At 38.4% G+C, this 82,877-nt stretch carries 71 protein-coding genes and 1 tRNA gene; 35 read left to right on the forward strand and 37 right to left on the reverse strand.

The features are described 5' to 3' along the window. Positions 1-531 precede the first annotated feature (531 nt). The 3 genes from katG (at position 532) to P2W72_RS13290 (ending at position 4,404) form a co-directional block, all read left to right on the forward strand. Positions 532-2,739, forward strand: a complete 2,208-nt coding sequence (katG, locus tag P2W72_RS13280) for a catalase/peroxidase HPI (RefSeq protein ID WP_276363388.1) — start codon at positions 532-534, stop codon at positions 2,737-2,739. A 227-nt stretch (positions 2,740-2,966) separates the two neighbouring features. Beyond that, the gene (locus P2W72_RS13285; RefSeq protein WP_276363391.1) at positions 2,967-3,896 is read left to right on the forward strand and encodes a metallophosphoesterase; all 930 of its coding nucleotides are present in this window, start codon (positions 2,967-2,969) and stop codon (positions 3,894-3,896) included. A 19-nt stretch (positions 3,897-3,915) separates the two neighbouring features. Beyond that, positions 3,916-4,404 (forward strand): cupin domain-containing protein, encoded by a 489-nt coding sequence (locus tag P2W72_RS13290; protein WP_276363393.1) that lies wholly within the window; start codon positions 3,916-3,918, stop codon positions 4,402-4,404. A gap of 32 nt (positions 4,405-4,436) precedes the next feature. Here the strand turns inward: P2W72_RS13290 and P2W72_RS13295 are convergent, their stop codons facing one another. Further along, positions 4,437-4,580 carry a hypothetical protein gene (locus P2W72_RS13295; protein ID WP_276363396.1) on the reverse strand — a complete coding sequence of 48 codons (144 nt, stop codon included), beginning with the start codon at positions 4,578-4,580 and terminating at the stop codon, positions 4,437-4,439. 163 nt (positions 4,581-4,743) lie between these two features. Beyond that, complete coding sequence (locus P2W72_RS13300) at positions 4,744-6,168, reverse strand: AAA family ATPase (protein ID WP_276363552.1); 1,425 nt, start codon at positions 6,166-6,168, stop codon at positions 4,744-4,746. A gap of 123 nt (positions 6,169-6,291) precedes the next feature. Between P2W72_RS13300 and P2W72_RS13305 the strand changes: the two genes are divergently transcribed. The 3 genes from P2W72_RS13305 to coaD all read left to right on the forward strand — a co-directional run bounded on the left by P2W72_RS13305 (position 6,292) and on the right by coaD (position 8,254). Next, positions 6,292-7,146, forward strand: a complete 855-nt coding sequence (locus tag P2W72_RS13305) for a DUF3822 family protein (RefSeq protein WP_276363398.1) — start codon at positions 6,292-6,294, stop codon at positions 7,144-7,146. Then, on the forward strand, positions 7,137-7,679 hold the full coding sequence (locus P2W72_RS13310) for an RsmD family RNA methyltransferase (RefSeq protein WP_276363400.1): 543 nt from the start codon (positions 7,137-7,139) through the stop codon (positions 7,677-7,679). The genes P2W72_RS13305 and P2W72_RS13310 overlap by 10 nt, the downstream gene beginning before the upstream one ends. Before the next feature lie 113 nt (positions 7,680-7,792). Next, positions 7,793-8,254, forward strand: coding sequence for a pantetheine-phosphate adenylyltransferase (coaD, locus tag P2W72_RS13315; protein ID WP_276363403.1), 462 nt, complete (start codon positions 7,793-7,795; stop codon positions 8,252-8,254). Between the two features lie 2 nt (positions 8,255-8,256). Here coaD and P2W72_RS13320 read toward each other — a convergent pair whose 3' ends face one another. Beyond that, on the reverse strand, positions 8,257-8,865 hold the full coding sequence (locus P2W72_RS13320) for an NUDIX domain-containing protein (protein ID WP_276363405.1): 609 nt from the start codon (positions 8,863-8,865) through the stop codon (positions 8,257-8,259). Between P2W72_RS13320 and pyrE the strand changes: the two genes are divergently transcribed. The 3 genes from pyrE (at position 8,864) to clpB (ending at position 12,906) form a co-directional block, all read left to right on the forward strand. Continuing rightward, a complete protein-coding gene (pyrE, locus tag P2W72_RS13325) occupies positions 8,864-9,517 on the forward strand; it encodes an orotate phosphoribosyltransferase (RefSeq protein WP_276363407.1) in 654 nt (217 codons plus the stop codon). The genes P2W72_RS13320 and pyrE overlap by 2 nt on opposite strands. A 10-nt stretch (positions 9,518-9,527) precedes the next feature. Next, positions 9,528-9,926, forward strand: a complete 399-nt coding sequence (locus P2W72_RS13330; protein ID WP_276363409.1) for an SRPBCC family protein — start codon at positions 9,528-9,530, stop codon at positions 9,924-9,926. A gap of 379 nt (positions 9,927-10,305) precedes the next feature. After that, positions 10,306-12,906, forward strand: a complete 2,601-nt coding sequence (gene clpB, locus P2W72_RS13335; RefSeq protein WP_276363412.1) for an ATP-dependent chaperone ClpB — start codon at positions 10,306-10,308, stop codon at positions 12,904-12,906. 83 nt (positions 12,907-12,989) lie between these two features. Here clpB and P2W72_RS13340 read toward each other — a convergent pair whose 3' ends face one another. The 3 genes from P2W72_RS13340 to P2W72_RS13350 all read right to left on the reverse strand — a co-directional run bounded on the left by P2W72_RS13340 (position 12,990) and on the right by P2W72_RS13350 (position 15,756). Next, on the reverse strand, positions 12,990-13,178 hold the full coding sequence (locus P2W72_RS13340; RefSeq protein ID WP_276363414.1) for a cold-shock protein: 189 nt from the start codon (positions 13,176-13,178) through the stop codon (positions 12,990-12,992). 162 nt (positions 13,179-13,340) lie between these two features. Continuing rightward, complete coding sequence (locus tag P2W72_RS13345) at positions 13,341-14,435, reverse strand: phosphotransferase (protein ID WP_276363417.1); 1,095 nt, start codon at positions 14,433-14,435, stop codon at positions 13,341-13,343. Between the two features lie 28 nt (positions 14,436-14,463). Beyond that, entirely contained in the window at positions 14,464-15,756 is a 1,293-nt protein-coding gene (locus P2W72_RS13350) for a DUF5690 family protein (protein WP_276363419.1), read from the reverse strand. A gap of 137 nt (positions 15,757-15,893) precedes the next feature. On the opposite strand from P2W72_RS13350, the gene P2W72_RS13355 reads away from it, so the two are divergent. Further along, entirely contained in the window at positions 15,894-16,769 is an 876-nt protein-coding gene (locus P2W72_RS13355; RefSeq protein ID WP_276363422.1) for a PIG-L family deacetylase, read from the forward strand. 29 nt (positions 16,770-16,798) lie between these two features. Here P2W72_RS13355 and P2W72_RS13360 read toward each other — a convergent pair whose 3' ends face one another. Further along, positions 16,799-17,023: a DUF1456 family protein gene (locus tag P2W72_RS13360; protein WP_276363424.1), complete on the reverse strand. Its 225-nt coding sequence runs from the start codon at positions 17,021-17,023 to the stop codon at positions 16,799-16,801. Positions 17,024-17,028: 5 nt separating this feature from the next. Then, positions 17,029-18,330 carry a DEAD/DEAH box helicase gene (locus P2W72_RS13365; protein WP_276363427.1) on the reverse strand — a complete coding sequence of 434 codons (1,302 nt, stop codon included), beginning with the start codon at positions 18,328-18,330 and terminating at the stop codon, positions 17,029-17,031. Positions 18,331-18,473: 143 nt separating this feature from the next. Here P2W72_RS13365 and P2W72_RS13370 point away from each other — a divergent pair, with 143 nt between their 5' ends. From P2W72_RS13370 to P2W72_RS13380, 3 genes are all read left to right on the forward strand, one after another. Further along, positions 18,474-19,337 (forward strand): polysaccharide deacetylase family protein, encoded by an 864-nt coding sequence (locus P2W72_RS13370; protein WP_276363429.1) that lies wholly within the window; start codon positions 18,474-18,476, stop codon positions 19,335-19,337. 76 nt (positions 19,338-19,413) lie between these two features. Further along, positions 19,414-19,926 carry a DUF2911 domain-containing protein gene (locus P2W72_RS13375; RefSeq protein WP_276363432.1) on the forward strand — a complete coding sequence of 171 codons (513 nt, stop codon included), beginning with the start codon at positions 19,414-19,416 and terminating at the stop codon, positions 19,924-19,926. Positions 19,927-20,014: 88 nt separating this feature from the next. Next, entirely contained in the window at positions 20,015-20,941 is a 927-nt protein-coding gene (locus P2W72_RS13380) for an alpha/beta fold hydrolase (RefSeq protein WP_276363433.1), read from the forward strand. On the opposite strand, the gene P2W72_RS13385 is transcribed toward P2W72_RS13380, so the two are convergent. Continuing rightward, a complete protein-coding gene (locus P2W72_RS13385; RefSeq protein WP_276363436.1) occupies positions 20,938-21,390 on the reverse strand; it encodes a 3-oxoacyl-ACP synthase in 453 nt (150 codons plus the stop codon). The two genes, P2W72_RS13380 and P2W72_RS13385, sit on opposite strands and share 4 nt — an antisense overlap. Before the next feature lie 60 nt (positions 21,391-21,450). Beyond that, positions 21,451-21,717, reverse strand: coding sequence for a hypothetical protein (locus P2W72_RS13390; RefSeq protein ID WP_276363438.1), 267 nt, complete (start codon positions 21,715-21,717; stop codon positions 21,451-21,453). A 349-nt stretch (positions 21,718-22,066) separates the two neighbouring features. On the opposite strand from P2W72_RS13390, the gene P2W72_RS13395 reads away from it, so the two are divergent. Continuing rightward, complete coding sequence (locus P2W72_RS13395; RefSeq protein ID WP_276363441.1) at positions 22,067-23,695, forward strand: ATP-binding cassette domain-containing protein; 1,629 nt, start codon at positions 22,067-22,069, stop codon at positions 23,693-23,695. 76 nt (positions 23,696-23,771) lie between these two features. Here P2W72_RS13395 and P2W72_RS13400 read toward each other — a convergent pair whose 3' ends face one another. The 4 genes from P2W72_RS13400 to P2W72_RS13415 all read right to left on the reverse strand — a co-directional run bounded on the left by P2W72_RS13400 (position 23,772) and on the right by P2W72_RS13415 (position 29,501). Continuing rightward, entirely contained in the window at positions 23,772-25,685 is a 1,914-nt protein-coding gene (locus P2W72_RS13400) for a family 20 glycosylhydrolase (protein ID WP_276363443.1), read from the reverse strand. Positions 25,686-25,824: 139 nt separating this feature from the next. Then, positions 25,825-26,745 (reverse strand): PepSY-like domain-containing protein, encoded by a 921-nt coding sequence (locus tag P2W72_RS13405; RefSeq protein WP_276363444.1) that lies wholly within the window; start codon positions 26,743-26,745, stop codon positions 25,825-25,827. A 188-nt stretch (positions 26,746-26,933) separates the two neighbouring features. Next, the gene (locus P2W72_RS13410; RefSeq protein ID WP_276363446.1) at positions 26,934-27,431 is read right to left on the reverse strand and encodes a peptidylprolyl isomerase; all 498 of its coding nucleotides are present in this window, start codon (positions 27,429-27,431) and stop codon (positions 26,934-26,936) included. A 36-nt stretch (positions 27,432-27,467) separates the two neighbouring features. Beyond that, positions 27,468-29,501: a thioredoxin domain-containing protein gene (locus tag P2W72_RS13415; RefSeq protein WP_276363449.1), complete on the reverse strand. Its 2,034-nt coding sequence runs from the start codon at positions 29,499-29,501 to the stop codon at positions 27,468-27,470. A 128-nt stretch (positions 29,502-29,629) separates the two neighbouring features. Between P2W72_RS13415 and P2W72_RS13420 the strand changes: the two genes are divergently transcribed. Continuing rightward, on the forward strand, positions 29,630-30,727 hold the full coding sequence (locus P2W72_RS13420) for a dipeptide epimerase (RefSeq protein ID WP_276363452.1): 1,098 nt from the start codon (positions 29,630-29,632) through the stop codon (positions 30,725-30,727). A gap of 44 nt (positions 30,728-30,771) precedes the next feature. Here the strand turns inward: P2W72_RS13420 and P2W72_RS13425 are convergent, their stop codons facing one another. The 3 genes from P2W72_RS13425 to P2W72_RS13435 form a co-directional block, all read right to left on the reverse strand. Further along, positions 30,772-32,142 (reverse strand): dipeptidase, encoded by a 1,371-nt coding sequence (locus tag P2W72_RS13425; protein WP_276363455.1) that lies wholly within the window; start codon positions 32,140-32,142, stop codon positions 30,772-30,774. 68 nt (positions 32,143-32,210) lie between these two features. Next, positions 32,211-32,387, reverse strand: a complete 177-nt coding sequence (locus tag P2W72_RS13430; protein ID WP_276363458.1) for a hypothetical protein — start codon at positions 32,385-32,387, stop codon at positions 32,211-32,213. Between the two features lie 70 nt (positions 32,388-32,457). After that, positions 32,458-32,715: a hypothetical protein gene (locus tag P2W72_RS13435; RefSeq protein ID WP_276363461.1), complete on the reverse strand. Its 258-nt coding sequence runs from the start codon at positions 32,713-32,715 to the stop codon at positions 32,458-32,460. A 161-nt stretch (positions 32,716-32,876) separates the two neighbouring features. Here P2W72_RS13435 and P2W72_RS13440 point away from each other — a divergent pair, with 161 nt between their 5' ends. The 8 genes from P2W72_RS13440 (at position 32,877) to P2W72_RS13475 (ending at position 43,957) form a co-directional block, all read left to right on the forward strand. Next, positions 32,877-34,340 (forward strand): tetratricopeptide repeat protein, encoded by a 1,464-nt coding sequence (locus P2W72_RS13440; RefSeq protein ID WP_276363464.1) that lies wholly within the window; start codon positions 32,877-32,879, stop codon positions 34,338-34,340. Between the two features lie 130 nt (positions 34,341-34,470). Beyond that, entirely contained in the window at positions 34,471-36,738 is a 2,268-nt protein-coding gene (locus tag P2W72_RS13445; protein WP_276363467.1) for a UvrD-helicase domain-containing protein, read from the forward strand. 64 nt (positions 36,739-36,802) lie between these two features. Beyond that, positions 36,803-37,480, forward strand: a complete 678-nt coding sequence (locus P2W72_RS13450; RefSeq protein ID WP_276363469.1) for a DUF4290 domain-containing protein — start codon at positions 36,803-36,805, stop codon at positions 37,478-37,480. 177 nt (positions 37,481-37,657) lie between these two features. Beyond that, complete coding sequence (gene murA, locus P2W72_RS13455) at positions 37,658-38,983, forward strand: UDP-N-acetylglucosamine 1-carboxyvinyltransferase (RefSeq protein ID WP_276363471.1); 1,326 nt, start codon at positions 37,658-37,660, stop codon at positions 38,981-38,983. Between the two features lie 175 nt (positions 38,984-39,158). Beyond that, positions 39,159-40,460, forward strand: a complete 1,302-nt coding sequence (locus tag P2W72_RS13460) for an FAD-dependent oxidoreductase (RefSeq protein ID WP_276363474.1) — start codon at positions 39,159-39,161, stop codon at positions 40,458-40,460. A 9-nt stretch (positions 40,461-40,469) separates the two neighbouring features. Then, positions 40,470-41,792, forward strand: coding sequence for a 4Fe-4S dicluster domain-containing protein (locus P2W72_RS13465; RefSeq protein WP_276363476.1), 1,323 nt, complete (start codon positions 40,470-40,472; stop codon positions 41,790-41,792). Further along, complete coding sequence (locus P2W72_RS13470; RefSeq protein WP_276363478.1) at positions 41,789-42,493, forward strand: glycosyltransferase family 2 protein; 705 nt, start codon at positions 41,789-41,791, stop codon at positions 42,491-42,493. Before P2W72_RS13465 ends, P2W72_RS13470 begins: the two co-directional genes overlap by 4 nt. 15 nt (positions 42,494-42,508) lie before the next feature. After that, positions 42,509-43,957: a glycosyltransferase gene (locus tag P2W72_RS13475; RefSeq protein WP_276363480.1), complete on the forward strand. Its 1,449-nt coding sequence runs from the start codon at positions 42,509-42,511 to the stop codon at positions 43,955-43,957. Between the two features lie 2 nt (positions 43,958-43,959). Here P2W72_RS13475 and P2W72_RS13480 read toward each other — a convergent pair whose 3' ends face one another. The 7 genes from P2W72_RS13480 to P2W72_RS13510 all read right to left on the reverse strand — a co-directional run bounded on the left by P2W72_RS13480 (position 43,960) and on the right by P2W72_RS13510 (position 50,878). Next, a complete protein-coding gene (locus P2W72_RS13480; RefSeq protein WP_276363482.1) occupies positions 43,960-45,321 on the reverse strand; it encodes a pyridoxal-phosphate dependent enzyme in 1,362 nt (453 codons plus the stop codon). A 209-nt stretch (positions 45,322-45,530) separates the two neighbouring features. Continuing rightward, positions 45,531-46,388, reverse strand: a complete 858-nt coding sequence (locus P2W72_RS13485) for an AMP nucleosidase (protein ID WP_276363485.1) — start codon at positions 46,386-46,388, stop codon at positions 45,531-45,533. Positions 46,389-46,436: 48 nt separating this feature from the next. Then, complete coding sequence (gene clpX, locus P2W72_RS13490) at positions 46,437-47,675, reverse strand: ATP-dependent Clp protease ATP-binding subunit ClpX (RefSeq protein WP_276363488.1); 1,239 nt, start codon at positions 47,673-47,675, stop codon at positions 46,437-46,439. Beyond that, positions 47,675-48,373, reverse strand: a complete 699-nt coding sequence (gene clpP / locus P2W72_RS13495; protein ID WP_276363490.1) for an ATP-dependent Clp endopeptidase proteolytic subunit ClpP — start codon at positions 48,371-48,373, stop codon at positions 47,675-47,677. Before clpP ends, clpX begins: the two co-directional genes overlap by 1 nt. Positions 48,374-48,468: 95 nt before the next feature. Continuing rightward, complete coding sequence (gene tig, locus P2W72_RS13500) at positions 48,469-49,815, reverse strand: trigger factor (RefSeq protein ID WP_276363492.1); 1,347 nt, start codon at positions 49,813-49,815, stop codon at positions 48,469-48,471. A gap of 67 nt (positions 49,816-49,882) precedes the next feature. Beyond that, positions 49,883-49,964, reverse strand: a tRNA-Leu gene (locus P2W72_RS13505). Between the two features lie 134 nt (positions 49,965-50,098). Next, positions 50,099-50,878, reverse strand: a complete 780-nt coding sequence (locus tag P2W72_RS13510) for a helical backbone metal receptor (RefSeq protein WP_276363495.1) — start codon at positions 50,876-50,878, stop codon at positions 50,099-50,101. A gap of 29 nt (positions 50,879-50,907) precedes the next feature. On the opposite strand from P2W72_RS13510, the gene P2W72_RS13515 reads away from it, so the two are divergent. Beyond that, positions 50,908-52,245 carry a hypothetical protein gene (locus P2W72_RS13515; RefSeq protein WP_276363497.1) on the forward strand — a complete coding sequence of 446 codons (1,338 nt, stop codon included), beginning with the start codon at positions 50,908-50,910 and terminating at the stop codon, positions 52,243-52,245. On the opposite strand, the gene P2W72_RS13520 is transcribed toward P2W72_RS13515, so the two are convergent. Beyond that, on the reverse strand, positions 52,205-52,582 hold the full coding sequence (locus P2W72_RS13520) for an SRPBCC family protein (RefSeq protein WP_276363500.1): 378 nt from the start codon (positions 52,580-52,582) through the stop codon (positions 52,205-52,207). The genes P2W72_RS13515 and P2W72_RS13520 overlap by 41 nt on opposite strands. A 634-nt stretch (positions 52,583-53,216) precedes the next feature. Between P2W72_RS13520 and P2W72_RS13525 the strand changes: the two genes are divergently transcribed. Further along, positions 53,217-53,531, forward strand: coding sequence for a hypothetical protein (locus tag P2W72_RS13525; protein WP_276363502.1), 315 nt, complete (start codon positions 53,217-53,219; stop codon positions 53,529-53,531). Positions 53,532-53,630: 99 nt separating this feature from the next. Further along, positions 53,631-54,527: a hypothetical protein gene (locus P2W72_RS13530; RefSeq protein ID WP_276363504.1), complete on the forward strand. Its 897-nt coding sequence runs from the start codon at positions 53,631-53,633 to the stop codon at positions 54,525-54,527. 83 nt (positions 54,528-54,610) lie between these two features. On the opposite strand, the gene P2W72_RS13535 is transcribed toward P2W72_RS13530, so the two are convergent. Further along, positions 54,611-54,790 (reverse strand): histone H1, encoded by a 180-nt coding sequence (locus tag P2W72_RS13535; RefSeq protein WP_276363508.1) that lies wholly within the window; start codon positions 54,788-54,790, stop codon positions 54,611-54,613. A 309-nt stretch (positions 54,791-55,099) separates the two neighbouring features. Between P2W72_RS13535 and P2W72_RS13540 the strand changes: the two genes are divergently transcribed. From P2W72_RS13540 to P2W72_RS13550, 3 genes are all read left to right on the forward strand, one after another. Then, positions 55,100-55,516, forward strand: a complete 417-nt coding sequence (locus tag P2W72_RS13540) for an Hsp20/alpha crystallin family protein (protein ID WP_276363510.1) — start codon at positions 55,100-55,102, stop codon at positions 55,514-55,516. Positions 55,517-55,554: 38 nt separating this feature from the next. Continuing rightward, positions 55,555-58,005 (forward strand): phosphoenolpyruvate synthase, encoded by a 2,451-nt coding sequence (ppsA, locus tag P2W72_RS13545; protein WP_276363512.1) that lies wholly within the window; start codon positions 55,555-55,557, stop codon positions 58,003-58,005. 98 nt (positions 58,006-58,103) lie between these two features. Continuing rightward, positions 58,104-60,680, forward strand: a complete 2,577-nt coding sequence (locus tag P2W72_RS13550) for a cation-translocating P-type ATPase (protein ID WP_276363514.1) — start codon at positions 58,104-58,106, stop codon at positions 60,678-60,680. A gap of 68 nt (positions 60,681-60,748) precedes the next feature. Here the strand turns inward: P2W72_RS13550 and P2W72_RS13555 are convergent, their stop codons facing one another. Further along, the gene (locus tag P2W72_RS13555) at positions 60,749-61,129 is read right to left on the reverse strand and encodes a hypothetical protein (protein WP_276363517.1); all 381 of its coding nucleotides are present in this window, start codon (positions 61,127-61,129) and stop codon (positions 60,749-60,751) included. A gap of 275 nt (positions 61,130-61,404) precedes the next feature. On the opposite strand from P2W72_RS13555, the gene P2W72_RS15715 reads away from it, so the two are divergent. Next, a complete protein-coding gene (locus P2W72_RS15715) occupies positions 61,405-62,082 on the forward strand; it encodes a DUF6629 family protein (RefSeq protein ID WP_346429776.1) in 678 nt (225 codons plus the stop codon). Positions 62,083-62,189: 107 nt separating this feature from the next. On the opposite strand, the gene P2W72_RS13570 is transcribed toward P2W72_RS15715, so the two are convergent. The 9 genes from P2W72_RS13570 to P2W72_RS13610 form a co-directional block, all read right to left on the reverse strand. After that, complete coding sequence (locus P2W72_RS13570; RefSeq protein WP_276363524.1) at positions 62,190-63,599, reverse strand: Gfo/Idh/MocA family oxidoreductase; 1,410 nt, start codon at positions 63,597-63,599, stop codon at positions 62,190-62,192. A 43-nt stretch (positions 63,600-63,642) separates the two neighbouring features. Continuing rightward, complete coding sequence (locus P2W72_RS13575) at positions 63,643-64,743, reverse strand: amidohydrolase family protein (protein ID WP_276363525.1); 1,101 nt, start codon at positions 64,741-64,743, stop codon at positions 63,643-63,645. 27 nt (positions 64,744-64,770) lie between these two features. Then, complete coding sequence (locus P2W72_RS13580; protein ID WP_276363526.1) at positions 64,771-65,991, reverse strand: hypothetical protein; 1,221 nt, start codon at positions 65,989-65,991, stop codon at positions 64,771-64,773. Between the two features lie 25 nt (positions 65,992-66,016). Next, positions 66,017-67,114, reverse strand: a complete 1,098-nt coding sequence (locus P2W72_RS13585; RefSeq protein ID WP_276363527.1) for an amidohydrolase family protein — start codon at positions 67,112-67,114, stop codon at positions 66,017-66,019. A gap of 678 nt (positions 67,115-67,792) precedes the next feature. Next, positions 67,793-68,497 carry a hypothetical protein gene (locus tag P2W72_RS13590; RefSeq protein WP_276363528.1) on the reverse strand — a complete coding sequence of 235 codons (705 nt, stop codon included), beginning with the start codon at positions 68,495-68,497 and terminating at the stop codon, positions 67,793-67,795. A gap of 319 nt (positions 68,498-68,816) precedes the next feature. Beyond that, on the reverse strand, positions 68,817-70,244 hold the full coding sequence (locus tag P2W72_RS13595; RefSeq protein WP_276363529.1) for an efflux transporter outer membrane subunit: 1,428 nt from the start codon (positions 70,242-70,244) through the stop codon (positions 68,817-68,819). Beyond that, on the reverse strand, positions 70,222-73,461 hold the full coding sequence (locus P2W72_RS13600; protein ID WP_276363530.1) for an efflux RND transporter permease subunit: 3,240 nt from the start codon (positions 73,459-73,461) through the stop codon (positions 70,222-70,224). Before P2W72_RS13600 ends, P2W72_RS13595 begins: the two co-directional genes overlap by 23 nt. Before the next feature lie 25 nt (positions 73,462-73,486). After that, positions 73,487-74,572, reverse strand: coding sequence for an efflux RND transporter periplasmic adaptor subunit (locus P2W72_RS13605; RefSeq protein ID WP_276363532.1), 1,086 nt, complete (start codon positions 74,570-74,572; stop codon positions 73,487-73,489). Positions 74,573-74,683: 111 nt separating this feature from the next. Continuing rightward, positions 74,684-75,115, reverse strand: coding sequence for a hypothetical protein (locus P2W72_RS13610; protein WP_276363534.1), 432 nt, complete (start codon positions 75,113-75,115; stop codon positions 74,684-74,686). Positions 75,116-75,590: 475 nt separating this feature from the next. Between P2W72_RS13610 and P2W72_RS13615 the strand changes: the two genes are divergently transcribed. Both P2W72_RS13615 and P2W72_RS13620 read left to right on the forward strand, forming a co-directional pair. Beyond that, positions 75,591-76,811: a right-handed parallel beta-helix repeat-containing protein gene (locus P2W72_RS13615; RefSeq protein ID WP_276363536.1), complete on the forward strand. Its 1,221-nt coding sequence runs from the start codon at positions 75,591-75,593 to the stop codon at positions 76,809-76,811. A 464-nt stretch (positions 76,812-77,275) separates the two neighbouring features. Beyond that, complete coding sequence (locus tag P2W72_RS13620) at positions 77,276-77,959, forward strand: hypothetical protein (protein WP_276363539.1); 684 nt, start codon at positions 77,276-77,278, stop codon at positions 77,957-77,959. A gap of 366 nt (positions 77,960-78,325) precedes the next feature. Here P2W72_RS13620 and P2W72_RS13625 read toward each other — a convergent pair whose 3' ends face one another. After that, positions 78,326-79,450: a Fic family protein gene (locus P2W72_RS13625; protein WP_276363541.1), complete on the reverse strand. Its 1,125-nt coding sequence runs from the start codon at positions 79,448-79,450 to the stop codon at positions 78,326-78,328. A gap of 940 nt (positions 79,451-80,390) precedes the next feature. Between P2W72_RS13625 and P2W72_RS13630 the strand changes: the two genes are divergently transcribed. The 3 genes from P2W72_RS13630 (at position 80,391) to P2W72_RS13640 (ending at position 82,750) form a co-directional block, all read left to right on the forward strand. Beyond that, the gene (locus P2W72_RS13630; RefSeq protein ID WP_276363544.1) at positions 80,391-81,734 is read left to right on the forward strand and encodes a site-specific integrase; all 1,344 of its coding nucleotides are present in this window, start codon (positions 80,391-80,393) and stop codon (positions 81,732-81,734) included. After that, entirely contained in the window at positions 81,731-82,357 is a 627-nt protein-coding gene (locus tag P2W72_RS13635) for a hypothetical protein (protein WP_276363546.1), read from the forward strand. Before P2W72_RS13630 ends, P2W72_RS13635 begins: the two co-directional genes overlap by 4 nt. Positions 82,358-82,441: 84 nt before the next feature. Continuing rightward, the gene (locus tag P2W72_RS13640) at positions 82,442-82,750 is read left to right on the forward strand and encodes a helix-turn-helix domain-containing protein (RefSeq protein WP_276363549.1); all 309 of its coding nucleotides are present in this window, start codon (positions 82,442-82,444) and stop codon (positions 82,748-82,750) included. Positions 82,751-82,877 lie beyond the last annotated feature (127 nt).

The raw sequence follows: 82,877 nt of genomic DNA on the forward strand, positions 1-82,877 counted from the left end.
GTTTGTAGAAAGTTACCAACTCTTATTTACATGCCCCTGTGTGTGCTAAAATCTCATGTTCGCTTCATATTAATAAATTTAAACTATTTTTTATTTAAACTTTAATCATACTACGGGTGTACCAACACTTGAAAATAAAGCTAAAAACCTCGATTTATTGTTTATATAATTCAGGGCTTCTTAGCATTAGTCCTGATACTGCTTATACGCTCTTATCATCTGCGTTTACAAGGCGAACGATGGGGCAACAGTACATAATACGGTTCGAATGGATTTCTTGTACATCATTCCCGAATATACTGCCCGGTATAAACTGGAGATACATTACAAATTCTCACACATCCGCGTTGCAAACGCGGACGAGAGTATAGAGAAGCCAAATGGTAAATAACCAATCCTGTTGACCATCATAGAAAAAAACTATATAGCTATAAACATTATCAATATGATTTAGTTGTGCATTAGCGTATTTTTGAATTTGATATTTCAATCACAGAAAATTATAAATCAGATAATATAAATTAATCTAGAATGGAAAATAACACATCACAAGGCAAGTGTCCTTTCGGCCATGGTGCTTCAAAACAAAGTGCTGGCGGCGGCACCAGAAACCGCGACTGGTGGCCAAATCAGCTAAAACTGAACATCCTCCGTCAGAATTCTTCTCTGTCTAATCCGATGGATGAGGAGTTCAACTATGCTGAGGAGTTCAAGAGTCTTGATCTGGATGCTGTAAAAAAAGACATTTTCGATCTGATGACCACTTCTCAGGACTGGTGGCCAGCAGATTATGGTCATTACGGACCATTTTTCATTCGTATGGCATGGCATAGTGCCGGAACTTATCGTATTCAGGACGGACGTGGTGGAGCGGGCTCAGGAACTCAACGTTTTGCTCCGCTGAACAGTTGGCCTGACAATGCTAACCTCGACAAAGCACGTTTACTGCTTTGGCCTATCAAACAAAAATATGGCAGAAAAATTTCATGGGCAGATTTAATGATTCTGGCCGGAAACTGTGCACTGGAATCAATGGGCTTTAAAACCTTTGGTTTTGGTGGCGGACGTGAAGATGTTTGGGAACCCGAAGAGGATATCTACTGGGGCTCTGAAAAAGAATGGTTAGGCGACAAGCGCTATACCGGTGATCGTGAACTGGAGAACCCTTTGGCTGCTGTTCAAATGGGTCTGATCTACGTAAATCCTGAAGGTCCGAACGGTAATCCTGATCCGATTGCCGCTGCCCGCGACATTCGTGAAACATTTGCCCGCATGGCGATGAATGACGAAGAAACTGTTGCTCTGATTGCCGGTGGACATACTTTCGGGAAAACACATGGTGCTGCCGATCCTGGCAAATATGTTGGTCGCGAACCTGCTGCTGCCGGTATTGAAGAACAAAATTTAGGCTGGAAAAACACTTATGGTTCAGGAAATGCAGGCGACACAATAACCAGTGGTTTGGAAGGTGCATGGACTACAACTCCAACCAAATGGAGTAATAACTTCTTCTGGAACCTGTTTGGTTATGACTGGGAATTAACCAAAAGTCCGGCAGGCGCACACCAGTGGAAGCCGAAACATGGCATGGGTGCTGATTCTGTACCAGATGCACATGATCCTTCAAAACGCCATGCTCCTACCATGCTGACCACCGATCTTGCCTTACGTTTTGATCCGGTATACGAAAAAATCTCAAGACGCTTCCATGAAGATCCTGATGCTTTTGCTGATGCTTTTGCACGTGCATGGTTCAAACTTACTCACCGTGATATGGGTCCAATTTCGCGTTACCTTGGTAAAGAAGTACCGGCAGAAGAACTGATTTGGCAGGACCCTGTCCCTGCTGTTACTCATAAATTGATTGATGAAAATGATATAGCTGCCTTAAAAGCTAAGATCCTTGATTCAGGACTTTCTGTTTCTCAGCTTGTATCCACTGCTTGGGCATCAGCTTCTACCTTCCGTGGATCAGACAAACGCGGTGGTGCCAATGGTGCACGTGTTCGTCTTGCACCTCAGAAATACTGGGAAGTAAACAATCCTTCGCAACTGTCAAAAGTACTGGATACACTTGAAAACGTTCAAAAAGAGTTTAACAGTGCTCAATCAGATGGCAAAAGTGTTTCAATAGCAGACCTGATTGTTTTGGGTGGATGTGCCGCTGTTGAGAAAGCAGCCAAAAACGCAGGTCATCATATCAGTGTTCCTTTCACTCCGGGACGTACCGATGCTTCACAGGAGCAAACCGATGTGGAATCATTTGCAGTGCTTGAACCACTCGCAGATGGCTTCCGTAACTATATTAAATCAACTATCAGTACTCCGGCAGAAGAAATGCTGATCGATAAAGCACAACTGTTAACTCTAAGCACCCCGGAGATGACTGCACTTGTAGGTGGTATGCGTGTACTGAATACAAACTTTGATCAATCTCAGCATGGAGTGTTCACAAAAAATACAGAAACACTCAGCAACGATTTCTTCGTGAACTTACTGGATCTTGGTACAACATGGAAAGCCACTTCAGAATCACAACAGGTATTTGAAGGCCGCGACCGTGCAAGTGGTGAAGTAAAATGGACCGGTACACGGGTTGATTTGATCTTCGGTTCCAACTCTGAACTTCGTGCTATTGCTGAAGTTTATGGATGTGAAGACGCTAAAGGAAAGTTTGTAAATGACTTTGTTGCAGCATGGAATAAGGTGATGAACCTTGACAGATTCGACTTAGCTTAATCCCATTGCTATGGTTTATATAAAAAGGTGGTCCGGAAACAGGCCACCTTTTTATATTTACACATTTCTCTGAAAATTTAATTTGTCAGACCCTGAAAAAAGACTTCACCTGATATAATTTTGCGCTCTAAAAAAGCTAAACTGAACAATTTATTTTCTTTGCCATTCTGCCCTTATTTTCAAAAAATTAACCTATAATCGTATCAGAATAGAACATTTGCCTGAAAATGAAAAGAAAGGATTTTTTAAAACTCAGTTCTGCAGCAGCAGGACTTTCATTATTACCTGAAGCACTTACTGCCAGGGAAGCTGCACCTGCCGCCAGGCGCTCCCTCCGATTTGCATATCTTACTGATATACACGTAAAACCTGGAGAAGTACCGGAAAAGGGAATGGCTAAAGCTTTGCAGCATGTTCAAAAATTAAGGCCTAAAGTCGATTTCATTATTAACGGAGGTGATTCTATTATGGATGCGCTGGCAGCCACTGCAGAATCAACTCAAACTCAATGGGATCTTTTCAACAAGATCCTGAAGCAGGAAAACAATCTTCCGGTCTATCCCTGCATAGGGAATCATGATGTGTACGGATGGTTTCAAAAAAATCCGGATACTTCAAACCCCCTGTATGGTAAAGCCTGGGCAGTAAAAGCACTTCAAATGTCTGAACGCTATTATCACTTCAATAAAGGGAAATGGGATTTCATTGTTCTGGACAGCACCCAGCTTAATCCTGCAGGAGGCTATATCGGCAAAATTGATGATGAACAGTTAGTCTGGCTAAAGAACAAACTGGCAGAAATTCCATCCGATCATTATATCAGTATCATCTCTCATATTCCGATCTTATCGATCTGCTCCGGTCTCTTCTTCAACAAGAATGAACCGAACGGCGATCTGAAAATTCAGCGAAACCTGATGCATACCGACTTCTTAGAACTTAAAAAGCTATTCCGTCAATACCCTAATCTTAAATCATGTCTGAGCGGGCATATTCACCTGCAAGATGAATTACGCTATCTGGATATCAGTTATTATTGCAATGGTGCAGTAAGCGGAGCCTGGTGGAAGGGTGCATATCAGGAATTTCAGCCGGCCTATGCAGTGTTTGAATATTTCAATGATGGTACATGCACCAGAGAAATGGTTCCTTATTGATCATTTATGCCTGCTTAATATGATAAAAGATCTGATTCAGCAGTACGGACTTTTGCCGCATCCTGAAGGTGGCTTTTACAAGGAAACCTACCGTTCATCAGAAAGTATTCCTTTGCAGGGCTTGCCGGCACGCTTTTCGGGAGAAAGAGCTTTTTCTACAGCAATTTATTTTCTGCTGGTCAAAAAATCATTCTCTGCCTTCCATCGTATCCAAAGTGATGAATGCTGGCATTTTTATGATGGCGACAGCCTGCAGGTCCATGTGCTTCATTCAAATGGCAGTTATGAACTAATCCGTCTGGGAAGAAACAGTAAGCAGGGCGAGGTTTATCAGGCTGTAGTTCCATCCGGTTCATGGTTTGCTTCAGAAACAAGCGGTGAATATTCATTCGTCGGCTGTACTGTGGCTCCGGGTTTTGATTTTCAGGATTTTGAACTGGCTGAAGCAGCAGCACTGACAGACATTTATCCGGAATTTACAGAACTGATCCAAAGACTCTGCCGCTGAAAGTTAATTAGGCTGTATAAGCTTGAGCGATCTTAATGAATCTGTAATCTGATTGTATAATTCATCAGTCCATGGAATCTGTTTACCTGTTTTTTATAGGCAGACATCCCGGCCCCTCTTTTCTTCAGTTCGGCACTCATTAGTTCAGCCATTTCCTTCAGCTTATCGGGCTGCATTGAAGCAAGATCATTTTTCTCGCCGGTATCGGAATTGAGATCATATAGCTCCTGTTTAGCTGCTATATGAAAATATAAAAGTTTCCCTTTCCTGATAGCATATCCCCAGGGATCCCCTTAAGATCGACGGAAGTCTGGTTATTCGGATAATACCATAGTAAACCTATTTATTTGCAGCTGCCTTTTCAAAAAACTGATCACTGAAATTAACCAGAAACAGTTCAGCATTTGATCGGGTAACACCGGTATACAGCCAGCGTAAAAACTCTGTATTCAGCATCTCATCTGTAAGATATCCCTGATCAATAAATACTGCAGGCCATTGCCCGCCCTGGGCCTTATGACAGGTAACTGCAAAGGCAAACTTAATCTGCAGTGCATTATAATAAGGATCTTTTTTGATCTCCTCCATCCTGAAGCGCTTATTTTCAATATGCTGGTAATCTTCCATAACAGCTTCAAAGAAACGTTTATTATCTGCTGCCGAAAGACTCGGGCTTTCTGAATACAAAGTATCAAGCATTACTTTACAGGTGAGAGGTTCCTGATCGGGATAATCAAGCAGTTCGATCACAAGCTCAGCAAAACGAAATCCGTATTGCTCTTCCACCCTCCGCACCTTTCTGACCCTCGCTATATCCCCATTGGCAATAAAATCACCACTGTTATCTTCGGGCTTTAACCAGAAATAATTATTGCGAACTACCATGATATGATCACCACCGGTAATTTCTTCCTCACGGTAAAGAATACGATTTCTGATATTCTGATTATAAGCATTGGCATTTTTATTGGATCGGCAGATTACAATAGTATTCTCCATTCCATATTTATCATAAGCATAACTCAGACCCTCCACCAGCCTTTCGCCAGTCATCCTGAAAATATCACGGTATCCTTTTATAATAAACTTCGGAAAAGTCTGCTTACCCTTTCTGATCAATTCACGCAACTGTGTGGCATTGTACAGAATGCCCGACTGCTTCTCCTGCCTCACTACATCAGTCAGTTCATAGCTTAATACCTGAAGCCTGAAATCAGCAGCAAGCAAATTCTTATCCAAAGCGGGACTCAAATCCGATCCTACAGGAGGCAGCTGTGCCGTATCCCCTACAAACATCAGTTTACAATCCTTGCCATTATATACATATCTGATCAGGTCTTCAAGAAGGCTTTGACGGCTGTAATCATGAACCTGATCTGAGATCATTGAGGCTTCATCTACAATAAAGATGGTATTTTCCATCAGGTTCTCGCCAAGAACAAAATTCATCTCCGGACTTGCAGCAAGCTTTTTTCTGTAGATCTTCTTATGAATGGTAAAAGCTTTTTTGCCTGAATAATTACTGATTACTTTAGCCGCACGGCCTGTAGGTGCCAGCAATACAGACTTCAGCTTAATACCCGGCAGCACCTTCACCAATGCACTGATCAATGTAGTTTTACCGGTTCCGGCATACCCTCTAAGTAAAAAACACTGATTTTCATCATCAGAAAGCAAAAATTTCTCCAGCAAGGTAAACACCTCCCTCTGCTGTGCTGTAGGTGTTTTACCGAAATGCTGTTCAATCAGATTCTGAATATTCATCATCGCAAATTGCAAAATCTAAGCTGATTTCTCCTGAAATAGGGATGATGATTTTTAAACAAACAGAGGTCTAAATACCTTAAGCGAATAAAAAATTGAAAAGAAACTATACTTTTGTTATCGATGATTAAACTGTTCCACCTTTTTGATGATGATTTTCAGTCTCAGAATGCTGCTAAATGTGATCTTCTGATCCACATTGGTTTTGAAACATTTCAATATGCCGTTGTTGACATCGTAAGAGATGAACTAAAATCACTGGCTGAATACCAGATCCCCCCTTCTGCACATAATCCGCAGGATCTGATCAGTGCCATCGAAAAACTGCCTGAATACCCCCGTGAATTTAAATTCCCGTTCAATAAGATCAGTTTATCTTTCGACACTCTGAGTTATACTTTAATTCCTGAAAGTCTGTATAATGAAGAAAGTAAGGAGCAATATGCCGGTTATTTTCAAAGTGCTGTTCCCGGAGTAATTCTGAGCAATACAATCAAATCTGAAAAGATCAGAAATATCTTTTCGATCAATAAAGAATTGTATGCAGATATGAACAGAATTTTCAATAAGCCTCATATCTATTCACAGTCATGTACATTTATTGAGGGCATAAAAAAGACATATAAAGAACTGACAATTAATACCCTGTACATTGATATACATGAAAAACATGTTCAGCTTGCCCTGTTCAATAATTCAGGTCTTTCTTTCTATAATATATTTGATTGCCAGAATGCCGATGAGTTGAATTATTTTATTCTGAATACGATTGAAACCCTTCAGCTGCTTACTAAAGAAATCTCAGTTATACTCTCCGGAAGGATAAACTCAGATGATGAGTATTACAATAGAGTTAAGAAATATTTTAATAAAATCAGCTTTGCAGATAGCAGGCTTATCGTTAATCACTCTCCTAAATTTGACGGCATCTCATCGCATACCTATTTCTCACTAATCTGTCTGGATCAATGCGAATAATAGGTGGACGTTTAAAAGGCCTGCGTTTAAACCCTCCGGCCAAACTTCCTGTAAGGCCTACTACCGATCTGGCCAAGGAAGCCCTATTCAATATTCTTTACAACCAGTTTGATTTTGAAAGTATCAGGGTGCTCGATCTGTTCAGCGGTACAGGAAACATTTCTCTGGAATTTGCATCAAGAGGTGTAAATGAAATATGTTCTGTTGACAGGGACTTCGGATGTACCCATTATCTAAAATCGCTGGTTAAACAATATGATTTAAGTGCAATAAAGGTGATCAAGTCGGATGTATTTAAGTTTTTAGAAATGGAAATCGACAAATATGATCTGATCTTTGCCGACCCGCCTTATGATATGCCACAGATCAATCAGATAGCATCAAAAGTTATTGACCGGAATCTGCTGAGTCCAGGAGGATATCTGATCATTGAACATCCGAGCATGAAAAAACTGGATAATCATCCGCTTTTCATAGAACAAAGAAAATATGGTTCATCTTCGTTCAGCTTTTACGGTCAGAAGCCGCTTTAATCTGAATCCGCTTACTAAATTTATAATTATCGTTAACTTTACATTAATATCCCTGCTAAATCTGCCATTTGACACTTAATTAATACCGGCAATAGCAATAAAAAGACTAAACAATGAAAATTGCACTTTTTCCTGGCTCATTCGATCCTGTTACCAAAGCTCATGTTGATATCTTGAAACGCGCATTACCATTGTTTGACAAGGTTGTGATCGGAATAGGGTTAAACAGTACCAAGGCTCCTTATCTGAGTACGGAGAAAAGAAAAGCAATGCTCAGGGCAGTATTTGCAAATGAACCAAAAATTGAGGTACAGACTTATGAAGGACTAACAGTTGATTTCTGCAAAAAGATCAATGCAGGCTATATGATCAGGGGAATCAGAACAGTTTCAGATTTCGAGTACGAAAAAGCAATTGCACAGATGAACCATGCATTGGCACCTGAAATTGAAAGTATATTTATCGTTAGTAAGCCCGGTTATTCATCAATCAGCTCAACAATTGTCAGAGATATCCTCAGAAACAATGGTGATGTACAACAATTCATCCCGAAAGAAGCCTTTGATCTTTTGTAAAATTACCCGATGGGGCTGATCAGATCCCTGACCAGAGGATAGGTGTTCTGCTTCACCATCATCAGATCGCCCGGCCCAAGCCAGCGTACATCCGTAATACCTTCTTCAAGCTGAGGAATAAGCTCATTCTGGTTTTCTGTCTTCATTTTATACCAGGAAGTTTTTTTGAGTACCCTCTCATTATTGAACTCATAAATATGATAGGTATTGCAGATCTTTTTACCACTTTTTTGAATCCGGATACCACATTCTTCCTCAACCTCGCGAATTGCTGCAAGCCTGGTCTTTTCACCCTCTTCTATCTTTCCTTTCGGAAGGTCCCATTTTCCGTTTCTGAAGATAAATAAATACTTTTCTTCTTCATTTTTAACTAAACCACCGGCTGCCTTTATTAATTGCATGGAGCGTTTCATATTCCTGAACAGCGATTTAAACTCCCGACTCCGAATCACAAATATTTTCGGTCTGTTCATCTGTTTTGCATGCTCATAAAACTCAGAAAACCTAAAATCAGAACTCTTAACTTCCTGATAATCTTCAATATCTGATGGGATCGTATGTGTTAGTATTAAAACTATTTCGTTGATATAAATTTTATAAATTTGAGGCATGATTAATAAGAGTGAAGTTGAACAGAAAGTAGCTGAATTTTTGCTACAAATTAAAGCAATAAAATTACAACCTAATAATCCATTTACCTGGGCTTCAGGTTGGAAATCCCCAATTTATTGCGATAATAGGATTACCCTTTCACACCCTGCTATTCGTACTTATATTCGTCAGAAACTTAGCTCTCTGATCCAGGAGGAATTTGGATCTGTATCAGTGATAGCAGGCGTGGCTACTGCCGGTATTCCCCAGGGTGTTTTGGTTGCACAGGAATTAGGCCTGCCTTTTATCTATGTAAGATCCAAAGCCAAAGAACATGGAACAGGAAGTTTGATTGAAGGAGAATTCTCTCCAGGACAACGTGTTGTTGTTGTTGAAGACCTGATTTCTACAGGAAAAAGCAGTCTGCAGGCCGTACATGCCCTGAGAGATGCAGGTTGTGAAGTTGCCGGACTTGTTGCTATTTTCAATTATGGATTTGCTGCCGCTGATGAAAATTTCAAAAATGCCAAGTGCAGATTTTTAACTCTTTCAAATTATAATTCCCTTATCGATTATGCTGCGGAGCATAGTTTTGTTTCAGCCGATGATTTAAAGCTATTAAGAAAATGGCGCGAAGACCCGCAGGCATGGGGAAATAATATTGAAAGCTAATCATAAGCCCATGACAACTATTGAAAGCAGAGTTAATATCAATAAACCGGTAAGTGAAGTATTTGCTTTCCTTGCTGATCTGAATAATCACCAGCAATTGATGCCTGAGAATATTTATAACTGGTCATCAACAAAAGATGAAGCCCGCTTTACTATTCAGAACATGGCAAAACTTGCGCTGAAAGTATCCTCCATAACTCTGGATAAAGAAATTGTTGTAAAACCCTCTGAGCAGGCGCCATTTGAACTTGAATTAAAATGGACCTTAAATGATTTAGGCAAGGGACAAACTGAAGCGGTGTATACCATTTCTGCCGACCTCAACATGATGATGAAAATGATAGTTTCAGGTCCACTGCAAAAGCTGGTTGACCACGAAGCCGGTACACTTAAATCAGTCTTAGCCTGATTGATATTTTGCATTCTTCAACATGAGGCTGTTTCAAAAGTCATTTTTGATTTTAATGCAGACCTTAAATGAACTTAAAACGGCAATTTCCGATGTGAAAATTGCCGTTTTCTATTAGTTTTTAGAATCAAAAATAAATTGATCTGAATTTAATTCCGTTTTTAAATCTTAGTTTTTGCTTTTGAGAAAGCCTCTATCTTTTGTAATTTATTACGGGTACCCAATTAAAACACTGAAAAACAGACAATTTAGCAGTTCAATTCATTTTCAACCGACAATTTTTCAGTTCAGCGCAAAATAATCAGACAGATTTTCTGTAAGGGAGCTATAAAATACACCTGGCAACTGATTTGAGCATAAGCAAGCATAGACAATTACCATGAATCTAAACAACTTCACTATCAAAGCACAGGAAGCAGTTCAAAAAGCTTCTGAAATAGCAAGCGGTAATCAGCAACAAGCTATTGAAACTGCCCACATTCTAAAAGGCCTATTAAGTGTTGACGAGAATGTGATCAGTTACCTGTTAAAAAAACTGAATGTAAACCTAAACCGCATCTCTGAGGTTTTGGATGCTCAGATCAAAAGCTTCCCGAAAGTAAGTGGAAGTGATATCTATCTGGCTTCCGGAGCAAATAGTGCATTGCAGAAAGCAATTTCATACCTGAAAGAATTTAAAGATGAATTTGTTTCTGTAGAGCACATCCTGCTTGGATTATTAAGTACCGGAGACAAAGTGAGTTCGATCCTTAAAGATGCCGGAGTTAATGAGTCGGATCTTAAGAAAGCTATCCTGGAACTGAGAGGCAACAGCAGAGTTACCGACCAGAATGCAGAGGCAACTTATAATGCACTGAATAAATATGCCCGCAATCTGAATGAATATGCTGAATCAGGGAAACTGGATCCGGTAATCGGACGCGATGAAGAGATCAGGAGAGTGATCCAGATCCTTTCCCGAAGAACAAAAAACAATCCAATATTAATCGGAGAGCCCGGAGTTGGTAAAACTGCCATAGCAGAAGGTATTGCCTTCAGGGTAATTCAGGGAGATGTGCCTGAAAACCTGAAGTCTAAAACGGTTTATTCACTGGATATGGGTGCCCTGATTGCCGGTGCAAAATATAAAGGAGAATTTGAAGAACGTTTAAAAGCAGTAATCAAGGAGGTTACTCAAAGTGACGGGGAGATCATTCTTTTCATTGATGAGATTCACACACTTGTCGGTGCAGGTGGTGGCGAAGGTGCAATGGATGCGGCAAATATCCTGAAACCAGCCCTGGCTCGGGGAGAGTTAAGAGCAATCGGCGCCACTACCTTAAATGAGTATCAAAAATATTTCGAAAAAGATAAAGCTCTGGAACGTCGTTTTCAGAAAGTTATGGTCGACGAGCCAAGTACACAAGATGCCATTTCTATTCTAAGAGGTTTAAAAGAGAGATATGAGACTCATCATAAAGTAAGAATTAAAGATGAGGCGATCATTGCGGCAGTAGAATTGTCGCAGAGATATATTTCAGACCGCTTCCTTCCGGATAAAGCGATCGACCTGATGGACGAAGCTGCATCTAAACTTCGTCTCGAGATGGATTCAGTTCCGGAAGCAGTGGATGAACTGGATCGTAAGATCATGCAGCTTGAAATTGAACGCGAAGCCATAAAAAGAGAGAACGACGAGAAAAAAGTTAAAGAACTTTCTGAAGAAATCGCCAACCTTTCATCTGAACGAGACTCATTAAGAGCACGCTGGAAAGCTGAAAAAGACCTTGTTGAAGCGATTAACAATCAGGGAGAACAGATTGAAAACTTTAAGCTGGAAGCTGATCAGGCTGAACGTGCCGGAGATTATGGCAAGGTTGCTGAGTTGAGATACGGTAAGATCAAGGAAGCTCAGGACCGTGCTGAAGAGCTGAAAAAACAGCTTGCGGATACTCAGATCGACAACAGAATGCTGAAAGAAGAAGTTACATCTGAAGATATTGCTGGAGTGGTGTCTCGCTGGACCGGAGTACCTGTTACAAAAATGATCCAGAGTGAACGTGAGAAACTTCTTCATATGGAAGCTGAACTTCACAAACGTGTTGCCGGCCAGGAAGAAGCAATTGAAGCCATTTCGGATGCAATACGCCGCTCAAGAGCAGGTTTACAGGATAAACGTAAGCCTATCGGATCATTTATCTTTCTGGGAACTACCGGCGTTGGTAAAACCGAGCTTGCCAAAGCTTTGGCCGAGTACCTGTTCAATGATGAGCATGCTATGATACGCATTGATATGAGCGAATATCAGGAACGTCATGCAGTATCAAGATTAATCGGAGCGCCTCCGGGATATGTTGGATACGATGAAGGAGGGCAACTTACTGAAGCAGTTCGCAGAAAGCCATACTCTGTAATCCTGCTTGACGAAATCGAAAAGGCACACCCTGATGTATTCAATATACTTCTGCAGGTACTTGATGATGGAAGATTAACAGATAATAAAGGACGTTTGGTTGATTTTAAGAATACAATCATCATCATGACATCCAATATTGGTTCGCACCTGATCCAGGATAACTTCAAAGATTTATCCGAAATCAACCGTGAAGAAGTTATTGCCAAAACAAAAACAGAACTGTTTGACCTTTTAAAGCAAACCATCAGACCAGAATTCCTTAACAGAATTGATGAGCTGATTATGTTTACTCCTTTAAATCGTGAAGAACTGAGAGACATTGTAAGTCTTCAGTTTAAAGGGGTGCAGAATACCCTGGCTGATATGGGTGTGGAAATTGAAGCTTCTGAAGAAGCCCTTGACTGGCTTGCACAGTTAGGATATGATCCTCAGTTTGGTGCCCGCCCGTTAAAGCGTGTCATTCAAAAGAGAATACTGAATGAGCTTTCTAAAGAGATACTTTCAGGTAAGATTGATAAAGACAGCAAAATTAAGCTGGATGTATTTGACAATCATTTTGTATTCCTGAATGCAGACAATGCTTAACAGATAATTCTATTAAACAACTAAGCCCCGGGATAAATCCCGGGGCTTAGTTGTTTTAGGATGTAATATATGATCTAAAAATATTAAGCAAGTCTAACATTTACTGCACTTAATCCCTTCTTACCTTCTTCAACATCAAATTGCACTTTATCATTTTGTCTTATATCCTGTTTTAGTCCACTTACGTGAACGAAAATTTCTTTGCCATCCTCAAGGGTAATAAATCCGAATCCTTTGGACTCATTGAAAAATTTTACTGTACCGGTTTCCATTAAATTAATAGTTTAGTTTTTAAAAATTTTAAGTGTTACTGCAAATTAGTTAAATATTTGGAATAATTAAACTTCTTAAAAACTAAATTCCAGCACAGTATTAGAAAATAACAATTTATTACACTGAAATTAGTATCCACAGTATTTAAAGCCCGATAATGATCAGGTATTCCCTTCAAATTCCTTTAAGCATTTATTTACAATACTTACCAGTATCTTTTCATTTTCAAAAAGTTCGTCTAAAAGTTTGAACTGATTTTTAGTCCTGTCGAGGTTTTGCTCCGGATAACCAATAGGGTAATATACATCCCCATTAAGATAATCAGTTAAAAACCGGATTGCCTGCATATAGATCAGATATTTACCTGAAAAAAGAATCAGATCCTTTTCAACCGGACTTAACATGGATCCCATTTCCTGAAGATATCCTTTTACAATTGCTTCAAAATATTCAACCCTGACAGATATTTTACTGATATCCGGTTCATTCTCAGAATAAGCACAGAGATAAGTACGCATCATATCACCCAGATCAGAGATAAATTTTCCTGACATAAGGGTATCAAGATCGATCACGCAGACACCTTTCATACTATCCTTATCAAATAACATATTACTGATCTTGGTATCATGATGCATTGCCCTGTCCGGAAAGTCCCTGGAATCTTTAAATGAATTGAAATAATCCAAAATAAACTTATAGTGTAATGCTTTTTGAATCTCATTTGATGCAGTTTGTCTGAGATGTTCAGGCGCAATACTTAAGGCATCTGTAAACTGTTGATAACGCAAACCAAGATCATGAAAACCCGGAATAGTTTCTTTTAGTTGAGAAGCATCAAAAGCAGAAAGCAGTTTATTTAACCTTCCAAACTGAACGGCAGCTTCATAAGCCTGCACAGGATCGCTAAGGGTATCAAATGAAACAGAATTTTCAATAAAGTTCGTCAATCGCCAGTAATCACCGTCTACCAGCGCCATTTCTTTACCATCATTGGTTTTAATAGCACCAACAAACAAATAATCGGGATGATTCTTTGCAAGATAATCTCCAACAAGCTTCACATTTTGAGCAATAACATCAGGCTTTTTAAAAACATTGATATTAATACTCTGAAGTATGAACTTATGACCACTTTTTTGATCAGTAACTAAAAAAGTTGAATTGATATGTCCTGTACCGAAAGTCTTATAAATAACATCTTCAGTATTGAGTCCGTATTCAATCAGGACCTTCTCGATCTTTATATTATCCATTTTATATAATGCAATTACAAAGGCTAAATTAATGAGGATTATTTACTTTCTGCACCAATGATCTGTACTTGGTTAAAAAATAAACCGAAGAAAACACGGTAAGAAGCAATCCAACAACCGAAAGAATAATTACACTGTTTGAAAAGAAAGTAACCCAATTCAGCTGTACTTTAAAAATCTCCTTACTCAGCATTACTCCTACGCTTCCTACATAACCGAAAGAATCAGCGAGATAAATCAGGAAACCAACATTACCGGTATGCTTAAAAGATGCAATCAGCCTCTCAAAAAACACAGAATTAAAAGGTATATAAACCATATACAAACCCAGTCCGACCAGAGTCATCCACCAGACAGGAGTAATATTTTCTCCGGCAAACATAAAGGAAGACACTCCGGCAAGTATAAAACCAATCCCGATGAACAGGTGCGAAAGCATCAGAGCCTTAAAGCTGTCGCGGATCAGCACCATACTGCCGATCAGTACCAGAATAATGATGGTAATCGGGGTTTCTGTTTTTGCAAAAAGTTCGGGCTTGTCAAAAAAGCCCATTTCCTTCCACATTTCAGCACTGAAATTATCTCTCATATCCCTGAAGATGGTGGCAAAAACATAAATCAAAATACAGGCAACCAGTCCGGGAAGAAACATTTTAACGAATTTCTTCCTGTCTGCAGCTAGCATGGGTACCCTGTTCATCCGAAAGGAAATATCCTGTTCATCCGGAGGGGGAATTCTTTCGATCAAATAAACAAATAATAATAAGGGACCGGCAAATACCAATCCTGTAAAGAAAGGCACCCATAATTCAGTTATCTGAAAAGTCAGCATCAGCCAGGCACCTACAGTCTTTACAAAGCCTGAAGCGAAAATGAAACTTACAGCCAATGTAGCCCCAATAAAGTCTGTACTCCTCCGCCCCTCTACATAGGAAAAAACCACTCCCCAAAGCATTCCAAGAGGAAACCCGTTAATAAAAAGAAAAAGAATATTAAAGGGTGCAGGTACCAGGGCGAAGAGCAACCAGCTTAACCAGGATATTGATGTGAGATAAATAATGATCTGCCCGCGTCCATGACGTTTAAGTTCTGAGATGTATTTGATGCCATAAAATTTGGCAAGCATATAACCCAGCATCTGTGAGATGACCAGAATAGTCTTATAGCTGTATCCGGCAATAGTAATTCCATCGAAAGTAGCAACGGTAAAAGATTTTCTGAAACCAAAAACCATTGTATAAGTCAGAAAAACAGTAATAGCGGCGTATAATCCTACCTGAAATGCATTCCCACTAATTTGTTTTGGCTTCAGAATACTCATGGATGATGATTTTATGTTTCGGAAGGTAATAAAACCTTTGTCAATGAAAAAATCTCAATGCAAATTCAAAACTTTCAGTTGAATAAATACAATTTCGGATGAATTGTATATCTTCAGGAAGATTAAACCCATTAAGCATGAAATTACAGTCCATTTTCTGTTTCTTATTGATCTTTTGCCATTCATTTACCAGAGCACAGGATAAACCTCTTCAAATCATTATGATCGGAGCACATCCCGACGACTGCGATATAAAAAGCGGGGGCACCGCTGCATTATTTGTTGCCATGGGACATAAAGTAAAGTTCCTGTCTGTAACCAATGGAGATGCCGGACATATGACGGAAGGAGGAGGAATACTGGCCAAGCGAAGGCTTGAAGAAACAAAAGAAGTAGCAAGAAGGCTCGGTATTACCTACGAAGTACTCGATAACCATGACGGTGAACTGTTGCCAACTTTACCTATTCGATTTGAGATAATCAGGAGAATCAGAGAGTGGAATGCTGATGTGGTAATTGCACCGCGACCAAACGATTATCACCCCGATCATAGATATACAGGTGTATTGGTTCAGGATGCTGCCTTTATGGTTGGAGTACCGAATGTTGCTGCAGACACACCACCTTTACGCAAGAACCCCGTATTTCTTTATTTCCAGGATAATTTCAAGAAGCCAAACCCTTTTCAACCTGATATTTCAATCGATATCACTTCAGTAATTGACATCAAAGCTAATGCATTGGATGCGCACCAGTCGCAATTTTATGAATGGCTGCCATGGATTGGAGGATATACCGATAAGATTCCGGCAAAAGTATCTGAAAGGAAAGAATGGGTTAAGCAATTAAGAGGAAATGGAATCACCCCTGAGGTAAAGGCAAGTTTGCAGAAATGGTATGGGCTTCAAAGGGCAGAGCAAGTCAAATTCTCTGAATCATTTGAAATCTGCGAATATGGCAGCAGACCTAATGAAGCAGAAATAAAAAGATTATTCCCAATGCTGGGGAAATAACAAACTCTAAGTCATGTAAAATACAGCACTTACTGAGGTTTCGGTCCGCGCTTGTAAATAATCAGTCCATTGAGAAAATTTCTCAGTATCTGATCACCACATGGTTTGAAATTTTCATGTTCCTTATTCCTGAAAATTGCGCCCAACTCTGCTTTTGTGATCTTAAAATCTACCAATTGAAGTATTTCAACAATTTGCTGATCGTTTAGCTTTAATGCCACCCGAAGCTTTTTCATGATGTCGTTATTACTCATTTTATTTATCTGGAGATATCAATTTTTATTTTTTTATTTTTTATTTTCTCGTTTTTAAGAAGCTTCAGCATAGAATCAATCTTCGTTCTGCTGACTCCTGCATAAGATGCAAAATCCTGAATTTCTATCAGTCCAAGTTCATCCTTTTCAAGCTTACCTTTCTTCATCAGTAATCCTGCCACATCAATTTTATTAACTTTATCCTTCCTCCCTGCCCCGATATAGACAGTTGCCCATCCTGTATTTTCAGGAATTGTATCCTGTTCAGGTAAAGTTTCCGCTTCAATATCATCACCTAAAAACGAAGGTTTCTCGTTTTCTGTCAGAATCACATACACAGTTCCGCCTGAATGCATACGGGCAGTACGGCCATTCCTGTGCAGAAATGCTTCTTCATTATGTGGTAATTGGTAATGAATAACATATTCAATTTCAGGAATATCCAATCCGCGGGAAGCAAGATCTGTAGTAATTAAAAGCCGGTAGCTTCCATTTCTGAACTTCAGCAATGCCTTCTCACGATCTTCCTGCTCCATTCCTCCGTGAAACACCCCATGATCCAAACCCATGTCTCCAAGCAATCCGCTGATTCTGTCTACTGCCTCTCTGTGATTACAAAAAACCAGGGCAGAATGATTACCAATCATACAAATGAGTGAAAATAATGTTTTCAGCTTATCCGGGGCTTCTGAAATTACAGATTTAACCTTCAGTCTGGGAATACTATTTACATCTTTCAAAAAATTGATCTCTGCAGGATCTTTCAGTCCAGTAAAGGCAGGGATCTCACCCATAGTTGTAGCTGAGGTAAGCACCCGTCGTTGAACATTACCAAGCTTATTGATAATAAAAGCCATGTCCTCTTCAAATCCAAACTCCAGGGCTTTATCAAATTCATCTAATACAATTGTATGGATACCTTCAGCTTCTATATTTCCATGACGGATATGATAAGCCAGGCGCCCGGGTGTACCAATAAGCAATGACGGTGCTTCTGTAAGATTATTTTTTTCAGTCCTGACCGGATGCCCGCCATAAAAGCAATTAACCTTAAATCCTGTTCCCATTGATTTGAAAACCTGTTCAATCTGCAATCCCAGTTCGCGCGATGGTACAAGGATCAAAGCCTGAATGCCTTTTTTGGTCTTATCCAGCCTGGTTAATAATGGGATTAAAAAAGCTAAAGTCTTGCCGGAACCGGTTGGCGACAGAATAACTGTATCTCTCTTAACCACCGAATCAATTGCAGCACGCTGCATTTCATTCAGAGCGGCAATCTTCAAATTCTTTAATATCCTGTCAATCATTTGCTTTTAAAAATACAAAGGTAGTGCAATTATCTTCATTCAGCTTTCAATAATATTTAATGAGGTTAAAGGATGCTGATGCAGCTTTTTTATTTATTTTCGTTTAACAAACAATAGATTAAAAACCAATTAAAATTAATTTAATGCAGAAAGCATATCTCCCATTACTGGTCCTTATAACAGCCCTTTATCTGAGTTCATGTCAATCGAGTTCAAAAACAAAAACTTCAGAGAGTTCAGATATTACCAAACCTGAACAAATCGAAGCAGAAAGCGAAGACAGTCAGAAACCGGATGGCCCAAAAGCCACTGCTGCTGAGATTCTGGCAAGACCTCAGGTACCTATTCTTTGCTATCATCAGATCAGAAACTGGACTTCGACCGATGGTAAAATGGGCAAAGATTATATAGTTCCTGTTGCTGAGTTCAAGTCTCAGATGAAAATGCTGGCAGACAGCGGCTATCATACCATTTTACCCGATCAGCTTTATGAATACCTGGTTTACGGAAAGAAACTGCCCAAAAAACCAATCATGCTGACTTTTGATGACACTAAACTGGATCAGTATACTACGGCAATTCCTGAAATGAAAAAATATGGCTTTAAAGGAGTCTTTTTTATTATGACTGTATCTCTGGGTAAACCAAATTATATGAGCAAAGCACAGGTTAAAGAACTTTCTGATGCAGGACACGTTATCGGTTCACACACCTACGACCATCAAAATGTAAAAAAATATCAGGGAGAAGACTGGGTAACACAAATTGAAAAGCCAACTAAAACCCTTAAGGAAATTACCGGAAAAGATGTTAAATACTTCGCTTATCCCTTTGGTCTGTGGAATAAAGAAGCTATCCCTCATTTAAAGAAAAGAGGATTCACGTCTGCATTTATTCTTGCTGAAAAGCGGGACGAGAATGATCCTCTTTTTACAATTCGCAGAATCATAGCCAGCGGATACTGGAATACAAAAACTCTTCATAATAGTATAGTCAAAAGTTTCTGATTGAAAATTCAAATGGCATAATCATGTCCAATCTTATTATATTAGAGGTTAATAATAAATTAAAATAAACGGAATCATGAAAAAACTATTAGTACTAACCCTGATAGCAGGCCTGTTTAGCAGCACTGCTTCTTTTGCACAACAGGACAAAAGCAAAAGACCAAGTCCGCCGGCAAAAGTTTCACAAACTTTGGCATCAGGTGCTGAAATTTCAATTGATTACAGTCAGCCTTCAATCAAAGGAAGATCTCTGAGCACCTTAGCTCCGGCAGGGAAAGTATGGCGCACCGGTGCGAATGAAGCGACTGTTTTTGAAACTTCAAAAGATGTAACAATTGAAGGCCGGAAATTAGCTGCAGGGAAATACAGTCTTTATACAATTCCCGGAGATAAAGAATGGGTTATTATCTTCAACAAAACCTGGAAACAATGGGGAACCGTTTACAAAGAGGCTGAAGATGCACTCAGAGTAAATGTTAAACCAGGCAAAGCTTCAGCTTTTACTGAAAAGATGACTTTCGAAATCGTTAAAAACGGAAAAGTATCATTGGCATGGGCTGATACACAGATTGAGTTTAGAGTTCGATAAAAATATTTACTATATTGAAGGGCTTAAGTGATAAACTTAGGCCCTTTTTTATTGGATACTATTTTAATTGAAATTGCAGCAACCCTCTATGAAAATAGTTTATACGTATTACCTCCTGTTCCTGATTCCGATTGTTTTTCTTTCTTCATGTAAATCAGGATCCTCAATCAATTCTTCCAAAAACAATATCGACTACCTGTACAATGACTTCAAACCTGATGAGTTTTACCCGGCAGGACAGGTTGAACTGCAAATAAAATCATCGGGATCCACAATGTATGGATTTGCCTATACAGCAAATGGCAAAGGGCCTCATCCTACTGTTCTTATTCTCCATGGTCTGCCCGGCAATGAGCGGGGGCTTGATATCGCACAAAATCTCAGAAGGGCCGGATACAATGTTCTGTATTTCAACTACAGGGGTGCCTGGGGCAGTAAAGGCACTTTTGGATTTCAGAATGCCGTTGATGATGTAAGCGCGGTTATGGATTATATTACAGACAGTCTGAACAAGGAGAAATTAAAAGTTGATACTGAGAAAATCGCAGTGGTAGGACACAGTATGGGGGCAGGAATAGCATTAATTGCCGGAACAAAGGATCCCAGAATTAAGGGTATAATAGGAGTATCAGTTTTCAATCCTTATACTCTTCTTCAGGGAGAATTGGCTGAGGGCAACCTGATAGGGTTGAAAGAGTATCTGCTTACATTGGGAATGCTGAATTGCAACCCGGACACCTTCCTGAATGATATCTTAGCTAAGATTGACAATTACAATATTGAAGAAATGGTAGCCAGGTCACGAAAGCCTATTCTGGTTCTGGATGAGCATCAAAACAACACCTACTTTACAAAATATAATAAAAGCAACACATTCGAATATAAAATCTGGAATACCGATCATGCATTCTCAAACCGAAGAATTGCATTAACCAAAGAAATTATAAACTGGATGGATACCAATCTTCTTAAAAAAGGAAGCGGGAAGAAAAATAAACGCAAAAAGAAGAACTAAAGAACATCTTCAATTTTGAAAATCTTCCCATTAAAATTGAATTCATATCCTTTTTTCTGTCTGATAAGTTTAGCTCCAATCGGAGATACTGCTGAAACGGCAAAGTAGTTATTCCCATCTGCGACAAGCTGCCCGCGGCTGATACTGATATAAAATTTACCCAAGTTCGTTATTACAAGGCTTCCGTTCTGAACAGTATCAGAAACCTGATTCTGATCAATAGAAAGGAGAAGGTTTTTCATCTTAACAGCCTCATCAAGCTGCTTTCGGTTTCTGTCAATCTCCTGCTGCATCATTTCCCGTCCCGTTTCATATTTATCGCCGGCACTGCTCTTTGTATCATCATTAGCAGATTCGATTGCATCATTTATGGCTTGTCTGGAAGCTTGAATACAATCTTCTGCATAATGCATGCACTGCTTATATAATTCCTCTTTAATCCTCTTCATTAATGCAAAGAAGCATATTATTTAAAGGTCTGACAAGAATGCATTTGCAAATATTTATGCTTAGGATTTCCTTAGCTGTTTCAGGATACTCCTTCCCCTGCTTTGAATGGCTGCAGTTCCATCTTTCAGTAAAAACAGAATTTGTTCCCTCAACTCACCCGAAATCCAGTCATATGTTGCTCTCATATTAAACAGAATATCCATGCAATTTACTTTAACAGCAACAGGTGTTTCAGGATTGATCATAAGCTCAAAGGTAGTTTCTATGAGGTTCTCCAGGTCGACTGTTTCGATGTAATGTCTATTCGAAGTCCCGGTTAACAGCATCAGAATTTTAGTAAAATGCCTCTGGCAGCTTAAATTCTTTTGAATGAGATAAACAGATAACATTAGCTTATAAGAGCTTTTGAACCTTTCAGGATCACTGTATATGCAGTATTCCAATATCCATGCTGCATGAAATGCTATTTTTTTATCCGGATACATACTCAATTAAATCCTTTACATCACATAAATCATCAAGAATTAACTGATTGATCTTCTTCTTACTCAAAGGCAAGGCAAGTTCCTTTAATAATTGCTCTCTGTCCATCTAAGTCAATCAATAGCCACAAATAAGCCGGGATTCCTTTCATATCCCGTTGAAAACCCGTACCTTTGCGCTTTATTTAAATTCATGATTACAGTATCAAATCTCTCTTTACGTTACGGAAAGCGTACACTTTTTGAAGAAGTAAATTTAAAATTTACTCCCGGAAACTGTTATGGCATTATTGGCGCAAACGGTGCGGGGAAATCCACCTTCCTGAAAATACTTTCTAAAGAGATAGACCCTTCAAGCGGTTCAGTATCATTCACTCCGGGTGAAAGAATGGCCGTTCTGACTCAGAACCACTATGCATTCGATGAGTTTCCTGTCATTGAAACTGTAATGATGGGACATAAAGAGCTCTATAATGTGATGAAGGAAAAGGATGCTCTTTATGCAAAAGAAGATTTTACAGAAGCTGATGGCGAACGTGCCGGAGAGCTTGAAAATATATTTGCAGAGATGGATGGATGGAATGCAGAAAATAATGCTGCTACCATGTTGAGTAACCTGGGTATCAAAGAAGAATTTCATTACAATTTATTGAAAGATCTGGATGGTAATCAGAAAGTGAGAGTCCTTCTTGCTCAGGCCTTATTTGGGAAACCTGATATTCTCCTGTTGGATGAACCTACCAACGACCTTGACATTCAGACTATAGCATGGCTCGAAGACTTCCTCGCATCTTATGAAGGAATTATTTTAGTGGTATCTCACGACAGACACTTTCTGGATACTGTATGTACCCATGTTGTTGACATAGACTTCAGCAAGATGAATATTTATACCGGTAACTATTCATTCTGGTATGAATCCAGTCAACTGGCACTTAAGCAGCGGGCTGATCAGAATAAAAAGAATGAAGAAAGAGTAAAAGAGCTTCAGGATTTCATTCGCAGGTTCAGTGCAAATGCATCTAAATCCAAGCAGGCAACCAGTCGTAAGAAAGCTTTGGACAAGATCAATATTGATGAGATCAAGCCATCTAACCGTAAATATCCGGCAATTTTGTTCAACCATCAGGGACGTGAAGCCGGAGACCAGATTCTGCAGATTGAAAATCTGAAAAAGGAATTGAATGGGGAGGTTTTGTTTTCTGGCATCAACTTCATGGTGAATAAAGGCGATAAAATTGCCATACTTTCAGAAAACAGCCTTGCAACTACTGCATTTTATGATATTTTAACCGGCAGGGATAAGGATTATAAAGGTACATTCAAATGGGGCGTTACTATAAACACAGCTGATATTCCAAATGATAACTCGGCATATTTTCAGGATAAAGATGTTAATCTGATAGACTGGCTGAGAGAATATTCGGAAGGTGAAAAAGACGAACAATTTATACGTGGCTTCCTGGGAAGAATGTTGTTTTCAGGAGAAGAGGTCCTTAAAAAGGCATCTGTACTATCAGGAGGTGAGAAAATGCGTTGCATGTTCTCCAGAATGATGCTTCAGCAAGCCAATTTATTAATGTTTGATGAACCTACCAATCACCTCGATCTGGAATCAATCACAGCACTCAATAATGGAATGAAAGATTTCAAAGGGGTGATCTTGTTCACTTCACGTGACCACGAACTTACAGAGACTGTGGCTAACCGCATCATTGAACTTACACCCGGTGGAGTAATTGACAAGTTGATGACCTACGATGAATACATCAACAGCGATATAGTAAAACAACAGCGTGAAGAATTCTACGCTGCAGTTTAATAAGAGTATCAGATAAAATGAATTGTCCCCAATAAGTAGATACTTTTGGGGACAATTCATTTTATCTCAACATTTCTCACTGTAACTTTGCCCGCTTTTTCAGTTCAGCTATGGGCATGGTAATCATTCTCCCAACAGGTACTTTATCTTTATAAGTAATCACTTTCAATTGTTTTGCATCAATTGGAACGATTAACGTTGTCATGTATTTGGGATAGAATCTGTCGGGAAAAGAATTATCAAAGCTGTAATAAATATCCAATCCATCGATTTCGGTGTTAAGATCAACTGTTAATTTATTATCTGTCGTTTTACCCGCTTTAAAGATTGGATCATACACAGCCGGAGCGTATTTAGTTTCTGAGAAATCAAACCGCTTAAAGTGCTGTTCAACCCGTGAAAAGAATTCAGGCCAGTTTTTATTACCTGAAGGGGACCAAACCGACTCAGCAATAGCCAATCCTCTTGGCCATGTCATATATTCTGCCTGACGGATATTATAGACTTGCTCAGTCCATAAATTAGCCTGTCCTCCCTTAATATACTTAGGATCTACATCTGCAGGAACAGGCTCAAATTCATAAGATTTACTTAATCTCAGAGATGCATAAACCCTTGGCTCGGAAATCTGATCAGACTGCATATAATCTAAATAAGCATAAGTAGTAGGGCTCATAACAACCTCATGACCATCATTTGCAGCTTCAATTCCGTATTTCATTCCACGCCAGCTCATTACAGCTGTAGTAGGGCTCACCCCTCCTTCTAAAACCTCATCCCAGGCCATCATTTTTTTACCTTTCGATTCTACGATTTTCTCAACCCTCCGGGTAAAATATCCCTGAACCTCGGTTATCTTTTTTATTCCCTCGCGCGCCATCAATGCCTTAATCTGACTATTATTCTGCCAGTAATTTATTGGGGCCTCATCACCACCCAAATGAATATAGTCAAACGGAAAAAGTTCAGCAAGTTGGGTAATTACTGAATCCATAAATGAATAAACCTTCTCATTTGCTGGGCAAAGTGTATTATCGAGTAATGCTTTTGGCGGGGCGCCACCCGACCAATCCATTATCTTTTCTCCGGATCTGACCTTATAATTAACTGCCTCGGGCGTACATGAGAGCTCAGGATAGGATGCAATAGCTGCCAGGCTATGACCCGGGACATCAATTTCAGGAAGAATATTTACAAAACGCTCTTTCGCATACTGAACTAATTCTTTAATATCCTCCTGAGTATAAAAGCCTCCGTAATTACGTGGTTCATCAGCACCTGGCGGAATAAAATCTCCAAACTCCCCTACTCTCTTTACATTCCAGGCACCTACTTCGGTTAATTTAGGGAAACCCTTTATTTCTATTCTCCAGCCTTCATCATCAGTTAAGTGTAAATGCAAAACATTGTATTTATAGCGAACCATAGCATCAATGTATTGCTTAACTTCATCCTTCGTAAAGAAATGCCGGGCAACATCAAACATCAAACCTCTCCAGCCAAGCTTTGGAAAATCCGTTATCTCAACAAATGGAAGAACCCATTTAACGGTACTTACGTGCTCTTTGCTTTCAATTTCAGGAGGAAAAAGCTGAATCAAAGATTGAACCCCATAGAATAAGCCTGCAGGTTTATTCGCTTTCAATAATACTCCGGCATGACTTACTGAAAGTTCATACCCCTCATTTCCCAGCTTCTCATTAAAGCTTTCATTCAGATACAGCTTAATTGTTGAAGAAGTTGAATGGCTTGTTTTGACCACATGAAAACCTGCTGCTCCACTTAATTTATCACGCAAAACAGAAATTGTATGGGCGATACCAGGAATATCAGGCGCTTGAATAACAACATTCCGGGGCAAAGAATAATAGCCCTGATTTTTTTTCAACAAAACAGGTTGAGGAATTATGAAAATATCAGCAGGTTGAGTTTGACTAAACAGTGTAGATGATAAAAGGAGCAGTGTTAAAAACAGACTTATTTGCTTCATGAATACGTAAAATATATTTCCGCAATATATGAATAAACCCAAATCGCACCAACTGATGCCAAACTGTTAGCAGCACCCTATAAAACAGAAAACAGTCTCCCAAATAAGAGACTGCTTTCTGAAAATACTGTCCTGCAATTTATCTAATGGTTACGACGGAAGCAAATTGTCCGCTGGCATCAAAACTAACAGCATATTTTGTAAGATTTGCATCAATCAATACAAGATAGCCCTTCAATGTATCATTTGCTTTAATTTCAAATGATTTCTTAAACACATAATTTGGATAGGTATTGCTTAAATAAGTTAGGGATGCAGCTGGAAGTGCTGATACTTCAATTGACTTTCCCTTTGCATGTTGGAAAGCAGGAAGCTGAATACGCTTCATAAATGCACCAGTAGCTGAGAATGCCGTTGCAAAATAATTCACATTCTTTGAAATAACTATTATACTCTGATCTTTGTTAACAAATGCATGCAACAGAGTATCAGATGAATATGCAGTTGACAGATATGCTTTTATTGCCACCGGAAGTAAACTAACAGCAATAGTATCACGCTGTTTTCCATCTCTGTGTTCAAAGCATCCACCCAGATGCCAGCCACCCCTGCCTTTCATATTTTTGCCTTCCCTAATCTCAAAAACTTTCAAGAATGCACCAGTGGCATCAAATTTCAAAGCAACAGGTTTATTGTTAAATTGAATAATTACAGCATAACTGTCAATTGCAGAACTGGATTCAATAGCAATTTGAAATGCCTTTTGGAAAGTATAACCAGAATAATTAGCATTCAGATAGGTTGCAATTGAAGCCGGAAGAGCAGTAAATTCCATGGAATTTTTTTTATTTCCTTTTTTACATGCCCCCATTGCATAAAGAGTATCAGATGAACTGCCTGAGCCTGCAATTGCAGAGGTACTACTAATTGTAATAGCCTCAAGTTTTGCAAACTCCAATTCATTATCTAATGTAAGCTTATCTTTCTGGCAAGAGCCCAGACTCAATAGTGCAATACTTAATCCAAGCAGGGCACTCTTAATGTGTGTGTTTGTCTTCATATTGTTTGTTTTTACTGTAAAACTATTTTGGCAAAATGAAGAGAAGATGATTTTTATTTATTTTTTTGCAATCATTTAATTTTTTTTTTTGAGAGCGATCAGTCAAAAAACTAAATGCGAATTATCCTAAACAGCACAAAAAAGGGCCCTACCAATGGTAAGGCCCCGATGTTAAAAATCAAGTTAGATTAGTGTCCCTGATGACCATCAGCACCATGAGCATGTCCATGAGCCAGTTCTTCACTCGTAGCAGGACGAACTGAAATAATTTTTCCGATAAAACGAAGATCCTGACCTGCCATTGGATGATTTAAATCAACAGTCACTGCTGAATCAGAAATTTCATGAACTCTGGCCCTGAATTGGTTACCTTCATTATCCTGCAAAGGTAAAATCGAACCAATTTCCGGCATTTCCATATTTCCGAACATATCCAAAGGAAGTTCTGTTATCGCATTTTCATCTTTCAAACCATATGCATCTTCTGCAACAAGCTGAAAATCATATGCATCACCTGCCAGCAAACCTGAAAGATTTTCTTCGAATTTAGGAAGCATCATGCCTACACCATATAAGAATACTAATGGGTTTTGTTCATCAGCTCTTTCAACGAACACTTCCTGTCCATTTTCATTGGTGTAAAGATCATAAGTTAGCGCTACAACGCTGTTTAATTGAATTGTCATTTTAATTAAAATTAAGTAAAGGACAGGACTGGACTTTTAATCCTGAACTCCCGGCGTTGTACTTGGGTTATCGATTTGTTTAATTGCGTCAATCACCTCTTTTACAGGCAATAAACAAGTTTTGTTTCGACATACATAGACTTTAGTTTCTGCATGCCATTTATCATTTAACAAAGGTAATGTTCCTGTCGTTCCCCCCAAAAGTATTTTGTTAGGAATATAATATTTTTCGATTTCTTTTCTCTTCCCATCACTTGCAGAGCCAGTAATCGCGATTTCATATAACCCAAAAATCTTATACATCAGTAATGATGCCCAGTTAGAATAAGCTGATGCATAGGTTTTAATATTAGGATGAATATTTCGCAACATCTGATCTGACATATCCAAATAGGTCTGATCATCAAAGAAATGGCCTAACTTAAACAGATTATTAGCCATAACCGAATTAGATGCAGGAATAACATTGTCCATCAATTCCAATTTTCTGGCTATCAGTTGTTCACCGCTTGCGGATGTATAATAAAACATTCCTGATTCCTGATCATAAAACTCTATGATGCTTATATCTGTTAAATCTTTGGCCTTTTTAAGATATACCTCTTCAAAAGTAACCTCATACAGCCCGATCAATGCCTCAATAATAAATGCATAATCATCCAGAAAAGCTCCCTTCCAATCATCATTATCAAAGGGATAAACTCGTTGAAGTCTATTGTTTATGAATAGCTTTTGAAAAATAAAGTCTGCATTTTTCAATGCCTTTTCGATAAATTTCTCTTCTCCAAAAACACGGTAAGCGTCGGTATAAGCTTTTAGCATCATCCCATTCCAGGCAGCAAGAATCTTATCATCCAATCCGGGTCGAACCCGAGAAGAACGGGCAAGTAATACTTTTGACTTCAGCACATCAATTTTAGTTTTCAATTCAGATGTATCAATGCCTAATTCAGAAGCAAACTCTGTATCGTCAAATTCCCGCATCAGAATATTAGTGTGCTCTTCCTCCCAGTTCCCTGCTTCAGTAACCTGATAATAATTGCAAAACCAATCTGCATCATCCCCCAGTATTTCAATCAGCTCCGATTTTGTAAAAGTGTAAAATTTACCTTCTACGCCTTCACTATCTGCATCCAATGCAGAATAATAACCCCCTTCCGGAGATGTCAATTCTCTTTCTATAAATGCAAGAGACTCATAAACTACGTCCTTATATAAACTATCTGGTGTATATTGATAAGCCTCTGAATAGAGCGAAACAAGCTGAGCATTATCATACAACATTTTCTCAAAATGAGGCACATGCCATTTCCCATCAACTGAATATCGGGCAAAGCCACCGCCAATCTGATCATAAATTCCACCAAATGCCATTTTTTGCAAGGTTACTCTGACCGCAGTATGCGCTGCATCATCTTTCATCAAATGAGCATAACGAAGCATAAACTGCCAGTTGTTTGGCATTGGAAATTTGGGAGCCCTGTTAAAGCCCCCATCCACAAGATCAAATGATCGTTTCCAGGGTTCAAAAATTGATAACAGATCCTGAATAGTGTATTCAACGGAGCCAACTTTCTTAATTACATTTTCACTTTGTTGAATTCCATCAGTAAGTCTAACCGCATATTCTATTGCCTCATCCGGCTTTTTCTTCCAGAATTCGGCAAGATTTTTCAAAAGATTTTTCCAATCATTCTTCCTGAAATAAGTACCTCCATAAATAGGACGCTGATCAGGCAGACAAAAGCAATTCAATGGCCAGCCTCCTGCTCCGGTCATTAACTGCACAGCATTCATATATATCTGATCAATATCAGAACGAACTTCACGATCGATCTTTATACAAACAAAATACTTATTCATTATTTCAGCCACCTCCTCATCTTCAAAACTCTCATGCTCCATTACATGACACCAATGGCAGGCAGAATATCCTATACTCACCAGAATCAGTTTATTCTCAGTCATTGCTTTTGACAAAGCCTCTTCGCCCCATGGAAACCAGTCTACAGGGTTATTTGCATGTTGCAATAAATAAGGAGATGATTGATTGATTAATCTGTTCGGCATATTATCAAATTAGTAAACAAAAATACGAAAGGTGTTATCAATTGAGGCAGTAAACAAAAAATGACCAATGAATTATTGAACACAGAGGATATTCAGGTATATTTCAGAATAAAGCATTAAATTTCATGATGAAAATTACACACACTGATATTTACAGATTTAGTATCCCAATGGAACCTTTTGTTATTGCCACAGGGACTATGGATTATGCCCAAAATGTATTTATTAGAATCCATACCGACACCGACTTTTATGGGGTTGGAGAATGTTCAGCGTTTCCAATGATTGTTGGTGAAACTCAGGAAACATGTTTGGCAATGGCAAAAGACTTCGCCAGGCTATGGAAAGGAAAAGACCCTTTGGATATTGAAGGCCGTATCCTGGAGCTCAATAATTTCACTGCACATAATTCAACAATAAAAAGTGCATTTGACATGGCTCTTTATGACCTTGCAGCTAAGAACGCAGGCCAGCCATTGTATAAATATTTAGGTGGCAAAAAACGCAGTATAGAAACAGATATGACTATTGGCATCGGTAGTCCGGATGAAATGGTCGAAACTGCACTGAAATACCAAAGCCAGGGAGCCAAAATTTTAAAAATCAAATTGGGCAAAAAGCCAGAAGTAGATTTACTGCGTATCCGCAAAATCAGAGAAGGTGTAGGCAAGGGCATGGTTCTTAGAATTGATGCTAACCAGGGATGGAATTTCGAAGAAGCATTGCATTGTTTAAATGGCATGAATGACCTTGATATTGAGTTTTGTGAACAACCTATGCGTACCTGGTACGACGATCAGTTGCCCGATTTAAACAAAAAAACCTCAATAAAGATTATGGCTGATGAAAGCTGTTATAATCATCATGATGCAAGAAAATTGATCAATTCCCAAGCCTGTGATTATATTAATATAAAATTTGCAAAATCAGGTGGCATTAATGAGGGCCTTAAAGTTCATGACATTGCTTCAAAAGCAGGAATGTCCTGTATGATCGGCAGCATGCTTGAAAGCCGGATTGCCTTAAGTGCCAATCTCCACTTTGCTTACGCCTGCCAGGGAATAAAATATTTTGACCTGGATACCTGCCTGCTTGGGCATTTAATTGATCCTGTAAAAGGCGGAGTAACTTATGAGGGATTTTTTCTGGATATTCCGGACACTCCGGGAATTGGCGCTGATGCAGACGATGATTTTCTCAAAACTTGCGAGAAATGGAGGATATAAAATTACAGTTCATGTAAGTAATCACATGAACTGTAATTAGTTTTTTATTTGCTCAATTCTGCAAAATACTTGTGAAAAAGAGGAATAGTTTCAATTCCCTTGTAAAAATTGGCTATGTCAAACTTCTCGTTTGGAGAATGCAAATTATCACTATCAAGTCCAAAGCCCATTAAAACAGTTTTAACCCCAAGTTCTCTCTCAAACAATGCTACAATTGGAATACTTCCCCCACCTCTTGTAGGAATTGGATCTTTTCCGAATGACTCAAAAATCGCTTTTTGAGCAGCTTTATAGGCAATACTGTCGGTTGGTGTTACAACCGGCTCTCCGCCATGATGCGGATTAACCTTTACTTTAACACTATTAGGGGCAATACTTTCAAAGTGATCTTTAAAAAGTTTCGTAATCTTCTCTGAACTCTGATTAGGGACAAGACGCATTGATATCTTCGCAAATGCTTTGGAAGGAAGTACAGTTTTCGCTCCTTCTCCGGTATAACCACCCCAGATTCCATTCACCTCCAGTGTGGGGCGAGTACCGGTCCGCTCCAAAGTTGAATACCCCTTTTCCCCCCATAACTCTTCTACTTTGAGATCTTTTTTATATTCTTCCTCATCAAATGGAGCTTTATTCAACATTTCACGTTCCTGAGCACTCAAGTCTATCACCTCATCATAAAAGCCTGGGATAGTAATATGATTATTCTCGTCATGGAGGGAGGCGATTAGCTTTGAAAGAACAGTAGCTGGATTTGCTACTGCACCGCCATAAACCCCTGAATGTAAATCACGATCAGGACCAGTCACCTCAACTTCAACGTATGATAGTCCACGCAAACCAGTCTCTAATGAAGGATGATCCATACTAATCATCGAAGTATCAGATATCAATACGACATCAGCCTTGAGTTTTTCCTTATTCTCTGATACGAATATTCCAAGATTACCGGACCCCACCTCCTCTTCTCCCTCAATCATAAATTTGATATTACATGGCAAAGTATTCGTCCTCATCATCAGTTCGAAAGCCTTGACATGCATATAAAATTGCCCTTTATCATCACAGGCACCACGTGCATAAATCTTTTCATCACGAACAGTTGGTTCGAACGGAGGCGTGTGCCAAAGTCCCAAAGGATCCGGAGGCTGAACATCGTAATGACCATAAACTAAAACTGTTGGCAGAGAATTACTAATAATCTTTTCTCCATAAACAATTGGATAGCCCTCGGTTGGACAGATTTCAACTTTTTCAGCACCTGCAGACTTCAACTTTTCAGCGACATAACCAGCTGTCTTAAGCATATCTTCTTTATACTTAGGATCTGCGCTAATTGACTGAAAGCGAAGAAGTTCAAATAGTTCCTCTAAAAATCGTTGTCTATTATCATTTACATACTGTCTGATTACGTGCATATTAATTGGTTTTGTGCAAAGATAGGAATATACAAACAGTACCCATCCTCAAAAATCCGTCAAGCTAGTTAATCCCAACTTGCCAATCTTTTATCAGCAGTCTTATCTAAAAAATTTGAATTGGAGAGACTATTTTTCATCAACAACTTTGTACTTTCAGCTAAAGAAATATTACTATTTTGAAACACTGAAATACCTAATGAGACAAATCCAGTTATTACTATTGCAATTATTATTTTCTTCATGATCCATTTTTTTGAGCCAATTTATTTTATTAACTAATACTTTAGAAGTCTAAACAGAAATCAAAAACTATTAATTATTTCTCGTCATTGGTCTTATCGGCATTTTCGAATTTAAAATTGAATCTAATTTAGTTATTTGATCAGCTTCCGTTCCCACAACATTATCAACTCCATTTAGGTCCCAACCTGCCCCACATCCTGTACACAAAATTTTCGATTCCACTCCATTTATTTTTTCTTCAACTTCTGGCTTCAATGATTGATCCTTTTCACAGGAACTGAACACCACTGCTCCAATAACAAATAAGGCAAATAATATCTTTCTCATGATTTTTGGGGTTAATTATACTATTGTTTATTATTTTATATTATATCTATATTGCATGCACATTAGTTAGCCGATCGTTTAAAATTTTTGTTTCTTAATTTTGTTTAAAGATATAAAAAAGGGCATAATAACTTGTTTTAAACTTGCAATCGAAATTTACAATGAAATTAATTTACATTTTCATTTCGGTATTTTTAGTCCTTCTAGATAATAATACTCCAAAAGAAGCAAAAAAATCCAATAATTCAACAGGGCAAATTGACACATCTTTGGTTATTAAATTAAATCAAGATGCCTATAACAACAGATTAACTAATCCAGATTTAACTATTATTCAAGGGGAAAAAGCTCTATTAATAGCTGAAAAATTAAAATACAAGACTGGTATTGCAGAAGCCCACAGGGTATTAGGAATCGGGAAATATTATTTAAATCAAATAGACTCCTCAATAGAAAGCTATTTGACAGCATTAGCCTTCTTTAAAGAAGAAAACGACCTTGTAGGACAAGCAAAAGTTTACAATAATATAGGAAATTTATATCGTGATTTAGACAATAAAAAATCACTATATTATTTCAACAAATCACTTAATATAGCCAAAAAACTTCAGATAAAGGAACTTATAGCAGGCCTATACCTTAATATAGGTACAGTAAATCAACGAATGCAAAATTACAGTAGAGCATTATTATTCTACAAACATAGTTTGCATTTATTCACCATTTTAGGGAATATTGTTGGAATTGTTCAAAGTCAACAAAATCTTGGATTAATTTATCTAAATATTCAGCAATTTGATACTGCCGAACAATATCTAATTAAAGCAAAAAAACAAGCCTATGAATTCAAACTCTATAACTCCATTGCAAGTATAAACTTGACTCTTAGTTCAGTTTATATAGCAAAAAAAAGTTTTCACAACGCAGAAGTTGCTATCAATGAAGGCATGATTTATGCCCAAAAGGTTAAAGATCCCAAATTAGTTTATAACCTAACATTAACTTCTTATAAGCTAGAAAACACCCGAAAAAACTATCAACTTGCACTTCATTATCTTAAAAAAGTATATCAGCAAGATAGTGTTACTTATAAGAGCAATGTCTCGGATAAAATTAGTCTATTAGAAGCCCAACACAGACAACTGGAAAAACAAAAAGAAAATGAACTTACTATTGCCAAACAAAAATATGCACAAATCTTATTTTGGGCAAGTAGCTTAGTGGCGTTGTTAGCATTTTTTGTTATATTTCTATTAGTTAGGAATGTGAAAAAATCTACGAATACAAATAAGGAACTAACACGCCTCAACCTCGAAATATCAAAACAAAAGGATGATTTAGATAAAATCAACCAGAACTTGGAAGAAATAATCAGCGAAAGGACAAAAGATCTAAAAGTAAAAAACAAAAAGCTTTCCGAATACTCCTCCCACTTGTCACATCAGGTGAGAAGTCCGGTAGCCAGCTTAAAGGGATTAATGCTTTTGGAAAAGGATGATCTGATTGATAAAGAAGAGTTCATTGAACAAATGTCTATATGTATACATGACCTTGATGACAAAATAATCAACATTAACGAAAATTTGAATAATCCTTCAAAACCAAGTTTAATAAATGAAGATTAAAATTATTTTTTGCCTTGATTTAATCATCTCTATATTCTCCCCTTCAAGATAAATATCCTGAGTATTCGGTTCCCTGATCCTTAATCTCAAATCTCTTTCTTAATTTAGCGCGTTAAAACAGGAGCAGATTTTGGATTATTTAGACGGATTAAATCCTTCACAAAGAGCAGCAGTCGAACAAACAGAGGGGCCGGTAATGATTGTTGCAGGTGCCGGTTCAGGGAAAACAAGAGTAATAACCTACAGGGTTGCCCATCTGATTAGAAAAGGTATTGATCCTTTCAACATTTTGGTTCTTACTTTCACAAACAAGGCGGCTAAAGAAATGCGGGAAAGAATCATGAAGGTTGTTGGAGCCGAAGCAAAGAATATTTGGATGGGTACATTTCACTCAGTATTTGCCAAAATACTCAGAGTTGAAGCTGAAAAAATTGGGTATCCTAAAAATTTCACAATCTATGATACCGATGACAGTAAGAGTCTGATTAGAACAATCCTGAAAGAGATGCAATTAGATGACAAACTGTATAATGCCAATTATGTTTACAACAGAATCTCATCTTCAAAAAACAATCTGATATCACCCTCCGAATATTCCAAAAATGAACATATTAAAGCCGAAGATTTTTCTTCAGGCAGAGGTATGATGGGTGAAATTTATCAAACATACGCTCAAAGATGCTATAAAGCCGGGGCGATGGATTTTGATGATTTGCTTTTTAAAACCAATGTACTGCTGCGCGAACATCCAGAAGTACTTTACAAGTACCAGAATAAGTTCAAATATTTGATGGTTGATGAGTATCAGGATACTAACTATTCTCAGTATCTGATTGTAAAAAAACTTGCTGCAAACAATGAAAATCTCTGCGTTGTAGGCGATGATGCGCAAAGTATTTATGCATTTAGAGGAGCCAATATTCAGAATATTCTCAACTTTGAAAAAGACTATCCCGATCTCAAAGTATTTAAGCTTGAACAAAATTATCGTTCTACGCAAAACATAGTTAATGTTGCTAATAGTATTATTGCCAACAATAAAAATCAGCTGAAGAAATCTGTATTTTCCGCGAATGAAACCGGAGATAAAATAAAAGTATGCAGAGCTTTCAGCGATAATGAAGAGGGAAAGACCGTAGCTGAAGCTATTGTGAATGAACAAGCATTGACGGGTGCTAAATATCATGATTTTGCGATCCTGTACAGAACCAATGCTCAATCAAGAGCTATGGAAGAGGCCCTCCGAAAACTTAATGTTCCTTACAAAATTTATGGTGGGCTTTCATTCTATCAAAGGAAAGAGATTAAAGACCTCATTGCTTATTTCAGACTTACATTCAATCCTAATGACGAAGAAGCTATAAAACGTATCATAAACTATCCTCGCAGAGGAATCGGCGATACGACAATTGAAAGGATAATGATTGCTGCAGACCAGAATAACTTAACTCTTTGGGAGGTTATTTGTGATGCACAAAAATATCTTGACTCCAGAAGTTCAGGCGCTGTTGCAGGATTTGCATCGCTTATACAGAGTTTTCAGGTTATGACCAAAACTCATTCAGCCTATGATACAGCTCTGCATATTGCTCAGCATTCAACATTATTGAAAGAACTTTATTCTGATAAGTCAGTGGAAGGTCTGGCCAGATATGAAAATATCCAGGAATTACTCAATGGTATAAAGGAATTCAGTGAAAGGGAAGATATTGAAGATCGGGGCCTTGATATTTTCATGCAGGATATAGCTCTCCTTACCAATGATGATAATGACAAGAACCCGGATGCCGATACTGTATCCTTAATGACCATTCATTCATCAAAAGGTCTTGAATTTGATAATGTATTTGTAGTAGGCCTTGAAGAGAATCTATTCCCATCTCAAATGTCATTAAGTTCAAGGACTGACCTGGAGGAAGAACGCAGATTATTTTATGTGGCAGTTACCCGGGCTGGTAAAAAACTAACTCTGTCTTATGCAACTTCAAGATATCGCTGGGGAACATTAACCAGTTGTGAACCTAGCCGTTTTATCGAAGAAATAGATGCCCAATATCTCGAACTGGACTTTAGACAAGCAACAAAACAGGGAAATCCTTTTTCTGGTGAAGAACGGTCGCCCTGGCAGCAAAAAGAGATGTTCAGTAAGCCTAAGCCAGCTATAACTCCACGTACCGCCTCCATATTACCGAAAGCCCACGTGCCCAGCGAAGGCTTCGCACCATCCGACACTTCGGGTCTGCAGGTAGGTATGGAAGTTGAGCATGAACGTTTTGGATTTGGTAAAGTTTTGAATCTGGAAGGCAGTAAACCCGACATAAAAGCAACAATTTTCTTTAAAGAATTAGGACAGAAGCAATTATTGCTAAAATTTGCTAAATTGAAAATTATAAAATAAAATCAAAATCGCTGATTTAAGCTTTTAAACCGCATATTTAAGCTGGCGATAATTTAAAAATACAATGACATTCGATTATAATACCACCAGGAAAAAGTTAATCCTTGCCGAATATGGACGTAATGTTCAAAATATGGTCAAATATATTGTTGATCTTCCCACTAAAGAAGAGCGCAACCGATATGCTCAGGTAGTTATTGATCTGATGGGGTTCTTAAACCCTCATCTTCGTGATGTCGCTGATTTCAAGCATAAATTATGGGATCATTTACATATTATTTCTGACTTCAAAATAGATGTGGATTCGCCCTATCCAAAACCATCTGAAGATGCAATTCGCTTTAAACCAGCACCTCTTTCGTACCCTCAACAAAGGATAAAGTACAAACATTATGGTAAAACAGTAGAACTAATGATTACCCGTGCTAAAGCGATTGAAGATCCTGCCCGTAAACAAGCTATGGTACAATCCATCGCAAATTTCATGAAAATGGCATATGTTACATGGAATAAAGATAGTGTAGCTGATGAAACTATTATCAAAGACCTCAGAGAGATGTCTAACGGTGCTCTGCATTTGGAGGAAAATGTAAACCTTCAACGTGTGGAGGTAAGACAAGCTTCAAATTCCGGACGTCAAAGAAACAGCAGTCAAAACAAAGGACGTCAAAACAGCAGCAACAGGAATAATTCAGGATCTAATCGTCAGAGAGGTAATAACCCGGGAGGCAAGAGATACTGATAAACCTCAATTAAACTTTACAGATTAGCACTTTTGAACTTCTTGCATGGAGTTGTTGTTCGAATCTTTTCATGATTCATAGAACACAAATTCTCATTATATTTATTGATTGAAAATTAATTTTCAGAATTAAATTCATTCTAACCGAAACCATTTTATTAATTTTTTATTATACAAATGAACGCATTTGAAATTGTTGGTGGCAAACCTCTTAAGGGAGAAATTATTCCTCAGGGAGCGAAAAACGAAGCATTACAAATTATTTCAGCAGTATTGCTCACTGAAGAGAAAATTACGATCAGCAATATTCCCGACATCCAGGATGTCAATAAACTCATAGAATTAATTGGGGATTTGGGTGTAAAGACAGAACGAATCAATAAGGACACCTACACTTTTGAAGCAAAGAACATTAACCTTGATTTTTTTCAATCTGCCGCATTTAAATCCAAAGGCGGAAGCTTAAGAGGATCAATTATGATTGTAGGTCCCCTGCTTGCACGTTTTGGTAAAGCTGCCATCCCAAAGCCAGGCGGAGATAAAATTGGCCGACGAAGGTTAGATACTCACTTTTTAGGTTTTGAAAAATTGGGGGCGAAATTTGTATTCGATAAGAAAACGAATTTTTTCAACGTAGATGCCAGTAATTTACAAGGCGCTTATATTCTCCTCGATGAAGCTTCAGTAACCGGTACGGCTAATGTGGTAATGGCAGCAGTCCTTGCAAAAGGAATAACAACTATTTATAACGCAGCTTGCGAGCCATACCTTCAGCAATTATGTAAAATGCTGAACCGTATGGGTGCAAAGATCTCGGGTATTGGATCAAACCTCTTAAAAATTGAAGGAGTTAAGAAATTAGGCGGTACTGAACACAGATTATTGCCTGACATGATTGAAATTGGTTCTTTTATTGGACTTGCTGCCATGACCGAGTCAGAGATCACCATTAAAAATGTCCATTATGAAGAATTGGGGATGATTCCCGCAGTTTTCAAAAGACTAGGTATACAATTTGAACTTAGAGGAGATGATATCTATATTCCTGCTCAAAAACATTACGAAATTGAAACTTTTATTGATGGATCAATCATGACCATTGCCGATGCGCCATGGCCTGGTTTTACACCGGATCTCTTAAGCATTATGCTCGTTGTTGCCACTCAATCTAAAGGAAATGTCCTGATACATCAGAAGATGTTCGAAAGCAGATTGTTCTTCGTAGATAAACTGATTGATATGGGTGCCCAAATCATCCTTTGCGACCCGCACCGTGCAACAGTTATCGGGCTCGACAAAAAGGTAAAACTGCGTGGCATCGAAATGACATCTCCTGATATCAGAGCGGGAGTTTCTTTACTAATTGCTGCACTTTCAGCACAAGGAAAATCAGTTATCCATAATATTGAACAAATTGAACGAGGCTATCAGGATATAGATGTCAGGTTAAGGGCCCTCGGAGCAGACATTAAACGTATTGTTGCCACCACCAAACCTCATTAATCCTGAATCCAAATAAAAAAATCTCAAAAACCGGACTACTAAATCAGCCCGGTTTTTTATTTAATAAAGGCCTGGCCTCTGTTCAATTCAGAACTTCTACATTTATATATCTGTTTACTTTTTGAGCGCATACTATTAATTTAGAAAAAGAAACATAACCAATCACAGGCATACAATGAATATCGTTATAATCGGAAACGGAATTACAGGAATTACCTGTGCAAGAAATATAAGAAAACAGCTTTCTGATGTGCGGATAACTGTAATTTCAGGAGAAAGTGACTATTTCTATTCCCGTACTGCATTAATGTATATCTATATGGGGCATATGAAATTCGAAAACACCAAACCATATGAAGACTGGTTTTGGCAAAAAAACAGGATTGATCTTGTCAAATCCCATGTAACCTGCTTAAATACCGATTCCAAAAGCATTGAACTTGACACAAACAGGACTATATCCTATGATAAGCTTATAATTGCATCAGGTTCAAAACCTAATAAATCTGGCCTGAGAGGAGAAAATCTAAAAGGAGTGCAGGGCTTATACAATCTGCAGGATCTCAAAGAAATGACCCTTAACACTTCAGAAATTAATTCTGCTGTAGTGGTCGGAGGGGGATTAATCGGAATTGAGATGGCCGAAATGCTTCATAGCCGAAATATTGATGTCACCATGATCGTTCGGGAAAAAGCATATTGGAATAATGTTTTACCTCTGGAAGAAGCAAAATTGATCAGCAGGCACATCTCTGCACATGGCATCAACGTACTATTGGAAACGGAACTTAAAGAATTTATTCCGGATGAAAATGGAAGAGTTAAAGCAGTACAAACTGATTCGGATAAAATTATTCCATGTCAGTTTGCCGGCGTTACCATCGGAGTAAGTCCGAATATTGATTTTCTTAAAGAAAGTCCGTTGGAAACAGATCGTGGAATTTTGGTTAATGAATATCTTGAAACAAATATTCCGGACGTTTATGCTGCAGGCGACTGTGCACAGTTCAGGAATCCAAAAGCCGGACACCCGGCAATTGAACAGTTATGGTATACCGGCAAAATGCAGGCTGAGGCACTTGCAGAAATTATTTACGGAAACAAAAAGGTATATAACAGAGGCATATGGTTTAATTCAGCTAAATTTTTTAACATTGAATATCAGACCTATGGTGAAGTAAACCCTGAGTTAAATGATCATACCCAAAGCTTCTATTGGGAACACCCGAATGGAAACCTTGCATTCAGAGCAAATTTTAGTAAAGTCAGCAAATGTATTAAAGGGTTTAACTTTCTTGGGATCAGATTCAGACAGGTCATCGCTGAAGACTGGATAAGAAATCATAAAACCATTGAATATGTGATTGAAAATCTAAATCAAGGCTGGTTCGATCCTGAATTTTCGATTCCATATTACAATGACATAAAACATATGTTCTCTATATCAGAAAACAATAATACCTTTTGCACAGATTAATTGGAAAACATGCCGGATCAATCTTTATCAATAGCCAAACCTTCAGAAAGCCACTTTATACAAAAGGTAGGTGCTACTTTAGCTGCTGCCGCTATTCTGTGTGCATTTATTGCAGCATTTGGCCCCGGGAAAGCACACCCATTGCTATTTTTTTTCTTGATTACCGGATTGATTGCTGCCGGTGGCATTACTTATTCAATTCCTTATTATAAAGCGATCCCCGGCATAAAAAACAATGGAATTATGCAAAATCCTGCAACCAGCAGAGGAGCAATCGCATGGGGGATTGGGGTACTTATGACAGGGTTTTATATCATTCTTTACTGGTATCCCTATTACCTTGAAGGCCTGATCAGAACAATGGATCCGCTAAGCCTTATCCTTAGAGGTAAAATCTCAGATCAATGGTTCCTGTATGGCACATTTTATACACTCGCTGTATTAATTATGGGACTTAGATTTATTGGTAAGTACAAACACAGCAGATATCAGATTTTCAGAACTATCTCGGTAATGTTCTTTCAACTGGGTTTTGCATTTCTTATTCCGGCATTTTTGCAAAAATTAAATCAGCCGGAATTTTATTTTTCTTACTTCTGGCCTTTAAAATACTCCTACTTATTCCCTGACGATATCAATTACCTTATCAGCTCGGGAAATATCGGCATATTTATGATTTTCTGGGGCTTAATGATGACTTTCATTGCCACCCCTATATTAACCTACAACTATGGGAAACGCTGGTATTGTTCATGGGTTTGCGGTTGCGGGGCACTGGCCGAAACACTTGGAGATCCTTACAGACAGAATTCAGATAAAACATTGAAGGCCTGGAAAATTGAAAGATGGATGATCTATCCCATTCTTGCTTTTATTACCCTTACCACAATTCTGTTGTGGCTGAATTCATGGAAAAGCGGCACTATACTGGGAACATTTTCAGGTCTGTTCTCGCAATGGTATGGTTTTTTGATTGGCTCAGCTTTCTCAGGAGTTATAGGTACCGGTTTTTACCCAATTATGGGTTCAAGAGTCTGGTGCAGGTTTGGTTGTCCGATGGCTGCAATTCTTGGCCTTCTTCAACGCTTCAAGTCGAGGTTTAGAATTACTACCAATGGTGGGCAATGTATTTCCTGCGGCAATTGTTCTACTTATTGTGAGATGGGGATAGATGTAAGAGCCTATGCACAAAAAGGTGAAAATATTATCAGATCATCCTGCGTTGGCTGCGGGGTTTGCTCATCTGTTTGTCCAAGAGGTGTATTAAGACTCGAAAACATCCGGGAAGAAGATCGCTTTATTCCTTATACACGCTATGAAGATAAAATATGATCCCAGATAAGGAAATTGAGTCGGTTTTTGTAATCATACCCGCATTTAACGAAAGTTTATCTATCGGTAAAGTTATTCATGATATTCCCAAAGATCTTGTTACCGAAACAATTGTTGTAGACAATGGATCAACTGACGGCACAGGAGATATAGCTAAAAATAATGGTGCAACCGTATTAATAGAGAATCGTAAGGGCTACGGCTACAGCTGCTTGATGGGAATGGAATACCTTAACTCAAAAGCTAAGCCGGATGATATTGTCGTATTTCTTGATGGCGATTATTCCGATTTCCCTGAAGAAATATCACAGCTTATCAAACCTGTTCTGTATTCCGGATTTGACATGGTAATTGGGTCAAGAGTGCTGGGCAAACGGCAAGCCGGCTCACTCCTCTTTCAGCAAATTGCAGGGAACTGGTTGGCTACTACATTGATCAAACTATTCTTTGGAGCAAAATTTACAGACCTTGGGCCATTCCGTGCCATACGCTGGGATGCCCTTCAAAGATTAAACATGCAGGATAAAACTTTTGGATGGACTGTAGAGATGCAGATAAAAGCTGCAAAAAGCAAATTGCAATTCACTGAAATGCCTGTCAGCTATCGCAAGCGCATTGGTGTCAGTAAGGTATCCGGAACAATCAGGGGCACATTTATGGCGGGATATAAAATTTTGTTTACCATCTTCAAGTATATCTAATTATCAGATCGATAAATGATAGCAACCGGTATTATTATTCTGTACTGTTTCCTTTTCTCTTTTGTGATTCTGTTCAGTATCGGGCAGCTCGCTCTACTTATATCCTATCTGATCAACAAACAAAATACTACAGGGCAAAATATTATTCCAGATCAATTTCCCCAACTTACAATCCAGCTACCTGTCTATAATGAACGGTATGTAATCGAAAGGCTTCTGGATTCAATCTCAAAATTAAATTACCCGAAAGACCTGATGGAGATCCAGGTACTGGATGATTCAACTGATGATACTGTTTCAATCGCTAAAAAGAAAATCATTGAACTGAATACAAACGGATTTAATATAAAACATATTCGAAGAACTGAGAGGCAGGGATTTAAGGCAGGGGCACTGCAAAATGGATTAGCCACTGCTTCAGGTGAGTTTATCGTCATTTTTGATGCTGATTTCATTCCTGAACAAGATTTTCTTATTAAAGTATTAGCTCATTTCAAGGCCGCAAATATTGGAATGGTCCAAACCAGGTGGGGCTTTCTCAATTCAAAAGATTCATGGCTTACCATGGCACAGGAGATAGGCCTGAATGGACATTTCATTATAGAACAGGAAGGCCGGAACAAAAGCGGATATTTTATGAACTTCAACGGAACTGCAGGAATCTGGAGAAAAAGCTGCATTCATGATGCCGGAGGATGGGAAGCTGATACTCTTACAGAAGATCTGGACCTCAGTTACAGAGCACAAATGAAAGGCTGGAAATTCATTTACTGCCCTGAAATTATTACCCCTTCTGAACTTCCGAATAATCTGAGTGCCGTTCGGTCGCAACAATATCGCTGGGTAAAAGGTGGAGTTGAAACGTCGAAAAAGTTAATGGGTAAACTCTGGACTTGTAATCTTTCTTTACCCATAAAACTATTCGGCAGCCTTCATTTACTTAATAATTATATATACATCTTCATACTTATGACTGCGGTCTTAAGTGTCCCCGTCATGCTCATCAAAAATCTGTATCCTGAATTCGGGACATTTTTCAAATGGAACATGGTACTGATACTGATCTTTCTGATCAATTTTATTTACTGCTTTACTGCCATCAGGAAAAACAATAAGTCAATCATTCATTCATTACTCGAAATCTCTAAAAAATTCCCGATTGCAATGATTGTCTCCCTGGGCATGAGTTATCATAATTCCAAAGCAATAATTAGCGGACTTATTGGAAGAAAATCTGAATTTATAAGGACACCAAAATTGAATACCAACTCAGGAGAAAATGAATATATCAGAGAAAACAATCCTGGAAGGCTTCAAATTTCCGAAGTATTCCTGTTCCTCTACTTTCTTTGCGCAGTAATCACCGGAATTTACCTCAATGATCCCGGATTTCTGAGTTACCACATCCTGATACTTTCAGGATTTGGATTTATTCTTGTTAAAACTTACCAGGAAAAGTATTAAAATCAGGCAGAAATAGCATTAATGATATCATATTGAGTAATAATCTCAATATTCCCATTTTCATCCTCAACCAGCACTGCCATATTTTCCTTGTTAATAATTGAAGTGATTTTATCAATCGAGGTATTCAAATCAACGAATGGAAATGAAGCTGTCATGATATCCTTCACTAAACCTGAACGAAGTGCAGGATTTTCAAGCACCGAATTCAAGATGTCGCTCTCTGTCAATTTACCAACAATCATCCCTTTCTGAGTAACTGGAATCTGAGAAATGTTTAATGATTTTATTGTATTAATTGCCTGAAGTACCGTTTGCTCACAATCAATTGAAATCATCTCCTGTCTTCCTCTCTTGGAAAGAATTGATCTGGCGTTAAGTTTCTCATCAGCTAAAAATCCACGTTCTCTCAGCCAGTCTTCGTTATACATCTTACCCATATAACGTGATCCGTGATCATGAAATATTATAACTACTACATCATCTTTCTTCAAGCCATCTTTTAATTGAAGCAAGCCTGCCAATGCAGAACCGGCTGAATTGCCAACGAAAATCCCCTCCCTTCTGGCAATCTCACGGGTCATTAAGGCCGCATCCTTATCGGTAACCTTCTCAAAATGATCTATGATATCGAAATCTACATTTTTAGGTAAGAAATCCTCTCCTATTCCCTCAGTGATGTAAGGATAAATCTCGTTCTTATCGAAAATACCGGTCTCCTTATACTTTTTAAATACTGAACCATAAGTGTCAATACCCCATATTTTAATATCAGGATTCTTTTCCTTTAAATACCTGCCCGTACCTGAAATTGTACCTCCTGTTCCTACTCCTACAACAAGGTGAGTGATTTTACCTTCAGTTTGTTCCCAAATCTCCGGACCGGTTTGCTCATAATGAGCCTGTGAGTTAGACAAATTATCGTATTGATTAGGTTTCCATGAATTAGGCACCTCAAGCTCTAAACGGGATGAGACAGAATAATATGAACGGGGATCTTCAGGATCCACATTGGTAGGACAAACAATCACTTCTGCGCCAAAAGCACGTAAAGCATCTACCTTCTCCTTAGATTGTTTATCTGTAGTGGTGAAAATACATTTATATCCTTTAACAATTGCGGCCATTGCCAGGCCCATACCTGTATTTCCGGATGTACCTTCAATAATTGTTCCTCCTGGTTTCAACTTCCCCTCACGTTCAGCATCCTCAATCATTTTGACAGCCATTCTGTCTTTTATTGAATTTCCGGGATTGCTTGTTTCAATTTTTGCAAGAACAGTAGCTTTAACATCTTTAGTTATCGCGTTTAATCTTACTAAAGGAGTATTTCCAATAGTTTCAAGAATATTATTGTACCACATGATGCAAAATTAAACATTTATCCCCTAAACAAGATATTTAATGCCATATGCATTAAAATTCAATATATTATACCGAATTGAAATTTTACACGGAATAATATATCAATAGTCTACAAAATAAATAGTCTTATCCAATGGAGATTCGGAGAATTAGATCATACCGTACAAAAAAAACGAACAGAATAATATTCTTATTGCAATAAGAAATATTAAAACTTCAAATGCTTTACGGTCAGTCCATTGTTGATTAGCTGCTTAAGGGAATCAATTCCAACCCGAAGATGAGTTTCTACGTACTGTTCGGTCACATTAGAATCACTTTCAGCAGTTTTTACTCCTTCCGGAACCATTGGCTGATCTGAAACCAGCAATAAAGCACCGGTTGGTATCTTATTGGCAAAACCGGTTGTAAATATTGTAGCAGTCTCCATATCAACAGCCATAACTCTGATACTTTTCAGGTATTTTTTAAAATTTTTATCATGCTCCCATACCCTGCGGTTGGTTGTATACACAGTACCGGTCCAGTAATCACGTGAATGATCACGAATTGTGGTTGAGGTTGCTTTCTGAAGAGCAAATGAAGGCAATGCAGGAACCTCTGGTGGAAAATAGTCATTTGATGTACCTTCACCTCTGATTGCAGCAATCGGCAATATCAGATCGCCAATCATATTTTTCTTCTTGAGTCCGCCGCATTTACCCAAAAACAAAACGGCTTTAGGCTGAATCGCTGTCAGGAGATCCATCATGGTAGCTGCCATCGGACTTCCCATTCCGAAATTAATCAATGTAATACCGTCTGCAGATACACTCTGCATGGGTTTATCAAGTCCTATAATCGGAGCATTATTGTGCCATGAAGAAAAAAGATTTAGATAATTAGAAAAATTTGTGAGCAAAATAAACTTTCCAAACTCATTCAGAGGCCTGCCTGTATATCTCGGCAACCAGTTGTTAACAATATCTGCTTTGTTTTTAAGACCCGATTTCAGGGGTGTCTCGATATCATTTACTTGTTGAACAGTTACCTGAGCCTCTTTCTTTATGCTTTGTTTCGTATTCATAACTGAAAATTAATGATACAAAAAACCCCGAATTTATCGGGGCCAATTTTATGCTACTTTCAATTTTTTAAGATCAGATTTTTCAAATTTTTCTCTGGCATAATCCAATGTGATTATCAACTCCTTACCTGAATTACCTGATGGAGTATCATACATCGCATCAATCATAATTGCTTCACAAATCGACCTGAGTCCTCTTGCTCCCAGATTAAATTCCATCGCTTTATCCACAATAAATCCCATAACCTCTTTATCGAATTCGAGTTTAACATTCTCATATTCAAACAGCTTTTTATACTGTTTAATCAATGAGTTCTTTGGCTCTGTTAAGATATTCAACAAAGTTTCTCTGTCTAAAGGATTCAGATGGGTTATAACAGGCAACCTTCCTATCAACTCAGGAATAAGTCCGAATGACTTCAGATCCTGAGGAGTAATGTATTTATAAAGATTCTTCAGGTCAATGTTTAACTCTTCCTTATCAACCTTATATCCTACAGTTTGTGTACGAAGTCTGTTTGCGATCTTTTTTTCAATACCATCAAATGCACCACCGCATATAAACAGGATATTATTGGTATTCACCGGGATCATTTTCTGATCGGGATGTTTTCTTCCACCCTGGGGAGGCACATTTACAATGGTACCTTCAAGGATCTTTAGTAAAGCCTGTTGCACACCTTCACCAGATACATCGCGGGTAATTGAAGGATTATCACTTTTCCTGGCAATCTTATCTACCTCATCAATATATACAATACCACGTTCAGCAGCAGCCACATCATAATCAGCAGCCTGAAGTAAACGGGTTAAGATACTTTCAACATCTTCCCCCACATATCCAGCCTCAGTCAAAACAGTAGCATCACAGATACAGAAAGGGACATTCAATACTTTAGCTATTGTTTTAGCCAGCAGAGTTTTTCCTGTACCGGTCTCGCCAACCATAATGATATTCGACTTCTCAATCTCTACTTCATCCTTCCCAATCTTCTGATTAAGACGTTTGTAATGATTGTATACAGCAACAGAAAGTATTTTTTTTGCCTGATCCTGACCAATAACGTACTGATCAAGATGAGTTTTAATCTCCGCAGGTTTTAAAAGCGTTTCAAAAGTCTGAGTAGATTTAGCTTTACGGACATTAAGTTCTTCTGCCAGAATCTGATTTGCCTGAGTAACGCACTTATCACAAATGTGTGCATCCAGTCCGGCAATAAGCATCAGAGTATCCTGCTTACCTGAGCCGCAGAATGAACATTTAATATCTTTATTTCCCTTACTCATTATTTTTTATCTCCGGTTCCTGTTAAAACCTCATCAATCATTCCAAATTCTTTGGCTTCATTAGCAATCATCCAGTAATCACGGTCTGATGCTTTTTCAACCCATTCGTAACTTTGTCCTGAATGCTTGGCAATAATATCATACAGTTCTTTCTTCAGTTTCAGCATCTCACGAAGATTAATCTCCATATCTGAAGCCACACCTTGTGCACCTCCTGAAGGCTGATGGATCATCACTCTTGAATGCGGAAGTGCAGCTCTTTTACCTTTGGTACCTGCACAAAGTAATACCGCAGCCATTGATGCAGCCATACCCGTACAGATCGTAGCCACATCAGGAGAGATGTACTGCATAGTATCATAAATACCTAAACCCGCATATACTGAGCCCCCCGGAGAATTGATATAAATCTGAATATCCCGCTTATTGTCAGTTGACTGAAGGAATAAAAGCTGAGCCTGAATAATATTTGCAATTCCCTCATGCACCGCATCTCCAAGGAAGATAATCCTATCCATCATTAAACGGGAGAATACATCCATCTGTGCAACGTTCAACTGACGCTCTTCGATAATATATGGGGTCATCGCAGTAGGGAACGTATTTTGAACTCTTCCTATGAAGCTGTCAACATGCTGACTTCCAATTCGATGATGCTTTACAGCGTATTTTCTGAATTCGTTTTTATCAATGTTCATTTTTGAATAATATGTATTAAGTTAACATTTACTTTGCCAGTAAAGCTGATACTGATCAAAATAAATGGTTCAATAAGACCAAAAATGATCAGAAATTACTTCAGCTCCAGAAATTTATTATAATCTATATTCTTTTTATCTAAGGTAATAACACCCTTAAGATAATCAAATACATGCTGAGCTTTTACTTCTTCAAAAATACGGTTTGCATTCTCCTTATTCTGTAAAAACTGAGCTGTATACTGCCCAAGCTGCTCTTCAGTTAAAGGTTGTGGACTGTACATACGGAATTGCGCATCAAGGCGATTTTTTGCCGTAGTGAACACTTCTTCGTATTTGATCTCAATTTTATTATCCTTAATAATCCTGTTCTCGATTAAAGTCCAACGAAGATTACGTGCAAAATCCTCATATCCCTGCGCTAACTCCTCATCAGACAATTTCTCATTAGTTGCCTTTAACCAACGCTTCAGGAATTCGTCAGGAAGATCAAGTTTCACCTTGTCAAGACCAAACTTAAGCATATCTGCCTGAAGTTTCTGATCAGCATTCTGAACCATCATACTCTCCAGTTCTTCTCTGATCTTCTCTGTAAATTCCTCTTCAGTTTTAACAACATCCGGGCCAAAGATTTTATCAAAAAACTCCTGGTTTAAATCTCCTTCTTCAAGACGGTTGATATTTTTTACAGTAAGCTGAAACTTAGATTTTAACTCCTGAGCATCCTCTTCAGAAATATTTAACACTTTAGAGATGATACTTGCATTAGAATCAAACGCCTTTTGGATATCTAAAGTAACAACATCTTCTTTCTTTAACCCGATAAGAGATTTTTTAATTTTAGCATCTGCAATCTGATCCAAACGAACAGAAGCAGTTGCACTGATTCCATCTTCAAAAACAGAACCATCTGCTGCTAATTGCTTCAAATCTGCATACAAAACATCGTCATCTGCCGATACGTCAGGATTTGACATCTTGCCATAGCTCTTTCTTAAATTTGTTATACGTGAAGCAAGGGTTTCTTCATCAACCTTCACGGTATAATAAGTCAGTTTATCTTTTGAACTAAACTCAAGATCAAACTCAGGAGCAAGTCCTAATTCATAAACAAACTCAAACTCATCAGTAAAATCCCAATTGAACTCCTTACTGTCATCAATCTTTGGAAGTGGCTGACCCAAAACTTCAAGCTTGCTTTCAGTAATATAATTGTTAAGGGTATCGTTAAGTATATTGTTGATCTCGTCAACCAGAATATTCTTTCCGTACATTTTCTTGATATGAGCCGGAGGAACCATGCCGGGACGGAATCCAGGTAATTTAGCCTTCTTTGCCTGAGCTTTGATTGCTTTATCAACACGCTCTTTGTAATCTTCAGGATTAATCTTAACAGTAAGTACAGAATTCAGATTGTCTATTTTGTCCTGTGTAATGTTCATTTTATGAGTTTTATGTCGTTTTAGTTTATACAAAAATTCCCCGGTTTGTAGCCGGGGAATTAATAAGTGCGGATGAAGGGACTCGAACCCCCACGCCGTGAAGCGCCAGATCCTAAGTCTGGTGCGGCTACCAATTACGCCACATCCGCATATTTAGGATTATTTTAGAAATATTCTTTAATATTTAAACCATTAAATGAATTATTTCGGTCGGCAAAAATAACGTTTTTATCCATAAGTGCAAAATGATTTATGCTTATTATTTAATATATAATCAAAATAACTATAGTATTGATCTCAGATAGTCAGGAGTGTGAAGCAATCTGCTTCCGTACCATGAGAACATTTCACCATCTACACGTCTGATTTTTGCATCAGGACAAATCTTTTTCAGTTCAGCAATGTGCTGATCTTTAAATGGGTATGGCTCAGTAGAAAGAAAAATTAAATCAGGTTTTAAATATGCAATCTGATCTGAACTTAATTCAGGATACCTTTCAAGCTCTGTTGCATTACACAATCCTGCCCGGTTCAGAATATTACTAATAAAAGTATTTTTACCGGCAAGCATCCAGGGATCTTTCCAGATAAAGTATGCAACTCTTAAACCTTCAAAAGAGCCTGTACTGATCTTATCAAATCCGTTCTTAATAGCCATAGCTATTTTTTCTGCTGTTTCCTCCTTTCCACATAGTCCACCAATCGCCCTGATCATTTCAAGTGCATCATTCAAATCATAAATATCACTCATCCAAACAGGGAATTCCTCCATAAGCTCCAGAATCTGATGCTGATCATTCTCCTCTTTATTCCCAATGATCAAATCAGGCCTCAGATCCCTGATTTTTTGCAGATCTAATTTTTTTGTGCCCCCCACTTTCGTTTTTGAAAGAAACATTTCCCGGGGATGTATACAGAATTTGGTTATACCGACCACCTCATCTTTCAGACCGAGATCAAACAATAATTCAGTTTGAGAAGGTACCAGAGAAATAATTCGTCCGGGCAACTTACCGACAGAGATTTGCCTCCCCATCTGATCCTTGAATGTGCGTTTTTGCATACTTTTACAAAGTAAGTCAATTTTCAGCAATGCCTAAATGGATCCTTTATTCACTTCTGCTGCTCTCATTTGGAGCATATATATTAATAGGATATCATATTGAAAGAGGAAACTTCATTCAGCTGATTTCGGTTTACACTGGTTTATTCTTAGCCAGCTATATCCTAATTAAACACAGAAAGCATGTTGATCCGGATTTACTTTTATCTGTATCAGTCATTTTCAGGTTCTGTCTGCTATTTTCAATACCCGCACTTTCAGATGATTTTTACAGATTTATATGGGATGGCAGAATTCAGCAATTAAACTTTAATCCTTTTGATCATACGCCCAGACAAGTATTAACCCGGAGCTCTGACGCATTTCTTCATCAGCTATTCCCGCTACTTAATTCACCTGATTATTTCAGCGTTTATCCTCAATTATGTCAGAGTATTTTCCGGATCGCCGCATGGATCGGTCAGGATAACTTACTTATTAACGTAATTGTACTTAAATCAATGATTCTGCTTTCTGAAATTAGCACAATTATATTACTAAGGAAACTATTAAACATTGAAGAAAGAGATAAAACTTTGGTTCTGATCTATGCTTTGAATCCGCTTGTAATTATTGAGTTAAGCGGAAATATCCATTTCGAGGCTTTTATGATCAGTTTTTTTCTGCTGACAATCTGGCTGATCAAAAAAAATAAAACAAATTATTCTGCGGTTTCACTTTCTCTTGCAATTCAGGCAAAATTACTCCCTTTAATTACACTTCCATTGATGGTCAGAGAACTGGGATGGAGAAAGGCGATCTGGTACGGAGTATTATGCCTTGCTATTACAATACTGATAAGTTTGAGTACGATAAACTCATTTGAGCGTATCTCGAACATCTCAGAAAGTTTGAATCTGTATTATGGAAAATTTGAATTCAATGCCGGAGTATATACTTTATTCAGATCCATAGGATGGTGGATCCTGGGCTATAATCCTATAAATACGGTAACCAAAATTTTGTTTTTGCTTTCTATAGCCGGTATGATATGGATCTATCTTAAAAAAACTGATCTGTTATCCGGATTTTTCTGGTTACTGACAATCTATCTGGCATTCTCAGCGATTGTACATCCCTGGTATCTTTGTCCGCTCATTGCCTTATCCCCTTTCGTAAGGTATCGTTTTGCACTGCTTTGGTCAGCACTTATTCCGCTGAGCTATATTGCCTACAGCACACTACCATACAGCGAAAACACATTTCTGATTGCTGTTGAATACATCCTGGTAGCAGGTTTTTTAATCCGCGAACACTTAAAAAACAAAGATTTATTGAAAGACAGATTTACTCTTCATAGAAATCCTGAAGAGCTCCGAAATAATTAAGGTTCCATCCATCAATCATATCTTCATAATCTGAATCCGGGATATTGGTATGCCGTAATTCAAGTGAAGTTCCATTCTTATCAGGATGCAAAATAAAAGTAACTATTGATTCGGGCTGATCTCCGAAATACCATTGCTGAACGATTTTCCTGTTCTCAACAAACTCAATATTCTTTCCAACTATACTGTCATCCCATAGTGAAAATTCAGAACCCGGCACCGTACTCATTACAGCCTCGGCACCTGTCCATAAAGAAATTGTTAACGGGTTGGTCAATGCCAGATAGACCTCTTCCGGACTTGCCTGAATCAGATAATAACTCTTAAAATCTTTCATATTCTTCAGCAAATCTAAGATAAATGCTCCGTTATTTCGCTTTAAATGACAAATGATCGCTTAAAGTCAAACCTATACGGAAAAATAAATATGCGAAAATCACTTTTTTATTTTTTGCAGCAACATTTCTACTCAGATCCCGTCATATAAGCGAACATCAAAAAACATTGTCGTATTTTATGTGGAACCCGGATAAAAAAAATACAATCAGCCCGTTATAACCGGACGAAAACCGATCACACTTCGTCTGAGTTATATCCCAAAGCTTGTACCTCAGATTTCTGCCGCAATTGATTTTGTACTAAGCAAATTAAATTTCCATCCGGCTGAGATCATTGACTTTACAGAGCGACTAAATACCGGGCCCATTTCCCTTAAAGATCACGAAGGAAATACATTAATCCTGCTAATAAATGAATGGAACAGAGATCAGAAAATTGAATACGTCATTTTTCATACAGACGACTGCCTTCGCGATTATCACAAATATGTTATTGCAGGTGTTGAATTTATTAACAGACCCGAATATACCGATGCAGGGCTACAGGTTAATTTTTTAGACAACAGAGACAATCGTTATACCCTGCTTGAAGAAAGAATTTATACAGATTATTGAAAACAGAAATTCAATGCCATGAAATTCTTAAAAGTACTTAAAAATAATAATCAGATCTCAAGCGAAACAGTAAAACACGCATTTTATCCTGAAAAAGTGGGTAGCTTTTCGATGAAAATGGTTTTTAACGGAAACACGAACTATATTATCGGAAAAAGACAGTTAAATCTATATCCTGATAGTTTTCTGACCATTAATCAGGGGACTTCCTATTCAAGTAAAGTTGATTCGTGGCAACCGGTTAACAATCTGTCCATATCATTCTCTCCTTCATTTCTTTCAGATTTTTGCAGAACGCTGCAAAATAATCACAAAGCACTTCATCACCTTTAAAAAACAAAAAATAAACAGATGAAATAAATTGATCATAAAAGTAACAAACCAGGATAATACATGTCTAAACATCAAATGGCCGGATAAACAGGTACTGAAATGAGTCAGAATTCAAAACCAGAAAGATATAGCAGCAGATACACCAGAGGGTTTCTTAAAATGCTTAACAATGACGGCCAGACTGTTACAGACAATTATTTCAATCAGTTTTACGAATCAAAGAACTATCAGGAGCGATTGGAAGCAATCCGGTATCTTATCAATGTATCAGGTAAATATCCTTTTTCGTCGAAGATTTTTATTGATGCCCTCAAAGATTTCTGCTCGCAGGTGAAAATTTATGTATTACAACATTATGACTTTCAAAATAATAAGAGCCCTGAAATAGAACTTCGACTGGAAGATATTGCAAAAAATGATGAGAAACTTCAATTAAGGGCTCTGGCAATTGAGAGACTTAGTGAATTCAATAACATGAAGCATTATGATCTGTTTTTCTCCGCATCATTATTGAAAAGTTCAAAAGAATCAGCTGAAGGATTAAAAGGTCTATACAATCTAAATGCAGAAAAAGCATATCAAATGGCTAAGTTCAGGACAAATACTTCAAGCGGGAATCTGGATCTGGCTATTGCCAATATATTTTATAAGGCAGGTAATGCAAGCGATCTTGACTTCTTCAGGCAAAGACTTAAAGGAAGAAACAAATTCAATAAAATTGAATTTGCCAGAATTTATCTGAAAATGCTGGTTAATATAAAAAATGAGTCAATTATTAAAAGCCATATCCTGTTCATCTGCGAGGATATCATTGCAACGTCCAATAAAGACCTGATCCAGCTTTTAATCATGGAACTGCATAAATTCATTTCCGGGAATCAATTATTATGCGGGGGAAATACTGAGCTGAATTACTTTTTAAACAAGACTATAGATCTTCTGCTTGAAAAAAATTACAAGCCTAAAGAATTGCCGGATCCGTTTGGTCCTGTTTAAATAATATCATTTAACAGAAAAAGGCCCTGACCCGTTTCATTACGGGGTCAGGGCCTTTTTTTAACTATAAGAACGGCCAGAAATTATTTAGCACTATTCTTCTTCTCAGTAACTTCATTTCTGATTTCCTGAGCAAGATTTTTCAAATCCTGCATACCTTTACGAACACGGGTTCCGGCAGCACTGTTTCCAGAATTGTAAAATTTGTTTGCATCAACTTCTACCGAAGCCAGCAGATCTTTCATTTTTGTAAATTTGTCCATTGTTATTTTTTTTAAGGTTAAACAAATCTAATTTAATTACAGGTATTGGCAAGGCCTTTTTTATTTATTTTTTATTGCCTGTTTTGATTTTTTTCTCCGGAAGAATCAGAAACTATTTCCATCTCTAATCTTTTTATAAATCCTTTTTTAGACTTTCAATTTTGCCTGTAATCCGAGAGCCTTATTAGGGATAAGTAATTTTCATAAACTGATTTAGGTCACATTATTAACTGCCCTTAATCACTTAAAAATCAGACAAAAAAGCTTTATATTAGAGTAATAATACTTAAAATTAAAGGAGGATAAACTATGACACTCATTAAAAGAAGACCATTATTTACAGATTTTTTCGAAAATGATCGTTTCTTTGACAACTTCGAAAAAGATTTGATCAATCGCATCCCTTCGGTAAACATTACCGAAAATGGCAAGGAATTTAAAATTGAGTTTGGAGCTCCGGGCCTCAAAAAGGAAGATTTCAAGATAGATATTGACAAAAATACCCTAACGGTCAGCTCTGAAAAAGAAGAGAAAAAGAAAGAAGAAAACGAACGGTTCACCAAACAGGAATTTAACTACTCATCATTCAGCCGCTCATTTATACTTCCAGACTCGGTTGAAACAGAGAATGTAAAAGCAAAATATGAAGACGGAGTTCTGAAAATTCACATCGGCAAAAAAGAAGACTCGAAAAACAAAGAGAAAAAGCAGATTCAGGTTTCCTGAAAACACAATAAACCGGATAGAAAAATCTATCCGGTTTATTGTTTAAGCAATTCAACTATTTTGATAATGTGCCTTTTTCTACTATGCCGGCGTTTCAATTTATAATTCCTTTCACTAAAATCAGCATCAGTGATCTCCCCCATGTTGGTGGCAAAAATGCATCACTTGGTGAAATGTTTAATCAGCTAAATCCAAAGGGAATTCAGATTCCCGATGGTTTTGCGCTGAATGCCGACGCGTACAGGCTATTCCGCAGAAATAATGACCTTGAAACAGTTCTCAGGGATCTGCTTTTTTCTTTAGACAGAGAGAATTTCACAAACTTATCCTCGATTGGTGCCCAGGCACGTGAGCTGATCAGACGTGCAAAACTCCCTGCAGAGGTCATTAAAGAGTGTAAAGAGGCTTATACTCTGTTATGCAATAGTGCAGGCCTGACAGTTCTGGACGTAGCTGTAAGAAGCAGTGCCACAGCAGAAGACCTCCCCACAGCCAGTTTTGCAGGAAGAATGGAATCTTATCTGAATATCAGCGGATATGCTCAGCTTTTAGAGGCCGTTCATAAATGCTATGTATCTCTCTTTACAGACAGAGCTATAAAATACAGACATGATATGGGCTTTATGGATATGGACATTGCCATTTCTGTCGGAGTTCAGCAAATGGTACGAAGCGACAAAGCATCTTCAGGTGTAGCATTTACTATCGATCCTGACTCCGGATTTAAAAACACAATCGTGATCAATGGTATATGGGGATTGGGAGAAAATATAGTTCAGGGAAGGGTTACCCCTGATGAATGGACCATTTTTAAACCCGTACTTGAGGAAGGCAAATATGACCCTATCCTAAAAAGCCATTGTGGTGAAAAGGAATTCACTCTTATATATTCAGAAGATTCAGAAAACAAATCTGCTGAGAAGACAATCATTAACCTGAACACTTCAAATGAGAAGAGGAAGCAGTTGTCACTTAGTAAAGATGAAGTAATAAAACTTGCCGGCTGGTGCTTAACTATTGAGAAACACTATGGCAAAGCAATGGATATTGAATGGGCTAAAGATGGAATCAGCGGCAAGCTTTATATTGTTCAGGCGCGACCGGAAACAGTTCATGCCAAACCCCGAAAGCAGATACATGAAATTTTCAAATTATTAGAAAAATCGCGTTTGATTGGGTCAGGAATAGCACTTGGTGATAAAATAGCATCCGGAAGAGCAAGAATTCTGAACAGTCCGCTTGAAGGCGATCAATTGCAGGAGGGCGAAATTCTTGTAACCGACATTACAAACCCCGACTGGGATCCGGTATTAAAAAAAGCTGCAGCAATCATCACTAACAAGGGAGGAAGGACAAGTCATGCAGCAATTGTTGCCAGAGAACTTGGAACCGTGGCAGTTGTAGGAACCGGAAATGCAACTCAGGTAATTAAAAATGGTGATCAGATTACTGTATCCTGTGCAGATGGCAAAGACGGACATATTTATGAAGGTATTTTAAAATGGACAGTAGAGGAACAGGATTTCAGTGGGCTTAAACTACCAAAAACAGCTGCCATGTTTATACTGGCAGACCCAAACCGCGCATTTGAACTGAGCAATTATCCTAATAAGGGCGTTGGATTATTACGGCTCGAATTTGCAATCTCTAATAGTATCAGAATACATCCTCTTGCCCTCTGTGAACCTGAAAAGATCAAAGACATTGAACTTCAGAAAGAAATCAATGAATTGACCAGTGATTATCGTGATGGAAAAGAATATTTTACAGATAAACTTGCCGAATCTGTTGCTATTGTTGCCTCTGCCTTTTATCCAAACGATGTAATTGTCAGATTAAGTGATTTTAAGAGCAATGAATATGCTAATCTGCTTGGCGGAAAATACTTTGAGCCGCATGAAGAGAATCCGATGATCGGATTAAGGGGTGCTTCACGATATTACAGCGAATTCTACCGGAAAGGATTTGCACTGGAATGTGTGGCAATGAGGAAGGTAAGAGACGAAATGGGTCTAAAAAATGTAAAGTTGATGATACCATTCTGCCGCACCATTGAAGAAGGACAGAAAGTCCTGGCAGAGATGGCTGCAAACGGTCTCAAGCAGGGAGAAAATGGTCTCGAAGTTTATGTCATGATTGAAATACCAAGCAATGTGCTGCTCGCCGATGAGTTTGCCAGGCTTTTTGATGGTTTTTCTATAGGCTCAAATGATCTGACTCAACTTACATTAGGGCTCGACCGCGATTCAACCCTCATAAGCTATCTTTTCAATGAAGAGAATCCCGCTGTTAAAGGACTTATTGCAGAAACAATCAAAGCTGCAAAACGAAACAATATTAAAGTTGGACTTTGCGGACAGGCACCAAGTGATATTCCGGCATTTGCAGAGTTTCTTGTGAATGAGGGAATTGATAGTATTTCATTTAACCCCGACGCATTGATTAGGGGGATTGAGAACATGAACCGGGCAGAAAATCTGAAACAATAAAAATTCAGTTGGCCTGTATCTGAAACAAAAACTGTCAGAATTTATTTTACCTCCAGAAACGATAGTATTCCGGTTTAAAACCTTTTAAATTTGGCTTAATGAACTGGCATACATCAAGTATTTCTGAACTATATCAAATTCTGGAAAGCTCATCTTCCGGGTTGAGCAGCCAGCAAGCCGCAACACGCCTGACTCAGTATGGCAAAAACAGTATTACTGATCATAAGAAGAAAACAGTCTGGCATATTCTTTACCATCAGATAAGTGATTTTATGATCCTTATCCTGATGATTGCTGCTATAATTTCAGGAATTGCAGGTGATCTCACTGATAGTATCATCATACTTACCATTATCTTTATTAATGCTTTAATAGGCTTTATTCAGGAGTATAAAGCTGAAAAAGCAATGGAATCGCTGAAGAATATGTCGGGCAGCCGTGCTCAGGTTCTTCGCGACAACAAAACAGTTAAAATTAATGCCACAGAACTTGTCCCCGGAGATATAATCAGGCTTGAAGCTGGCGATGTTATCCCTGCTGATATCAGATTCATTGAGGTTCATTCTCTTAAGGCCGATGAGTCAGCGCTTACCGGTGAGTCTGAAAACACTGAAAAAGCTAACAACATTCTCGGGGACGAAATTCTGCCATTGGGCGACCAAAGCAATATGGGCTTTAAAGGTACATTTATTAGCAGCGGGCATGGAACAGCAATTGTCGTATCAACAGGCATGGTAACTGAACTGGGACGTATTGCTTCTATGATTCAGATGGCCGAAAACATTACTCCGCTTCAAAAGAGACTTGCTGCATTCGGGAAACGCTTATCAATCATTATCCTGATCATTTGTACTGCAATATTTATATCAGGCTTACTCAGAGGAGAAGAATTAACTGAAATGCTGCTGATCGCAATTTCGCTGGCAGTAGCTGCAATCCCTGAAGCGCTGCCGGCTTTGGTTACAATATCGCTTGCCCTTGGAGCCAAAAAACTGGTCAGACAGCATGTACTTATCCGAAAACTTCCTGCGGTTGAGACATTGGGCTCAGTCACCTATATCTGCACAGACAAAACCGGAACATTGACCCTGAATAAAATGAAGGTAATGGAGACCTTCGAGTCAGGCAGCAAGGATACTTTTTCGGGGGGAAAGAACAACCTGCTTATTGCAATGGCACTGAATAATGATGTAACAAAATCAGAGAGCGGTACATGGCTGGGAGAATCCACAGAACTTGCCTTAATTGAATATGCTTCAATGAACGGTTATAACAAATCAGACCTGGAAACAGAATTCCCGCGAATTGCAGAAATTCCGTTCGATCCTGCGAGAAAATGTATGAGCACATTCCACAGAACTAAAAGTGGTGTCATCATGATTACCAAGGGGGCTATGGATATCCTTCTCAAAAAACTGGAAAATAAAACAGCAAGCCATATCTCAGAAGCAGAAAATAAAGTAAATGCCATGGCTTCATCAGGCTATCGTGTACTCGGTTATGCATACAGGATATTGCAGGATATACCCGAAAAACTGATTCCCGAACAACTGGAGGAAGGCCTGACAATGATTGGCTTTACAGGAATGTTCGACCCGCCGAGGGAAGAAGCGAAGCAGGCAATAGCGCAATGCAGGGAGGCAGGTATTATACCGGTTATGATTACAGGTGACCATAAACTAACCGCATCAGCTATTGCAAAAAAAATTGGAATAATTACATCAGAAAAAGATATCATTTTAACCGGGAACGAATTAACTGCTTTGAGTGATGCTGACTTTGATTTACTGGTTAAAAATGTACGGGTTTATGCCCGTGTTGATCCGGAGCAAAAGTTAAGGATCATTTATGCATTACAAAAGCAAAATAATTTTGTAGCAATGACCGGCGATGGTGTAAATGATGCACCTGCATTGAAGAATGCTGATATTGGAATTGCAATGGGAATCAATGGCACCGAAGTCTCAAAAGAAGCTGCGCACATGATACTTCTTGATGATAATTTTGCAACAATAGTAAAGGCAATTCGCCGGGGCAGAAGAATTTTTGACAATATCTTAAAATTCATCAAGTACATAATGACCGGCAATTCTGGTGAAATATGGGCAATATCACTGGCTCCCTTTTTAGGTTTACCGATACCATTACTGGCCATACATATTCTATGGATTAATCTGGTTACAGACGGACTTCCCGGCCTTGCCCTTGCATCAGAACCTGCAGAGTCTAACATTATGAAACGGCCACCGCGCGACCCTTCCAAAAATATCTTCAGAGGGAGTATGGTCTGGCATATACTCTGGGTAGGATTATTAATGGGGGTAGTAACATTAGGTATTCAGGCCTGGGCAATTCAAAATAATAACCCAAATGGTCAAACTATGGCATTCTCAGTTTTGTGCTTCAGTCAACTGGGGCACGTCATGTCAATCCGCTCAAACAGACAATCGATTTTCAAAATTGGTGTATTTTCAAATAAGCCAATGATGATGGCCCTTATAGCAACTGTAGCACTGCAGTTGCTGATTATTTATATACCATTCCTGAATCCGGTTTTTAAAACCCAGGCTCTCAGTCTTAAAGAACTTGGTATCACTCTGGCGGCGTCAAGTATTGTATTCTGGGCAGTGGAACTCGAAAAAATGATAAAATCGATAAAAAAAATAAGGGTGTAAAAACTTATCATAAGCCTTTACACCCTTATTTCCCAATACCTGATACGGTTCAGTGAATTGGTTACCAACTACATCCAACGGGATGCGAAACTGTTGAATTGATGTCTGACATCATTGACAATCTTTTCCAGGCTCAGATACTGATCGTAAATTTCAGCATTTTGATCAGCGGTACTTTGGTCTAAAAACCCTGCAGAAGATTTGACCTGCTCCTCAATCTTATTCAGATTCTGATTCAGGTTATGTTTCAGCTCATCTATATTATTTGATTGTATGAGAAATTGATTTTGAAAATACTCAACCTTTTCAGCTACCTCATGGCCGGTATTATCTGCTGCGATCTCCTCAAGACGTTTCTTTAAAATCTGAATGTCCTGCTTGTAAAAATCTAAAGCTCTCAGTGCATCGGTATGCAGATTTGCAATGTGTTTGATATTTATTTCTTTCATCTGTTTGTTTTTTTTGTTTTTTAATGGTGATAAACCTACCTGCCTGTAAGCAGGCCTGCCTACCGCAGGTAGGGAGATCATAATGGTTTAATACCACAAGTTAACAATGCTAATAAGTATTATTAATGACTCATTGCATTGAATTCTATGATCTAGCTCATTTATTTTCACTTTAAAACAACAATGATTAAGATACGTCCCAACATAAATATCCACATAAATAACTTATCTTCAAATACTTTCAGGCAATTCCGCAAGAAAGCAAGCAATCAGCTATGTGTTTCTCTGCCACCGCAAGTTTTGGAGCAAGTGCTGCACTGGCACTAATCGGATCTGTTTCAATGAAGAATTCAGATTCAGCCGGATTAAAAACTTTATCATCTATTCCACTGTTACTTTCAATCCAACAATTTACCGAGGGAATCATCTGGCTATCCCTCACTAATCCTGAATATTCAGATTTAAAGAATATCTCTACTGTAGTCTTTTTAATCTTTGCAGAGCTTATATGGCCTATATTTCTTCCTGTTTCAATGCTCGTCATTGAAAATTCATCTATCAGAAGAAAAATACTGAGGATTTTATTAATATTCGGAATAATACAGGCACTTTATATTGGATATGGCATGATCTTTTATCCAGTTGACGCTGCAGTGTCGGGCTCACATATTAAATACCAGCTTGACTTTCCCGGTGCAAATCACTGGACTGCAGGTATATTCTACATCCTTGCAACCGGCTTATCCCCCTTCATTTCCGGAAATAAGCGAATAAGCCTGATCGGTATAATTATAATCTGCTCCTATATATTTACCAGATTGCTTTATGCAGATTATATCATATCAGTTTGGTGTTTTTTTGCTGCATTGATTAGCATAGTAGTACTTTATGTGGTTTCTGATTTAAAGAAACACCCTTACAAACAAGCAGCTTTTGCAAAACCCTCTCCTTAAATTTCAGCAGATATTGCACCCTGGTACAGAGGTAACTTCACAGCTATAATTCGGTTAAACAAAAAGAGCCTGAAAATTTCAGGCTCTTTTTGTTTAAAAATCTACACTCAGACTTTCACTTTGGTAGTTCCACCTTGTTTAAGATCGATATCATGCGGTTCATTTTTCTTCCATGCCCCGCGGGTAAAGTCAGGTACATCAACTGAGTTTGAACGATTGTTCACTGACCATTCGCTTAAAGGCCATACAGCACTCCATGAAGCCGCATCATAAACATCCTGATCAAGAGGCAGTCCATTACGAAGACAATCAATAAGACGCCAGTTCATCAGGAAGTCCATACCGCCATGTCCCCCAACTTTTTTAGCCATTTCACCAACTTTTCTGACAATGTTAGGTGTATATTTTGCTTCCAATGCTTTAAACTCCTCATCAGAAACCCACCCTTCGTGACTGTTTGAAATTTTCGGAGAAGGATATTTCAGAGCTGTTCCCTTAGTTCCGCTCAGCAGATGTATCCTTGAATAAGGACGGGGCGAGGTAACATCATGCTGAATCATGATAGTTTTTCCAAGACTGGTACGAATGGTGGTGGTATTCATGTTTCCATTAAAATCAGCATTCGCAAATTCCTTGTAAAGACTATTACCGGCTGCAAGTTCTTTTGCCCTGGCTCCCATCTGGAAATCATTTGTCGAAACAGATACCAGATAATCCATTTTATCACCTCTGTTAATGTTCAAAGCCTGACATACCGGACCTAAGCCATGAGTAGGATAAAGACTTCCCTTTCTGGTGGCATTCTCTCTCAAGCGCCACATATCCTGATAACCCTTATCACTGAAATTAAGATCAATCAAATTATGGATATATGCACCTTCAGTATGCAGAAGTTCTCCGAAATATCCCTGTCTCGACATGTTTAATGTCAGTAATTCGAAGAAATCATAACAGCAATTCTCAAGCATCATACAATGCTTGCGGGTACGTTCAGAAGTTTCTACCAGCTGCCAGCATTCTTCCATAGAAACTGCTGCAGGCACTTCAATAGCTACGTGCTTACCCTGATTCATTGCATAAACAGCCATAGGAACGTGCAAATCCCATGGAGAAGCAATGTACACCAGATCAATATCTTTGCGATCGCATAATTTTTTCCATTCATCAGGGCCTCCTGTATAAATCGCAGGCTTATGAGATGTACCATCAATTACCTTTTTTGCTTTATTGACGCTCGCTTCCCTAAGATCGCAAAGCGCTTTGATCTCAGTTCCTTCAATTTTGGCAACGGCATTCAAATGAGAAGGCCCCCGCTGACCTAATCCGATAAAGCCCACCCGAACGGTTTCAAGCTTTGGTGCTGCATACCCGCTCATATTAAAAGTCTGAATGCCCGACTTATTGATATAAGGCCCTTTTTGAGGTCCGGCGGCAAACCCCTGCAAGACACCACCACCTGCAATACCTAGTCCGGCAAGACTGCTTAATTTTAGAAAATCTCTACGGTTGTTCTTCATTGTTTTTATACTGTTTGTTAGGTTGAAAATAGTTTATAGTCTGTTAAATCCCCGGAAACCATTTCTCGGCATTCTTCCGGTATATCTTGTCAATCACCTCTTTTGGCAATTTTAACCCTTTAATCTTATCATTGAAGTAAGGTACCTGCATTTCCTCATCAGTTACAAAAAATCTCCAGTCACTAATATGAGTTTCCTGAATATCCTTTTTCATCTCTTCCAGATTTGATTCAGGTCCTACCCAATCGTCGGTTGCATAAATAAGTCTGTCCTGATACTTAATGATAAAATCTCTGACTTTCTCTCTCTGCTTTATCGACTGATATTCAAGATGACAGATCCGCTCTGCCATGTCAACCGCCATATTAGGAAATTTATCCAGACGTTTTGCCAGCTCATCAACACTCCATTCCAGACTACCCAGATGAACCCCTACAAATCTCAGATTGGGATGCTTCTCAAGCATTTTATCACGAGCATTAACCTGATCCTCATAAGAAGGATACTCAGGATGCAGGTACATATGATATTCAGGGTGCTTGCTAAAGTATCCCTTATCACCAGATACAGTCATCTGATCTACCGGAAGCCAGGCATTTTTAGGCTCTCCCAAATGACCTACCAGTGTTTTACCACTTTTCTCAATATAATCTATAACGGGATCAAACCTTGGATCGTTAATCATCACAAACTTTCCATCTTTATCCCTGAGTTCCATTCCGATATTCTTCCATACTTTAACTCCGATGGCACCATTCTCAAAAGAACCCTTCAGATAGGCCAGAGTTTGAGGCAGCCATTTATCAGTTCCCCAATCGGCAACCGTAAATGTCGTTGCCCAGGCTACCTGATCAGGGTATGTTTTTACCATTTTCACCGCTATATCCTGCTGAAGCTCAACTGTAGGATAAGAAGATGGATTAACGTTTACTGCCAGAAGCCTGAAATTATCTTCTTTGGCAATCTGAATAAAAGTTGTGTCAAAGGCGTTGATATGAGCATGGGTATCATATTTTTCAACCTTCTTAAAATCGTCCATCGTATAAAACCCGGGGCTTTTACTCTGATCTGAAGCATTTTCACTCTGTGTGCAATTTTGGAACATGAAGCCCAGCACACCAAAAAACAGGTATTTTACTTTCATAAATTTTATGGAATATAATTAATGATCTTAAATTTTAATAAATATTTTTTCCCTGTACATCCAGTATAAAATCAGCCATTCGAAGAAAAGCACCAGTCCGCCGCTAACCAATGTTGCATATGCCGGCCCAAATACCTGATCAAAATTCTGCCCCAGATGAATAAACAGGGAATCATTGATTAATCCTCTCATTCCTCCATCAGCAATTACATAGGCTGCAATTGAATTTGTGCCGATAACCATTAAAGCAAAAACACTTACTTTTCTGTCGGGCATATCTAACAGTCTGTAAAAAAATGCAAGAAAAAGAAAACAAATACCCCCGCTAAAAATCGTCCATGCAGGAGTCCAGATACGCTTCACAACCGGATTAATACCGCTAACATGAAGAACAATACCAATCAGAATCAGTACAATTCCGGTGACTACAAAAGATCTCAGTTTATCTTTTGAAGTAATTGAAGAATTCAGGACATTCCCTGCCAGCAAACCCAACACCATTGTTCCCAATGTTGGAATGAAGCTTAAAGTTGAATAACCTCCGGCATTGAAAAGAAATGGATTTTCACGGGGAAACAGATTCATGAACCATTGATCGAATGCCCAGGCGAAATTGGTGTTCTTATTCCAGTGAGCAGCAAAACCACTTAAGTTATGTTCCCAGTTGGCCGGAACGCCCGCTGCTGCATAATCGAAAGCAGCTCCCGGAAGCGGATAGAGTGCAAATGCCAGCCAATAGCTGAAAAGGATAAAAATTAAAGCACCAATCTGAACTTTTCTCGAATAAAGTGATATGATCACCAAAAACGTATAGCCCAATCCGATCTGGGTAAGGGTATCTTCAAATGTCCAGTAAGTTTGTTTTGAATGCATTGAGCGGAGAAATATTCCAAGCAATATCAGGATCACTGATCGCTTAACAGTATGTCTTAAAATATTTTCAAAGCTCGCACCCTTGTTCTTTCTGCTGGCAATTGAATAAGGTAAAACCACCCCAACCAGAAAGGTGAAAGACGGCTGGATCATATCATGTAAGCTCAGCCATACCCATGGAACATGGCTTTGATGAAAGGCTATTGTTTGCCAGAAAGCACTATCCGGTAAAGCTTCGGCCACATCTGATAGACGAAGTACCTCGGCCATCATCAAAAGCATGACAAAACCGCGATAAACATCTACTGAAGCTATACGGCTGACAGGCATTGCCGGATTTATTGCAGATCCGGTGGCTTGAGTTTCATTTTTCATAGGAGAAGAATATATTTCAGTTAACTTAAAATTTTAAACCGGCAGATTCTGACAGCCAGTTTTCTGCATTTTTATAATATATTTTATCAATTACATTGACGGGCAGTTGTAATCCTATCAAATCTCCAAAACCCGGCAAAGTGATACGATCTGCACTTGTAAAGAAAACCCAGTCGCGAAACCAGGCTTCATGAATACCCTTTTTCAATTTTTCAGGATCATCTGTTGTATTTACAGCTCTGTCAGAACCGTAAATAAGCCGGTCCTGATACTTCATAAAAAAACTACGCGTCCTGGCATGATCTCTTAAAGTATGTAACTGTAAGTTAGTAATTCTCGAAAGATCAACACGCATATTCGGAAAAAGATCCAGCCTTTTTGCCAGTTCATCCAGGCTCCACTCCAGACTTCCCAGATGTGCCCCTACAAATTTCAGATCAGGATATGTTTTCAGGAGATTATCACGTGCTGCAATATGCTGTTCATAAGATGGATATTCAGGATGAAGAAACATATGGTACTCGGGATGAGAACCATAATATTCCTTGCTGAAGGTCATTTGATCAAGCGGAAGCCAGCAATCCCGAGGTTCACCATTATGACCGATAAGAGGAATTTTATTTTTGACCAGGAACTCAAATACAGGCTGCAGACGGGGATCATCCAGCATAACAAATTTGCCGTTCTTATCCCGGAGATCCATACCTATATTTTTCCAGATTTTTACAGTCCTTGCTCCTTCCCGTATAGAATTTTTCAGATTATTTATAGTGAGTACCGCCCAGTCAGGATCATCAAAACCCTTTACCGGAAAAGTAGTTGCTACTTTCATCTGTTCGGGATAAGTTTTCAGATGCAGAAAGGCTATTTTTTGCTGCTCAGCCATAGGAAGACCGAAGGGCCGGTCATCAACAATATCCAGAAACTGAAAATTATCGGCTTTAGCGAGCTGGATAAAAGCAGTCTGTTCAGTATTGATATGAATATGAGTATCGAACTTCTTAACCTTATAAAAGTCATCTTTTGAATAAAAAGCCTTAGTTTCTTTTTGTGCAAACACTAAAGTAATACCAGGCAAAGTTGTTGCAATCAGGATCAGAAAGTATAGTTTCAAATGTTTCATTAAAGGCAGATGAATCAAAGAGCTTGAAATTAAGCCATTTGAATTCCTTAAATTAATAAAACAATCTGATTTAAATTTCAGGATTGTTGATTAGTTAAATTATTATACACTAATATCCGTGTAAATGTTTTTGTTCTTCGATGTCGAAGTGAGAATTTTAAATACATGCGAGCACATTCGGGCAATGTTATGATTTAAGGATCAAGATTTCCCTTAGATATCCTTTGTCCATTCGCTTTATAGAAACAACATGTGATAATAGATTAGTCGACCCCGAAGGTGGTCGTATATGAGAATTTCAATACATGCGACCATCTTCGGGGTCGATTCCCGTGTTAATGTAATTCTATTAACATTTAACCTCATCGGAGTCAGTAGAACAAAATTCCAGGCAGAGATGCAATCATCAGGATTGAAAGAGCCCTTAAATCATGCCATTGTACCTCCCGGATCAAGCTTATCCGTGTTTGCTGAGGGTGCTTTCTTTTGAAAATCGGTCAAAAAACATTCAATGAAAAACATACAGGCATATTTTATTATGAAATAATTTTAACCGAACAACAGTAAATTATTATACACCTGATAAATTTTCTAATAACAAAAATGCCTGATCAATATCAATCAGGCATTTTCAATGAAGTATCTGATAACACTTCTTATAAAAGAAAAAACAATAAATTACTTTTCAAAATCACAGTCAGCAAATGCCAGAATATTGGTTTTTAACTTAGAGTAAATATCCGCATTTGAGGTGGACGAGATAACAATTACTCCTTCTGTCTTCGTTGCTGTACTCAGGTCTGTGCTTATAACATTCGTTAAAAACTTATTTAACTGAACATTAATCATCCCTGTGTAATCAGTCTTACCATCGATAACAATATCTTCAGCTTCAACTTCAATATCTATATCCTCGTTCAGGTAAAATGCAAGGGGCACTTTTACACCATTGGGATCTGTGTATGTGCCTTTAATTGTCAGCGGAATCTCTGTAGTAGTTGATTTTCTCAACAATATTTTCAGCTCAACTTCATCATATGTCCCAACGGGCAATGTTATGTTTCCCAATACCGGACTTAAATTTAGCAAATCAACCTTTATAGCCTGTTTCAACTCATATTCAATTGGGGTATTATTGCTTTCTGCCTCAAAATCTATTTCTGTAATATTCAAGCCGGCACTTGTCCATGTAATACTTGAATTGCTATTAGTAATTACAGGTAAGCCACTTCCTGATGCAATAACTCCAATTGAGGATGTGAAATTTGAAGGATTTACCCGGTATGATAGTTTCCCGTTCCCGGATGAATCATCTTTGGTACAAGCCGACAATGTAAAAACAGCACCAAGTATAATTGTACCCAGTTTAATAAAATTTTTCATAGTAAAATTTAAATTAGATGTAGGCATTTATACCTTTTTTTGAAGAAAAGGTTACTATAAATTAAACTTTGAATATATACAGCGCTCTATTTTGTCTGAGCACAAGACTTCACTTTTATTAAGAACGAAATATTACGTCCTTAATTTTATTTATGCCTAAAAAAAATGGTTTCGCTAAACCGAAATTCAGCGAAACCATTAATTAACACTTGTCTGACAGTTTACAGCTTCAACTGTCCAATCATACTGAATACCTGCATAACAGATATAAAAACAATTGCAGATAATCAATTATTGAAACCGTTTGCATTTTTATAAATTAATTCCAGCCTCCACCCAAAGCCTTGTAAATATTTACTTTAGCATGCATCTGTTTCATTTTAATCTCAATTTGCTGCATTCTTGATTCGAGCGCTTCCCTTTGAGTTAACAGTACTTCCATATAATCTGCCCTTGCAGATTTAAAGAGATTGTTTGAAATAGTTATCGATTGCGTCAGTATTTCAACTTCCTTCGATTTTGTTTCATAGCTCTTCGTGAAGTTATCAATCCTTGAAAGCTGGTTCACTACTTCGATGTGCGCATTTAAAATGGACTGTTCATAATTATAAACTGCCTGTATCTGCTGGAGGTTTGCATTAAAATAAGTAGCCTTTATGGCATTCTTATTAATTAATGGGGCTACCATATCCCCTCCTAAATTATAAAGGATCGATTCAGGTTTGATAAGATACAAAGGATTGAACGCCTGAAAACCAAGTCCGGCTGTAAGCCTGAATGAAGGATAGAAGTTTGCTTTTGCAACCTGCACATCAATTTTTGCAGCAGATAATTCCAATTCAGCTTGTCGTATATCCGGACGGTTCACCAACAGTTGCGATGGAATACCACTTTGGATCATATCAAGCGGACTCTTATTAAAGTCTGCCGAATTCCTTGCAATGCGCTGCGGAAAACGACCGGCTAAAAAGTTGATCCTGTTCTCTGTTTCAATGATCCTTTGCTGAATATCATATTGCAGATTTTTTGTGTTGAGCAGCTGAGCGTCAAACCTGTTAACAGCTAATTGCGTAACCTTAGCAGCATCTTTTTGAAGCTTCACCACCTGCAAGGCACTTGTTTGCAGTTCGATATTCTGCTGAACAATGGCCAGCAAATTATCAAGTGCCATCAGCTCGTAATACGATTCTGCAATTTCTGCAATGATGTTTGTCACCATAAAGTTTTTCCCTTCAGTAGTTGACAAATATTTCAGCACAGCAGATTTTTTTGCATTACGGAGCTTTTTCCAGACATCCAACTCCCAGGAAAAGTTAGCAGCTGTAAAAAATTCACCAATGTATTTGGGACCTTTATCAGGATTTTCCTTCAAATCATCTTCCGAAAAACCATCCCAGGTATATTTACCTGCTTTAACAACACCTGCTCCAAGACCCAGGTTCACAAATGGCAGGTACTCCCCTTTTCTGGCCATAACTTCATTCTTGCTCATTTCAATTTCCTGCATTGTAATATTCAACTCCTGATTGTTGAGCAAAGCAGTATCAATAATTGCAATCAGATTAGGATCAGTAAAGTATGCTCTCCACTTGATGTTTGCGGAGTTTGTTGTATCCTGCGAGTTGTTATAACCCTTAGGGACCGATTTATTTTCCTGTTTAGCAGTTATGGCTGGTACTTTACAGGCACCAAGCCCTACGATACAGAAAAGAAGGATAACGTATTTAACTGTTACTATCTTTTTCATTTTTATATCCGATTCGTTTGATAATTTTTTTGATTCGTTTGGTCAGTGCACTTTCAGAAGTACTTTCAACAAAGTGTTCGCTCAACGGATTCTCATCTTCATCTTTAATGAGATGTCTGCCTTCCTGCATTTTGCCAAAAATGTAGTATAATCCGGGTACGATAATAACCCCGAATACCGTACCGAACAACATCCCACCCAAAGCTGATGCTCCTATGGTATGGTTACCTACGGCACCCGGACCTGTAGCAATTACCAATGGAATCAATCCGGCAATAAATGCAAAAGATGTCATTAAGATTGGACGGAAACGTGCCCTTGCACCTTCAATTGCAGCTTCAAGAACAGAAGCACCATGATTATGTTTCTGAACGGCAAACTCAACAATCAATACTGCGTTTTTGCCGAGTAAGCCAACCAGCATGATCAGTCCCACCTGTGCATAAACATCATTCGCTAAACCCATTCCTTTCAGCAAGAGGAACGATCCAAAGATGCCCGGAGGAATAGAAAGCAACACGGCCAATGGCAGAATAAAACTTTCATATTGTGCTGCGAGGATTAAATAAACAAAGAAAATCACTACCAGGAAGATGTAAAGAGCTTCGTTCCCTCTTCTCGCTTCATCGTACGAAAGTCCTTCCCAGGCAATATCATAACCATTAGGCAAGGATTCTTTTGCTACTTCCTTAATTGCCTGAATGGCATCACCGGAAGAGTAACCCTTTGCCGGCATACCATTGATCAATGAAGACACGTATAAATTATAACGTGCAATTTCATTAGGCCCCTGCGTCTTTTTTATTTTCATAAAAGCAGAGTAAGGAACCATTTCTCCGTGATCATTTTTAATGAACATGTTCAGAATGTCGGATGGTTGTTTCCTGAATTCCGGACCTGCCTGAGTGTACACTTTATAGTAGTTATTGAAACGGATAAAGCCTTGCTCATAGGTACTACCGATCATGATGTTCAGGTTTTCCATGGCAGCGCCAACAGAAACACCTTTTTGCATCGCCAGTTCATTATCTACCAATATTTCATATTGCGGATATTTCGCAGAGTAAAAAGCAAATAAGCCGCTCAACTCCTTTCTCTTTTTTAGTTCTTCAAGAAACTCAGCATTTACTCTGTCAAACTCCTGGTAATCTACATCACTTCCCTTATCTAATAGACGCAATGAAAAACCATCAGACGTACCATAACCCGGAACAGCAGGTGGCTCAAAGTATTCGATATTTGCAGGAAGATCCTTTGATTTTTCTTCTAACTCCTCCACGATTTCCTTTACTGAATGTTCACGTTCAGACCAATCTTTCAAATTGATCAAACAGGTACCGGCATTTGAGCCCCTGCCTTCAGTAAGAATCTCATAACCGGCTAGTGAAGTCACCGAAGCAACCCCCTCCACTTCTTTTGCCAAGTGTTGAAGCTTTCTTGAAATTTCATTGGTCCGTTCAAGCGTCGTTCCCGGAGGGGTTTGAATGATCGCGTAGACTTGTCCCTGGTCTTCACTTGGAATAAATCCCGCCGGAAGAATTTTGTTAATCCCTACAATACCGAAACCAAAAGCAATTAAAATTCCATAGGTAAGTACTCTTCGGTTTACAATGAGTGTAAGAAACTTTGTGTACTTGCCGGTAACACGCTCAAAGGTTCTGTTGAACCAATCGATAAACAGGTTGATCGGTGTTTTGCGCTTTGGCTTTCCATGGTTGTTCTTCAAAAGAATGGCACAAAGCACCGGAGTAAGAGTAAGCGCAACAAACCCTGAAATCACAATGGCACTTGCCATAGTGAGTGAAAACTGCCGGTAAAGTACCCCGACCGGTCCGGTCATAAAGGCTACAGGTACAAACACCGAAGTCATGACCAGTGTAATGGCAATGATAGCCCCACTGATTTCCTGAATCACCTTCTTTACCGCCGCATAAGGCGAGAGATTTTCTTCTTCCATCTTTACGTGCACTGCTTCCACTACTACGATGGCGTCATCCACCACAATACCAATAGCCAATACCAAAGCAAACAGGGTAATGAGGTTGATACTTAAACCAAAGAAATTCATTAAGACAAATGCACCGATTAAGGATACCGGAACGGCAAGAATCGGAATAAAGGTAGAACGCCAGTCGCCAAGGAAAATAAATACAACGAGCGCAACTAAAACAAATGCCTCTATTAAGGTGTGCAACACTTTTTCGATAGATGCATCTACAAACTTAGATACATCATAATTTATTTCATAATCGATGCCCGGAGGAAAATCTTTTTTTAATTCCTCCATTTTAACCTTTATATCCTCAATCACCGTGCTGGCATTACTTCCCGGATTTTGTTTCAGGACCAGAGAAGCAGAAGGACTACCATCTTTGTTGGAATAAATATCCACGAATTCACTCCCAACCTCTACTTCACCAATATCTCTCAGCTTGAGAATTTCACCTTCAGAATTGGCTCTGATCACAATATCCTGATATTGCTCAGGTGTGTTGTACCAGCCTTTATATGTAAAAACGTATTCCTGCGACTGTGCTGTTTTTCCGGAGCTTAGACCAACCCTTCCTGGACGTGCCAGGACACTTTGTTCATCAATGGCTTTCAGAACTTCCTCTGCAGAAACTTTGTATGCCCGCATCCTTTCGGGATTTAACCAAACCCGAATGGCAAACGAACGACTTCCGATTGCCTGAGCAAAACCCATCCCCTTGATACGTTGCAGTTCAGGCAGGATGTAAGAGTTTGCATAGTTGAACAAAAACTTTTCATCAATTTCTTTGTCCTTACTATACAGGTTTAAATACATCAGCATACTGGGTTGCAAAGGCGAAATGATTACTCCCTCTCTTTGTACCAGTGGAGGAAGATTGGGCATGACCTGATCAACCCTTGACTTAACCCTCACTGCTGCGAGTGTAGGGTCAGTACCCGGTTCAAAAATTACCTCAATACTCGCTTCACCGGCGCTGGTTGCATCAGAAAGTATATATTGCATTCCCTGCACCCCATTAATGGCACGTTCAAGGATTGTCAATGTTGATTTAACCAATACATCTGCATTGGATCCAGGGAATTCGATGAAAATATTAACCCTCGGGGGTGCTATTTCAGGAAATTGTGCTACCGGTGATGTTTTTATTGCCAATAATCCCAAGAAGACTATCGCTACGGATAAAGCGATGGCAAGAACCGGTCTTTTAATAAACTTATTAAACATGTTATCTTATTTAGAGGTTCCCGCTTTATTCAGCGTGTATATTTTTTAACTCAGCCAGCTCCTTTGCAAATGACACAAACTCATAGCTTATCTTTTCGTTGTTCTTCACCTTACCTAAACCTTCAGCAAGAATTTTATCGTTCACACTAAGACCTGAAGCAACAACATACAAATGAGGCATTTCATGAGAAATGGTAATTTGTTTTGCCTTAAGCACATTGTTCTGATCTACGATGTACACATATTTCTTATCCAGCACATCGAATGTTGCCTTCTGCGGAATAATTACTGCTTGTTTCAGAACAATAGGCATCAGAATATTCCCGGTCTCACCATGTCTGAGTAATCTGTCAGGATTGGAAAATGTTGCCCTGAACGGAATATTTCCGGTTTCGTTATTAAAATCTGCTCCAATGGTTTCTACCGTTCCTGAATGATCAAACAACTGCTTGTTGGCCATTTCCAGCTTTACCTCTAATTGCTTTTTTGATTTTACCTGTTGCTGAATATCCAGATACTCTGCTTCAGGAACATTATAGTAAACCCACATTTTACTGTTATCTGAAAGCATGGTCAGAAGTTCTCCCTCGTCTATAAGACTTCCTAACTGAGTATGGAATCGATCCATAATGCCATCAAACGGTGCCCGGATCTCTGTGAAGTCGAGATGAGCCTGAGCCAGCGCCAATTCGGCTTTGGCTTTATCGAGTTTAGCCTTTGCAAGAGCAAGTTCATTTTTCGAAACAATGTTACTGTCAGCAAGACTTCTGGTATTTTTGTATTCAATTTCAGCAAAGTTTACTTCAGCCTTTGCTTTTAACATTTCAGCCTGATAAATCAGGGGCATAATCTGAAACATGAGTTGTCCCTTTTTCACAAATTGGCCTTCATCAACATAGATTTTTTGAAGGTAGCCACGCTCCTGAGATCTGATTTCAATATGGTTTACTGAATGAATCTGGCTAACGTATTCCTTGTAGATCAGAGTGTCTTTTAGTATCGGACTGCTTACTAAAAACTTAGTTTTAGCTTCTTCTGCATGTTTTTCATGCTTACAGCTGGTGTAAATAAATGCGCAAAGTACGGTCGTGAGAATGAATATCCTCTTCATAATAGATTAAGGTTAATAGTTAAATGATATGCAGGTTCGCGAATAATCGTGAACGCAAAAAAGATCAGCCCCACAGAAAATCCTGTACGGCGTTCGTAAGAAATTAAACTATTAACTCAGAAGAAAACTTTTCCAGGAATGATAAAGCACAAATAAAGGTACCGGATGCCGGCTTTGAATCAGATCCTGTATCGGTACATAAAGTAATTGAAGGCAGGATTCAAGAAACTTAAATCCTGAAAAATACACCCAGCAAAGCCGGCTTTCGTCGTCTGTCCTGTCTTCCTTTATGAAGCTGACTGAATTCGATCCCGCTACCGGAAAATGAAAGGAACTGAAGACTGTTTTTGAGGAAGAATCAGTCTGATTATTGGAAATACTACTATTTGTCCATGTGGTGTCGTCGTAAGAACCTGAAGGGACATAATAGGGTGCCAGAATATAAAACAGAGCAAAAACTGCAAACAAAGCATATTTCAGCAGCGTACCCGGCAGAAGATGAACTTGTTTATTTGTTATTAACTGATTGCTCCTATTAAACATCCTTGGCGGTGAAAATACAAACTGAATTTAACTTCCCAAAAGAAGCGGTCATATTTTAAAGTATTGCAGTCAATTTTTTACACAAAAAGCTTTGAGCAGCATATTGGATGGATAATATATACAAACATTATTTAGAATAATCTAAGTGAAGTATTAAGTTATGATCATCCGGGACCACAAACTGGTGCGAATTAGAGTCTATTCGTTATTTTATATATGAACTCCAGCTGTCCGTAGTCACGCTGCGCTTAAGACTACGGACAGCTGGTTCTAAAAACCGAAACATTCATTTTGCCAACCTTAATTAATTGATTATTATTATGATATAAACCCAACATGATTAAAATAATCATTAAGCACACAAGGCAATGTCCTGGTTTTTAGCTTTTGTTTTTGTGGTCATGAGCCCTACGGGGTTTAATCATCAAAGGCTCCATCCCGTACGTGCGGGATTAAAAACAAGAAAAATAAACAGATGAAAAACAAACCATACTCTTTTTTCAGAAATACGCTTCTGACATTATTTTTTAATATTATAGTCAGTTCTGTTTTGGCGCAAAGCGCAGCTTTAAGCATTGATGCATCTAAGTATAATACGCTGCAACAGGCTGTGGATGCTCTCCCGGCCAGTGGCGGCATTGTCAATATTCCTCCGGGAAACTTTGAGATCACAAAGCCAATCTTGCTTAAGACAGAGAATACCCGCCTCCAGGGCTCAGGTGGCTCAACACATCTGATCAATAAAAACACTTCAGGGGAGCCGGCTATTATTGTCGGCTCGGGCAAGGGCCAATTGTTCAGGCTTGAGTTAAGTGGTTTTCGCATAAGTGGTAACCCTAAGAGCGGTGATGGCATTTACATGGAAAAGGTGCAGGAGTTAATGATTACTGATATGACGATCGATCATAACGGAGGCCATGGAATTAACATGAAAGATTGCACAGAAAACCCAAGGATTGCAAATTCTAACCTGAACTATAATTCCAAAGCAGGCATAAACATTGACGGAGGGCATGATATCGTTGTTAGTGGAAACCAGTTTGAAGAGAACCAGGATGCACTGCGGATTAAGGATGGCTTTAACCTGACCATGACAGGTAATAATATTGATGATCATCTGCGGCACGGTATTGTAGTAGAAAACACCTACGGCTCCATTATTTCGAGTAATATGATCGAGGAGTGTCAGGGGACTGCCATTATCCTGACGGCACCCACTACTCCTGCCAACCGTTTTTGTTATGGCATCACCATCAGTTCCAATGTTATTGCACATCATTTAGGTGGCGGTATCGAGTTGAACAATGCATGGGGATGTGCAGTCTCATCAAATACCTTTACCCTGGTTCATAATTTTTCCATTCTCGCCGGGCCCGGTACCGGAGGCATCACAATCAGCGGAAATAACTTTAGCAATAGTCGTGGAAAGCTGGGTGCCCGTAATGAGAAAAACCCTTTTACATTTGATGTAGGTTCCGGTGTAATCTTAAAGAGTGCTACTGATATCACTATCTCGGGTAATTTCTTTGGCAAGCTTACCACAGAGGCCGTTAAAGCCGACGAAACAAGCAGCGGCATTCTTGTTAGCGGCAATATGATGACTGAGCTGAACCAGGGTGCTCAGGATGGTAAAAAAGCGATTGATTTGGAAGGGGCGAAGGATGTTATGGTGAAAGATAATTTGATAAGGAAGTAGGTTCAGGATACTTTGGTTAAATGGTTTTAGAAGGCAGAGTATTAAATTCATTTAAGGAGTCAGGAGACTCCTCATCATTGGATAATCCGTAGAGCGCTTCGCTAAAACTGTACGGACAGTAGGGGCTCTGGCTGCATCGGTGCTTAGACAACATAAAGCTGGATCTGTATTGATCGTTGCACATTCGAATGCTGTCCTGGAACTTGTTGAGGCCTTCGGGATCAAACGTCCGATCCCGACTCTAAGTGAGGATGATTATGTATTCTCAGTGACCGTTCAGGGTAATTCCATACAGTTGCTAACGTCGCAATACGGAAAATTGCATCGCACTAACGTGCAGAAGTAAAGCGAGCGAAGTCTTGATATTTGATACTTGCCTCCCCAAAAAAAATGTAACTTTAATCAAAAGAATTCCTCGAAGCTCTGCTTCGGGGATTATTTATTTATCTATCAACTCATGCCTTATGAAAATCTCTACGCTACTATGCTGGATGTTAGTTATAGCAACTATTATTTCATGTCGTAAAGATAAAGGGATCCCGGTCCCCACTGTTTTTGAAACGATCATTAGCGGGAAGGTGTATGAAGGGAATAGCATGCAGGGGATTAAGGGCTCCAAAATAATTGCCGTTAAAATTGAAGGGGCTGATAAAAAGAGGCTGGATTCTGTCTATACCGATGACCAGGGAAAGTTTAAGCTGATTTTAAAAACTCCAGATACGCTGAAAGCTGACTATCGCTGGACCTTTGAAATCGACAAAAAATATTACTACTTTACTTCCTACGAGAACATCAAATTAGGGAAGGCAAATTCTAAGGATATCCCGGTTTACGAGACCGGGATATTGAAGGCACGAATTATCTATAAGAATTTACCCAACGCTCCCCTCAGGGTTTCCACGGGACTGGCAGGCGGAAGCTTAAAAGAGTATGTCTCACATAGTTTGACTAAGAGCAGCGGGGATACAATACTGCTCTTGCGTTTTATACCGAACCGGAAACATGATGTGAGCTTTAAGTTTCCTCTTTTTAGCGGTGCAAAAAACAAATATTACGAACTTGAACCTATGAGTTCAAGAGATACCATCACCCGTAGCTATAACCTGGATTTCGATAACTTTTGGATGTCTCCCTGGCCTTTTAAATGATTGTGGCCAACACATTAAAGTAAGAAAGGCCGGCCAACCGTGGACGCGTTATATTCGTCAAAAGATAGTACATTATCGGAAAGTGCAAAGGTATTGATCTATTCAGCCAGGTTGTATTCACTATTTACCAATCCCTCAACTGTCCGTAATCTTGAGCAAAGCTTGAAACGGATTATCCAATAAACGGGAGTATTAGACTCCGTTCCTATATCTACAAAACAACCAGGCCCGATACTTTCCCTACTGTCCGTAGTCTTAAGCGCAGCGGGACTACGGATTATTCAATAAACAGGAGTCTTTGACTCCGTTTCTATATCTCCACAACTGTCAGTAGTGCTTCTATTTTTGTATGTGACGTCACTCCTACTATTCGGATAATATCCTATAGAGCTCAAGATTTAAATAATAATGTCCTCCTTCTATAGATCTTCGCTCCAAAATCCCCAGCTCAGTTAATTTGTTCAAGTAGTTTCTCGCTGTTTTTTCAGCATATAATTTAGCATCTTCAAGATGTTTTACTTTAGTAAATGGTTGTGTAAAAATCAGATCAACTAATCGATCAGGCCTCCTGATATCCTTATGCTTCACTACCTCCTCCATTATGGCTTCTTTCGTTGCCAGAATATCATTGATTTTATCATAGGTAATATTGGAAGTAACTTCTATTGCTTTTAAAATATATAATATCCATTCTTTCCAACTACCTCTTTGTGAAACACCACCTAACAGATTATAATAATCATCTTTATGTTCAATAATATAACGACTTAAAAACAATATAGGATAATCCAGTAAGCCCATTTTAGTAAGATAATGAATATTGAATATTCTACCTGTTCTTCCGTTGCCATCACGAAAAGGGTGAATAGCTTCAAACTGAAAGTGTCCGATAGCCATTTTAATTAATGGATCTGTTTTATCATCGGCATTATTTAGAAATTGAATCAGGTTCTGAAGTTTCTGTTCTACTATTCCAATTCCTCTTGGAGGTGTATAAACAATCGTTCCTGCATTCAAACCTGACCCTCCTTGCTTAATTACTGTATTTAAAAACGCAGGTCTTATTCCATCACTTACCTGATTAATTTCCTGATAGATATTGATGAAATAGTTTTGATCAAATCCAGGGAGTTTTGATAGATAATGATAACCTGCCCATAGTGCTTCTCGGTATCTCAGAACTTCTTTTGAAGCACCTTGTGGCATTTGATATTTCTGATCACTATAAGCTTTATAAAGTTCATCGTCTGTAGTAAAAATATTCTCTATTGCACTCGAAGCCTTCGCCTCTTGTAAACTTATGGTATTAATTAGTAATCCCTGGTTGGGGATAGCTATACTTCTCCCTTGTAATCTAGCCAATGATGCTCTGGCTAAGACCAATTGCTCAAAAATATCTATGTCTTTATAAAGCTCCTCCGCAATTGGAAGTTCTGGCATATCATTCCATGGCTTAGTCCTATCAGGGTTTACTTTATAACTTTCTTGCATATACAAACATAACAAACTGACGGTAAAAAATCAAATATTTACCGTTTATAAGAATTTTGACGGTAAAACAATGATTCATGAAGCTTCTTAAGGTAAAAAATAGGATATCTACGGTTAACAGGATTTTAGACGGTAGAACAATCAAATACACAGGAGTCTGATGGTAGAGTCCGGGGAAAAGACTAATCAATAATTTTCTTAAAATACTTTGAAAAGCAAAGTGACTTATTTAACTTTGAATTACAAAGTACTTTTACCAATCACAAAACCAAAATAAAATGAGAATTTCAAGAGCAAGATTCGTTATTCTCTTCCTCGCCTCAGGGTTTGTATTTCAATTCCTCTCTAATTCATTTTTAGGATCCGAAGTTAGACTCTTTCCTGTAAACGGAGAGGCTTTCCCTGGAATTGGATCACCAATAGCCTGGAAGAGTACCTTATCTATAATTTTTACCCAATCAAATTTATTTTGATTGGACCCTTGTCGCCTTTATTTGAACTGCCAGATCCGCCCCCTCCGCTTTTGGTGCTTGCATTTGCTTTATACTGGACTGCCATAGCATTAGTTCTTCATTATCTCCTTGGTAAAATAAACAATCGTAAAAAAATATGATTTAAGCAGGATCAGAATATTCTTCCTGTTACTCCCGTCCGTAGTCTTAAGCGCAGCGGGACTCGGATTATCAAATACGCAGGAGTCTTAGACTCCGTTACTATATCTACCAAAACAACTAAGCCTGACACTTTCGTATCAGGCTTAGTACCCAGCGCCGGTGTACAAATATACGATTATCAAAATAAAGCCAACTTAACCTAACTTAACAAAAATGTGCTTTTCAGCATCATATAGGCATATTATATAAAAATGAGTAAATTAAAATAAATTAGGATTATCAAAAAAGTGTACGCAAATTAGCCAATATTTACCATTTGCGTACAAATGAATAAAGCCAAATTTTACCTAGAACCTAAGCCCAGCCCAAACGGTGAACAAGCTATCAACATGTTCTCCTCTATTAATAAAAAGCGTTTTAAGTACTACACTGGAATAAGAGTTAGAGTAAATGACTTCCAAATAAATTGTAATTCGAGCAGTACCATAAAACCAATTAAAAGCAACGCACCTGATGCAGCCGCTAAGAACACAATTCTTTTAAAAATGGCGGCTAGGATTGCTACAATTGTTGCAGAGGCCAAACCGGAAGAATTAAACGCCGAGCACGTACGCAATCAATTAAACAACGTATTTAAGCCAAAGCCAGAAAAAATAGAACCTGACTCAATAGAAACTAAGGAAAGCACCTTAACCTTTCTTGCCTTGTTCAAGAAAATTATTGATGATACAGAAAACGGGACTAGATTATTGAATACTCCTAGCAAAGCAGGCCAGAAATTCACTTTCAACTCAATAAAAAACTATCGCACATCATTAGCTGCGGTTAAACGATGTTTCAAGCATTATAGAATTAAAGACCTCGAGCTCCATCAGGTGAACAAAGAATTTTATCAAAAATTTAAGACCTTTTGCTTTGATATTGAGGAAAAAGAAATTTCAACCTTCGCCGGCTACGTTAAAGACATCAAAACGGTAATGAAAGAAAGCAAGTCTGATGCTTTTAATTCTGCGGATTTCATTTTACCAAGTTACGAAGCGGATACCATTTATCTTAACTTAAACCAACTGCAGAAACTTTCAGATTTAGACCTTTCAGACTATTCACGTACAATTAAAATAGACAGAGGTGACATAAAAGAGAATGTAAGTTACAGAACGCTAGATAAGGTAAGAGATTTATTCTTGATTGGGGCAAATACAGGCTTGAGGTTTAGCGATTTTAGCAAACTTGACATACATAGCATTGATGAAAAATTCATCAAATTAAAGCAGGTTAAAACCGGCACTAAGGTTGTGATTCCCATAAGTACAAAACTGCACCCTGTTCTTGAGAAATACAAAACAGGATTACCGACCATTTCAAATCAAAAATTCAATCTTTATATAAAATACGTCGCTGAGTTAGCTGGATTAACAGAATTAACAGAAATTAAGAGCACAAAAGGTAATAAGCAGACCACCTATAAAGTGCCTCTGCACCGTTTAATTTCTTCGCATTGTTGTAGAAGAAGCTATGCTACAAATATGTTTAATGCCGGTGTGCCTCCGATGCTCATAATGAGTGCCACTGGCCATAAGTCTGAAAGTAGCTTTTTAAAATATATTCGTGCCACCAGTCAGGATAAGGCAATGCTATTAGGAGAAATGATTGTTAAGTTAGGATTATGAAAGAGAAGTCAAGTTCTGAGTACATACAAGATAAAATACAGTTCGAAAAGGATGTCAACAAAACGAATTATGAATTGTATCATAATCAGACAAAAGAATTTTTCAATGCTTTAAGTGACCCCGATTTAAGTGACGAGGAACTTTACGACATATTAATGCCTGCTAGGGAATTAAAAATCAAATTGAAGAATTGGAAACTAGTTAAACCAACTTTAGGTTTCAAGGTGACCAGCCAGAAGGAAATGGCAGTTAAAAACATTGACAAATTTATAGCAATGCTTGATGGGATTGTTGAAGAATGTAATATCAGACTCGAAAATCGAAGTAAAAGAAAAGAAATTCAAAAGCTAAAATCAAAAGGAGAACTCTCAGCGTTTGAAATTGCATTGAGACACTGGTATCTAGTTTATGGTAAAGAAGAGAATTATATTATCCCAAAACAGGTGGGAGAAAAATATCAACATTTGGTAGATAAAACCAATATCGCAAAGTCCTACTCTCGAATAGACAAGGCCAAAGGAAAAATAGGCACGAAAGCGCAATTACTCAAAATACATGACTCACTGAGTGACTTTCCCAAAATACAAAAAGCGATAATTAATAATATCGATGAGTTAGACTAAACTTGTGGTAATGCCACATGGTTACCATTAGTCAGACCAGCCTTAATTATTATATTCTTTTGTGTTGAATTAAATTTTAACACAATGGAAAATGTATTTCTAACTTCCCTAACCACACCCGAGGTTAAACAATTATTCAGACAAGAGCTTGAAAATTTCTTTCAGGAAAAAGCCTTTCTCAATAGCACAGAGCCAAGAATCGAAGAAAATGAGCGATTTACTATCAGCGAGCTGGCCGATTATTTAAAATGCACCAAAGCTACTATTCACGCTTACAAGAAGAGAGGAGTTTTCCCTTATTATCAAACTGGTAGAACGGTTTATTTCATTAAATCGGAAATAGATGAAGCTCTAGCAGCAACCAAATCCAATAAACGAAAAAAAAATATTTAATCAGGTCTTGAATATAGTTTCTAGACATGGTAATCATTTCGCTATTGAATCATGGTTGATTGAAAAATCTGCGTGAAAGTGAGCCGCCAATCTGCTCAAAGTGAGCCACCCAGAATGGGCGTACAAG

The organism is Daejeonella sp. H1SJ63 (genome assembly GCF_029360775.1).
In the GTDB taxonomy this organism is placed as follows: domain Bacteria; phylum Bacteroidota; class Bacteroidia; order Sphingobacteriales; family Sphingobacteriaceae; genus Daejeonella.

Coding starts and splice junctions, on each gene's coding strand:
- katG (WP_276363388.1), top strand. CDS start 532: ATGGAAAATAACACATCACAAGGCAAGTGTCCTTTCGGCCATGGTGCT.
- P2W72_RS13285 (WP_276363391.1), top strand. CDS start 2,967: ATGAAAAGAAAGGATTTTTTAAAACTCAGTTCTGCAGCAGCAGGACTT.
- P2W72_RS13290 (WP_276363393.1), top strand. CDS start 3,916: ATGATAAAAGATCTGATTCAGCAGTACGGACTTTTGCCGCATCCTGAA.
- P2W72_RS13295 (WP_276363396.1), bottom strand. CDS start 4,580: ATGCAGCCCGATAAGCTGAAGGAAATGGCTGAACTAATGAGTGCCGAA.
- P2W72_RS13300 (WP_276363552.1), bottom strand. CDS start 6,168: ATGAATATTCAGAATCTGATTGAACAGCATTTCGGTAAAACACCTACA.
- P2W72_RS13305 (WP_276363398.1), top strand. CDS start 6,292: ATGATTAAACTGTTCCACCTTTTTGATGATGATTTTCAGTCTCAGAAT.
- P2W72_RS13310 (WP_276363400.1), top strand. CDS start 7,137: ATGCGAATAATAGGTGGACGTTTAAAAGGCCTGCGTTTAAACCCTCCG.
- coaD (WP_276363403.1), top strand. CDS start 7,793: ATGAAAATTGCACTTTTTCCTGGCTCATTCGATCCTGTTACCAAAGCT.
- pyrE (WP_276363407.1), top strand. CDS start 8,864: ATGATTAATAAGAGTGAAGTTGAACAGAAAGTAGCTGAATTTTTGCTA.
- P2W72_RS13320 (WP_276363405.1), bottom strand. CDS start 8,865: ATGCCTCAAATTTATAAAATTTATATCAACGAAATAGTTTTAATACTA.
- P2W72_RS13330 (WP_276363409.1), top strand. CDS start 9,528: ATGACAACTATTGAAAGCAGAGTTAATATCAATAAACCGGTAAGTGAA.
- clpB (WP_276363412.1), top strand. CDS start 10,306: ATGAATCTAAACAACTTCACTATCAAAGCACAGGAAGCAGTTCAAAAA.
- P2W72_RS13340 (WP_276363414.1), bottom strand. CDS start 13,178: ATGGAAACCGGTACAGTAAAATTTTTCAATGAGTCCAAAGGATTCGGA.
- P2W72_RS13345 (WP_276363417.1), bottom strand. CDS start 14,435: ATGGATAATATAAAGATCGAGAAGGTCCTGATTGAATACGGACTCAAT.
- P2W72_RS13350 (WP_276363419.1), bottom strand. CDS start 15,756: ATGAGTATTCTGAAGCCAAAACAAATTAGTGGGAATGCATTTCAGGTA.
- P2W72_RS13355 (WP_276363422.1), top strand. CDS start 15,894: ATGAAATTACAGTCCATTTTCTGTTTCTTATTGATCTTTTGCCATTCA.
- P2W72_RS13360 (WP_276363424.1), bottom strand. CDS start 17,023: ATGAGTAATAACGACATCATGAAAAAGCTTCGGGTGGCATTAAAGCTA.
- P2W72_RS13365 (WP_276363427.1), bottom strand. CDS start 18,330: ATGATTGACAGGATATTAAAGAATTTGAAGATTGCCGCTCTGAATGAA.
- P2W72_RS13370 (WP_276363429.1), top strand. CDS start 18,474: ATGCAGAAAGCATATCTCCCATTACTGGTCCTTATAACAGCCCTTTAT.
- P2W72_RS13375 (WP_276363432.1), top strand. CDS start 19,414: ATGAAAAAACTATTAGTACTAACCCTGATAGCAGGCCTGTTTAGCAGC.
- P2W72_RS13380 (WP_276363433.1), top strand. CDS start 20,015: ATGAAAATAGTTTATACGTATTACCTCCTGTTCCTGATTCCGATTGTT.
- P2W72_RS13385 (WP_276363436.1), bottom strand. CDS start 21,390: ATGAAGAGGATTAAAGAGGAATTATATAAGCAGTGCATGCATTATGCA.
- P2W72_RS13390 (WP_276363438.1), bottom strand. CDS start 21,717: ATGCTGTTAACCGGGACTTCGAATAGACATTACATCGAAACAGTCGAC.
- P2W72_RS13395 (WP_276363441.1), top strand. CDS start 22,067: ATGATTACAGTATCAAATCTCTCTTTACGTTACGGAAAGCGTACACTT.
- P2W72_RS13400 (WP_276363443.1), bottom strand. CDS start 25,685: ATGAAGCAAATAAGTCTGTTTTTAACACTGCTCCTTTTATCATCTACA.
- P2W72_RS13405 (WP_276363444.1), bottom strand. CDS start 26,745: ATGAAGACAAACACACACATTAAGAGTGCCCTGCTTGGATTAAGTATT.
- P2W72_RS13410 (WP_276363446.1), bottom strand. CDS start 27,431: ATGACAATTCAATTAAACAGCGTTGTAGCGCTAACTTATGATCTTTAC.
- P2W72_RS13415 (WP_276363449.1), bottom strand. CDS start 29,501: ATGCCGAACAGATTAATCAATCAATCATCTCCTTATTTATTGCAACAT.
- P2W72_RS13420 (WP_276363452.1), top strand. CDS start 29,630: ATGAAAATTACACACACTGATATTTACAGATTTAGTATCCCAATGGAA.
- P2W72_RS13425 (WP_276363455.1), bottom strand. CDS start 32,142: ATGCACGTAATCAGACAGTATGTAAATGATAATAGACAACGATTTTTA.
- P2W72_RS13430 (WP_276363458.1), bottom strand. CDS start 32,387: ATGAAGAAAATAATAATTGCAATAGTAATAACTGGATTTGTCTCATTA.
- P2W72_RS13435 (WP_276363461.1), bottom strand. CDS start 32,715: ATGAGAAAGATATTATTTGCCTTATTTGTTATTGGAGCAGTGGTGTTC.
- P2W72_RS13440 (WP_276363464.1), top strand. CDS start 32,877: ATGAAATTAATTTACATTTTCATTTCGGTATTTTTAGTCCTTCTAGAT.
- P2W72_RS13450 (WP_276363469.1), top strand. CDS start 36,803: ATGACATTCGATTATAATACCACCAGGAAAAAGTTAATCCTTGCCGAA.
- murA (WP_276363471.1), top strand. CDS start 37,658: ATGAACGCATTTGAAATTGTTGGTGGCAAACCTCTTAAGGGAGAAATT.
- P2W72_RS13460 (WP_276363474.1), top strand. CDS start 39,159: ATGAATATCGTTATAATCGGAAACGGAATTACAGGAATTACCTGTGCA.
- P2W72_RS13465 (WP_276363476.1), top strand. CDS start 40,470: ATGCCGGATCAATCTTTATCAATAGCCAAACCTTCAGAAAGCCACTTT.
- P2W72_RS13470 (WP_276363478.1), top strand. CDS start 41,789: ATGATCCCAGATAAGGAAATTGAGTCGGTTTTTGTAATCATACCCGCA.
- P2W72_RS13475 (WP_276363480.1), top strand. CDS start 42,509: ATGATAGCAACCGGTATTATTATTCTGTACTGTTTCCTTTTCTCTTTT.
- P2W72_RS13480 (WP_276363482.1), bottom strand. CDS start 45,321: ATGTGGTACAATAATATTCTTGAAACTATTGGAAATACTCCTTTAGTA.
- P2W72_RS13485 (WP_276363485.1), bottom strand. CDS start 46,388: ATGAATACGAAACAAAGCATAAAGAAAGAGGCTCAGGTAACTGTTCAA.
- clpX (WP_276363488.1), bottom strand. CDS start 47,675: ATGAGTAAGGGAAATAAAGATATTAAATGTTCATTCTGCGGCTCAGGT.
- clpP (WP_276363490.1), bottom strand. CDS start 48,373: ATGAACATTGATAAAAACGAATTCAGAAAATACGCTGTAAAGCATCAT.
- tig (WP_276363492.1), bottom strand. CDS start 49,815: ATGAACATTACACAGGACAAAATAGACAATCTGAATTCTGTACTTACT.
- P2W72_RS13510 (WP_276363495.1), bottom strand. CDS start 50,878: ATGCAAAAACGCACATTCAAGGATCAGATGGGGAGGCAAATCTCTGTC.
- P2W72_RS13515 (WP_276363497.1), top strand. CDS start 50,908: ATGCCTAAATGGATCCTTTATTCACTTCTGCTGCTCTCATTTGGAGCA.
- P2W72_RS13520 (WP_276363500.1), bottom strand. CDS start 52,582: ATGAAAGATTTTAAGAGTTATTATCTGATTCAGGCAAGTCCGGAAGAG.
- P2W72_RS13525 (WP_276363502.1), top strand. CDS start 53,217: ATGAAATTCTTAAAAGTACTTAAAAATAATAATCAGATCTCAAGCGAA.
- P2W72_RS13530 (WP_276363504.1), top strand. CDS start 53,631: ATGAGTCAGAATTCAAAACCAGAAAGATATAGCAGCAGATACACCAGA.
- P2W72_RS13535 (WP_276363508.1), bottom strand. CDS start 54,790: ATGGACAAATTTACAAAAATGAAAGATCTGCTGGCTTCGGTAGAAGTT.
- P2W72_RS13540 (WP_276363510.1), top strand. CDS start 55,100: ATGACACTCATTAAAAGAAGACCATTATTTACAGATTTTTTCGAAAAT.
- P2W72_RS13550 (WP_276363514.1), top strand. CDS start 58,104: ATGAACTGGCATACATCAAGTATTTCTGAACTATATCAAATTCTGGAA.
- P2W72_RS13555 (WP_276363517.1), bottom strand. CDS start 61,129: ATGAAAGAAATAAATATCAAACACATTGCAAATCTGCATACCGATGCA.
- P2W72_RS15715 (WP_346429776.1), top strand. CDS start 61,405: ATGTGTTTCTCTGCCACCGCAAGTTTTGGAGCAAGTGCTGCACTGGCA.
- P2W72_RS13570 (WP_276363524.1), bottom strand. CDS start 63,599: ATGAAGAACAACCGTAGAGATTTTCTAAAATTAAGCAGTCTTGCCGGA.
- P2W72_RS13575 (WP_276363525.1), bottom strand. CDS start 64,743: ATGAAAGTAAAATACCTGTTTTTTGGTGTGCTGGGCTTCATGTTCCAA.
- P2W72_RS13580 (WP_276363526.1), bottom strand. CDS start 65,991: ATGAAAAATGAAACTCAAGCCACCGGATCTGCAATAAATCCGGCAATG.
- P2W72_RS13585 (WP_276363527.1), bottom strand. CDS start 67,114: ATGAAACATTTGAAACTATACTTTCTGATCCTGATTGCAACAACTTTG.
- P2W72_RS13590 (WP_276363528.1), bottom strand. CDS start 68,497: ATGAAAAATTTTATTAAACTGGGTACAATTATACTTGGTGCTGTTTTT.
- P2W72_RS13595 (WP_276363529.1), bottom strand. CDS start 70,244: ATGAAAAAGATAGTAACAGTTAAATACGTTATCCTTCTTTTCTGTATC.
- P2W72_RS13600 (WP_276363530.1), bottom strand. CDS start 73,461: ATGTTTAATAAGTTTATTAAAAGACCGGTTCTTGCCATCGCTTTATCC.
- P2W72_RS13605 (WP_276363532.1), bottom strand. CDS start 74,572: ATGAAGAGGATATTCATTCTCACGACCGTACTTTGCGCATTTATTTAC.
- P2W72_RS13610 (WP_276363534.1), bottom strand. CDS start 75,115: ATGTTTAATAGGAGCAATCAGTTAATAACAAATAAACAAGTTCATCTT.
- P2W72_RS13615 (WP_276363536.1), top strand. CDS start 75,591: ATGAAAAACAAACCATACTCTTTTTTCAGAAATACGCTTCTGACATTA.
- P2W72_RS13620 (WP_276363539.1), top strand. CDS start 77,276: ATGAAAATCTCTACGCTACTATGCTGGATGTTAGTTATAGCAACTATT.
- P2W72_RS13625 (WP_276363541.1), bottom strand. CDS start 79,450: ATGCAAGAAAGTTATAAAGTAAACCCTGATAGGACTAAGCCATGGAAT.
- P2W72_RS13630 (WP_276363544.1), top strand. CDS start 80,391: ATGAATAAAGCCAAATTTTACCTAGAACCTAAGCCCAGCCCAAACGGT.
- P2W72_RS13635 (WP_276363546.1), top strand. CDS start 81,731: ATGAAAGAGAAGTCAAGTTCTGAGTACATACAAGATAAAATACAGTTC.
- P2W72_RS13640 (WP_276363549.1), top strand. CDS start 82,442: ATGGAAAATGTATTTCTAACTTCCCTAACCACACCCGAGGTTAAACAA.